Below are 115,343 nucleotides of genomic sequence, written 5' to 3' on the forward strand. Positions count from 1 at the left end.
TTGTATACCTCTTTTGCTTCAAAAATATAACCATACTCAGTTCTGTTATCCGTATATTTGTCAATGCAATCATCACCTTGATATAGCTCACAGGTTACTGCTCTAGATGCATGAGGAATACGAATATAACCTTTGTCGCCAATAATATAGGCTGTATTTGGTAATCGACATTGAAAAGAACAGGCGATGGTGGCTTTCGCTTCGCCACAATCAGCAAATACAGTTACATCTTCGTCAACCCCATTGGGGGCATTTTGATTAAAAACACGTAGGTTTTCTATGTCTTTTTCAAGAAAAACCAGACTAATGCTAAGGGGTATATACCCATATCAAATAAACTTCCGCCGGCCAATTCTGCATTGTATTCTCTACAGGTGGGTGAATAGGGCATTGGGTAGCCAAAATCAATTTTAATGTGGCGTATTTTTCCAAGTCTATCCTGTGCAATCCACTGCTTGGCTTTGTTAATAGCCGGCAAGAAATAGGTCCACATAGCTTCCATTAGAAAGACGTTTTTTTCTTTGGCCAATGTTATTAATTCTTGGCATTGTTCGGGTGAAACCACAAATGGTTTTTCACATAACACGTGCTTGCCGGCTAAAAGTGCATCTCGTGTATTTGCATAGTGACAGGTGTGGGGGTACCGATATAAACCACATCAATTTCAGGATCATCAAACATAGCTTGGTAACCCTGATATGCTTTTTGAATTTGAAACTTTTCAGCAAATTGTTTAGCACTGGCTAGATTTCTGGCTGCCACCCCATGAATCTCAGAATGTTCATGATATGCCAAGTCGGTGCAAAATTTACTGGCAATTCTACCTGCGCTTACAATGCCCCATTTTAATTTATTCATTTTCGTCTCTCCACGCACATTACAATGTGCAAGTAATGATTTGATTGTCTGTTAAAAAGTAGGGTGCCAGTGGTCACCCTATATGCTTAAACTACTAAGGTTATTATTGAGGTAAGGCCTCGGTTGTAGCTTGTCTTGTTTGTTGCTTAACTGGTTTTGTTAGTGGCCGGTTAAATCGTTTGGGGTATAGGGACGTATTAAAGTCTTTGGCCATTTCGACCATCTCAGGATAAGGAATATCTGCAACGTTAACGAATCCAACATTATAAGATTCACCATCAAATGCTCGCCCTGTGACGGGAGAGTCGATGTATTGAAACCAGTGAGCTCCCACAAAGTTGTCATGTCCAGAGACGCTGTCCATATAAATCCGAAATTTACGTGCCCGATCTTTTTGATCAGACGCGTAGAGTAGTCCTAGGTGCAATGAGCCTGTATCGCTGGTCGCACCAAAATGGTATTCACCAATAATGGCTGGCAGATCCACTGCTCGTAAAAACTCCCAGTCAAAAGGTTGTAAGCCTTCATCGTACACATTGAAACTCAATACATCGGTATAAGTCGTTGCGGCTTCAATCGTTTCTTCTGGCATTCCCCACGTTGCCATGCGTACGCCCATATACAGATGATTAGGCAGAACACGTTCAATGGCTGCATGAACCACGCTAAAATAGCGGTTTGACAACATCGATAACATTTCGGAAAGGTCGGCTTCGAGGTTTTCGTTATACGCAGAGAATTGAACGCCTTTATGCATCGCTTCAAAACTTACAATGTTGGTATCCCAAGCTTTATTTAGGGCATTAATTGTCTTGTATTTTTCAACGATGAATTGGCTAAATGCTCTTTTAGCTGGGCTCTCTGCAGAGTCCATAGCTAAAGCGCCAATCGGTAAAAAGTATCGATGCTCTACACTACCCGTGCGATAGCCCCAAGTTTTTTCATTATCAACAAAAATTCCCACACACCAAGGTGAACCGTTAATTTCATCGGCAATTTGCTCAATGGTAAGGTTTGCTCGACGTTCAAATTCTGGGTCATACACATCTGGCATCGCATGCCAGATTTCTTTTCCGGTTTTGATTTCTTTAAAATCACCAATTATCCAGCCATTGGCAAAGTACGGGACCTGTTGATTTGGGTAAAATGCAGGGTCTACCCAATTGCCCATAGATGTCATGCCCCAATCAAGCATACGAGCTAAGGTATTCTCTTGCCACTGCTGAACAAAGTTGTCACTACCATACTTGCGTTCGAGGTTGGCTCTATAAAAGCTATAAGTTTCGCCATGGGGCAAAGGCCCGCCGTGAAATGAGCGACGATAGCTATAGTGTTTACCTAAAGGTTCATCATAAGACGGTAGCCACTCAAACAAACTTCGACGTGTTGAACTGGCTAAATAACGGGTTTCTTGCACTGCTGCAGGAATGTCAACTTTGCCAATCGAATCTTCTGGTGTTAGCTCTTCAGGATCGTGATAACGAATCGTGTCATCTTTAAAGTCCATCCCCGTTGTGGTAAACATGTTCGCTATACGCACATTTGCCAGACCGTTTGAAAAGAATAGGTGGCCTTCGGGATCGACTAACCACCATTTGCCTGCTACTTTTTCGGTTCGGAAAAAGCCTGTTGCCGTTAATTGAGGCCCTTCCTTCCAGCCGCCAAATTTTGAACGATCGGCAAAAGGTTTACTTTTACTTAGTGCCGTTATTTCTTTATCCGAAACAGTTTTGAATTCATCTAATGAATGTACTTTGAGAGGAAAGTCCACATGGGCATTTTGCCCAAATTTATCAACAATCTTATGAACGAATGTTTCATTGTATGACGGATTTTTGCGTAGGCGAATGTTATCTAAACGAATGTTCTTATTTGCCATATTTGTGCGTGTGTTGAGTGAAATACGAGTAACGCTGTCGTTAGACATAAAATAGTTACCGTAGATTAGAATAAACATCAAATCATCTGTTGCCCAAGGCTTAGGGTTTTCACGCATACCTGTGTCTATATTCCAGAATACACCGTCTAGTGGAGCAAACAGAGTGTGTTTTTCGCCTACGGGAATAACTACGTGCCGATGCAATGCCGAATCAGCTGAGTGAATAGACAAAAATAATTGAACGCTTTCGGTTCCCGTATTTTCCACATCTAAGGCCATATGGTATTCATCATATATGGTCCAATCTTGAGGCGTTGAAAAATCTAAGTGTACGCCGCTATAGCGCGCGCTATTTAAAAACTCAATCTCTAGGGCGTTACTGTCAGGATTGCGAACTATTTCATGATTCGCGTTTTCATTTGTTAAAGTTAGATTGACGTCATCAAAATTTGCTAATACAGCAAGGACAGGCTCATTGTCATCTGCATCTGTCATTCTCTCCTGCTGGCTTAACTTGTCTTCTTTAGAGCAGCTTATAAACGCTAACGTAGTTGTTAGCGCAATTAGTTTTAATAAATTTTTGCACATAGGTTTCATTGCTTAGTTCCGGCATTTTTCAAACGTTAGTAACGCTCATCGTTAACGTTACTGAATAAATTACTATTACTATTTTGTATAAAATAAATTCACCTCTCCGTAATAAGATTACAATTTATTGTTAACAATATAGATGAAATATTGACAATACTAATCGTTAATTGTTATAACAAATAGCGTTTGTGATAACGTTATCATAAGTAGGGTGGTAGTTTTAAACAAACTTAATGACTAGATTATCTTGTTGATAAAGTGAATTGCTCAATTATCTATTTAGTTAACTCGATTAGCTTTTCAGGGTTAATAAGTATTAATTGGTTTGACTGACAATGGATTCAACGATAGATGGTTTAGGGTTGAACATATTTAAATTAATTATTTATAAAGAGAATAAAATGAAAATAAATACCCACAAGGCTAATGGCATCGCTTCTTTAGCTATGTTGTCCACGATTTCATTTTTAGGGATATCAACTGATACACTTGCTAATGAGCGTCCTCAAAAATTAACTGCAGAGATTCCTTTATACACTTTCGAAGATGGTGTATTGCCTAGCGCATTTGACACTCAAAATACCCATTTACAGTTAGTCAAAAATGATGAGGCGCTGGACGGTGAATATTCACTAAAAGTTGCCTATAAAACCAAGAAGAATAACACCGCACGTTTTGCTATTACCCCCAATTCTGCATTTGAATGGGGAAAGTACAAAGATTTCCATATCGCATTTGATATTAAAAATACCGGCTCAGAATCCGTTGCTATCAGCTTAATTATGGGCGACGTAGATGGCTACAGCTATGAACGCGGTTTTGTTGCACCCGTAGGCGAAAAAGTGACCGTTTACGCAAAAATGGATGGGCATGATCAATACCGACCTGCTCTGGGCTACGCCAACTGAATTTAACTTTGAATCAGGTTTTCGTTCAAATCCACCCACCTGGGAATCTACTGATAAACAAGTCTATTCTTTTTGGGGAAAAATGGACTTAAATATTAAGGGTATTACTTACATCGCTTTTCATACTTCTGGTTTGTTAAGCGATCGCGAATTTATAATCGACAATATACGCTTACGACCTAACCCTAAAATGGATGAGCATTTCTTAACTAATTTCATCGATGAATTTGGTCAAAATGCCAAAGTGGATTACCCATCAAAGATTAAGTCTGAGGAACAGCTGAAGCAAGTTGCCCTTGATGAACTAAAAAGCTTAGAAGGCGAAGTAATGTCGAATCGGTCAAGATTCCAAGGTTGGAAAGATGGTCCTCGTTTTGAAGCTACAGGTTTTTTTAGGACACAAAAAATCGAAGGGAAGTGGGCCATAATTGACCCCGAAGGTTACTTGTACTTTTCTACAGGAACATCAATTATTCGTCTATCAAATTCTTCCACCATGACAGGTTATGATTTTGACCAGAAATATATTCCTAAGCGCACGGCCGATATGACAGTTGCAGAAGATGATCAGCCATTGAACCCAGCTCCTTCAGAGGCACTACCTAGTCGTTTTGTTTCTGACCAAAAGCGTGCCGACATATTTGCTTGGCTACCCAAGTATGATGACAAGCTAGGCAATCATTTTGGTTATCGTCGAGATGCGCAAAGTGGTCCACTAAAGCGAGGTGAAACCTATAGTTTTTATAGTGCAAACCTAGAGAGACGTTACGGAGAAACCTATCCAGAGTCTTATATGGATACTTGGCGCAGTGTTACTGTTCGTCGCATGTTAGATTGGGGATATACCTCGTTGGGTAATTGGTCTCAATCAGCATATTACGGAAATAACAAGATTCCGTTTGTCGCTTTTGCTGACATTATTGGAGAGTTTGGAACCTTAAGTAGTGGCTTTGATTTTTGGCACGGTGTACCTGATGCGTATGATCCTCTCTTCCATCAACGTGCTGTCGCTGCTGCAAAACATGTAGCCAGCCAGATTAATGCTACTCCTTGGTGTATGGGAATATTTATGGATAACGAGCAAAGCTTTGGCCGTGGTCCATCCGATGAAGGTTATTTTGGTATTGTTTACAATACTTTGAAACGGAATGCTAAAGACGTGCACGCTAAAGCGGCATTTACCCGTTCAATGCAGGACAAATATGAAACTATCGATGCATTAAACAATGCGTGGAATAAAAGTATCGCTTCATGGGATGCTTTTGCCGCAGGGATTGATCCCAGTTTCAACACTGAGCAACAAAGAGCAGATTACTCACAGTTATTATACGAATACGGTGTGCAATACTTTTCAACGGTCAACAAGGCGCTTAAATCCGAATTGCCTAACCACTTGTACTTAGGCTCTCGCTTACCTGAATGGGGTAAGCCCATCGAGATTGTGAAGGCTGCAGCTGAAAACAGCGACATTATTACCTACAATATCTATCAAGAAGGTTTGGCTGCAAGTGAATGGGACTTCATGGCAGAAGTCGATGCTCCTGCATTAGTCGGTGAGTTTAGTTACGGCGCTGATGATGCGGGACACGTGCACCCAACGTTCAAAATTGCCGCAGATCAAGAAGATCGTGGCTATAAAGTGAAACGTTTTTTTGAGTCAATTATTGATAACCCGTACTTCGTTGGCGCTCACTACTTTCAGTATATGGACGGCCCAATTTCTGGTAGAGCGTATGATGGTGAAAACTATAATGCAGGTATGGTAAGTATTACTGATGTCCCCTACAAGCCTATGGTTAAAGCAGTAAAAGAAGTCAATTCTACCTTGTATGAGCGCCGGTACGGAGACTTAAAAAAGGACGAATGAGGTATTCGAGAGCGATCAATGTCGAAGAATAGGGTCAAAAATGAGAATGAGTATTTGACGTTAAAGACATGATAGCGAGTTTTAGTTTAAACGATACTTCTTTTCCAGGATTCAGGTTACTTATACTAGACTTAGCGTATATTTGAAATATGCCGTGGCCAAGCATGCTTGGCCACTATAACGCTATCTCCAGGTTATTTAGGCGCTAGCGCTTCTGAGAAAAACTCAATCCCATCCCAACCTGTCACCATGAAGTTACGAATGTTACCGTGATCCGTTCCTTCAGGGTGTTGCAGTACATCTTCACGGTAGTAGGCACCAAATAAACTCAGGGTTTGCTCTGCTGATAACTGGTTTAGTTTTGCAAAGTAAAATATCTTACAAGAGCCTTCGTTACTGCCCGCTTCGCTGGCTAAATCACCGTTACTGAATGCAGTTGGCGTATAGTGATAATGGTCTGTGATTAGCTCCATTACTTGTGTGAATTCAATAGATTCGGGCGCTGTTCGAGTCAGTGTAATGAGTTCGTTTATGAGCATTATAATTCCTGATTAATTCCAGTATTGATGGGTTTGCTTAATACAAGCAATGGGCTATTTGACAGTTAAGAGCTGATGTAGCTTACTCTACTAAGATCTCTGCTTTGATAATGTTAACTTGTTCTTTGGTTTTACCTCGCGCAGAGCCAAGGGTTTCTAAGCTTTTAAGCACATCCATACCAGCGACTACTTTACCAAAAATACTGTGCTTTGCGTCTAACCAAGGTGTCGCAGTAAAAGTTAAAAAGAACTGACTGCCATCGGTATTGGGCCCCGAATTCGCCATACTTAACAAACCGCCTTCTGAATGCGTAACCTCATCACTAAACTCTCCTGCATATTTATAGCCCGGATTGCCACGTCCTGTCCCAGTTGGATCGCCCCCTTGAGCCATAAAACCAGGTATGATGCGGTGAAAAACTAGGTCATTATAAAAACCAAGATTGGTTAGGTATATTGTGCTAGAGACGTGCATAGGCGCGACATTTGGCATAAGCTCAATGGTTATGTCACCCTTATTTGTATTTAACAACCATAGGTAGCGTTTATTTGCACTGAACGTTAGCTTGGGGGCATAGGCAAGCTGGTTTTCCAATTTTCAATTTGCTTGTCTATCTTTTGTTCTTGGATAAACTGATTGGCTTGTTTAATTGCTTTATCGGTGAATAGGTCACAGCTAGAAGCAATGAATAATATGCAAATGCAGGTAAAGATATTGGCGAGTAATGGTTTATTCATAATATTTTATATGTTGGGTATTAAGTTAGATAAACACGACTTTACAGCAGGGTATAAATATAGCCATTACGGAAGATCATCTTATCGACTTATAAATGCAATATAAATACTTTGGAATTACGCTGAAAGTTGTATAGTTGTTTTTTCTTCGCTGGTAAGTCATCAAGACTCGCTTGCGCAAACCCTTGCTCTAAAAACCAGTGCGCGGTAACGGTAGTTAGCACAAAAATAGACTGTAAGCCTAGTTTTTGTGCTTGTACTTTTATCGCTTCGAGTAGTCTTTCACCGCGACTACCACCACGATAATCTGCATGAGTAGCAACACAGGCGAGTTCACCCATAGCTTCATCAGGATAAGGGTACAAGGCCGCACAAGCTATGGTCATACCATCACGCTCTATTAGGGTGAATTGTTCAATTTCTTTTTCTAAATACTCTCTGGAGCGTTTAACTAAAATTCCTTTTTCTTCTAAGGGCTTGATTAGCTTCAATACACCGCCAACATCTTCAATGTTGGCAGGACGCAATTGTTCATATGAGCGCTGAGAAATAAGAGAGCCTGCTCCGTCCCGAGTAAATAGCTCTTGCAAAAGAGCACCATCTTGGCTGTAGCTTACACAATGGCAACGACTAATATTCGCTTCTAAGCTCGAAACAATGGATTCTAATAACTGTTTTTGCGGGGCATAGAATGGTCGTTCAATCATGCTATACAATTCGTCTAATTCGATATTGCGTAACAAGCTGCCCTTTTCATTGACTATGCCGTGGTTATGAGTAAAGGCGATCAACTTATCCGCATTTAAGGCTATCGCCGCATTTGTGGCGACATCGGTAAATGAAAGATTAAAGACTTCACCCGTAGTGGAGTAACCCATAGGTGATAGCAGAACTATTGAGCCATCGTTTAAATGGTCATTAATGCCATGTACGTCGATGCGACGCACTACACCGGTGTTTTCAAAGTCAACGCCTTCTTGAACACCAGCAGGCATGGCAACAACTAAGTTGCCCGAACACACACGAATTTGCGCTCCATGCATAGGGGAGTTAGGTAACCCCATAGTTAATAATGCTTCCACTTGAGCACGTACCGAACCGGCTGCATCCTTCACACATTCTAACGTTTGCTTGTCGGTAATGCGCATATCTTGGTGAAAACGAGCCGCTAGGTTTCTTAACTCAACTCTTTGATCTATTTGTGGTCTTGCACCGTGTACCAAAACTAAACGTACGCCTAAGCTATTTAATAACGCAATATCATGAATGATATTAGCGAAGTTAGGCTCTTCAATTGCTTCACCACCAAACATTAATACAAAGGTTTTCCCCCTATGAGCATTAATGTAAGGTGCCGAATTGCGAATAATTTTAACACTGTCAATGTGCGAAACGACCACAAATAATTCCTTACTTAGCCGACTTTGATGCCGCTAATTCTGCATCTAAAGCACGATTGACTGGTGCGATACCGGTTCCGCCTAAAATGCTACGTTTATCCACTAGATACTCTAACTGGAGGATTTCGTATACATCGTCTTCAATTAAGTCTGAGTATTTTTTCAACTCAGCTAATTCAAGCTCTTCAATCGCCACTTTTTGTTCCAACGCAGCCAGTACTACTTGACCAGATATATCGTGAGCTGTTCTAAATGGTATGCCTTTATCCACCAAGTAATCAGCTAATTCAGTCGCATTGGCATAACCTTCACGAGCCGCTTTTGCGCAACGCTGCGCATCAAGTTCGATGCTATCCAATACTTCACAAGCAATACATAAACAAATATGCCATTGAGTGACGGCGTCAAGTACACCTTCTTTGTCTTCTTGCATATCTTTGTTGTATGCCAAAGGAAGACCTTTCATAGTGACCAGCATGCCTTGTAAGCTACCAAATACTCGACCACATTTACCACGAATTAATTCTAAAGCATCTGGGTTTTTCTTTTGTGGCATTAACGATGAGCCGGATGTGACTTGATCACCTAGGGTGATGAAGCCGGCTTCCCCTGAGTTGAAGAATATTAAGTCTTCTGCCATACGGGACATGTGCATCATGCTAGTGCTGGCGGCAAACAAAATCTCTAGTACAAAATCACGATCAGACACTGCATCCAAGCTATTCAAACAAGGGCTATCAAAGCCTAAATCGTTCGCTATTTCCTGACGGTCAATTGGATAAGTGGTGCCAGCAAGGGCGCCACTGCCCAATGGACACTTATTCAAGCGGGCTTTTAAATCTTGTAAGCGGCTAATATCTCGCTTAAACATTTCAACATAAGCTAAACACCAATGTGGATATCTAACAGGTTGAGCCCGTTGTAAATGAGTATAACCAAGGTAAAATAACCGTTTTGTTGTTGCTGGCCGTGTTAAGCAAAGACGCCTTAACGTTTTCTAAGTCAGCAACTAACAAGTCCACATGGTCACGGCACCACAAACGAAAATCTGTGGCAACTTGATCGTTGCGGCTGCGGCCAGTGTGTAACTTACGGGCTACATCACCCAATTGTTCGATTAAGGTGGCTTCAACAAAACTGTGTATATCTTCTTCGCTGCTAGCATCAAAATCTAAGGTATTGTTTTCCGCTTTAACCAATAAAGCTTGTAAGGCACTTTCGAGTTGTTGCTGCTCGTCTTGTGTTAATACGCCGGCTTTACAAATAGCTTTAGACCACGCTATGGAGCCTCGAATGTCTTGACTAGCCAATGCACGGTCGAAGGGTAATGAATCGTTTACCCGTCTGAACATGGCACTACTGCCATCTTGAAATCGTCCGCCCCATAAACTCATTATTCAATTCCTGTATTTTTAAATGCTAAGCCTTGTTTGTTCATTGCTTCAATACGGCTAGACAAACTGTATAAACGAATGAAGCCTTCAGCATGGCTTTGGTCGTAAACGTCATCTGCACCAAATGTAGCAAAGTCTTCAGAATACAGACTATTTGGAGAGCTTCGCTGCACAACTGTGGCTTGACCTTTGTAAAGTTTAACTACAATTTCGCCAGTTACTTTCTGTGCGAAACTTGCTGCGCCGGCTAAAAGTGCGTCATTTAACGCGGTGAACCAACGTCCGTCGTACATGACATGTGAATATTCGAGACCGATTTGCTCACGATACTTAAGCGACGCTTTGTCTAGCACTAAACACTCTAGGGCTTTATAAGCTTTCATCATCACAGTGCCACCTGAGTTTCGTAACAACCACGAGATTTCATACCTACTAAGCGGTTTTCTACGATATCGATTCGGCCAACACCGTGTGCGGCGGCAATTTCGTTAAGTTTCATCAATACGCCATATGGTGTTAGTGCTTCTCCATTGACTTTGGTTAATTTACCTTCTTCAAATGAAAGCTGTACTCGAACTGGTTCGTTAGGTGCATCTTCTGGATCAACTGTCATTGTCCAGATCCCTTTAGTTGGTTCACACCAAGGATCTTCTAGTTCGCCACCTTCATGAGAAATATGCCAAGCGTTAGCGTCTCGACTGTAAATTTTAGTCAGTGAAGCAGAACATGGAATGTTGCGCTCAGACAAATAAGCTAATAAGTCTTCACGAGATACCATGCTCCATTCACGCCATGGCGCAATGACGGCTAAATCTGGGGCCAACGCTGCGAAGGTACCTTCAAAGCGAACTTGGTCATTACCTTTACCGGTGCAACCATGACATAGGGCATCGGCGCCTACTTTACGTGCAATTTCTACTTGGGCTTTAGCAATAATAGGACGTGCCATAGACGTACCTAATAGGTATTCGCCTTCATATACCGCACCAGTGGTAATAGTTGGGTAAATATAATCAGATACAAACTCTTCTTTTAAATCAACGATATAACATTCGCTAGCACCAGTGGTTAGGGCTTTTTCACGTAAACCGATTAATTCTTCTTCGCCCTGACCTACATCAGCAGCGAAAGCAATAACTTCACAATTGTAGGTTTCGATCAGCCAAGGAATGATTGCTGATGTGTCTAAGCCGCCCGAGTACGCAAGTACGACTTTTTTAAATTCTTTTTGTGCCTGAATAGCCATGTTGTTTCCTATAATAAAAGCAGTTGCCAGTATCGAGTCTAATCACCTCGAGTTGACGGTCTAACTGCACTAACTTAATGTAAAACTCAATCTAATAAAGTATGCATTCTTGATACTTTACCTACCATAATGCTTACAACCAGTTTGAAACTGATTGCTAATTTTTTGGCTGAAAATCACTAGCCAGTAATTGTACCAAAATTGCGTTTTGACCGTGCATACGATTTTCAGCTTGTTGGAATAATAAAGACTGTTCACCGTCAATCAAGCTGCCACTAATTTCCAAATCGCGGTGCGCTGGCTGACAATGTAATACGTAATCTGCACCGGTTTTTTCCATTAGCGCCTCATCTATTTCAAAGCCAGAAAAAGTGTCTTTAATATCTGCCAAAGGCGTGTTGTCGCCCATTGAAAGCCAAGTGTCTGTATACAGAACTTGAGAGCCAATCGCGGCATCGATGTCATTACTAATGGTCAGTGTGCCGCCAAACTTGGCTGCGCGCTGTTGAGTGAGTTTAACGATATTCTCATCAACTTCATGGCCTTTTGGTGTGACCACTACTACTTCACACCCCAGTGCCACCCCCACTAACATCAAAGAATGGGTCACGTTATTGCCATCACCAATATAAGCGAGTTTAACCTTACTCAAATCATCGTAATGTTCACTAATCGTTAAATAGTCAGCCACTGCTTGACAAGGGTGATACATGTCACACAGCGCATTAATAACAGGGACCTTGGCTGATTCGGCTAATTCTTCTAGTGTACTATGTGCAAAAACGCGAGCAACGATAGCGTCTGCCCAGCAGGCCAAATTGGCGCCCATATCTTTAACATCTTCACGGCCGGCTAACTTATTTGACTGAGAATCCAAATAGACTAAGTGTCCGCCTAATTTATTAATACCTATATCAAAACTAACACGAGTACGCAGTGAAGGTTTTTCAAATAAAGCAACCACTGACAGACCATCTAAGGCCGTACGATAACCAGCGGGGTTGGCTTTAATTGTTTTTGCTAGAGCAAGCAAACTTTTAAGTTGCTCGTCAGTCCAGTCTTTAAAAGAAAGTAGATCTTGTTTCATGATCGTGCCTTGTATTTAATTCTGTGTGTTTTACGTATTTAATTTAACTCGTTTGCGATGGAAATATTTTTGTGCCTACTGCTTGTTGTTGCAGTAAGCCCAATAATTTATCTGAATCTTTCCAGCTTGCGATCGTGACATTGCGGCCTAAGCTGTTTGCTGCAGTAAGTGCCGCTTCAACTTTAACTATCATGCCATCGCGAATAACGTTTTGTTCAACCAGTTGGGTAATTTGCTCACTGGTTAATTCGTTTATCAGTACTTTATTCGCATCCAATACGCTAAGGCACATCGGACAACAATAATAACTCAGCGTCTAGTAGCTGGGCAATCACAGTTGCAGCTTGATCGGCATTTATATTCAATAATTGTCCAGAGGCGTCTACACCAATAGAACTGATGATAGGTAACATCTCTGTTTGCACGAGTAATTTTAACAGCGTTGGGTCATTTGCCTGCACCGTGCCAACGGCGCCAAGCTCTTTACGCATGACCTTGGCGGTACACATTTTGCCGTCCACTAGACTTAGCCCCACGGGCGTTAGTTTTGCTTGAATGGCTAAACTTGAAAGCTGCTTGTTAGCGGTTCCGGCTAATGCACCGGTGATGTAAGGCATGTGTTCTGCTGGCGTGACTCGTAAACCATCAATTTTTTGACTCTTAAGGTTTAGCGCTTGCATCAGTTCTTCGACCATAGCCCCGCCGCCATGAACTAACACAAGATGATAGCTTTGCTGCAATTTGCTAAGTGTATTTAGTAACGCTAAAGCGTGGGAATCAGATTGCATAAAAGCGCCACCGACTTTAATTACTAGAGTTGGCATATTTGACATACTATTGCACCAGACCTAAATGTGATTCAAAACCAAAACGTAAGTTCGCACATTGCACTGCCTGCGATGCTGCTCCTTTCAATAAATTGTCAATTGCACTGGTCACAACCAAATACCCTGTGGTTTGGTCATATTTCCAAAATAAATCGCAAAATGGCGTGTTGGCAACGTCATCTACTTTCGGCCAAGGTATTGCGAATTCTAACAATAGGTGTGTTTGCATAGGCATCGGTATATGCCTGTTCGATTTGCGCTTGGTTCACGCCTGCAGCAATTTTCACCGTGATGGTGGCGAGTATTCCTCGTTTGAAATTACCCAAATGGGGAGTGAAAATAACTGGCGCGCCTAAGTACTCAGATATCTCTGGTTGGTGCCGATGACCTAACACACCATAGGCAGTTAAACTCACTTCAGTAAAGCTTGTGCCTAAAGCCGCTTTACGCCCAGCTCCGGATACACCAGATACCGCATTAATAATTGGAAAATGAGCGGCATCCAATAATGCATTTTGTTGAAGCGGCTTCAATGCGGTTAACGAAGCGGTGGGATAACATCCAGGTACCGCAACTAAATTAGCTTGCTTAATTTGGGCTTGGTGCCAATCGGCTAAACCATAAACCGCATCGCTTAATAAATCGCTAGCGGTATGAGCAAAGCCATAAAACTGTTCGAAGACCTGCTTATCTTTAATTCTAAAGGCACCAGATAAATCAAGTATCACTGCTTTTTTATTTGTAAGTTCTGGCATCCATTGATGACTTGCTTCGTGTGGTGTTGCTAAAAAGATTGCATCGTAAGTTTCAGCTAATAATGCTAATTTAGATTCATCAATGGCAGTGAGTGGCAAGTTCACTTGATTGAATAACTTGGGATGAATGTCACCCAAAACTTTACCTGCATCGGCGCTGTTTGTTGATACGAATAAGGCCGCTAAATCAAATTCAGGGTGGTGTTGTATAAGCCTAGCTAGGTCGGCTCCAGCGTAGCCACTAGCTCCAATAATACAAGTTTTAATCATAAGAAATTTCTCAATGGGCTCTAAATGAGCTAAATACAATACAAATTAATGGGAATAAAAAGCACTCTTTGCCAAATATAACACTTATGGCAAAGAGTGAGCTAGACGCGCAACGTCGACTTATCGTCGATACAAGCTGTTGGCGAAGCTAGGCAGGGAACTGTAAACTGTTAAAATTGTTGAAACTAATATGTACATATGCGTTAAATAGCCAATTTATATAGGGTTAGCGAATGGGGGAAAACAAAGGTTTCTCAGCCCATTTGTTATAGCCAGATAGTTTGACATGTTTTATATAGTTATGCAAATAAAGTGAATAATTATTTAGGTGGAGTCTTATGCCAAATTTTTCGTTTTTAGATCTCTATGGGTCTATCGTTGAGAGTCCATCTATAAGTGCTTTTGACCCAAAAATAGACCAAACAAACAAGCCACTAATTGACCTCTTATCAGGTTGGTTTTCAGATTTGGGTTTTACAATAACTATTCAATCAGTGCCTAATGCTCGAAGTAAATATAACATGCTGGCAAAAATAGGCAGTGGTGAAGGAGGCTTACTGTTAAGTGGTCATTCTGACACTGTACCTTTTGACGAAGGCTTATGGCAATCAGACCCATTTCGTTTAAAACAACAAGACAATAAATTATTTGGCCTAGGCACATGTGATATGAAGGGATTTTTTGCTTTCATACTTGAGGCCTTAAAAACAGTACCACTAAATACATTAAAAAAGCCTCTCTACATCTTGGCCACTGCAGATGAAGAAACGTCGATGGCAGGTGCGCGTTTTTTTGCCGAGCAGCAATTAATTAAACCTGACATGGCCATTATTGGTGAACCTACAGAATTGGTGCCAATTTATAAGCACAAAGGGCATATCGCCCAAAGGTTAGATGTGCACGGAAAATCTGGTCACTCTAGCGATCCCGACAAAGGTGTAAACGCGATTGAAATCATGCACCATGCTATTGGCCAACTAATGGAGTTACAGACTCGCTTAAAAAGTAAATATATTGATAAGGCTTTTAGTGTGCCCCACGTGACTATGAATTTGGGGCATATTCATGGTGGCGATAGCGAAAACCGAATTTGTGGTCACTGTACGTTGAATTTTGATTTACGTGCCACGCCAGAATTACCTGATGCAGAAGCGCTATCGTTGATCGATGAGGCGTTAGCACCAGTGTATGCTAAGTACCCCAATAGATTGAGTTTAGAATTAATGTTCCCGTCGGCCCCAGCATTTTCTTGTCGGGATGAGCAAAATATTCTGGCTTTAGCTGAACAACTGACGGGTAAAACATTCCAAACAGCAAATTATGCCACTGAAGCCCCGTTTATAAATAGATTAGGCTGCGACACCATAGTGTTAGGACCGGGCAGTATCGAGCAAGCTCACCAACCAGACGAGTTTGTTTCATTGGATTATGTGGAGCCTACGGTACGTATTTTACAACAAATGATTTACAAAGTGTGTCTCTGATGGTTGCTTTTTGCGCAGTAATGATTGATAAAACAGCTTCACTTGTATAAATTCATAGAAGATGGATTTATTTAAGGGCTAAAGTGAACACTTATAAGACGATTTTTAGTGTTAATGTGTTTATCACTTTAGCAGTGATCTACCTTGTAACCCCATTTACGAGTTTATCCCAAACACTAAAATCCAACCCTCTACCCATCAGTCAACACCCCGATTACTCTAATCATATACGTTTCGCCTTGTCAGGAGAAAATAACCCTCGTTGGGCAGAGAAAGCCGCCTATTTGCAAGAGCTATTACTCTTAGCCTTAGATAAATCTGGGCGAGAGTATACGGCTGAATCGGTAATTTTACCGGACGTTGTGTCTAGCCGCCGAGCTAAATTGCTCGAAGAGGGGGTATTTCATGTGACCTGGATGCACACCAACGCAAAGTTGGAACAAAACTCTAGACCTATTCGAATTCCTCTGTTTAAAGGATTAATAGGGCTACGGTTGTTTTTTGTGCGTAGCAATGATTTAAATCGATTTGCCAATATCTCGACCGTTGAACAACTTAAGTTGCCTTTTGCTGGCCAAGGAGCTGATTGGACTGATGCCCAGATCTTGGAACATAATCAGTTTAATTTAGTTACTGCACTCAACAACGATAAATTATTGGATATGTTGCAACATTCTCGCTTTGATTATTTCCCTCGTGCCGTACTTGAAATATGGTACGAAGACTCATTAAATAAACTTGATAATATTTCAGTCGAGCCTACATTGGCGATTCACTACCCAACCGCACTGTATTTTTTCGTAGCCAATGAAAACAACGCCTTGGCTAGAACCATTGAACTAGGCTTAAATAGGTGTCTAGCTGATGGTTCATTTGATCAGTTGTTCAACCGTTATTTTTCCATGGATATTGCTAAAGCAGATATAGCCAAGCGACGAATTTTTACAATTGATACCGCCGAGTCGTCTTCGTTTTTACCTACTGAACGAAAAGAGCTTTGGTTTTCTTTCGATAACTGATACCAACTAGGATCCAGGTTATGTAGAACTTCCCTCAAAGGAATGTCCTAGCAGGTTTTCTCCGGCGTTCTCGTTATTGAAGAGGAAGTTGCCGTTTCTGCATACCGACGCCTATTCAATAACTCAATATGTTTTTGTCTAAATGACCTCAGCTAAACAACCCAACGCCGCTAGACACAAAAAGAGCGTTATCCAGAGGTTCGACTTATCCAGGACTCAGGTTACTCAACCTGAGTTCTATCTTAATAGCAATACTGATTAGTTAAACTGGCGCTGTTTCCTAAGAAATCAACTTACTCTCTCTTTTGGTAAATGGTTAACAGTATTCAATTTACATGTTAGTATTTTATTTTTGTATCTATAATAGAAATGATTTCGGGGGTTTTGTCTGAAACTTAACCAGTGTGTTTTTCTTAAAACAGGCTTTTTATAGTAGATAAGTCACTTACTTTGCATTGAGCTGAATACAAGTTAATAGGAGTAAACATGAATAGATTGAAAACGAATATAAGCACTTGTGCTGTTGTGACAGGAATATTGATGTCCTGTAATAGTGTAAGCTTTGTGGAAAAAGCTTCGGCAAAAGGTGGCAAAGGTAAAACTAGCATGGCGCCTACTAGTCAAGTGGAAAGTAACAGACTGAATGTAGATGATTGGCATTTAGTGTGGAATGATGAATTTGATTATGCCAACGACGAGTTAGAGAAAAATTGGATTTCACAAAATGGCGCCACTGAGCACCCATTAGTGGCAAGTAGTCGTTGGCGTGAAAATGCGGTAGTTGAAAATGGTGAGCTAAAATTGATCACCAAAAAAGAAACTCGCGCAGGGCAAGATTGGACCTCAGGTAACGTATGGACCAAACAGAATTTTGGTTATGGTTATTTTGAAGCCAGATACAAATATGCTGCTGCACCTGCCACCAACAATTCATTTTGGTTATGGCCTAAACATGGTTCACCTAAAGGTGAAAAACAGTGTGAAGTGGATATTAATGAAGGCCACTATCCAAATGTAATTAACTCAAATGTGCATAATTGGACAGATAAATGGACCTTAGCTAACGGTAAGCAAAAACACTATAGCAATCAAATTGCCCATACTTTAGTGGGACAGCCAGAACATAATATTGTTTTAGATAAAGCTATTTCCACCAACAAAATTCGCCTGACCTCGAAAAATCCTAAAGCCGTTCACTTACGAGAATTTAGAGTATTTCCTGCTGGGATAAAAGCGTTTCCAGATGCTCATAAAGCGCTAGATAATGAGATTATCAATTATGCAGCAGCTGCAGATGTCACTATCACTAACAATGGGACTAATAGTGCTGAAGGAGCTAAAACCAAGTTCTCAGTCGACAATAATTTAGATTCTCGCTGGATATCACGCTCCACAGGCAAGAAATGGATCCAATATGAATGGGCGGATAAAAAAGAAATTGGCGGGATTCAGCTAGTGAATGGTTTGTTGGCACAAGATGGAATCAACAATGGTTGGCTAGAGCCTAAGTTAGCCGCACGTAACCTAATGACAGACTTTACCCTTGAATATTTTGATGGCCAAAAGTGGCAAGTATTTCATGATTACCAGTCATCTGATATTGCTAACTTTGGCGAGGAGTATCACACCTATGGTGTTGCGTGGGATGAAGACTTTTTCCGCTTCTACTTCGACGGTGAGCTTTATTATACTTTACGTAACGATGCATGTTTTAGTGAAACGACTATTTTGTTCAGTCTTGCTATTTTGAAAGGGAATTATTCTGGCGAAATCACCGATGCCTTAGATGGTACCGCAATGACGATTGACTACGTAAGATACTATCAAGCTAAATAAACCTGAGTGAAAGATCGGCATGTTGTAAGTTTGATGTAAACTAAAATGGCCTTTATTTAAAAAATGTTGTAAATTGTATACAATTTAAAGATTCATCAATACAAGGGTTTTTTTGTGAGTAAAGAAGCCTAGTTGTCTCAGAGGGATAATAGTGAAAGATAATAAATGTAGAGTGTTAGCTGGTTTAGGTATGTTGATCTTTGCTGGAGCGGCCTTGGCGAAAACACAGCAACCAAACATTCTTTGGATCATTACAGATGATCACCGTCCTGATTCTATTCAAGCTTACAATCGCGCGACTACAGGTAAAAGTGAAAGTGCATTAGGATATGTGTCTTCGCCTAATATAGATAAACTTGCTAGTGAAGGGGTGTTATTTACTCGCGCTTATAATCAATCACCGGCCTGTGGTCCTTCTCGTACCTCAATGCATTTAGGAAAGTACCCATTTAGAACAGGTAAGTATGCTTGGGAACAAGTGCACCAAGATACAGATTTTGCTACGCCTGCTGTTTCTCAAAGCCTAAGAGATGCAGGTTATAGTACTGCAATTATTGGTAAAACCCATCATGCTATAAGAGAAACGTTTACGGGAAAGAGTACTATTTTTGATCTAGAAATAGAATTTAACCGAGATTTATATCGTCAAGGTTTTGGGGGCTTTTACCAAACTGGGGCTTATGGTCTGATTGACGGTTTGCTTTTACGCCGAGATAGTAAAGAAACCGTGTATTATCCAGATGGTCGTAAGAAAACCTATGTTTTATCAAAACAAGACCGGTTGTTAACGGCTGCAGAGCAAGCTGTAGTGGATGATGTAGAACAAGAGTTTGATATACTGAGAGCTTATACTCGAATTAATAAAGGGCTTATTTTAGGTGGAGTTAATCCACAACCAGCGGATAAAACCGTTGACGCTCGTATTGTTGACGAATATCAAAATTACTTACAAAATGCGGGTAAAACATATAAAACACTAGCGGGAAGAAAAGTACAGGGGGCAGATGAAGATAAGCCTGTATTTGTTAATTTAGGTTTCCATTTACCTCACACTCCCGTGATGCCTCCCAAAGAGTTTCGTGAGCAGTTTGCAGACAAGAAATATAAAGTGCCGGCTTTTGATAGCGAAGAATTAGCCACTTTTACCCCTCAACAAATGCAGATTTATAACGAATCTAAAACTGACGCAATGAAACCTGAACATAAACAACAGGCCATCCGTGATTACTATGCGTTTACTGCTTTTGGTGATTCTTTAATCGGTGAAGCCGTAGAAGACTTTAAGGCATATTCAAAGCAGCAAGGTCGTGATTATCTGATTGTATTTACTGTGGGAGATCACGGATGGCATCTTGGCGAACAAGGGATTATGGCTAAGTTTGGTTCTTGGAAAGAGTCTCTTAATGGTGCGGTGATAGTGGTGTCATCAGATAAGAAAAAATTCCCGGCTGGTAAAGTGGTAGACAAGCTGGTTGAGTATGTGGATTTTGCGCCTACACTAATGGCCGCTGCGAATATCGATGTTGAAGACAAGCTATACAATTATTTAGATGGCGTTGATCTAGACAAGATTGCTAATGATAAGACCTTCCGTCGTGATTATATTTTAGGTGAGATGAATCTAGTATCTGGCCATAGAGCGTATATGCGCACTAATGACTTTGCATTTTCGATGCGCACTCGTGATAAAAGAACTGTGGCTGAAACGCCTTACTTAAATGACAATATCACTTGGGCCTTAAATAGCCACGTGTTAAAAGCGGACATGGCCTTGTATGATCTTCGCAATGATCCACTTGAAAGAAATAACATTGCTTATACACTTGAGTATATGCCCTTGGCTAATTGGTTTCGTAATAAGTTAGGTAATATTGTATTGGGCGACGGCCGTGTTGAAATGGATTGGTCGACTAAGAATAGCTATAACATTAGTAATTTTGCTGCTGGCTCAGATGACAAAATTATCGATATTCCTAAAGAATTAGTGCCGGCAAAAGATATCACTAATTTGCAAAGACCTAATTGGTAATCAAAATTTTATAGTTACAACTAAATATACTTTAAGACCACCTTTATGATTTATTTCATTAGGTGGTTTTTTATTTGCTTAGCCAAGCTGGCTTCAAGCAATGAAGAACATGCTTTCCTAAAAATAAGTAAATTTGTCGCTTTAATTCTTAGCTTGAATTGGTATGCTGCAAGTCTACATTCTAAAATTACTCTTACAGCATATGCAAAAAACGATTGCCTTAGTCGCACATGATCATAAAAAACCAGATTTGGTCAGCCTGGTCTCTTTCACATAAATTGGAATTGGCTAAACATAAACTGGTAGCCACTGGTACAACAGGTGGTATTTTACAAAAGGAACTGAACTTAGATGTGCATAGATTCAAAAGTGGCCCTCTAGGTGGTGATCAACAAATCGGTGCGTTAATCGCCGAACAAAAATTAGACTGCTTGATCTTTTTTGGGATCCTCTAAATCCAGCGCCCCATGATCCAGATGTAAAAGCGTTATTACGTCTGTGTTCGGTATGGAACTTGCCGGTAGCATGCACCACAGCTACTGCAGATATGTTGATTACATCGCCATTATTTATTGGCTCAGAATATAAAAGGATTATTCCTAATTTTTAAGAAAAAACACCAAGCAAGTCGTTAACATCTTACTTGGTGTCCAATCTATTGGCTGCATAGTTAAGCTCTATTTATACTGTTCCACAGAGTTGCAGTAGGTAGGGCTTTTCATAACCAAAACGCTGCAAATGTTAGGCTTCTATTGGTTGCCTTTTTCCTTTACGCTCACCTTTATGCTTTCTTTTCATCATACGCTGCATTTTACTTTGTTGCTCTGGCGTCAATATATTCCATATATCGTGTTTGCTTTTTGCTCGCAACATTGACATCTCATAGAAATCATCTTTATATTCTGCGCTTAATGATAGCCATGCATCGGCACTAAATTCGCCGCTCGCAATGAGCTCTCGTTCAGCTTGCTTAAAGGACTTCATTTTTTCTCGATAGCTACTTGCAGCTTCTTTAGCCTGACTCTTGATGCTTTCTATTGCAGCTGTCTGTTCTGTAGATAGAGCACGTTTTAGACCTCTTTCTCCTTTATGCTTGCCTTCACCTTTACGCTTTCCTTTTCGCTTACCTTTGCCGTCAACTTTGGCTGAACGTTGTTCCATGATCGCAGATAATTGGTCACGCTGCTCACTGGATAACACATTTAATACTGCGTGTTTGTTTTCTGCGCGTTTTAATGCAGCGTCAGACATTTTAGTTTGTTGTTCCAACAACAAGGTTTCTACCGCTGATTGATTCCATTCATTGGAATGAATTAAGGCGGCTAGTTCCTTTTACTCGTTGAGCCATTGGGCCCTAAAGCGCGACGGTCTTCACGACTCTGTTTAAATATTTGCTTAATATCTTGTTTCTGTGTTTCGGAAAGTGATAGTTGTGAAAGTACTTTAGCCATTCTGTGGGCGTCATGGCCGTTTTCAGGTTTAGCCAATACCTGACTTGAAAGTGTTAATGTAACGGCTAACGCAATGGGGGTGACGATTGTTATTAGTTTACGCATAATATTGTCCTTTGGTTAAAGTTAAGCTCAATGTTCGATTGAGCATGTGAGGTAGTTTAGACAATGGAATGCAAAGAAACTTATAGGCATTGTAAAGCTTGTGTAAAGACAAATAGGGTAAAGAGTTAAGCTGCGTTATAGTGCGTACATCTCAGGTATTAAGGCAAGTTCATGACAAACAAACATCTATTACTAATTGATGATGACACTGATTTTACTCAGTTGTTATCGCAATATTTAGGACCCCAAGGATACAATATCGATATTGCAAATGATGGCGAAATGGGCTTGAGTATGGCGACATCAAGTACTCATTATGACTTGATTTTATTAGATGTAATGTTGCCCAAGCTAGACGGATTTGAAGTCCTAAAACGTTTACGATCCAGTCATCTAACACCTGTTTTAATGCTGACCGCCAAAGGCGATGACTACGATAAAATTCTTGGTTTAGAGATTGGCGCTGATGATTATTTAGCCAAGCCATTTAATCATCGAGAGTTGTCTGCACGGATCAAAGCGCTGGTCAGGCGTATGGCGATGCTGCCTAGCAATAGCATTCAGCAAAACCTGAAACTAGATGATGTAGAGTTATCACCTTCGACCCAACAGGTGCATTGCGCGGGTCATTTATTGGTACTAACCGGTACAGAGTTTTCTGTATTGCAGTTATTGATGATTAATCAAGGTAAGTTAGTCAGTAAAGAAGATATCAGTGAAAAGGTACTTGGCCGCAAGTTGGCCGCTTTCGATCGTAGTATCGATATGCATGTCAGTAACTTACGGAAAAAACTGGCTAAGCACAGCGCTGAAGAAAAAATCAAAACGCTGCGTGGTGCGGGTTATCAATACTTGGCGAAAACATGCCTTTCTTAGCACGACTAAATCCTGCAAGGAGTTTATTTTTTAGAGTATTTCTTTGGTTTTGGTTAGCGACGTTCTTAATCTTTATGAGTTCAACTTGGTTGGTTCAGCAGTTGGACTCTGGGGTGAAGTATCGCCCATTAAAACCAAACCAATTAAAGGAATTGAATCAAGTCGCCCGTAGGTTTCAATTTCAAATTAATAAGAATGACGTTGACGTCAAAAGCTATGCGCTGCAGTTAAGCAAACGCAGCCGCTTTTGGGCGGTCTTAGTGGACGCGGACACGAGTACTGCGATATTTGGCCTAAAGGACAATCAGACTAAGACTAAACAACTTTTGGAACAGTTCGATCAGCAAAGTTCGGCTTTAGTGATGGAAACCCAAGGCCGAGTTTATATTGGACCAGTTGAAATCAACAAAAACGACAAAACTTACTTGTTATTTACTGCAACTAACCAACCTGGTGGCTCTTTGAGGCTTATTCGGCACGAGTATCCAGGACTATTTTCTTTCTTTTTAATATCCTTTAGTGGCTGTCTATGTTACTTGTTTGTGCGCTCATTATTAAAGCCTATTATCCAAGTGCAACGGGCGTCTAGGCGAATGGCTAGCGGTGATTTGGCTGCTAGAGTGGGTAATGCTAGTGTTCGAATGGATGAAATTGGTCAGCTCAGTCGAGATTTTAATTCTATGTCTGAAAAAGTAGAAATGTTACTGAACGGACAAAAACGCTTATTGGCAGATATTTCACATGAACTTCGTTCTCCATTAGCCCGTTTACAGTTATCCATAGGTATTGCCCAACAACAACCGTCTGAGCATATTTCAGTCGATTCTCAGCTAGCTTTGGAACGCATTGAAAAAGAAGCGAATCAAATTGAGAGTATGATCGCCCAAGTCTTGATGTTATCCAGACTCGATAATCAAGCGGCAGTGCTAAATAAACAAAGCATCATGTTCGAACAATTGATGTCGCCTATTCTGAATGATGCTATGTTTGAAGCACAACAGAAGGGCAAAGTAATCACTTATAATGCGACTGACAATCCTGAGCTGTTGATCGATCCGCAACTGATGGGTAGTGCTATCGAAAATATTTTACGTAATGCTATTCACTATTCTGTCAGCCAAATTCAGGTATCTATTACGGTAAATCACAACCAATTGGAGTGCATTATTGCTGATGATGGAGATGGCATTGATGAGCAACAAATTGAGAAAATATTTGAACCTTTTATCGTTCGTCCACTGCCAGAGACAGAAACAGTGGTGGGGTAGGTTTAGGTTTAGCTATCGCTTGTAGAGCTATTCTGCAGCACAATGGAAAAATACACGCGATCAATCGAGAAACCGGAGGTTTACAAGTTAAGGTTTGTTTGCCAATAGTAGAGGTATAAAGAGAATGAGCCTTTAGTCTTAGGAGTGCTATGTAACCTGAATCTTGGATAAGCCGAACCTCTGGATAACGCTCTTTTCGTGTTTAGCGGCGTTGGATTGTTTAGCAATAACACGTTAGTAGGTACAACAATCCGCCTTGTTATACACGAAAAATTTCGTTACCGAGTCACATTCAGTTGAGGTTATGTAGACAAAAACATGTTAAATCATTGAATTATATTGATATTGCTTAGCGTAAACTAGTGTTTAGCTTAAACCATAACTCTTATCCAGAACTCAGGTTATGTAATAATGAAAATCGAAAAATTGATGACAAAAAATGTCATTACTGTTGAGTTAGATGACAGCCTAAGGCTAGTAAAAAAGACATTTGATAACGCATCATTTCATCATATTTTGGTTGTGGAAAAAGGCGTATTGTACGGTGTCATTTCTGATAGAGACTTACTTAAAACCATTAGTCCCAATATTGATACACCAAGAGAAAAGGCGCAAGACACGGCTACGTTAAATAAAAAAGTACATCAAGTTATGTCTCGTAGGCCGATATGTGCAAAAGCCGAGCAAGATATTTTTGCGGCAATTGCGATTATTAACAAACACAATATTTCTTGTTTGCCGATTGTTAATGAAAAAAATCAGCCAATCGGCATTTTAACGTGGCGAGATATTCTTACTGAGATTGAAAAAATCACAATCGAAAGAAACAAAGTAAAGCATAACGCACATGAACCAATTTTCCTTTACCTCAGAGTCCACATTGGCCGCACATTTTGACCATGTGATCCAGCCATTTTGGCAGCAACAAGTCGTGCAAGGTCTGTTTAAAGGCGTGGCTGATATAGACATAGCTTATGCTTACGTTGTTCACCCTAAAGCCATAGGCTCAGTAGTGATTGTGAGTGGGCGAATTGAGAGCTTACTCAAATACAAAGAGTTTGTTTTTGATATATACCAGCAAGGTTATTCGGTCTTCATTCATGACCATAGAGGCCAAGGGTTGTCTGGGCGGATGACGCAGGATCCGCAAATGGGCTTTGTCCATAGCTTTGATGATTATGTGGCTGACTGCAAAACTTTTATGCATCAAGTGGTGAATCCTCTCTCTCGGCATAAAGCTAGTTTGATTTGTCATTCTATGGGCGGGGCGATTGGTACCTTGTTAGTTTTAGATAGTCCTCATTTGTTCAAAAACATCATATTGTCAGCGCCTATGTTTGGCATTAAACCGACACTGCCTAGCTGGCTTGCTCACTTGTTATTGAAAAGTCATGCTTTGCTTAGTCGGATGAGCGGTAAAGAAATCAACTACTTTTTTGGCCAAAAAGGCTATTCACCTAATTTATTTGCCGACAATGAATTAACCCATAGTGCCATTCGCTATCAATTATTTCGTCAAGAATATGAGGCCCTGCCACAGCTTAAGCTTGGCGGTGTAACAGGTCATTGGCTAGCAGCAGCCATTGTTGCAATGGATAAAATTGAACAACAAGTCAAAGAGTTTCCTATCCCCGCATTGGTGCTGCAAGCAGGTGGCGATACTGTGGTAGACAATACGCGTCAAGCTAGAGTCGCCAATGATATGCCCCATGTAAAATTGGTGGTTATCAAAGATGCTAAACATGAGTTGATTGCTGAGCAAGATAGTTACCGTGACGTTTGTCTAGGCGAGATGCTTACTTTTATTCAGCAAAGCTAAACGACAGCATTAAAGCGTTTTAATTGTGCTTATTGTTGGCTGTTATTTTGCTATTATTCTGTCATTACATTTCAAAAATAAGACCTGCATGTTAGATATCGTATTATACCAACCAGAAATTCCCCCAATACCGGCAACATTATTCGTCTTTGCGCCAATACAGGTTTCGCCCTGCATTTAATTGAACCGTTAGGTTTTGAATGGGACGACAAAAGAGTAAGGAGAGCGGGGTTGGATTATCATGAATTTGCCAAAGTTCAGCGTTATCCAAATTTAGAAGCCTATATCGCCGCCCGCCATCCAAAACGCTTATTTGCTTGTACCACCAAAGGAACGGCCTTTTTCGCTAAGGTTAAATATGAAGCGGGTGATGCTTTGATTTTTGGGCCAGAAACGCGAGGTTTGCCAGATGACTTTATTCAATCACTACCCGAGCAACAAAGAGTGAGAATTCCTATGTTGCCTGAAAGTCGTAGTATGAATTTGTCGAACGCAGTATCGGTATTTGTATACGAAGCGTGGCGCCAACTTGACTTTGAAGGCGCCGTTTAGCCTTGCTAAATAAATGCGTATGCGTCGCCAAATAGGTTTTTGCTATCAAGGCCTTGTTGGCAAAAATCTGTTCTAACTGTTTTTGCCATTTCAAAACGGCCCGCTACAAACACCTTGTAAGCACTTAAATCGGAAAACTCATTTAGCACCGCTTGATGCACCCACCCCGTTTTCCCTTGCCAGTTTTCGTCTGGTATTTCTACTACGGGCACAAAGGTAAATTGTTGGTGTTGTTCGGCTAAAGCCGTTAGTTGTTCAAACGCGTACATGTCTTCGAATGTACGTGTGCCCCAAAATAAATGAATAGGTGCAGGTACAGGTTCAGACAAGAGCTTTTCTAAAATTGAAAATGTATATGAAAAACCTGTTCCGCCCGCTAAAAGAATGATTGGACGAGTGCATATTTTCTTGAGAAACGCGTCACCCAAACCTCCTTCGACGTCAATTTTACCCTCAGCCTGCATTTTTTCTAACACTTGGCCTGCATACTGGTTGCCTATGGCTCAGCTCCAATATGTAACTCGATAGTTCCATCCTCTCTAGGGGCATTAGCAATGGAGAAAGGGCGTTTATCGGTATCGCCCATAACCACTTGCAAATACTGTCCTGCAAAGAAGTTTAATGGTGATTCAGGCGTTAACACTACTCGGCTAATTACCTTGGTTAGTGCTTCAATTTTATCGACCTGACAGGTAATTTTTGGCATGGCGTTCTTCTGTTTTATGACTGTTAGTTTGAATATTAATCAGTAATTATTACAAATAACCTTTGATATTCATCGCATTGAGATTTAGGCTCAGGAAATGGATTATAAACGTATGAGTGCTGATATACGAGTCGCTTTACGCTGATAATTCAAGGTTTTATGTTAGTGAGTTGAAATCCTGTTATGGTGTTGGACTTAAGCGGGGTCATCACTCAAACACTTGCGATAAGAAAAGAGGATTATTTATGACATTTTCACCTGAAATGGTTGAAGAACTAAATCTATTACTAAAATTTCCAAATAAAAGTTTAATGCAAGGTCTAAAAATTCACCATGACGCAGACGAGACTACGGTTTCAGCGGCGCAAAGGCTATTTGACAAAGGCATTACAACTTTGCCTGATGGAGGCTATTTAACTGACTTAGGCCATGATTTATTGGAACATGGGCAAGTTATTAACTTGGCGTTAACCGCTAAGTAAAAACAGGCATGCACTCCCTATATCGAAAAATTTTATAGAATACAAAATATTGCCGATATAGGGTGTATGAAATTAAAACGGCACGACTTAATTATGCTATCAAAGCGCTTATCAACGTTACTTTTTTCCTTTTTGACCGCCGTTAGTATGGCTCAATCAAGCTTTGCCGCAGAGCAAGTGAAGGCGGTTCAGTTATATTCTCAAGATGAATTAATTAACCTTATTAATCGAAATGAACATTTAGCCCGTGTAGTGCTAGATAAATGCCAATTGGTGCAAGATATTCAAGCCAACGCTGATACGTTATTGATCCCAGCATACCAATTTCTGTGGGGTGACATGTTAGCGTGGGGAGTATGTGTCGATGCCGATCCAGTAAGAGGGGTGGCTTTTATGCATCGCTCTGCAGAGCAAGGCTTGCCCGCAGGACTTGAACAGTTAGGGCGTTACTATGCTCAAGGTAAACTAGTGCAACAAGACAAAGAGCGAGCCATAGTGTTTTTACGAGAAGCGTCTATGCTGGGAAATTTGCAGGCACAAATTCGTTTGGTTGAATTGTTTATTGAAGGATATGGTAGCCCCTACGATTATGAAGATGCATATCACTGGTTATACAACGCCATCACAGCTGATAAAAAAATCCATGAGAAAATCGCCAAGTGCATGCAAGATCTTGCAAAACTGATGCACCCAAAAGCGGTGCGAAAAGCTAAGCGTCCCCTTAATTCTTAAGTTTTCTGCACTAAGTCATTAAACAATCATTAATTTCTAAATACCCGAGCGTATAACTTGGGTATACTAACGGCATTAAATTTAGCCAATGAAAACTGCAAGGCCTATGAGCGACGATCCCTACTATCAACGCGAAAAAGAAAAATATGATAATCCAGTGGCCAGTCGAGAATATTTACTCGAATTACTAGTCAAGGCGAAAAAGCCTCTGTCTTTTTTAGAGTTTTGCCAATTGGTCAATGCCGAAGATGAAGAGAGTCGCATTGGAATTCAACGTCGCCTGCGAGCGATGGAGCGAGAGGGGCAAATTGAGTTCAATCGCGATAAAAAATACGCCAAATTAAAACTGGAAGAACTGATCCAGGGTAAAGTCATTGGTCACAGGGACGGCTTTGGTTTTCTAAAACGTGACGACGGCGAGAAAGATCTATTTATCCACCAAGCACAAATGGCCACGGTGTTACATGGCGATATAGTGCTGGTCAAAGAAAGCGGTACCGATAATCGTGGTAGACGTGAAGCGCGTATCGCTAAAATTGTTGAGCCTCGCACAGAGCCAATTGTTGGTCGCTATTTCTTTGAAAATAACGTGGGCATAGTGATACCAGATGATAGCCGAATCAGCCACGAGATCATGATCCCTAAAGAACAAACCAATGGTGCCCGACAAGGGCATATAGTGGTAGTAGAAATCGTGCAGCGCCCGCGTAAACGAGTCAATGGCATTGGTAAAATAGTCGAAGTACTAGGTGAGCATATGGCATCAGGTATGGAAATTGATATGGCATTGCGCACCTTTGATATTCCTCATCATTGGCCTAAAGGTGTTGATCGACAAACTAAAGGTTTGACGGAGCAAGTCCCTGATGAAGCCAAAGAAGGCCGAGTCGATTTACGCCAACTGCCTTTGGTTACCATTGATGGTGAAGACGCTAGAGACTTCGATGATGCAGTTTTTTGTGAACCATTAGATGAAGGTGGTTGGCAATTGTGGGTGGCGATTGCGGATGTAAGTTATTACGTACGTCCTAGCACGGCACTAGACAGTGAAGCGCAAAACCGCGGTACCTCGGTCTATTTCCCCGAACAAGTTATTCCTATGTTGCCAGAGGTTCTGTCTAATGGCCTATGTTCGTTAAACCCACAAGTTGACCGTTTGTGTATGGTCTGTGAAATGACCATCGATGGGACAGGGAAATTAGTCGAACACCAGTTTTACGAAGCGGTGATGAATTCTCATGCCCGACTCACCTACACGAAAGTTTGGGATATTTTGCAGGGCGATCCAGAGTTACATAAACGCTATGCCGAACAAGTCCCGCACTTAAAGAACTTACACGACATGTACCGTACTTTAAAACGTACTCGTAACAAACGTGGTGCCATTGAATTTGACACTCAAGAAAGTAAGTTTATTTTTAATGCCCAGCGTAAAATTGATCATATTGTGCCTGTGACGCGAAACGATGCACATAAATTGATTGAAGAATGTATGATTTTAGCCAATGTTGCAGCGGCTAAAACCATCGAGAAAAATCAAGCTGAAGCTTTATTCAGAGTACATGCAGAACCCGACGCTGATAGATTGTCATCATTTTTGTCTTATCTCGCTGAAGTAGGCATTAGCCATAAAATTGGCAGTGAAGTCTCGCCCCAAGACTTCACCGACGTAGTAGAGAAAATTCAGGGACGGCCAGATCAAGAATTGATTCAAACCATGCTTTTAAGGTCGATGAAACAAGCCGTATATGACCACGAGAATATCGGTCATTTCGGCCTAGCTCTACAAGCTTACGCACACTTTACTTCGCCAATTCGTCGTTATCCAGACTTAGTGGTGCATCGTGCACTAAAAGCAATTATTGATAAGCAAAACCAGCGTAAGAGCAAATCTGGAGGCAAAGCTTATTCAGCAGATGAAGTAGAAGCGCTAGGTGAACAATGCTCTATGGCTGAGCGCCGTGCCGATGATGCCACTCGCGATGTGGCAGATTGGTTGAAGTGTGAATTCATGCTGGATCATGTCGGTGACGTATTTCCTAGGTGTCATTGCTTCTGTGACCAATTTTGGTTTTTTTGTCAGGTTAACCGAATTCCACATTGATGGTTTAGTGCATATCACTTCCTTAGACAATGACTACTTCCGTTATGATGATGTGAAACAGTATTTGATTGGCGAAAATTCGGGAGTGGTATATCGCTTAGGTGATCCGGTTGAAGTAAAAGTCGCGTCGGTTAATTTAGATGAGCGTAAAATCGATTTTTTACTAGACGGTATTCATGGTAAAAATATTAAACGCTCTGCTGGTAAAAAGAGTGTACGTAGTCGTAAGAAGAAAACCGCTAACCAAACGGCCGAAAAATTAGAAAGTTCAGCAAGCAAAGCGCAAGACAAGCCAGCCACTGGTCGCAAAAAAAGCACCAGCAAAACGGTGGCTAAAAAGCCTAGAGCTAGCTCAAGTAAAACCAAAAGTTCTCGCAATAAACCTGCTAGTTCATCTAGGAAGAGGAGTAAATAAATGGCTCAACAAGAGTGGTTGTACGGTATTCATGCCCTTGAGTCTGTGATCCAGCGAGAGCCTGAGCGCCTAATCGAACTGTTTGTACTAAAAGGTCGCGACGATAAAAGCATTCATTCAATTGTTTCGCAAGCGCGAAAATTTGGTGCCTCGGTTCAATTTTGTCAGCGCAAAACCTTAGACGACAAAGTGGATGGTGGTCAACATCAAGGTGTAGTCGCCAAGGTGAAGCCAGCAAAACAATTTAATGAAAATGACTTGGCGGCCATAGTTGAGTCTAGCAAAACCCCGTTTTTATTGATTTTAGATGGCGTAACCGACCCTCACAATTTGGGGGCTTGTTTGCGTACCGCTGATGCGGCAGGTGTAGATGCCGTAGTGGTACCTAAAGACAAATCAGCGGCGCTTACTCCGGTTGTGCGCAAAGTCGCTTGCGGTGCTGCGGACGTTATTCCATTGGTGCAAGTGACTAACTTAGCGCGAACCTTACGCGACTTACAAGACGCTGGTGTGTGGATTGTGGGTACTGCAGGTGAAGCCGAAAACAATATTTTTGATTGTAAACTAAGCGGGCCAATGGCCTTAGTCATGGGTGCAGAAGGCAAAGGTATGCGACGCTTAACTCGTGAACATTGTGATGAGTTAATTAAGTTACCTATGGCCGGCTCAGTGTCTAGTTTGAACGTCTCGGTAGCAACGGGTGTATGTTTGTACGAGATTGTTAGGCAACGTAGTTAAAAGATTGCCTTAAGAATCTTCTTCGCTAAGTCTCTGTCCATACATTCTCCTAGAGGCTTAGTGGCGAATTTTTTTTGTTTAGTTTTATGTTCTTGTCCTACCCATGTTTGCTGCTTGTAGGTCACTTCTACTCGGCAAGTGATGTTGTCAGTTCCTTTATACATAAGTTTTACTTGTGATGCCCTGTCAATGAGCATCTTATAGGGATAGCCTTCTTGAGTGAATATTTTTTCCTCTATTGCCTCATTTGCATAGCTATTTAAGCCAAGTGACAATACTATTATCGAGAATAATATAGCGTTCAATAGGTTGTTTTTGGTGATTTTCATAGGCCGCTCCTTAATCAGTTAAATACCCTGTTGGGTATCCTTAAATTAGAATTAAATAAGCTTGCTGACAAACGATGAAAACTAACATACAGTTAAGTTTTACTTAATTATTGGGTGTGGTAAATGCAAAAATTACCTCCGCTAAATGCCCTGCGATATTTTTTAGTTGCCGGACAAACCCTAAGTTTTAAACAAGCCGCTGAGCAGTTATTCGTCAGCCAAGCGGCGATTAGTCAACATATTAAAACCCTAGAGCAACATCTAGGTGTGCCACTTTTTGTTAGGGGAACACGTCAGGTTCAACTTACTGAACAAGGCAAACGCCTGTTGCCTGATATTCAAGCTGGATTTGATAGCTTTGCCCGGGGAGTGAAAGCACTACAGCAAGATAGTGATCCTAAAGTGTTAAATGTCACTGTGGTGGAATCATTATCCACACGTTGGTTAGTACCTCGTCTACAAGATTTTCAAGAGCAATATCCAGATATTCGAGTGCGCCTAGAGCCTTCAAATCGGGTGCGTAGCTTTGACGATACCGATATCGATTTGGCCCTTAGGTTTGGCGAAGGTAAATACTCTGGCCTAGAGAGTCGCTTTGTTTTAGGCGATAGATACGTTTTAGTGTGTCATCCTAGTTTGATGCGGCCAAATATGGTGCCAGAAGATTTGTATCAGCTTCCTGTGTTAGAAGAAATAGGACCTATTACCGGTAAAGCTTGGCAGGCATTTTTACGACAATACGATTTACAAGACGATAAATTCAACAGAGTGTTGCAGGTGGAAGATTCGACCGTGACCATAGTAGATGCGGCCATTGCGGGTCAGGGGATTGCGATGTTACGTTACAACTTGATATACGAACAAATTCAAAAACAACAATTGGTGATGTTGCTCAATTTTTCTGACCCCAGTTTTTATTCCTATTACTTAGTGGCCCCGGCCCACCACTTCAAACGAAGAAAAGTGAAACTATTCGCGAGTTGGTTAACACTAGCTTTGTCAGCAATCAAGTAACGCAATGAGTACCATTTAGATGAGCTCTATTTAGAAATACAATTGGGACACCCATAATTACCGCGGTTGTGAAGAAAATACAATTGGGACACCCATAATTGCAGCGGTTGTGAAGAAAATATAATTGGGACACCCATAATTGCCGCGGTTGTGAATGATGGGGCTCAACTAACTTTCAAGTCAATAGTGACGCTACTTTGCGCTTGTTGATGAGATTTTATTTGGTTTGTTTGCTATTTTGAGTACCAGCATACCATCACTACAAGAAATTGAGCTTTGAGAGTTGTCATCATTATTTTAGCGATATCACTATTCTCTTGTCTGGGGAGCGATAAGCCGCCTGTGTGGGTAAAACCTGAATCTACGACAATAAACTGCGGTGATTACTATAGCCTTAAGACTGAGTTAGGGATTATTAATAACAATGTATGGAATAAGCATGCAGCGGCAGATGATACTTGGAGTCAGTGTTTAGAGAAGAAGATTGTTGGTGGTGAAACTGTTTTTGGCTGGTCTTGGGCTTGGCCTGTTGGCCGCCAAGTTATCTATGCCTATCCACAAATAAAGATTGGTTCTTCACCTTGGGCTCCTGAGCCTAAATTTGATAGCGCATTTCCGCTAAAAATATCTGAACTCAAAAAGTTGGAGATAGCCCATGATGTCGAAATCCTTACGAATGGGGAGCATAATATTGCTACCACTACTTGGCTTGTTAGCGAGCCTTATACTGGAAGCAAGCCGAATCCTGCGGTAATTACTGCTGAGATTATGATTTGGACATATGCAACAGATGGGCACTTCAGCCCTGCTGGCCGTAAACGTGGTGAACTCACAGTTAACGGTATTACTTGGGAGGTGTGGTATCAAAAAGAGTGGGACGATAAGTCGGGTATGAATGACAATAAATGGGTGAGTGTATCATTTAAGGCCAAGCAATCGTCTATGCACGCTATGATCCCAGCCTTACATCTTCTGAATTATGCGGTCCAAGAGAGTTTAATCCCCGACAACCTATATGTAGCGGATGTAGAGTTAGGAAATGAGATTATGAGCGGCTCTGGCATCACGTGGGTAAAGGCGTTCAGCGTTCACTACCAAAAATAACTGCAGTAAAACGGATATCCGAACTGGATAAGCAGCATCTTGCCACTTACCACGCCCTCTATTTTGAGAGTTTAGATCCCCGTTAACAGCATGCAGGGATGACGTTTTTTAGGTAGTCATCCCAGTGTCTAGCAAGTCCTGTTATCCCCGCGTCTCCCAATTGTGTCATTCCAATGCCTCGCTGAACCTGTCACTCCGGTAGTATTTTAAGCCGGAGATCCGTTGGCTTTTTTGCTCTTGCGGCAACGTGCCAGATGATGGCTTTGAGATGAGGATAGGTTTGTCAATGCTCTATTTTTTCTAGCGCACTGCACCGGTTTGGTCAGCAGATACCTGCCGTAATTCCCGGCTCCTGTCTTGTTGCTTGCTATTAGCCTTATATTAAATTTCTAGGTCTGGACTTTTAGCTGGTGTATTGTGAAGTTTTACATTTTGAGAACGATTTATGAATGCCACTATTCTTGCTCTAATGGGGTACATTGGATTAATTCTTGTGTTGCTAATTGTGATGGTTAGCTATCGCACAAGTCTGATCCAGAAAAAAGTTAAACTGCCGAATAGTTTCAGTACAGATGCTGCTGGCGAACCTGCTTTTGGTTTGCGTATAAATAGGACTCACGCTAATGCGATTGAAGGCTTTAGCTTTATTGGTGGTTTAATGTTACTAGCACTAGCAACCGATTCAACCGCTATTACTGATGGTTTAGCATTTTGGATGCTAGGAGCAAGATTAGGACAATCTGTCACCCATCTAGCGTCGACAAGTGTTATGGCGGTGCAGATTCGTTTTGTATTTTTTCTATTGCAAGTCGCCATTGCGATTTATTGGTTAAGCATGTTTGCTGTTAAATTTATCTAAACAAAAAGCTATTATACTTTATCCAGATAGCGGCTAGTTGAGTTATCATGTACGTCTTATTAGCCGTTGTTATATGAATTTTATGTTTTCATTTTTTGAACGCTTAACCAATGCGTTTCCTGCTGAACATCCTAAGCAGCCACCCAACACTCTTTTTGCCTTTTGTTGCCACTATACCCAAGGTATGTGGCCAGCCATTTTTACTGTCTCCATTTTGGCAGCAAGTATTGCGGCGTTAGAAGTCTCGTTATTTGGTTTTTTAGGCCAACTTGTTGACTTGTTAGCAGCTAGCGATCGTGCCACTTTCATAGAACAAAACTCGTCAAGCTTAATTTGGATGGGGTTGCTGGTGTTGGTCGTGTTGCCTTTGTTGGTCGTCACTCAGTCTATGGTTTCTCATCAAAGTTTGATGGGGAATTTCCCAATGAAAATTCGCTGGCAAGCCCATAGGTATGTGATTGGTCAGAGTTTAGGTTACTTTCAAAATGAATTTGCTGGGCGGGTTGCGACCAAAGTGATGCAAACTGCCTTGGCGGTGCGTGAAACCGTGATGAAAACACTCGATATTTTGGTGTATGTGAGTGTGTATTTTGTCAGCATTTTATTTTTAGTGTTTACCGCTGACTGGCGTTTAACCGCGCCTTTGATCATTTGGTTTGTGGTGTATGTCATTATTTTACGTGTGCTTATTCCCAAATTAAAACGAGTGTCGCAAAAGCAAGCCGATGCCCGTTCTATGATGACTGGGCGTATCGTTGATAGTTACACCAATATCACTACCGTCAAGTTATTTGCCCACACCAGTCGTGAGTCTGAATATGCCAAAGAAGGAATGTTAGGCTTTTTACAAAAAGTATATCCACAGATGCGTTTAGCGACTGTGTTATACGGTTGTGTTTGGTTTAGCAATGCTCTATTGGTGTTTAGCATTAGTGCTCTGGCTATTTATTTATGGATGTTAGAGTTAGTCACTCCTGGTGATATAGCAATCACAGTGAGCTTATGCTTGCGCTTAAACGGTATGTCTCAGTGGGTCATGTGGGAGGTGTCATCGTTATTTGAAAATATTGGTACTGTACAAGATGGTATCAACAGCCTATCTGTGCCAGTTGATGTAAAAGACAAGCCTCAGGCGAAAGCGTTGTCCATGCAAGGGGGAGCGATTCATTTTGAAAATGTTAACTTTGGCTATCAAGGCGCAGGTGATATTCCTATTTCGGTATTTAGAGATCTAAACATTAAAATTAAACCTGGTGAAAAAGTGGGGTTAGTTGGCCGCTCTGGTGCAGGTAAATCAACTTTAGTGAATTTACTGTTGCGTTTTTATGATGTACAAAGTGGCAGCATAAAAATTGACGGTCAAGATATTAGTGATCTTAAACAAGAGTCCCTTCGCGCCAATATTAGTATGGTCACCCAAGACACCTCTTTATTGCATCGTTCAGTGCGTGACAACATATTATATGGTCGTTTAGACGCCAGTGAAGAAGATATGTTAAAAGCTGCTAAGCAAGCTGAGTCAGACGAATTTATTCAGACTTTATCTGACTTACAAGGCCGTACGGGGTACGACGCCCATGTAGGTGAGCGCGGGGTGAAACTATCAGGTGGTCAGCGCCAACGTATTGCTATTGCTAGAGTCATGCTAAAAGATGCGCCAATACTGATTTTGGACGAAGCGACTTCTGCCTTAGATTCAGAAGTCGAAGCGGCTATTCAGCACTGTTTAAACAAAGTAATGGAAAACAAAACAGTACTCGCTATCGCTCATAGGTTATCGACCATAGCGCAAATGGATCGATTATTAGTATTGGATAAAGGTCGTATTGTTGAGCAGGGCTCTCATGCAGAATTACTCGAACAAGGCGGAATTTACGCCAAGTTATGGGAACATCAAACCGGAGGGTTTATTGGGTTGGAGTGATAAATGAAACTTGTGCTTCATTCGAAGTTATCGCGCTAAACTCTTTTACCGTAGGTGTTTAGTTAAACTGTTTTGAGCTCGTATCTTTATCGAGAACAGTTTAGCTGGCTTTAACTAATAGCTACGAATATTAGACTCGTAGCTAGAGGCTCGACACTCGCCGCATATGTGCGTAGCTCGTTTCTCACCCCTCGCTTTTATTTACTGACTTACGCTCGTACTAAAGCAGTCATTAAACCTATTAAACCGCCAAATACGCCCCCCCATACGACTAACCAGCCTAGGTGTTGTTTGATCATTTGTTGAATAATATTCTTCACCATTTTGGGCGTAAGCTCATTCAGGCGCTTTTCAACTATGTCGTTAATTTTCTGCTGCAGGTCATCGCCCATTTTAGGGTGTTGCAGTTGCTGTTGGACTATTTCGTTAAACTGTTCGCTTTGGCTGATGTCTTTAATTGATGCGGTCATTTTGTCGATGAAGGGCTGTTTAAGTGGCTCTAATGCCTCAACGCCACCAAACATATTTAGCATCTGGCCAAATGATGAGGCTTGGATAACCGCTACTAAAGAGTCAAAAGTAGGGGCAAGGTCAACTTTTTCGATAATAGGTCCCAAGTTCAAATCTATGTTCTGTTTGCCGTCACTTATAAAGCGTTGAATGTTCTCGGTAGTAAAAAATTGCTGCATGATTAAATTGCGAATACCTTGTTTAAAATCTTCAAAGTGCTCGGGAATAACTCCAGAGCCATACAAGCCGGGGACTTTTTCAAACAACATATGAATAGCTAACCAGTTGGTGAGTGCACCAGATAAGGCGAATAGCCCTACGGTTTCAATGATGGGATTTTTTAATATAAATCCAGCGGCTATGCACAATGCAGCGAAAACGTTGGTGATAATATTTTTGTTCAAGAGAGGCCTGCTGTTACGTCAATTAAAACTAGGCGGGTTTTATAGCAAGTTATTTGCTCGTGTCAATATTTATGGAGCTAGGCAGTACAAAGTTGTACCTCATTTAAGTGCAAGGCGGTCTGCAGATGCGTATTTATGGTATGAGTTTTAGACATAGAATCGAAAAGAGAAAATCAACGAATAAAAAAACGGCCTCAAAAAGAGGCCGTGAAAATGGTCAATACATTACAAATTTTGCAAAGCACCAACCCTCCATGTTGATAAATTTGAAAGCTCGCTGGTGGACTGTTTACCTCAGAATACAAATATCTAAGTTAATCCTGTAGTGGCTTGCGTTTCGATGCTGGTATTAAACACTTATCCAGCCATGCAATAAACCTATACTATGATACTTAGGTATGAAAATTCATAAGAAACACTCAGCGTTGATTTGGTTGGCTAAGAAGCCCTTGATGTTGTCTACTGTGGTTTGTGCTATTTCATTTAAGGCTTCTTGGCTAAAAAAGCCTTGGTGACCAGTAATGAGGACGTTGTGAAAAGTAGACAGTCGTTGAAATAAATCGTCTTGAATCACTTCACAGGATCTATCTCTAAAGAATAACTCTGACTCCATTTCGTATACGTCTAATCCTACATAACCAATCTTTTGACTTTTTAAGCCTTTTACTAAGGCCCCTGTATCTATCAAGGCGCCGCGCGAAGTGTTTATCAACATGACACCATTTTTCATTAGCGCTATATTTTGCTGATTGATTAAATGATGGTTATCTTTTGTCAACGGACAATGCAGGCTTATAATATCGCTCTCACCTAGTAAATGCGCTAGGTCGGTGTATTCGACTACGGCTTCGAGGGCTGGATTAGGCTTTGGATCGTAGGCTAGTACTCGGCAACCAAAGCCATTGGCTATATTTACAAAAGCGCGACCAATATGGCCGGTGCCAATTACCCCAATTGTCTTATTGTGTAAGGTAAACCCCAATAAACCTTGTAAATCAAAATTTCCTTCTTTTACCCGGTTGTATGCTTTATGAGTTCGCCTGTTTAGCGTTAAGATTAACGCCATGGCATGCTCAGCTATAGCGTGGGGAGAATACACGGGGACGTGACTTACGCTGATCCCTAATTGGTGGCATGTGGCAATGTCCACATTATTGTATCCTGCACACCGTAGGGCAATATGTTTGACTCCTAGTTCAGCCAGCTGGATGACGACTTGTGTGTTTAACTCATCGTTTACGAACACACATATGGTTTTAGACCCTGTGGCTAATGGCACGGTATTTTCATCTAGCCTTGCCTCAATATGCAATAACTCAAGCGATGCGTCTTCAGTAAATTGGCTAAATACTTGTTTGTCGTAACGCTTACTACTGAAAAACGCAACTTGGCAATGGGGGGCAGTTTGATTCATGACGAATCCAATATTGGTAAGCTGATTCAGGGTTTTTATTAAACGGCTTTTTTGCCGGCATATCAATCGGCAAATTGATTATTTAATTTGTGATTGATTTAGAGCATGTGTGTTTGCTTAATCCTAGGTAGAATGGACAGGTATTTACTCTACTTGTTTATTTTAGGTCGCTCAATGGATTCAATTCTACTCATTATTTTTGTTTCGCTGGCAATCGCTAGTGTGTTGAATATAGTGCTGAAAAAGTTCTCGGTTTCGCACATTATTGGTTACATCATTACCGGTACTATTATTAGCAACTTATTTAATTTTAATGGCAGTGAAAACCTACATTCGTTAGATTTGATTGGTGAATTTGGTATAGTATTTTTAATGTTTACCATCGGCTTGGAGTTGTCTTTTGGTAAGTTGAAGAAGATGAAAGAGATCGTCTTTTTCAATGGGGCAATGCAAGTTATCGCCAGCGCGTTAGTCATTTTTGTGGTCGCTCACTATGTGTTTTCTCAAGGCGTTACCGCCTCTGTAATCGTCGCTTTAGCATTTAGTTTGTCTTCTACTGCCATCGTATTAAGTTACTTAAAAAAATCCAAGGATGTCATCACCCCATACGGTGAAAAGTCAGTGGCTATTTTGATATTTCAGGATTTAGCGGTTATTCCGATTCTTTTATTAATCAGCTTTTTGGCGAATGATGAGCTGTCTATGGGGGACGTGCTATTAAACACCTTAATGTCAGCCACCTTAGTGATAGTGTTTATGTTTACCTTAGGGAAAAAGCTGATCGAGTGGCTACTGCATTTTTCTACCAACGCCAAATTGGAAGAGCTATTTTTAGGCTCGGTATTGAGCATAGTGATAGGCGCTTCACTACTTGCCCACGAAATGGGGTTTACCTATTCACTAGGGGCTTTTATTGCCGGTATGATTATCGCCGAGACAAATTTTCATGTGAAAGTTGAATCAGATATCGCGTCCTATAAAGACTTATTATTAGGGGCCTTCTTTTTTCCATAGGGACCAAAATTGATATCGTTTACTTTTATCAGCAATTCTTTTGGGTGTTGGCGGTATTGGCACTAACAATGCTGTTTAAAGCCTTGGTTGTATATTTATTGATCCGTAGAAAGTCTACTAAAAATGATTCGGTAAAAACCGCCATTGCTTTATGCCAAGTAGGGGAGTTTTCCTTCGCAATTTTTTCGTTGGCATTAAGTGAAACCCTCATTTCAGCGGATCAAGGCAGCTTTTTAATATTAGTCACGGTGTTGTCGATGATAGTCACCCCTTTTATGGTGAATAACATTTATAAGCTGGCGTCTTATTTTGCCGAGGAGTTTTTCGAGTCAGACAAAATATCGCCGATCAATGCTAGTCAGCATACAGTCATTTGTGGCTTTGCCATTGCAGGGCGCTTAGTTGCTAAAGAATTAGCTGAAAAAGGCATTCAATTCGTGATTATTTCTGACAACCTCAATCATGTATTGTTAGCTAGAGAACGTGGTTTTCAGGCTTACTTTGGGCACTTAGACAAGCGACCCGTGTTGGAGTCTTTGAAGGTAGAGCAGGCTGCGAGTGTGGTGGTGACAGTGACTAGTTTACTAAGCAAGAAAATTATTTGTCAGGCTGTTTTGAATTACGATCCCGCAGCGCAAGTCATAGTCAAAATTTCTAGTATGGCGGAGAAAAAGTCATTGCAAGGGATCGGCATTGTAGATTTTGTTCATGCCTACCAAGAAACGGCTAGGTTATTGGTAAAGAGTAGCTTAGCTCATCGTAAGACTGTCGCTGTAAATCCGCAAATGGATTAACAACGTTCTACTTTATTACTGGGATTTATTTAAAAAGTAGGTATATTTGTTGGTTAAATAAACGACAATTTTATCTAACTTAAATTGTTTAACAAGGATGTTTGACTATGCAATTACACTCAAAGGTTGAAAATAAAGGGCTTAAACAGCTAATTGTTCTTACCATGATTTCTACGTTCAGTGCTTGCGATGGGACAAATCATGATGATCCCAGCACCACAGCAGACACTAATAATCGAATCGAATTAAAACAAATTGTTCAGCAACAAGGTCTAACAGGTAATGCTGCTAGTGGTCGTGTACTGCCAAGTATTAACGATCCCATTGCTCAACTAGGCAAAAAACTATTTTTTAGCAAAGCGCTTAGCGGTGATCAAGATACCGCTTGCGTGACTTGTCATCATCCCATGCTTGGCGGGGGCGACAATCTTTCATTATCGATTGGTGTTGGCAGTGAAGTGGCTGACTTACTTGGGCGTGGACGAACCCATAGCCCTAGCGCGATGCACTTTGATGGCGGTCCTACCGTTCCTCGTAATGCCCCTACCACTTTTAATATTGGCCTATGGGACAAATTTATGTTTCATGATGGCCGAGTGGAAAGCCTTGGCAAAACCTCTGGCGTGAATGGTGGAGACGGGCTAGGGATTGATACGCCTGATAGTTTGTTGGGGGAAGCCGATGCGAAAGCCGGTGCTAATCTCGTCGAAGCTCAAGCTAGGTTTCCTGTTACTTCACAAGAAGAAATGCGAGGATTTGTTTTTGCGGCAGAGCATTCTAATCATGATGTACGTAGCGCGCTTGAGAAACGTCTTAGTGAAATAGGCTATTGGGATGACGAGTTTATCGCAGCATTTGGTGATGCAAACATTACCTTCGCCCGAATTGCCCAAGCTCTTGCGGATTACGAGCGCTCGCAAGTCTTTGTAGCGTCACCTTTTAAAGCATTTGTTGAAGGTGATGATACAGCGCTTAGCCCCGCTGCCGTGCGTGGAGCTTTGTTTTTCTTTAAGGACCAAGACCAAGGTGGGGCAAACTGTGCGTCATGCCATGCAGGAGATTTTTTTACTGATGAAGAACATCACGTTACGGCAAGTCCGCAAATTGGCCGAGGAAAAGGCAGTAACAATGGGATCACTCAAAACGCTGATTTCGGTCGGTTTATGATTACCAATGAGCAGGCCGACATGTATTGTTTTCGCACGCCGAGCTTATTAAATGTCGAAGTCACTGGGCCATGGGGGCATGCGGGGGGCACGCTACTTTATCTGCTGCTGTTCGCCATTCCTTGCATCCTGCTAAAGCGATAGCTAATTATGATTTCTCACAACTGGATGGGACCATTCAAGTGAGTGATATGTTAACAAACACCCAGTTTGCCCTTGATCAATTAGCCTATCTGCAAGCAAATAGTGAAAGTAAGGTTATGCAAAATATAGCCTTTACAGAGCAAAATGTTGCAGATTTAGTTGAATTTCTGCATGCTTTAACAGACCCTTGTGTCAAAGACCGCGAGTGTCTAGCACCATGGATTTCTTCTGCCTCAGAAGTGGATCCAGATGGTATGCGACTGAACGCGATTGACGAATTTGGTACTGAATTATAATAAAGGAGCAACAATGAAAACAATGACTTGCAAACAGTTGGGTGGCGCATGCGATCTCGCTTTTACAGCAGAAACCTTTGAAGACTTAGTCAGCCAAAGCAAAATGCATGGTATGCAAATGTTTCAACAACAAGATGCGCAACACATGGAAGCTATGGCTAAAGTGCAAATGTTGATGATGAACCCACAAGCGATGCAACAATTTATGGATTCAAAACGCGCCGAGTTTGACGCGCTGCCAGCGGATTAGTGGTTAGCCGTTTGAGTATTCAGAGGTTAACCACATGGTTGTGTACGACGCTTTACTCAATACAAATTATTGACTTTAGACTTCGATGAAACAACTTGCCGTTAGAATAGGCCATTGCATTTAACGAAACCGTTTTGCCTGCTTCGCCTAAATCATTTATCGCGATTAATGCCTCAGGATTGAATGGTTTATTGGCATCAATAACGTAAGTTATCCCATGAGCATTGGTGAAAAATATCTGATTATTGACCACAATGGGGGTACCTAAAAACGCTTTTTGGGTGCCGTCGCCTTGAGCTCTGGGTTCTGGGTTATGACGCTGACCTTTGGCGTTTAGCTGGTCGGTGGTTTGCTTGATTTTCCACACTAGCTGATCAACCTTACCTTTTTCACGTTTAATTTCTGTTGGTATCTCTAGTAAGGTATTTTCGCCGGAGGTTAAATCTTGCATGGCAATATAAGGTTGGTATCTGATCATGTAATACATTTTGTTACCGATCACTACTTGAGTATAAGGTTGGCGATCCCAGTGTCCTTCTAAATCAGGACGTTTTTGGTATACATAATCTTGTAGATTGGTATCAAATTCAAAGCGGTTTATTGTTTTTAACAGATTGTGCTTTGTTTTAAATTTGCCAGTTGAACTATCAAGCTGATACATCTCAAATCGATTAGACTGAAACCCTTGTTGCCAAAAGGTGGTGTCTTTATCCCACGTTTGAATTTCAATCCCGCCAAATGCTTTACTGTATTGAGGTGCTTTCCATTGCCATAACGACTGACCAGCAGACTCTGGTCGAAGATCGATCAAGCTTAAACCTTGAGGCTTTTCTGGCACATCATGTGGGCCACCACGGCCTATCATAATGGCGGGAATACCTTCTTTGGTGTGAGACAAAACGGGTGTGCTGTAGTGGGTTAAGCCGTCTTCACTGACCCATAAGCGTTTACCGGTATTTTTATCAAAGGCGTGCAAGTAATTCCAATTATCAACCCGTTTATTGTCACCTTCTACTTTGGGTTCTACATTGAAAATCATATTTTCATACAAGATGGTGTCGTATTGTTTGTTAAATGGCGCATTTTTAGTTGGGCTAAAAGTACGAGACCAAACAGGTTTGCCTTGCATTGTGAATGCCGCCATTCCGCCTGCGGCATTTACTACCCAAATATGTTGGCCGTCGGTAGCGGGTGAAGGAGAAGTGGCATCGCTAAAGGTGTAGTTGTACATAGCTTGTTTGGTGCCTTTAACTGTTTTTGTCCATTCTATAGCGCCCGTATTTGCATTAAGGCTATATAAGATGATGTCGCTCCCTTGGCCTTTTTTACTTAGGGCTTGTTCTGCTTGCTGCAAGTTTTGGTATGGTGCCTCTAATGTTCTATCTTTGGCCAAAACATAGTCCACTAGGCTTTGCTTATGTTTGGTTAGCGTGTTCCATTTTGGGTTCTTTTTCAGCTCCCATGTATCTAGCAGACCTAGGTTTTGTTGTTTTCTTTGTTGTAAAAATTCTGCCATACTTGCGCTGCTTGTTGGGCTTGCTGCTGTAAAGTACCGAGTTGCTGATCGCCATCTGCTATTAATTTAGCTACGGTAGATTGAAATGCCTGTTCAAATATTTGTTTTTTATTGGCGATATTGTCTGAGATCTGTGAAAAAGTTGCTGTGTCTAAAGGCTTGTTTATTGTAAACAGCACTTGGTCTTGCCAAACCGTGATACCGCTTTGTCCCCCGGCGGGCAACTCCACTTGCCACTTGATATTTTTACCGGTACGCACAGACCATTCATTCTTAATGGTGTTTGATGTTGTCACTTGGCCATTACCATGTGGTCCGCCAAACATGGGCCATTGCTCCTGCATATCGAAGGACAGTGCATTGACACTAAAAATTTGCAGGATAAGAATAAACAGTAAATTGATTCGCTTGCTGTGTAGTAGTTTCATAGATGCTCAAATAGCTAAGTATTGCTAGATATTGTCACTGGGTTGCTGTTTGTTTCAAATTTGTATGTATTTTGTTGAATTTATATGAGTTCATTAGGTGGTGAGCAATTTGTAGCTAAATTCAATGAGATGATAGGTGGAGATAGCTGCAGAAAGTAAAAAACACCTAGTGGGTAGTGAATCCCACTAGGTGTTTTTTTGACCCGTCAGTCAGTTGCCGTAATTTTATTTTTTTGGCTACTTCACATTATTTTAACATGAAGCATTCCCTGGATAAAAACTGAATGACGGTTCATGGCATGAATAAAGCGATTATTGGGCCAAGTTTAAAAGTTACCGATAAACAGGGAGTTAAGTTTTCATGCATTGTAACTGGTCAGGTACTTGCACTGAATTGGTATGTGCCTTCACCAATCTGGGGGCTGGTAATTGAGCATGTCCACTACTTGTCGGTGCGCTTTGTGAGAACATTGTTAACTGAGGTAAGGCCTTCTGACAAAGTTAGCCCATTCCTCTAACAGGTGTTTAAAATCAACTAACCCGCAACCAGTAACGTGCTCATTGTCATGTTCATCGGCAAACTCAGCAGTGCTTACTTCATTATTATTGAGAACTAATTCTACCTCGTCGTTTTCAAAAATAAGGTGGTAAACTTTGCCGGTAAATTGGTAATGACTCAGTTGTTTGCTGAGAAGTTTCTCTGTTGTTTGTAACAGCAAGGTAATATTGGATTTGTCAGTACTTAGGTCGTGACTTAGCCAGTCGCCAAATGCTTCACATTCTAGATCACATTTGGCAATGGGTAGGCCAGTGATGTCGGTTTGAAATTGAAATTCCATAATTTTTCTCAGGTTTGTTGGCGGTTCGTTGGGCGCGCTTCTGACTCTGTAAATACGTAGCCCCTCTCATCAAATTCAGTTAAGTATACACGCACATCAAATTCTATTTGGTGATAGTCGGGCAGCATATGTTGACATAACTGGTAAAAGGCTTTGTTGTGTTGTTTCTCTTTTAAGTGGGCGAGCTCGTGCACCACTATCATATTTAAAAAGGCTTCCGGGGTGTTTTTGAAGAGCGTGCTGACGCGCAGTTCGTTTTTACTTTTAGTTTGCTGCCTTGTACCCTCGATACATAAGAATGCAAACCTAACGCATGATTGACTATGTGAATTTTTTTATCGTAGATGATTTTACTCAGCGGTTGAGTTTTTTTCATGTACTGATTTTTCAGAGTCATGGCATATTCACGTAAGTTATTGTCATTATTAATTTTGTGCACTTTGGGGTAGCGCGAGCGTAACCAATTACCGAGTTTGTTCTCGTTCTGCAATTGCCGGATTTGTTGCTGTAAATGTTCTGGATAATGAGCGAGATAAGGTAATGGGTTGGACATACGCGTTTTAAAAGTTATAACAACAGAAAGAGGATTATACTGAAAATGCCACAAAAAATGCGCTTTCAGTGTGAATAAATAGCATTAGCTCTTAGTAATCGCCGTGCCCCAAACCATTGTGATATTAACAGTTGCTACCATATTGGCCTTTGTTAGTCGCTTGCTGTTTGGTGGTTTCAAGTAATTAAAACGGTGTGTCTTTGCCATTAAACCACAATTCTTTGCGCTCAAGAGGTAAGTGAGAAAAGGATATTTCTGGGGTAGTAATTTTAAACACTTTTCGTTGATTAAATGTAAAGCGCTGAATATCTTCAGCAAAGTAGCGATAGAACACTTTATCAAAGGAGCCGTCTTTTATTGCTTTTTCTAAGCCTATTTCAATCACCTTGGCTAATTCAGAATTGTCTTTTGTTACAAAGAAATAAAACGCAGTGGGGTAGCGTAGTGCGAGACTAGGCTCGATCATCAGGTCTTTGTTACGATCGAGTATCAATTCGTTTTGCACTTCAAGAATAGAGCGAGGAAAATAATCCAGACGCTTTATTTGCATCATGCCATATAAGTTTGAGGGATGTACCGATGTCACAATGTTAAAGCTATTGGCACGTAATATGTGGGTATCTGGCCAATCATGGCCTTGCCCTGCGATTAGTTTTTTAAGCTTGTTCACAGACGAAATGCGCTTGAATATGGATTCACTGCTTCGTCTAATTACGAGTACGCGCCAGCCAATTAGTCCTTTAAAAAGTGGTATACGTATAGGAATTAAGTTCTTTTCTCGTTCTTTATTGGTGTGCAACCAGATGACATCAAACATGCCACCTTCTAGCATTAAGGCAAATCGTGAGTCAATAACAGCAGGAATTTCAATTGCTTTCGTAGTAAAAGGAATCTCGGATTTTTGCAATGCTAAATGAAGAAGTTCAGTGAAGTAGCGTGTCTGTTTTACGTACACAACGTCATTGGCCATTTTGGCTGAATGGCGCACCATCAATGGCTTACTACGCTTGGTAAGTGTAATATTTTTGCTTTCGTTGCCGTAATTTGGCAGTGCGAACAATATTAACGTCACTAGCCAATAGCCACTTTTAGCCATTATAACTCCGTCCTGATGTTATGAAATGACTATAACTCTTTTAGTCAATTATCCAGAGTTATTTTTTACACTAAAAACACAGTTTGGTTGAAAACTCAGTTATCTTCCTGTTGACATATGATTTTTCATATATATGATTATCCGTATATGTAGTGTTCCATAACCAAAGTGAAATATATGTCACCTGTTACCTTTTACAAATGTCTATCTGAGGATACACGTTTACAGTGTTTGTTATTAATCACCCTTAACAAAGAGCTGTGCGTGTGTGATTTAACTGCGGCTTTGCAGTTAAGCCAACCTAAAGTATCACGGCATTTAGCTGAATTGCGTAAATGTGGTTTGCTTCATGATGAAAGGCGCGGTAAATGGGTGTATTACCGCCTTGAGTCAAATTTGCCCCAATGGGCTTTAGAAGTGCTAGTTAAAACCGCTGAGCAGAACCCCGAATATTTGGCCTGTAGTTTAGCCAACTTGAATCAAACTTTATCTAATGATAGCTGTTGCTAGGAGCTTAACTGAAATGAAAATTCTGTATATTTGTACCCATAACCGTTGTCGCAGTATTTTGTCTGAGGCGATCACCAACCATTATGCTGCTGGCAAGATCGAAGCAAAAAGCGCTGGAAGTCAGCCTGCTGGCGAAGTACATCCTTTGTCACTCAAATATTTACAAGAAGCAGGCATTTCTACTGATGGGTTAACAAGCCAATCTTGGGATGATTTTGAAGATTTTGAGGCAGATATTGTGGTGACAGTATGTGACTCGGCTGCTGGTGAGTCTTGCCCTGTATGGTTTGGTAATAGTGTGAAAGTACATTGGGGCTTGGCTGACCCGTCAAAACTACAAGGTTCTGACGAAGAACTTGCACAGGCGTTTCGCGACACCATTGCCGAAATTAAACATCGGGTAGAGCAATTGGCAGCACTAGATGTGGATATACAAGACAAAGCTGCGTTAAAAATAGCTTTGGCTAAGTTAGGAGCTCACTAATGTCTGTTGAAGGTTTACCCAATACCGATGAGTTAAATACTGACAGACTCAGCGAGGAAATGCCCAATTTACAGAGCGAACAATTTGCTGTGCCTAACATGGCGTCTTTTGCTAAAACAGCTTCGACTCATAAACCTAGAATATTGTTATTGTATGGTTCATTACGTGAGCGTTCTTTTAGCCGTTTAGTGGTAGAAGAGTCGGCGCGTTTGTTACAAGCCATGGGGGCAGAAACTAAAATATTTAACCCAACTGGGTTGCCTTTACCCGACGGTGATGATGCTAATAATCCCAAAGTAACTGAGCTGCGCGAACTTATGATGTGGTCAGAGGGACAAGTGTGGTGTTCACCTGAGCGCCATGGCGCTATGACTGGCATTCTAAAAAGCCAAATCGACTGGGTACCATTAAGTATCGGGGCGGTGCGCCCGACCCAAGGTAAAACCCTGGCTGTCATGCAAGTCAGTGGTGGTTCACAGTCTTTCAATGCGGTCAATCAGATGCGAGTTTTGGGCCGCTGGATGCGAATGTTGACTATACCTAATCAGTCATCGGTAGCGAAAGCATTCTTGGAATTCGACGATAACAATCGCATGAAGCCTTCTTCTTACTACAACCGTATTGTCGATGTGCTTGAAGAGCTAATGAAGTTTACCCTACTGACCCGTGATAATGCGGGATATTTGGTGGATCGTTATTCTGAGCGTGTGGAGTCGGCCGAAGAGTTAAGTAAGCGTGTTAACCAACGCTCCATTTAATGGCTTGTTTTCCCTTTTGAGCATAGGCTAATTTGTAGGAGAAGAAAATGGGATTATTTGAACGGTATCTATCGGTTTGGGTAGGTATGAGTATTATCGCTGGAGTCATTTTAGGCAGTTATTTTCCTGCAGTATTTGAACATGTTGCCGCGTTAGAATATGCCCACGTGAACATAGTGGTGGCTGTGTTGATTTGGTTTATGGTGTACCCCATGATGATCCAAATCGATTTTTCATCGATTAAAGATGTGGGCAAAAAACCAAAAGGACTCGTGCTGACCTTAGTGGTTAACTGGTTAATTAAGCCTTTTACAATGGCGGCCTTAGGTTGGTTGTTTTTTAAAGGTTTTTTTGCTGACTGGGTCGACCCGCAATCGGCTAACGAATACATAGCCGGTATGATTCTACTCGGGGTGGCACCCTGTACTGCTATGGTGTTTGTCTGGAGTCAAATGACCAAAGGCGATGCGAATTACACCTTGGTACAAGTGTCGATTAACGACATTATTATGATTTTCGCATTTGCTCCTCTTACAGCATTGTTATTGGGTGTGAGTGATATTCATGTGCCTTGGGATACCTTGTTATTATCTGTGGTTTTATATGTAGTCTTACCCTTAGTTGCTGGGGCGTTAACCCGGTCTGCTTTGGATAAAAAACAGAGTGTCACAAGTTCCAGTGAAGACCATCAGGCTGTGAACAGTTTTGTAGCCAAACTTAAACCTTGGTCAATTATAGGGTTGTTAGCAACAGTGGTGTTGTTGTTTGGCTTTCAAGCCCAAAGCATATTGCAGCAACCACAAACCATAGTGCTAATCGCTATTCCACTCATTATTCAAACATACGGTATTTTTGCCATTGCTTATTTCATGGCTAAACGTATGAAACTGCCTCACAACGTCGCAGCACCAGCTTGTATGATTGGCACCTCCAACTTTTTTGAGTTAGCGGTAGCCGTGGCTATATCATTATTCGGATTACATTCTGGGGCAGCTTTGGCTACCGTGGTTGGGGTGTTAGTAGAAGTACCTGTGATGTTGTCGCTAGTGTATTTTGCTAATCGTACGCGTCATTGGTTTGATTAAAAGTAAGATAGCTAGATAGCAGCACATGGATGGGCTGCTATTTTTTAGCTGAATATCGACGTTTTGTTGAGGACTTAGGTTTTTTCTTGAAGGTGCTTTGACCCAAACCTGCTAGTCCTAGGGGCACAACCTCACGACTTTGTACTACTAAATCCTTAAGTTGCAACTGTAATGGACTCATCAGTTTACTGTATGGGCTTTTCCCTTCACTAATTGCTGATAATTCTGATTCCCAGCGAGCGGTCATATCGGGGTAGGTGGCGACATCAGGAAGAGCTTCGATTAGACTTCGGCCAGTAGTGGTAGAGGTAATACTTTTGCCAACTCTGCTTAGAAATCCACGCTTAAATAACAGTTCAATGATCCCCGCTCTAGTGGCTTCTGTGCCTAAACCATCCGTATCACGAAGGATCTTTCTCAATTGAGGATCTGTCACATGTGAACTAATGCCGGTCATAGCGGCTAATAAGCTGGCGTCGGTAAAAGCTTTAGGTGGTGAAGTGTGTTTTTCCAATACCTCGGCTTGTAACGAACTAAGCTGCTGGCCTACTTCAAGATGGGGTAATAATTGAGCGTCAGTTTTGCTGTCCCCATTATTTTCGCTTGCACTATTGTGATGACGACTTTGCACGAATATTTTTTTGTAGCCTTGCTCAATTAACTCTTTTGCAACGGCTATAAATAAGCCTGTACCAATTTCTACTTCAACTCGTACAGCATAGAATTCGTGATTTGCTAAAAACTGAGCTAAGTAATTTCTACATATTAAGCCATACACTTTGGCGTCATTGCCAGACAAGCTATTGCTAATTTTTTGAGTGGGAATGATCCCGTGGTGAGCATCAACTTTTTTATCATTCCATGCTTTAGACTTACGGGTTAAATCAAACTGAGTCTGCACGAACAGGGTGCCTTGTTGGCCCAAATGCTGACTATTGGCTGAAATGGCCGCTTGTACTTTTTTGGCTTCTGCAAAATGACTGATGGGTAAATAACGACAGTCTGAACGCGGGTAGGTAATTAGCTTGTGCCGTTCATACAGACCCTGACAGATATCTAATACTTGCTGGGCACTTAATCCAAAGGCTTTACTGGCATCAATTTGTAGCGAGGACAAATTGTAGGGCAGTGGAGCGGCTTGTTTTTTATGCTCTCGCTTAAGGTTTTTAACATTAGCTGGCTGCTGACTGATACGCCCCGACACGTTATGTGCAAGGGCTTTAGATAAATTTCGCCCTTGCTCATCGAGATACTTAGCGCATTGTTCACTAGGTTGCCATTTGGCTTTAAACTTCTCTCCTTGCTCGGTTTCAAGACAGGCCCATACTTCGTAGAAAGGTTTACTTATAAAGGCTTCTATCGCCCTGTCACGGCGCACAACTAATCCCAATAAAGGGGTTTGCACTCTCCCCACTGACAGTACCCCTTTATAGCCTACTTTTTGCCCTTGTAAGGTGTAGGCGCGGGTTAAGTTTATACCATATAGCCAATCTGCTCGTGAGCGGGCCAAAGCAGAAGTAGACAAAGGAATGAAGTCGCGATTGCTGCGCAATTTACTGATGGATTGTTTCACCGCTGATGGGTTTAAATCGTTAATCAGGCAGCGTTGAATCGTGTTTTTTTAGTGCCGCTTACCCCTAAAAAATTAATGACTTCGTCAACCAGTAATTGACCTTCTCGATCAGGATCGCCAGCGTGGATAAGTTGTTTTGCTTGCTTTACTAAAGTACGCAATACAGAAAGTTGTTTAGCGGTTTGCTTTTTTATGGTTAGCTTCCACTGTTGTGGAATAATGGGAAGATGCTCGTGACTCCATTTTTTAAAGGCGGGGTCGTAGGCTTCTGGTTGTTGTTGTTCGAGTAGATGGCCTATACACCAGCTCACTACATCACCATTGGCCGCGCTAATATAGCCATCACCTTTTTTGTGAGGTTTGGGTAATACATCGGCAATAGCTCTGCCTAGGCTGGGTTTTTCGGCAATAAAAAGACGCATATCAATTTTATAGTGTTTTTTTATACAGTAGTATGTTTTGACTCGTTCAACAAGTAAAATTTGGCGTAATATCTTCGATAGCAATCTACAAGAGTAGGGTGCTTAGGTGAAGTCGAATGGATCAGAGTAAAACTTTAATCAATAAAGAACAATTATTGTTAACAATATACTATTAACATGGATATAACATGTGTTATGTTAAGGCTGGTATGTTTTTTTGTACAGAATAGTTATACAAACAGGATTATTATGATTTCTAAATCAAACAAGAAAATAGGTGCAAGTGCGTTATTTGCCTCCTTCTTCACCCCTTTATTAGTTGGTTGTAATACTACCGATGCCTCTCACACCCAGTCTAAATCTGCTGTCGAAACTGATGAAGTGGTTTTGTATGATTTTGAAAATGGCCAAATACCAGCAGAGGTTAAGGTGAATAATGGCCGTTCAAAACTGACCACTAATGCTGATGCTATTTCTGGTAGTCATTCTTTGCGAGTGCAATTAACGAGTGCTCAAGCTGGCATGGTAATTCGCCCAACTACGCCGTTTGATTGGAGCGAATATCGTGACTTTAATTTAGCTTTTGATTTAACTAATCAAGGGACTGAGTCTGTCCAAATCGATTTAACCATTAGTGATAAAGATGGCAACGCTTATACTCGCGGTTTAGTGGTACCAGTGGGTAAAACTCAAACTCATTACGCTAAAATGGATGGTCATGACCAAAAAGACCCATCCTGGGCAACGAAAACTGAATTTAATTTTGAATCCGGATTCCGTTCTAATCCTGTAACTTGGCAGTCTGATGACAAACAAGTGTACTCTTTTTGGGGTAAAAAACGACTGAATCTTGCCGGTATTACCGCTATATCATTTAATAGCAAAGGCTTGTTGAGCAATCGAGAGTACACCATCGATAATATTCGTTTACGCCAAAACCCTGAGATGGATGAGACGTTTTTAGATGGTCTAATCGATCAGTTTGGCCAAAATGCTAAGGTTGATTACCCTGGAAAAATTCATTCAGAAGAAGAGCTAAGACAAGTCACAGCTGCAGAATTAAGCACCTTAAAGGGTGAAAGTATGGCTGACCGCTCTAAGTTTCACGGTTGGAAAAATGGTCCTAAACTTGAAGCAACTGGATTTTTCCGTACTGAAAAAGTAGAAGGTAAGTGGGCACTGGTTGACCCAGAAGGCTATTTGTACTTCTCTACCGGTATTGACATTATGCGTTTATCTAACTCGTCCACCATGACAGGTTATGGTTTTGATAAAAAGTTTATTGCAAAACGTACTGCGGATATGACGGTGGCAGAAGATGATCAGCCATTAAACCGTGTAAATGACGAAGCTATTCCAAGTCGTCATGTTGCGAACGAAACTCGGGCTAAAGTCTTTGATTGGTTGCCTGACTATAACGATCCATTAGGTAACCATTTTGGTTATCGCCGTGAAACCCAAAGCGGACCTTTGAAAGAAGGGGAAACCTTCAGTTTTTACAGCGCCAACCTTGAACGTCGTTATGGTGAAACCTACAAAGAGTCTTATTTAGATACATGGCGTAGTGTCAATGTAAGACGTATGAAAGACTGGGGCTTTACTTCTTTAGGTAACTGGTCACAAGAAGCCTATTATGGCAACAATCAAATCCCATTTGTGGCCTTCGCTGATATTATTGGTGAATTCAGTACCCTAAGTAGTGGTTATGATTTTTGGCATGGTGTACCCGATGCGTTTGATCCTCGATTTTACCAGCGTGCCGTCATTGCAGCAGAACATGTAGCGGCACAAATTAACAACACGCCATGGTGTATGGGGGTGTTTATGGATAACGAACAGAGTTTTGGTCGTAGTACTAGCCCTGAAACTCGTTACGGTATTGTTATCAATACATTAGGTCGTGATGCCGCAACCGTGCTCAGGTAAGGCAGCGTTCACTAAAATTATCCGAGATAAATACAAAACAATCGCAGCCCTAAACAAAGCGTGGGACAAAGATATTGAGTCTTGGGATGCTTTTGCCAAAGGTATTGATGCTAGTTTTAACACCAAAGTACAGCAAGAAGATTATTCAGATTTACTTTATCAATACGGTGTTCAGTATTTTTCTACTGTAAACAAAGCAATGAAATCGAAAATGCCTAATCACTTGTATTTAGGTTCTCGTTTGCCATTATGGGGTATGCCTGAAGAGATACTTAAAGCGGCAGCTGAGAATAGTGACATCATTACTTACAATGTCTACCAAGAAGGTATTATTCCAGGTAAATGGGAATTCTTAAAAGAGCTAGATAAGCCAAGTTTAGTGGGCGAATTTAGTTTTGGGTCGGACGACGCAGGTCATGTACATCCTGATATTGTGATAGCCGCTGATCAAAAAGATCGTGGTTATAAGCTGAAGAAATATTTGGAATCGGTTATTGATAACCCTTACTTTGTCGGTGCGCACATGTTCCAGTTTTCTGATGGACCGATCCCAGGTCGTGCCTATGACGGCGAAAATTACAATTCAGGAATGGTGCGAGTGACAGACGTTCCATATGAACATATGGTTGAAGCAGCTAAAGATGTTCATAAGAACTTGTACCCAAGACGTTACGGTTATTTGCAAAAATAAGGTTTTTACTTAGCCACCTATGGTGAAAAAAAGGAGCCTAGGCTCCTTTTTTTGTTCATATGAGTATTGCTTATTTCGCTTTCTTAAGTTTTTTCTTAAGTTTAGCTAGTTTGTTTTTCTGCTTTGCGATTTTCTTTTTTAGTACTTTTTTAGCGTTAGCCATGAGTTAATCTCCTCTAAAAATATAAAATAGCTGAACGACCGTTAATCGTTTGGTTTATGTTCAGCCAGAAAGCTGCGAATAAAACGACGTACTTCACGAGCCGCACTTGTATCTAATGCTTCACATAGTTCAACAAACTCAACTCTTTCTATATCGTTAATGCGGATAATAAGTTGGCTATTTTTATTCTTTGATTTTTTATTTTCCACAATCATCTCCAAAAAATGCTGAATAACTCATCACCACACTCGCAGTAACAAGATATTAACATGTATCAAATAGATAGCAAATGTATATACAAGAGATATCATCTAAAGTCGTACTAAACGACTCTATTTTGCTGCCTACCCATGGTATATTCTGCAATGTTTCTGGCGACTAAATCGAGTAATCGTTGCTGTGATTCGATACTCCCCAAGCGATGTGTGCAGTGATTTTAAGGTTGTTTAAGGGCTTAGTTGCAGTGGCAGAAATAGCCTTTAGTAACACATGGTCTGCAGGTGGTGGCTCTCGTTCTAATACGTCTAGTGCTGCATAGGCTATTTGCTGATTATTCAGTGCGTTAAGTAAGTCACAACTATTTACAATTGGCCCACGGGCAGTATTAATTAACATGGCAGTGGATTTCATTTTAGCTAAGGTTTGACTATTAATTAGATTTTCGGTGTCTGGTGTTTGCGGGCAATGTAAGGTCAGAACATCAGACTCTGCCAATACTTGCTCGAAGCTCAATCTATCAGCCCGAATCGATGCCGCATTAGGGCGTTCAGCAATCATTACCTGCATACCAAAAGCTTGGCCTATTTGCGCGACTGCTTGGCCTAAGTTGCCATACCCTACTATGCCCAATGTTTTTCCACTTAGTTCACTAAATCCATTGCCGTGATAACAAAACGTGGGGCTTTGTTGCCATATATCCGCAACGCAGTTTTGATTGTGATGAGTCGTTTGGCTGTAGTATTCAAGCATTTGCGCAAATACATATTGGCTAACAGAAGGTGTTGAATAGCCACTTACATTACACACCGCAATGCCTAACTTTTTTGCTGCAAGCAAGTCAACATTGTTGGTGCCTGTAGCGGTAATACAAATTAGTTTTAATTGCGGCAACTGCTCAAGTTTATCTGCGCTAAGCACTACTTTGTTAGTAATGATTATCTGCGCATCTAAACTGCGTGCGGTGATCTGCTCAGCTGATGTGGTTGCAAAACAGGTTAGTGAGTCGAGTTGTTGTTCAATCTTTGCTAGTGAAATACTGGAACGAAAGGTTTGTTGATCTAAAAATACTGCGTGCATAGTGATACTTAATTTTAATCTTCAATTGGTAAAGAGCTTACGAGTAATGCCCGCTGACCTCAAGCCAAACAATATTACTTTTATATAACGCAAAATTCATTGGCTAATTATCAAATCTATTGTACCCTTTGTTATGGTGGGTCAAGGGGGCCGGGTGAGAATAAGAGCAACAATGAAAAAATGAAAATATCAGTGAATATTGAACATCCGATTCCGTTGTTTACGCAATTGACCGAGCAGATTAAACAAGCGGTGTTAGCTAGTGAACTCGTCGCTGGAGATGCGTTACCTTCTATTCGTCAATTGGCGAATGATTTAGATATTAACCATAAAACGGTAGCCAAAGCCTATCGGTTGCTAGAGCGTGACGGAGTGATCCAAACTAAAGGTTACCGAGGCACCTTTATTCACCAAAATGCCAAAGAGAATAGCGCAATAGACTTGAACGAGTGGGTATTGGCTGAGTTAGATAAAGTGCTTGTTAACTTTAGAGAAGCTGGCGTCACTGAATCTGAAATGCGCATCGCTTTTAATCGTTTAATGAATAGCCGAAAAATTTAGGGAGAAACTTATGTGGGATGAATATGTACTTTATGCGGTTTTTTTAGGGCAAATATTGGTGTTGTCTTTCTACTTTCCGAACAAAATACTCGGCTTAATTAATAAAACAATTGCCCAGCATCCGAGCTCTGAATATCCCAAACTTTACCCTGTCGATGTGAAGGTGATACAAGGCAAACTTAAGTTATTCGGCTTGTTCAACATGCTTGTGGTAGCTTTAGGTTTGGCTGTCTTGTTGTTCAGTATTATCTATAACTCTAAAGAGTTAGGGGTGGGATAATCAAGGCGTACTGGTGAGCTATTTAATGCTGCAATACGCTCCTATGATTTTTCTCGGGGGACAAGGTTTTGTTTATTTAAAATTGATGCGCCAGAAAAACAAAAGTAAATACCGTAGCGCCGACTCTTCCCCAAGAAAACTAACAGATTTTGCGCCTACCGGGCTGCTTGTTACTGCCCTAGCTTCTTATGGTTTGTGTGTTAGTACTGTTGTGTACTTTACTTTCTATCCTTTTGACGGTTTCGCTGGTTTAGTGAATGTGTTAGGCGTCAGTATTATCTATGCTGCTTTTGGCATTGCTGTTTATCAAAAACTGTATGGCAAAAAATACAATCCTTTGAAGGCTGTAGATGATAGAAAGTTTGAAACCACAGTGGTGATAAAATTACTGATACTATCGGCAATTTGTTCGTCACTTTATTTGGCTATCTCGTTGATATTAGCGTCTATGGATATGCGCGACTTAAGTAATATTATCTATAGCCTTTATCTGCAAATATTTGCTTTTTATATTTACCAAGTGATGAAGTTTGATCGCGTAGATTACAGTGTTTATAAAGCTTAATTCTTAGTCAAAGGTAGATTGAAAAAGAGCAGTTGAAAAAAGCTATTGAGAAAAGAGACAGCTAAATGAAATGGATATTACTAGCAAAGGTTGCAATGTTACTAAACTTTAAGGTATTGGCTGCGGACCCCGAAACTTGGTTGACAACTTATTACCAATCACCTAACCCAGAAAAATTTGTCACAGAAGTGATTAAGCTTAGCCAACAAGGTGTGTTAAGTGACCCTAAACGGCAGCAAAGTCTGGCTGTTTTCTTAGGTCGTATACTGATTGCTAACCCTAATCAAACCAATCAGTGGTTATCGGCTCTTGGGACGCTTAATAAAAAAGACACGCAAACTCTTTACTATACGGCATGGCTAGCTGATACAAAAGAATCTAAAGCTTATTTGCAATCCGTTAACGCCCAGTCTTTATTAAACAGCAAAGCCATTAACTATTTAGAAATTGATATTAAAAGCCCTAAAACCTTGGATAATTTATGGTCGTACTTTTTTGCTACTGGCCAGATAGCACCTATCAGGCGGATAGTGTCAGCGTTAAATTACGCTGAGTATTCTGGCGCTTTAAAGGCCTATAAAACCTCAAAACAAACTAATGAAGATAAACGCAAAGCAAAGATAGATGCTATTTTTCAGGCAGCCCGTTGGTCTATTGGCAGCAATATAAAACAACACAGTAAAGTGGCTGAAATTTGTGCTGACATATTGAAAAATACTCAGTTAACCAATAATGAAGAATTGTGGTTGAGCATTGTTTTAGCTAAGGCATTACCTAATCAATATAAAATGTAAAAAACAGCTGAAGGTAAGATGAAACTTAGCGTTGTAAATTGAATTTTAAGTTGTATATTTTGCTATAATTTCGCGGCAACGGATAAAAAAATTAAGAGTAGATAATGAAATTTGTAATAGGTAAGTTTAGCAACCAAGTGTTTCATGCCTTAACTAAAAAAGAAGTGACCTTATTGTTTAAACTAGTACCCGATGAATGGACTAAGCCTATAAGGGGCGTAGTGTTAAGTGCTAAGGTATTTAAAAATACGAAAGTGGCACAGCCAGTGATGTACTCGCCTACCACTTCGCAATTGAGTATTTTTTCTCGTGGCCTTAAGCGAGAAGAGATTGCCAGACAAGTGTTAATTGAGCTGGCAGTCATTGGTGGTGAACTTGAAGCCATTAATCCTCTTAATGTCACCAAAGAACAAGACGCAGTGTTAGATGGCTTGGTTAAGACTTACTTAGATAAGTTTTTAAAAGCACGGGTGTAAGCCCTTAGTAAAAACAAATATGCTGCTTATTGGTGGCCGGTCGGCGGTTTTTTATCTTTGGGTTCATCTATTTCTGTATTTAACTCTTCTTCTATTGATTTGCTGTAAGTGATACTCAGGTAGCTTTTTGCCGGCGACTAACCAACTAATGCCAAACGCGACTAAGCAGGTTACCTCTACCCAAAATAAAGACGCATCATCAATGTTGGTTTCGTCCTTGTATAGTCAGGCAACAATAACTGCCAGCACCATCGCGACGGCAGAGCATAAATAGATTGTCGCTCTTACTTTTAAGCGTTCGCTTTGTTGGGCATGAGCTTTTCTTACTTTGATTTTTTGGCGGGCGCGATGAAAGAAAATCAAACAGAATACAAACAGCACGCCAATTAGAATAATGGCAGAATAAATATGTAACTTGGGGTGAAGGCCCAATCATAAATATTGCAGGCCAGCAGCGTCGGGTCTTGGGCTAGTTTTTCCATGCAAATTGGCGGCAACAATAGCTTTAGTTCAGGATGACTCATCGCCCATTCAAAATTTATATTGGTGGGAAATATAGCCACTAACGCCGCGCAAATGGCCGCAAGTTTAGATAGCCAAAATTGCAGTTTTCCGGCGCCATCAAAGGCAAACAAAAATGCACTCACAACAAATAACAACCCTACAAACGGAATAATAGAGCCAAAGTGAAAGCTAACGCTAATGCTGGTTGGAACTGCGCTGATTGCCGGAGGAATGTTGGTGTAACAAAAATAACTAATGGAACATATCACAGCGATACTAATCGCTATCCAGCCGATAATTGTTCGTAAAATTTCATAATTGAAAGGTGCAAGTTGATTGGTGGTCATATGCAGCTACTCCCTTAGAATGATTGAAAAAAGGTTTTGCGTTTAACTGCATCGCCATAATAATTTACGCCAAAAATTCACAGTGAGCAAATTCTAGCCATGGCCGGTATTATTAAGGTATAAAAAAGCCCACAGCATGAGTATGCTTTGGGCTACTATCGTTTTATTATTGGTCTCGAGTTTAGATTATTTTTTCAGAGCTTTCCCATGGTTAAGCTATTAATCTCACTGTGGTCACATGTTCAATATTTTGAATGGCAGCAATGACTTTGTCATCAGCCATCTTTTCTACATCGAGTATATTGTATGCCAAGTCACCGCGACTTTTATTCATCATGTCGAGTACGTTAACGTTATGGTCGGCTAGTACTGATAACACACTACCTAACACTTTGGGGACATTTTCGTTAGTGAAAACAATGCGCTGACCTTCTACTCGAGGCATGGCGGCTGCAGGAAAGTTTACCGAGTTCTTGATGTTGCCATTTTCAAGAAAATCCATGATTTGTTCGGCCGCCATGATGGCGCAGTTTTCTTCAGCTTCGGCTGTTGATGCGCCAATATGTGGCATCGCTATCACATCTTCTCTGCCATAAAATATCGGTTCTGGGAAATCACAGACGTACGTTTTTAATTGACCTTTATCTAGTGCAGCAGCTATGGCGTCTGGATCAACAATGCTCTCCCGAGCAAAGTTGACTAGCACCATGCCAGAGCTTAGCTTGCGCCAAAGCATCGGCGTTTATCATGTGTAAGGTCGGTTTAATTGCCGGGACATGCAAACTGACGTAATCGCAGCGAGCAAGTAAAGCATGCATGTTTTCTGCTCGCTGCACGTCGCTAGACAAACGCCAAGCGGCTTCGATAGAAAGTGCAGGGTCAAACCCCACCACATTCATGCCCAATGCCAATGCCATATCAGCCACTAAAGAACCAATGGCGCCAAGGCCAATAATGCCTAAAGTTTTACCTTTTAGTTCACTACCTGCAAACTGTTTCTTTTGTGCCTCTAGTGTTTTGTGTAACTCTTGGGCATCATTTATGTCATGTAAACTTGCTACATGGTCAATGCCGGGCTTGATCCCTCGAGAGCTTAATAACATACCAGCTAGCACTAGTTCTTTTACCGCGTTAGCATTGGCTCCTGGAGTATTAAATACCACTATCCCTTTTTTGCTGTAGTCTTCTACCGGTACATTGTTGACTCCGGCTCCAGCACGGGCAACTGCTAACACAGAATCTGTTAACACTTCATTATGCAATTTGTGGCTGCGCAGTAAAATGGCGTCTGGTTTGCTAATTTCAGAACTCACTTCATATTTTTCACGGCTAAAGCGTTCCAGTCCTTTGACAGAAATTTGGTTAAATGTCTTAATCTTAAACATGCTTATCCTTTAGGTTTTTATTGTAAAGTGGATAGTGATATAGAGTTGTAAGCTGATAGTTAATCCGTATTTTTAACTTGTGTATAGGCCCATTCTAACCAAGGCAATAAAGCGACCAAGTTGCTGTTTTCAATCGTCGCCCCACACCAAATACGTAGTCCGGCTGGCGCATCACGATAGGCACCTATGTCATAGGCAACTTCTTGTTCTGCTAATAGTTTAACCACAGCTTTCACTTGCTCAGGCGCGAGGTCTAAACTCAAACATACACTAGAGTTAGAACGAATAGCGGGGTCTTGGGCTAAGAAATCAATCCACTGGTGACTGGCGACGAATTCGGCGACGGTAGCAAGGTTTTGCTCGCATCGGGCGATGGTGCCTTCAATCCCCCCAATAGATTCAACCCAGGTCAACGCATCTAAATAGTCCACTACACATAGCATTGAAGGAGTATTGATGGTGGCACCAATAAACAAATCTTCTATTAATTTCCCACCTTTAGTCATGCGAAAAATCTTAGGTAACGGGCGAGGAGGGGTGTAGCTTTCCAATCTAGCAACAGCGCGAGGACTTAAAATTAGCATACCGTGGCCGCCTTCACCCCCTAGCACTTTCTGCCAACTGTAAGTGATGACGTCTAATTTAGTCCAATCCATTGTTTGAGCAAAGACGGCAGAGGTGGCATCACAGAATGTCAATCCTTGGCGCTCATCGCTTATCCAATCCGCATTAGGAACGCGAGCGCCCGAGGTGGTGCCGTTCCAAGTAAAGACGACGTCGTTATCGCAATTCACTTCTGATAGGTCTGGAATTTGTCCATAGTCTGCACTTAATATGCGGGTGTTGTCTAATTTTAGCTGTTTGCTAATATCTGTTGCCCAACCTTGGCCAAACGACTCCCAATACAACACGTCAACTGGGCGTTCACCTAACATTGACCACATGGCCATTTCCATTGCTCCTGTGTCAGAAGCTGGTACCACAGCTACGCGGTAGCCTTCGGGCAATCCGAGAATTCTTGCAGTGTCTACGCAGGCTCTTTTAAGAGCTTCTTTACCAATAGTCGCTCGGTGCGAACGACCTAAAACAGAAAGGTCTAATTTGTTAACGTCATAACCAGGGCGTTTTGCACAAGGACCAGAAGAAAAGTTGGGGTTGGCAGGTTTTAAGCTAGGTTGCATGGTAAGTCTCTAGGTAAGGATAATGTAAATGGTTTGTGTATTAAGCATACAAGAATTGGGGTGCTTGACTAATATTCAAGTGTTATGAAATATATTTGTGTTGCGATTAATTTTGCCGCTATGTGGGTCTAGATAAAAGCGGGGCTAGGACTAACAATGTTTGCTCCGGAAAAGTTTTAAAGTGCACCCAAAAAATAGATCACCTGCTTGTGACGCTAGGTGATCCTGTCTCTTTTATAGGGGGAAGATTAATTAGAATGCCACTTGGTAGCCTAACGTCCACATATAATCCATTTCCATTTGCACTCCATTTACGTTTTGATTGAGCGGTATTTGATATTCAAACGCAACTCGGTGCTGTCCGCTTATAACGCTATTTATACCAATCGCTAGATCTAGTAACTCGCCGCCATAATTGTCGGGATTGGCCGTAGTAACGGGCGCTTGGATCATGGCATCTGCCCCAGAAATATCTGTGGTGTGGCTATATTTTAGACGAGCAGAAGTACTGAGCTGTGTCGAAATCTCGTAGGCTGTCCAAGCTGATAGTTGCAATTTATCGCCCAGCTTATAGTGTTGCTCGTTTTTCTCTAAGGCGGTGGTATATAATCCCTGAGCGCCCCAACTAAAGTGCTCGCTAAAGCCATTGTAGGTGATACCCAGTTCACCTTGATGACTGCCAGAACTCAATTGCATACCATAAGGTAGGCGCATGGTCATGCGAGAGTTCATAGGTGTCAGTACTTCTGCAGATTCTTGTTCTGAACCAGTAGGAATAATCCAAGCAAAATTCCCATGTAAATGGTGATTACCAGCATCATACAGTCGATATAACAGGGCTAGTTTGCTATCTGCTAAGCCTGAGCTTGTTGTATCAAAATCCCCTAGTGTATTTGTCCCCATTGCGCCTTGATAAGTGGTCAATGTCATGTTTTTGTCTAGATAATTAATCATAGCCATCAAGGTTAAATTGTCACTTGGCGCGTACATAAATCCCAGCATATGCATTTGCGTACTCATGTCTTGAGGCACGACTCTAACCGTGGGGGGCGACATAGGGGGATTTGCGTATGGATTGGCGACTGTGGTGGCAATGGCATCATCAGTAATAGAATCACTTCCTTGGATATTGCCTGACATTTGCATATTCATAAGGCGATAAGAAAACATGAACTCGCCCTTGGCGTGTAGATGGTCGCCCATTACCCCAATGGGAGCGTGTATGATCGCACGAGCCGGGTTTGAGCCAACATCGGCATGTGAGGTAAAACTAACTAAGCCAGCCGAAACACAGGCAGCCGAAAAAAAAGTATTTTTTAACATATATAGTTCTCAATAAAGAATGAGTATTAAATGGGTTTTGTAATAAAGTGCCTTTAGCTAATACCTACTGGTATTAGGGTTAGGCAAAAAAATATATGTTAAAAGGGGGGCACGTGAAATCGCCAACTGATGCTTTCTTGCTTGATATTCCGCATTAAAATATGCAATTTTTGGATTGGCAAGGGTGAGTTGTAAATGCCCTGTCGGCTGAGCATGCAACAGATGATCTGTACTGCTATCGTTTAAGTACGAGTAAGAACATTTGATATTTTCCAGACCTAGAGGCACATTTTTGGGCGGCTCTACGAATTCAATTTTTCCACTTTGCTGGTAAGCCGAAACAGACATCCATTTAAAACTAGCGCCCGTACATATCAGCTCAATGTCGTCAGTGGCATAGGTTTTTGCCTGAGCTAATATTGTTGAGGCCGCGAACAAAGAGCCAGTACTGTTGAACAGTAACATGATGACCATTGTGCGTAAGAATAATGGGTATTTTATGGTTTTACACCAACACAAATTAGAATTCTCTGGGGATTGTACTAGGCCATTCTATAAGTGATTGAGTCTATATCTCAAGGAGTAATTTCACTTAATTGTTATTTATTGATAGCTATTGGCTAACTATATTTTACTTTTCATTTACCTAAATACATGGAAACGTTTACAAGGTTGCGTGGATACTGCAACATTGGCCTACAAAAATAATTTTAACGTAGGTACCTTTTGTGACTCAAAATACAGACAACATGTTGTTTATCGTTTTGGTGAGCTGTGTAGCCACCATAGGTGGATTCTTATTTGGCTTTGATAGCGGCGTAATTAATGGCACGGTTGACGGGCTAAGCGCCGCCTTTAACTCAGATAGTATGGGCACAGGTTTTAACGTGGCAAGCATGTTATTGGGCTGCGCGGTGGGTGCTTTTACCGCAGGCAGGTTAGCTGATAAGTACGGTCGAAAGTCCTTACTAATAGTCGCTGCGATCCTTTTCATTCTTAGTGCGTGGGGATCGGGTATTGCAACATCTTCTATAGAGTTTATTGTCTATCGAATTTTAGGAGGCTTGGCTGTTGGAGCGGCATCGGTCATGACCCCTGCATATATCAGTGAAATAGCCCCCGCACGATTGCGAGGTCGTTTGTCCTCCATTCAGCAAGTGGCGATCATTACGGGTCTATTCTGCGCCTTTGTGAGTAACTACTTTTTAGCTGATATTGCTGGCGCATCAACCGCTAAGTTTTGGCTTGGTTTTGAGGCATGGCGTTGGATGTTTTGGATTGAATTAGTGCCAGCCGTGTTGTTCTTTGGACTGTTAATGTTGATCCCCGAAAGCCCTCGATATTTAGTGTTGAACCAAAAAGATCAGCAAGCCGGGCAAGTGCTTACTCGTTTGTACGGCGCTAGCGGCGAGAGAAAATTACATGATATTCAACAGTCTCTCGCGGGAGATCGTCATGAGCCTAAGTTAGCTGATTTAGTCGACAAAGACACAGGGAAAATTCGTAGCATTATGTGGGTAGGGATTGGCTTAGCTACCTTACAGCAGTTGGTGGGTATTAACGTAGTGTTTTATTACGGCGCAGTGTTGTGGCAAGCCGTTGGTTTTTCTGAAGGCGATGCCTTGCTGATAAATGTGATTAGTGGCGCGGTGAGTATCGCGGCTTGTGTGATCACTATGTATTTAATCGATAAAGTGGGTCGTAAGCCTTTTTTAATGATTGGCTCAATTGGTATGGCTGTCACGCTGAGCACTATGGTTTACGCTTTTCTAAATGCTGGGGTTGATGCGTCAGGCAATCTTGAGTTGGGAGAATTTGGTACTGTGGCTTTGATTGCTGCTAATGCTTATGTGTTCTTCTTTAATTTATCATGGGGACCAATTATGTGGGTGATGTTGGGCGAGATGTTCCCTAACCAAATCCGCGGTTCTGGCTTAGCTGTTGCTGGTGTCGCGCAGTGGGTGACAAATTTTATCATCACAATGACATTCCCAATTTTATTGGCCGGCGTTGGCTTAGCGGGAGCATACGGGCTTTATTCGTTATGTGCCATTATTTCGGTTTTCTTTGTCGCTAAGTTTGTATACGAAACTAAAGGTAAAGAGCTAGAAGACATGCAGGGGTAGTCAATTTTATAGGTTGCGACACTGTGATAAAACACCCCCTTAAGTCGCAACCCTTGAGCGCTGTTGGCCGTCATCTGTGTGATTAAGGCCACAGCGCCAAGCGCTGCAGTCTGTATTAGTGAACCTGAATCCTGGATAAGCCGAACCTTTGGATAACGCTCTTTTTGAGTCTAGCGGCGTTGGATTGTGTAGCCTTGCTCGAGCTGTGTTGTGCACAGACCTAAAAAAGGCCTCAACGATGAGGCCTTTTGCTATTACCCTAGTGGTTACTCGATGTATGGCTTCAAGGTAATAATGGAACCATCTTCGCGGTATTTTATCTCGGCCATTTTAATTGAACGTAAATGGGTGATGCCACCTGATAGCGAAGAGTCATGATAGAACAAGTACCACTTTCCTTCGAATTCTGCTATTGAGTGATGGGTCGTCCAACCCAAGACGGGTTCGAGAATTTTTCCACCATAAGTAAAGGGGCCGTAAGGGCTATCTCCAGTGGCATAACATAAAAAGTGTGTATTCCCTGTAGAATAAGAGAAGTAGTACTTGCCATTGTACTTATGCATCCAAGCAGCTTCGAAAAAACGTCGGTCATGATCGCCGGCCAATATGGGTTGACCGTTCTCATCTAAAATAGATATTTCTGTAGGAGCTTCGGCAAACTCCAGCATATCGTCAGCCATTTTGGCCACTATTGGCCCTAGCGCGGGTTCGTCATCGGCAGGCTCTGTTAAATCAGCATTGTAGGTATGATTGCGATAGTTTTGTAATTGTCCTCCCCAGATGCCGCCAAAATACATGTAGTATTCGCCATCATCATCTTCAAATACAGCAGGATCGATACTATAGCTATGTTTGATTGCTTCGGGCTCAGCGGTGAATGGTCCTACTGGAGAGTCACTGACTGCGACTCCAATTTGAAACATACCATCGGCTTTTTTGGCTGGAAAATAGAGATAGTATTTGTCGCCTTTTCTAGCTGCATCAGGGGCCCACATTTGGCGTTCTGCCCAAGGTACGTCTTTTACATGCAAAGCTTGCCCATTGTCTACTGCCGGACTATCAAGCGAGTCCATAGAAATCACATGATAATCTTGCATATCAAAATGATCACCATTGTCATTGAAGGGAATGCCACCTTCAATATCATGGGATGGGTAGATATAAATTTTGCCATTAAATACGTGAGCCGAAGGATCGGCTGTATAGATATTTTCGACTAGAGGTTGCGATATAGCCTTAGATTTCAAGGCTTGCAATTCTTCTGGGGGTAATAATTCTTCTGACATATATAAGTACTCATTGTGCAAAGCAACAGCCCTAACTGGGCTGTGCATAGTTTGGCTAGTTAATTTTAATTTGCAATCAATCGGCTTGACGTCTTGCTGTTAAGTCTCGTTCAATTTGTTGCTCTTTGGCTTTATTAATGCTGTAGGCAAACAAGCAGACGACGGCTAAGAAAAATGGAATGGATGCATAGAGGCTAACAGACAACTTAATTCCATTGATTGTTTCAGGCATTTGGGTAATCAAATCAGCGCTGTATTGGTAATAGTCAAGAATGCTCGACAAAATTGAAGAGCCTAAGGTTAGACCAAGTTTCAATCCAACAATCATCGCAGAAAAGATAATGGCTGTGGCTCGGCGATGGGTTTTCCATTCTGAATAATCGGCTACATCTGCAATCATCGCCCATAAAAGCGGGGTAGATATACCATAAAAGAAACCATGCAGTATTTGTGACGCAAACACAGTGCCTATAGCATCTGGTGGATAGAAATAAAACAATGCAATAAAGACTGTAGATATAAACAACGAGCCTGCGAACACTTCTCTTTTACCGAACTTGTCGGCTAGTGTCTTCGAAAATCCAATTCCGATGATCATAAATATAATGCCGCCTGCGTTAAACAGTGCAAAACCTGATGTGGCTGGGTCTTCTGGCCACTTAAATTCGGTTAAGCCAATGCTGGTTAAGGTATGGTTTAAACCGTTAATAAAGCCGTTAAAACCGACATTGTCTAAGAACACGGCAATTTGTGCGGCATCTAGGTAGTTTTCAAAATAGAAAATGTACATGCCGCCTTTAAGGGCAAGCGTAACAAAGACCAAGATGGTAACGATCAGCATAATGATCCAGGGTTTATTGCTAAACAGATCCTTAAGATCTTGACCAATTGTGGATTTTTGTTCTGGCTTAGGTACTACTCGCTCTTTGGTAGTGAAAAACGTGATGAGAAACATAATTACCCCGGCTATAGATAAAAAGGTCATAACCTTTTTCAAAGCCAAGGGCTTTATCGCCGGCGCCAGCAATTAGCACTAAGGGTAGGAGTAGTACTTGAATAATAAATTGCGCAATCATTACCGCTACAAAGCGATACGCAGACATACTGTTACGTTGTTGCATATTACCAGTGATGACGCCACTCAATGCTGAATAGGGTAGGTTGTTGGCAGAATAAACCAATAACAATAATAAGTAGGTAATAAAGGCATAATATACTTTGCCCTCTGGACTAAAGTCGGGCGTGCTGAAAGCGAGTAAAGCCAATACGCCAAAGGGCACTGCGGTCCATAAAATCCAAGGTCTAAATTTCCCCCAACGAGTTTGAGTGCGGTCGGCAATCATGCCCATTAGAGGATTAAAAAACGCCGCAATTAAGCCACAAATAAAAATCACTTTAGTCGCTGACTCTACTGGAATTTTATAAACATCGGTGTAAAAAAAGGCAATAAAAGTCACCAGTGTCTGGAAAACCAAGTTAGCTGCTAAATCGCCTAGGCTATAACCAATTTTTTCTGTGACTGTTAATTTTTCTGTATTAGTCGGCATTTGTTAATAACTTGTTTTGTTGTTGTTGATTTAGTGATTGTATTAATTTGCCTGTAAAATGATATTGCCAAATTCATTTTTACAGTTACTTTTTGTTTGTCGTCTAATACTTACCATTGGGGGCTGGTATGCGGGCAAGCTACTAGCAATGGCTAGTAACTTGATACGCTTTGGCTTTAATTCGTTTGTTTTATTTTTGTTTGTTAAATGTTGTAATAATGTTTCTTTGTTGCGCTAAGTAAATCAATCATACTCAGGAAAGATAACATGACGATGAATAAAAATAGCAGTGAAAGTCGGCGAGAGTTTGTCAAAGCTATAGGGGCTGGGGTATTCACAGTCGGGGCTGGCGCTTTGACAAGCAATGCGATGGCGGCTAGTGCCAACCAAAAGAAACTAGGTATAGCACTCGTTGGTTTAGGGAACTATGCAACTAATCAACTAGCACCGGCGTTACAGGTGACTGAAAATGCCTACTTAGCAGGAATAGTAACCGGCACACCGGCCAAAGAAAAGATATGGGCCGACAAGTATAAAATTGATCCTGCACATATCTATAACTATGACAATTTCGATAATATTATCAATGATGCCGCCATTGATGTGGTGTATGTGGTGTTACCCAATTCAATGCATAAAGAATTTGTTATCCGCGCCGCACGAGCTGGCAAGCATGTTATTACCGAGAAACCAATGGGCTTAACAGCAGCCGAATGTGAAGAGATGATTGCTGCGTGTCACAAGGCTGGAGTGCAACTTTCAGTAGGTTATCGTTTACAGTTTGAAGATAATACCCAGCAGATCGTGCACGCCGGTCAGTCGTTACCGCTGGGGCCAATTAATTATGTGAGATCAGAGTTTTCATTCATTATTGGCAACCCAAAGCAGTGGCGTTTGAAAAAAGAGCTAGCGGGTGGTGGGCCAATAATGGATATTGGTATTTACTGTATTCAAGGGGCGCGAATGGCTACAGGACTAGAGCCCATCGCTTTGCGTGCAGTGGAATATAAAACAGATCATCAGAAATTCAGTAGTGTTGAAGAAACAGTAATGTGGCAAATGGAGTTTCCTGGTGGTCTGTATTCAAACTCAACTTGTTCATACAATATGAAAGCCAATGAGTTGTATGTGTCGTACGCGAAAGGTAATGCTCGACTCGAACCTGCTTATAGCTATCGTGGCGTCGGTGGGCATTTAGGACAACTTAAATTGCCCCCTCATCAAGTCAACCAACAAGCATTGCAAATGGACGATTTTGTGGTATGCATAAGGCAAAATAAAACCAGCAAAGTGTCGGGCGAAGAAGGTCTAAAAGATATGAAGATTGTTGACGCTATGTATAAGTCGATGGCCAATGGTGGCCAACGCGTGGTGATTTAACCTTGGCGTAATCTGCAATGATTATAAGTTAACGAGGTAAAGCTGAGTACCACTCATCTTTACCTCGTTTGTGAGATTAAGCTAATGAGTATTGCACGCCAGTTTGAAATATTGATTGTTATTAAAACTAAATTCATTGATAACGTTTAGCTGCACTTTACGAGTGTGGGCTTGGTACGAACGCGTATTGATCTTGTTAATAAAGGTCACCATGAATGGGTATCGCTTAGCCATGTTTTGCAGTGAAAAATTAAAAATCTCTTCAAACACACCTTGTCCACGAACACTCTTGTCAACACAAACGGGGCCGTATTGATATGAATTATCAATGGTTAGCCGATTCTGGTTTAGTGTCGAGTCATCTAAGTTGTCGACCATGTACTGAAACATTGGCCACTGGCACCAAAATTGCCAAGATGCAGACATCGCGTAGGCCACAATTTTGTCATTTTTGATTGCGATAAATAAGCCGTTTTCGTCTTCAATTAATCTAGTCAAATGGGACTCTGTAAAAGCGGTGGTAATAAAACCATCTTGCTTGTCCTGTTCTGAAATTGAATCCACTTGGTATTTATAATGCAGTGTTAACACTTCGGCGACGTTTTCTAAGGTAGCCACTTTTAACTTCAAACTCATCGTTGCCTCCTTAATCTGGTACTCATTTATTAATGTTCTAATAGCCTGATAGAAATAGCAGCCGCTGAGGTGCGGTTGTCTACCCCTAACTTTTTGAATATTTGCTCTAAGTGTTTATTCGCTGTGCGTGGGCTCATATCCAAAATTTGTGATATTTCCCAACTTGTTTTGCCATACGATACCCAGTATAAAACCTCTGATTCTCGTTTGGTAATAGGTAAATTTTGCCGTAAAAAATCCGCGTTTTTTTGCTGTTTTGCTTCGATTATATTCAGCAAGTGTTTGTCATCTTGCCGACCGTCGTAGTGGATCTCTATGGGCTTAGCAAAACAACTTAGTTTTAAATTAACACTAGTACCTGCGTTCAGCCATACCTCAAGTTTACTGGCTAGCGTGGCCCAAGGGCTATTGTCCCGCTCGGATATCGTGTCGATTAACTTATGCACATTAGGGGTAGCCCAAGATAAACGGCCTTGGTTATTGACGCAAAAAACGTGAGTGCCTGTGTGGTCCAGCGCATCTTGAGCACTCAATGCAACTTTTGCTGTTTCGATATGAGTGTTAATGCGTGCAATAACTTCGTCAGGAGAAATGGGTTTAGTGACATAATCAATGGCCCCAGCTTCAAATCCTCTTACGACGTCTTCAGAGTCACTTAAACCGGTCATAAAAATAATAGGCGTATTAGGCAATTGTTGTTTGAGTTTATGACAAGCTTCAAAACCATCCATTTGAGGCATCATGGCATCCAACAAAATGACATCTGGTTGGATTTTTTCAATAATTGACAATGCTTGCAGGCCATCAAGGGCGACAAGAGCGGTGTAGCCCTGAGCATTTAGCGCGGCATTTAACATACCTAATGATTCCGGCGAGTCATCAACCACCAACACTATTTTGCCTAAACTACTGCTCATGACTTATCTCTTCTAAATACTTAATGATTTCTGGGAAATTGCAGAATTTAACATATTCTAATAACTGCGACAGTATATCTGCTGGCACATGATAATGTTCGGTTATCTTGTCGAGTTTATCTTTAAAGCCTGACAAATAGCCGATTTCTGCCAAGGCGATTAGCTCCTGATACTGTTCTTTATGTATCGGCGGTTTGCTTTGAATAATCTCGTGGACATGGGTTGTTTGGTCCTTATGTTCAAATTGCCATTTAATTGATAGCAACTCGCCAATCTTGCCCAATAAAGCGTCCAAATTGACTGGTTTCGCGATATAGCCATTGTGATGGCCATCAGCAGCCAAATTAGTGTCAGCGTCTCTAGCATTGGCTGAGACCATAAGCACAGGCATGTTGTATTGCTGCTCACGTATTTGTTTGGCCATAGTCCAGCCGTCAATTTCAGGCATACGTACATCCAAAATCATAAGGTGAATTTTGTTATTGGCCAGAATACCCATGCCAGTGCGGGCTTCTGCGGCTTGTAATACATCAAACCCCAAAGGTTTGAGAAGATCGGTAATCAGTTGTCTTTGACTACTGTCATCGTCTACTACTAGTACTCTGCGCTTAGGCCCTAAATAGCCTATTACTCTTAATTGAATATATTCTGGTGTATTTTTGTTGTGTGCTAGTTGCACTAACATCAAACGCAGGTTAAAGGTTGTTCCTTGTCCTAGTGCACTTTTTAAGGTAATTTCGCCCCCATCAGCTCGGTCAGTGAGCGCGATATGGTTAGCCCTAAACCAGTGCCCCCAATGGCTTGAGTATGATTATTGCGAATTTGTTCGAAGGGCTTAAAGATACGTTCTTGGTTGTCTTCTGAAATACCGACACCGGTGTCAATCACGCTAAAATTTGCCACTTGATTTCGGTAGGTAATTTTAAGGGTTACAGAACCTTGCTCGGTGTATTTTATCCCGTTCGAAATAAGGTTGATTAATATCTGTCGAAATCTTTGCTTGTCGGTCGCTACGTAGTCGGGCAAATTGGAGCAGGGTTGATAATGAAACTCGATGTTCTTTTGCCCAGCTATCATTTGGAACATATCCACTAGCTGCTGCAAAATAGCTTTAAGGTTAAACTCGTCTCGTTGCAGGGTGAGTCGGCCAGCTTCGATTTTTGATATCTCTAACAAACCTTCAATAAGGTCCGTGAGGTGCTCGCCATTGCGTTTAACTATTGAAATGGAGTCTCGTTGTTTGGCAGGAATGTTTTTATCCTGACTCAATAGCTGTGCGTAACCTAACATCACGTTTAATGGGGTTCTAAGTTCATGACTTAATCCAGCTAGATAGCGACTTTTAGCGTCATTTGCCGTTTCTGCAGCGACTTTAGCGTTTTGTAGGGCTTGAGAGGTTTTTTCGTGAGCTTTAACTTCAGTTGCCAAGGTTTGAGTTAGCGAACGCAATTCTTTGAGCGCAGAATGATTGCTATTGCGAGCTAAAATAAATAGCCAACTAACGATGCCAATAATTATTGTTAGTAAGAAGAATATCTTTATTAATGTCACCGAAAAAACCTGTTTAACTTCAAGGTTTTCCAATGGAACTTGCAAATAAATAAGAAACAATATCCCTGCGCCCGTCAAGCTCATACCTGTGGTTAAGGCAACAAACTGAGCTAAGGGCGTTGTCATGATTTTCAGCAAATTGGTGGTTAAAAAACGATGGAAAAAATGATGAGATTGACTGGCCAAGGTGGCCTCTGGACGACATTGATCGCCACAACGAACATCCAGTGAGCAGCACAAAGAACAAATTGATTTTTGATAGGCCGGACAATAAGTCATGTCTTCTTGGTCAAATTCATTTTCACAAATATGACAGCGAGTGATACCAGTAATGACAACCGGTTGTTGGCGTTTTACTAAGTAGAACTTGCCTTTAGTTAAATAACCAATTAGTGGCACAGTAATGAAAGGTAAGCCGCAAGCCACAAAGGAACCCAATGCTTGCACTATTTCACCATACCAACCAAAGTGAGCAGTAAAACCAGCAAAACTGGCGATTATCATTGAGCCAACACCCACAGGGTTAATGTCGTATAAGTGGGACCGTTTAAATTCGATATGTTTAGGACTAATACCGAGAGGCTTGTTAATGATTAAATCGGCCACCACTGAGCTAAGCCAAGCTAAAACTAAAACGGAATATACCGAGAGCATATTTTCTATGGTTTGATAAATGCCAAGTTCCATGAGTAACAACGCAATGACCACGTTGAATATCATCCACACCACACGGCCTGGATGGTTGCGAGTGACACGGGAGAAAAAATTAGACCAAGCTAACGAACCTGCATAGGCATTAGCAACATTGATTTTGAGCTGGGAGATCACCACAAAACAACAGGCCACTGCCACGCTAATGCTTGGGTTTTCAAATACGTAACTAAATGCCAAGTTATACATGTTGGCCGGATCGTCGGCTAGCTCAAGTGGCACGCCTTGTTGCAACGCAAAGTAAGCTAAGAACGAGCCCAAGAACAATTTCATTGCGCCAAATACTATCCAACTAAGGCCCTCCAGCAATTAATGCTGCCCACCACTTCCACCGACTTGTTTTGGGCTTTTCTGGCAAAAAGCGTAAGAAATCGACTTGCTCGCCAATTTGCGCCACTAATGCCAATAACACCGCAGAGGCAGCGCCAAACAGTAATATATTAAAGCGCTCGCCTTGCTCACCACTTTGCCCTGTATATTCTATCCAGCCTTGGATTTGGCTATCTGGATGGGAGAAAACATAGAACAATGGCACCAACTGTAAGACTAACCATATGGGCTGGGTCCAGACTTGAAAGCGGCTAATATAGGCGATGCCATGGGTGACTAAAGGCAGCACAACTAGCGCACTGACCACATAAGCTAAAGCGAGTGGAATACCAAATAGAATTTGCAGCGCCATTGACATAATCGCGGCTTCTAAGGCAAAAAAGATAAAAGTAAAAGAGGCGTAAATAAGTGACGCTATGGTCGAGCCGATGTAACCAAAGCCGCTTCCTCGGCTGAGCAGATCTATATCGACTCCATATTTAGCGGCGTAGTAGCAAATAGGTAAGCCGGTTAAAAAAATAACAGCAATTACTGCTAGTATTGCCCAAGCAGAATTGACAAAACCAAAGTTCAGAGTGATAGCCCCACCGATCGCCTCTAACACCAAAAACGATACTATGCCTAAGGCTGTATTGGCAATACGATTTAACGACCAAACGCGAACTCGTTTCGCGGTAAAGCGCAAAGCAAAGTCTTCCATCATTTCATTGGCGACAAGTTTGTTATACGTGCGGCGAGTAGGTAATATTTTTTCGTTTGACTGCATGGGAATTCGTAATCTGTGGCTTGGAAAATGAGCGGAATATAATTTATGTGCCGACTCACGCTGTCCCCATGCTACCTAAATTACAACATGTTCGCTACGACATCGCTGCAATGTTTTTATACGAATGGTATTGGTTGCTGTAAAAACAATTTTAATGTCATTAGGCCTCAACTGTTACATTTTATCGTAATAAACAGAGTGAGCATTGCTATGTTTGACAAAAGGTATCAGTAAATATAGAAAAATCCTGCCACAGACTATTAATTAGCCAGTATAGTGCTGTAGAGCTTTAAATTTATACGATTCAAACCAACAGGTCTGAGTATTATAACCCAATTTATGTGTTATTATTTACCCGCTTTAAATCTTCCATTGGAGCAATACTTTATTCCACATACTTCAAATCAATCAGCAAAGTGTGCGCAAAGAGATGCCCTTGATTTACTTTATGGTAATAATTCTGGCAGTCTAGTTGTGACCCTCAGCATTTGTCTCGCGCTGGTTTTTGGGTTTCCAGATAATCCTGTGCAATCATTAAAAGTGTATTGGTTGTTGTTTATGTGCGCTATTTTTGTTTGGCGATTTTTGCAAACACGTCACTGGAAAACAAAACTCAAAGGGCAGGTTTACGATGCAACTAAGCCTATGTCTAAGTTTAAAATAGGTCGCTACTTAACTGCCTGTGGGTTTTCTGCATATTCTATTATGTTTTTTCATGCAATGGACGTAATAGAATTGGCTTGTACTATTGTTATTTTGTCGGCAATGGCCGGAGGAGCAGCGACTACGTTAGCCGCCAGTAAGGTGTTGTGCCGTAGCTATGCGGCGATTCTGCTTATTCCTATTTCACTACTGTCTATTGTTTCTGAGGATAGCTATCACAATACTTTAGGGATTTTAGGGGGAATTTTTGTTGTGATTATGTATTCAGCAGCGAAGCGGGCCCATCAATTTACTACTGAATCGATACTTATTAAAAACCAACACGCCGATTTACTAGAGGAAATGGAACTAAAGAATCAACAAATTTCAGAGGCCAACACCACGCTAGAACGAAAGGTAAAAAAACGTACCGATGAGATTTTTGAATTATCTAATATTGATCCTCTTACCAAATTGTTTAACCGAAACGCATTTTCTGAGAATCTTAGGTTGTTAATTGACTCATGCAAATTGCGGGATACTAAGTTAGCCGTATTGTTTATCGACCTAGATGGCTTTAAGAGTATCAATGATTCTCTTGGTCATACTGTTGGCGATAAAGTGTTGTTAAAAACAGCCCAACGATTGACGAATCATAGTGAAAAAGCACAAAGCTTGTGTCGTTGGGGGGGAGATGAATTTTTAATTGCTTTGGAAAATGTAGAAGGTGATGATGCGCTGCAGTTTGCTCGCCAGCTTATTTCCAATCTATCCAAACCTATCATTATTGAACAGCACGAACTCAATGTTGGGGCGACGGTAGGTATCGCTATGTATCCAGATCACGGTACAGACGAAATAGAGCTTATTACCTTAGCCGATACTGCTATGTACCAGCAAAAACAAAGCGTCAAGTCTGAAGTGTGCATGTTTACCGAGCAAATGCGCGAAACCCTATACCGTCAAATTACCTTGAAGAATGGGTTAAGCTCGGCGTTGAAAAATAATCAACTGTATATGGTGTACCAACCTGTGGTTGACTGCGACACGGGGCAAGTTGGATTTTGTGAAGCCCTTTTGCGTTGGGAATTGGATGGAAAATTAATTCCTCCATCTGAATTTATTCCTGTGGCTGAACAATATGGGTTAATCTATTCGATTGGGGCGTGGGTGATGCAGCAATCATGTCAACAAGCGGCGAGTTGGTCATTTGATAAAGATGTCAGTGTGTCAGTTAATGTGTCGGTTGCTCAGCTAATGCATGGTGACTTGGTCAATATTGTGACCCGCGCTTTACATGATTCTGGACTACCCGCAGAAAATTTGCATATTGAAATTACCGAGTCTATTTTTGCCGCTGATATCAACTATGTGCTGCAACAAATGAAGTCCTTACAGAAGTTGAATATTAAAGTATCGGTTGATGATTTTGGCACTGGGTTTTCTTCACTGGCCCTGTTGCAGTCATTGTCTGCTGATGTCGTTAAGATTGACCGAAGTTTTATATCTACTATCGACAAAGGCGGAAAAGCAATTATTCAGGCCACTCAATATATGGCGAATGAGCTAGGTTACAGTGTGGTAGCTGAAGGTGTAGAGACTAAAAAGCAAGCGGATGATCTTAAGGCTATGGGGGTTGCTAATCTACAAGGTTTTTATTTTGGCAAACCTATGAAACTAGAAAAACTCGACGCTTGGCATCAAGGTTTTAAGCAAGACAATCGAAAATTGTAAGTCGCTTTCTACCTATGAGAGGAGCCAGTATAAGTCGATTTGGGCCCATGCGCAGCCGGGCGCATTGCCAGTTACTGCTAAACTGTTATTATGGCTGTTCCTTGCTAGCACGTTAAATCTATAACATGAAAAATAAAGTCTCTCCTGAAGTTGAAACTCAAGCATTAAAAATGGCAAAAGCCACACAAAAACCAGGGCAAACCAAGGAGCAAACTAAGCTGATCGCGAAAGGCATTGAAAAGGGCATTGCTGAATATAAAAAGCAACAAGGTCAAAAGTTACGTGAAATCGATAAACAGCGCAAACAGAAAATAAAGCAGCGAAATGCGCAACCTGCTGACGCTATTACAGAACTTCCCCCAGCAAATAAGACGGTTGAATATCTACCTTGGTATTTGCTGGTGATGAGTTGGTTCGCTTTTATTGTCTACATCATTCTATAAAAGCAGAGGCTTGGGTATAATCCTCCGCAAACCCGTTAATTAACATTGAGTTCTTTTTTGAGAAAGCGTTTTTTTACTTCTAATAAAGCAGCATCATCCCCCCGCTCACATAGAAAAAATCGTGGGAAACACCCTTCTCAACCAATGGGGCCGATTCGATATTTTAGGGTTGAGGGACTAACCCATGAAGGTAAAGGGGTTGCTCGGGCAGATGGAAAGGTTACCTTTATAGCCGGAGCCCTCCCCGGAGAAAAGGTAACAGCTCAAGTTGTTAAGTCCAATCGTCGTTTTGATGAAGCTAAGTTGGTTGATATTGAGCAGCCAAGTGTTCATCGGGTTACACCTGCCTGTTCTCACTATGCGGAGTGTGGGGGATGCAGTTTTCAACACTTAACTGTTGAACAACAAAGAGAATCCAAGAAAATTTGGTTACAAGGCCAGTTACGAAAAGTGTGTTCAACTGATGATATTATGTTACTCGCAGATTCGGCTATGGGTTATCGAAGACGAGCGCGGCTTGCTATACGCGTAGTGGATGAGCAACTGCTGTTGGGATTTCGTGGCAATGGCACTCAGCAAATCGTTTCTATTGATAACTGCATTGTGTTAACTGAGCCACTACAACAGACATTTGTCGCACTAAAATCAGTGTTGCTCGAGGATGCTGTTCTTGGCTGTATTGCCGCTAAATTGGGGCATGTTGAGTTGCTAGAAGACGACAAAGGCGTATCGGTATTGTTTCGCTTAACGGGAAATGTTGAGCAAGGAATACGCACCAAATGGAGCGCTTGGGCTGAAATGCAAAACGTGGAATTGTATTGGCAATTTAGTGGTGAAAACCGAGCCAATGTTAGTCAAGTGGCCAGAAGGCAGTATCAAGTCGACGATTTTGCTTTACGTTATCATCCACAAGATTTTATTCAGGTTAACGCCGCTATGAACGCAAAAATGGTCGAGCAAGCCATGCAGTGGCTGGCCCCTAGCCAAGATGACGTTATTCTCGACTTATTTTGTGGAGTAGGTAATTTTTCGTTACCCTTAGCTAAACGAGCCAAGCAGGTTGTGGGGGTGGAAGTGCAAGAGAGTATGGTTAAGGCTGGCCAGTCAAATGCGCAAACCAATCATTTAAGTAACTTGTCGTTTGTTGCCGCCGATTTAACGCAAGCGACCAATAAAGATATTACCTCATATGGCGTAACAAAGGTGTTGCTTGACCCGCCAAGAGCAGGGGCCATCGAATTTTTACCAAGCCTAGTCAAACTCAAACCCAAGCAAATTCTATATGTTTCTTGTGATGCTGCGACCTTGGCTCGCGACGCAGAATATCTACTTGAAAAGCGCTATAAAGTTAAGCGTGTCGCGATGATGGATATGTTTCCACAGACAGCTCATTTGGAAACAATGTTGTTGTTCTCTCGATAAAAGCCGAGACTGTTAAAACGGCTTGATATAACGCCAACCCATATTGATAAGTGATTCCTCAAAATGCCGGCAGTGGTTTTTGAACAAGGCTTAGGTGTACAGGAATAGTTGTTCCCTTTTAAATCCTCAGAGCGCAGAGAAAAGTCTGTTAGGACCTTTTCGTGAGCGAGTTTTAAAAGCACATACACAGGCCCCTGTTAATGAAGGCTTGCGCTAAATTGGTCGACTGGCGACGTTTTTTGAAGGTGCGCTTATTGCATTAATTGCTGTTGCAGGGCGCGTAGCTTCTGTTCATGCTCTATCCGTTTTTGCGCTTCGTCTAATACATTTTGCTTTTGTTTTTCTAGTTGTTGAAGCATGTCTTTTTTGGTTGCCGGGTCAAGGCTAGTATCACTTTCTAAGGCTTGGATTTTTTCGTCAATTTCTTTAAGTTTTGTACGATCTAAGCCGATTCTCGCATCCAAGACCAGCTGCATTAACGTTTCGTAACTAGTTTGCTTGTCGATATTTTCGGTTGATACGTGCTTTTCTGTGGCTTGCTGATTACTTTGTGTGGTGCGATAAAAGGAGCCTGAAGGTGATGTATTTTCTAGAGCTTGCTCAAAACGGCTATAAACTTCTTTCTCCATTTTATGGGTGTCGGTCCAGCCATCCATATTTACAGCAAATTCAAGGGCACCGTACAAATCTGACAATAATGTCTGAATACCGTCAGCACTCCATTGCTGTTCTGGCGCAAGTGGCGTTTTAGTTGGTATACCTTCGATTTGTACACCAAAAACGACAAGATGCATGTGTAATTGCAATGTCATAAGATCTGTTTCTTGCATACCTTCACTGGCTTTATTCCATGCTTGTTTTACAAATGGGGGAGCGTTGACGGGCGGAAAAACTAGGGTTCGAGCTATCCCCACTTCGACGATACCGTCATTGTTGATATCCACTCGATCAGAAAAATCTGGTTGTTTAAGTAGGTTAGTGGCACCTTCTTCACTCAACTCGTTGGCATTAATGTTCTGGGCTAAAGAATTTGCCCGTTGCAATAGGGATAGTTCAGTGGAATCCATTGCCATTAACACTTGTTTCGATGATTTACCGGTATCTGCCATTTCAGCTCGTGCATCGTTAAGCAATTGTTGAAAGTCGATGATTTCCGCATCTGATACATTACGTCTGTGAAGTCGTTCGAGGCTTCGTTCTGTTAAGTTAATTGCATGAAGCATGCTGGCATTCCTTTGGGGGTTGTTATTGCTAAAGCAATTCTTGCACCATTAGAGATCAGCCTAGCAGCTCTAGTTGATGCAGAGTATAAGGCTGAAGTTAGCCACGACGTGGCAATAAAATGCACCCTAAAGCGGCGTTAATTTAGTACGACAAATTGAAAATAGCAGAGATATTATGCGAGTCCCCTACGACAATATAGCTAGCTATTCTATTAGTCTTAAATTGAATGATTAAAAAGTACGACTAAAAGTCAGATGGCTTAAGGATGTTCTGTTTGTGGAATTTCCGCATTTATGTCATTTACATCTATTCTAATACCATTCAGGTTGAGGATTTTATAAGGAGGCTCGATAAGTTGTATTTCAGTATTGTCTAAACTGTATTGAAAATTTCGATTTTTAGGCACATGTAGTCTGATCATTTTGCTATTCCAGCCTGTATCGGTTTTGGTCCAAATACGGCCTTGGAAATACCCTCCTCTGTCAATAATAGTTAACATCTCCGCCTTATTGTCTTGATTCAAATCTATGGCGAGGCGGAACTCTTCACTTACTCGATTACTGTTGTAATTTTCATCATCTGCTAAGTAAGTAATTAAATCGCGATCAAATGCCTGTTCATTGGGCCAATAAGTTGCGGTTATATCTGCAGTGTGTTTGCCAATATTCTTATTGTGCTTTCTGTGTATACTCTGCTGAACATACCGATATTGCTTGTCGATGTTTGCCACTATTTCTGGATGTGCATCGGTTATTTCACTTTTCAGTTGCTGCATAGCGATATAACCAGGCTTGCCTAGCTCTCGGCTAAAATAGCGAAGATCTAAGTCTTCTATAGATACATCACCGTTATAATACCTAGCCATTTGGCTGTAGCTGGATATGGCCTTAAAATTCAAAACTGGAGAATTAACAAGCAGTACAAAAGCCAGCACCACTAGCCCCATCACCACATTCACTTTACTTTGAATTATCAGCCAATTATCTCGTAATCTGATAATGCCGAACAAGTAACCCAGCACAAAACAGCTTAAAATAAACCACACACTCAAGGCCCAAAGGCGATCAGGGGTAAAACCGTACTGTGCCACCCGCGATAATATTCCATACAAAGAAATAGCAGAATATACTGGCAATATTGCGACGCCCACTAAAATAAATCGGTGCAGGACAAAATGGTAAGGTTTATTATCATTACCTTTATGATAAATGGCATTCACAAAAAACAAGCTGAGGGTAATTAACCATAGGAGTAAAAAGCTACCGGATCTGGTTTTCCAAAGATTGTCTAATCCAGTAAAAGGCAAGGTCAGTAAAAAGCCAATAGATATAAAAATAAGTAGCGGTAATAGAAACTTTAGTAAGGTTTGTAAAATGGTAGAAATGTTGTCAGCTAAGTAGCCAATTTTACGAAAAATATGTATGGAAAAAGCCGCCGCGAAAGTCAGCGATGGCAGCCAAAACCATTCTTCTCGCAATAACAAAGTAAATAGCTCAATGCCCAATAAATCAAATAGGGCGGCGCCTAAATGTAATATGCCAAAAAAGACTGAAGTAAATATCACTGTCACTATAAAAATAACGGCATTTCGCCAAGAGGCTAAAAATAGTGATTCATAATGTATAGCTTGTTTGTTGACTATTAACTTGATGTACATAATGGCTTTAAAACAGGCAATCAAACTAGCAAGAGTGAATACAAATAATGTGCTATCTAGATCGGGAAAAGCACTTTGTTGATCGCCAATATAAGCGCCCAATGCAGATATCAATACGCTAAAGGGCAATAAGCCTTTAATAATACCTTGGTAGTCGTGTCGACTAGCAATCAATAAAAACAAACTAGGAAAACCAATAAAAAAGGTTACTAAAGCGATTAACCAAGTTAAATTTGTACCCGGCCACACTTGTTGCTCAACACTTTGATATAAATAGGCTAAGGTAATACCCTGTATCAAAGCCGTAATGGCAATGTATAAACGAGGAATTTGCAAGTCTTCATTTGCTTTTGACATCTGCGCTACTGATCCACTATTCGTCATATTATCCGCTTCAGGTAAATCTAAAAAAGCCTTAGACATTTATTTGCCCTTTATCGGGGTCGTGTTCAAAATTCTGTGTCATTTCAGTAAAATGTAAAAAACAAGAATGACACATGAAACCATTATTTAGGACACCCATAGCATAGAGCATTACTAAGGACACCCATAACTTTAGCATAAATAAGCATTAATTAGGACACCCATAATTTCTAGTTAACGTTCGCAGATAGGCAATTGAACTGCTTGGCTTATTCTTACCTTTATACATTTCTAGGTTGCTTGAGTTTTGATGTGTAAAAAGTGAAAAAACCACTGTTTTTACTGAATGGTAGGTATGCTCAATCGCCGTTATACGGGGATGGAATGTGCGTTGACAGAATTTTTGATTAAGCCAATAAGGCTCTCGCGTTGCTAATGCCCTGTATTTGCCGGTGATGGGTATGCTCAGCAAATTGTCGCATCATGTGCTCTGAGCCAACGGCATAGCAAAAGTGTTGTTCGAACTCTGTGGTAAGGGTGAGCCATTGTGCGTCTGATAATCCCAATCTTTGTAACATTGCTTAGGACACCCATAATTTCTAGTTAACATTCGCAGATAGGCAATAGCATTAATTAGGACACCCATAATTTCTAGTTAACGTTCGCAGATAGGCAATTGAACTGCTTGGCTTATTCTTACCTTTATACATTTCTAGGTTGCTTGAGTTTTGATGTGTAAAAAGTGAAAAAACCACTGTTTTTACTGAATGGTAGGTATGCTCAATCCCCGCTGTACGGGGATGGGATGTACGTTGACAGAATTTTTGATTAAGCCAATAAGGCTCTCGCGTTGCTAATGCCCTGTATTTGCCGGTGATGGGTATGCTCAGCAAATTGTCGCATCATGTGCTCTGAGCCAACGGCATAACAAAAGTGTTGTTCGAACTCTGTGGTAAGGGTGAGCCATTGTGCATCTGATAGCCCCAATCTTTGTAATATTGCTGGTTGGGTGGTGGCGATATGACCTTGTTTATCTTCGCGAATGACACGGCCTGTTATATCCACTAGTTCGCAGTAATCTTTTAATGAGAATGAAATGCCTTTGGGCATGTTTTGCCTAGGGTTACCCACAAATGGCAACAGCGTGTGGGGTGGGTGTTGGTTAGTTTTCAACGCGTGAATGCGTTTTTGAATGCTGGTGTGATGGGAGTTTTCAGGGGTTGTCGCTATTTTTGTGCGAATGGGATTTAAATCCACATAGGCCATGCAGGCTAGTAAAGCTCTGTTATCTAACAGAGCTTGTGATTTAAACCGCCCTTCCCAGAACCTGCCAGTGCACTCGTCCTCTTTGTTGGCTTCTCGGGCGATGTGCTCGTTGAGATTGCGCATGAGCCAACTGATGTCGTGCAAACGCTGGCGATAAACCGCAATGGTGTCTGCAAGAGTATGCATTTCACTTTTTGTTAGCTCATCATCTCGCATAAACCTCTGGGTCAACAACGTCCCCTTATAGAGCGTATGCCACAGCGCTAATACCTGTTTATTCGACCAATTTAGCGCTTTGTCTACATCCACATGCAACACCACATGTACGTGATTGCTCATCACCGCATAAGCACAAATATCAATGGCAAACACCGAAGACAAAAACAACAAGCGCTCCTCTACCCAAGCCCGCCTGTGCTCATAATTTTGCCCTGAATAATGGTCAACGCCACACAAAAATGAACGGCGCACACAACGGGAAACACAATGATAAAATGGGGTATCTGATAAACTGATTAAACTGGCTCTTTTCTGAGTCATAACGCCTCCGAAAATGAATAAACACAAGCACAACCGCTTAACGATAGCCTAGTATAAATCTACGATTTATCAAATTGTGATGGGTGTCCTGATCTTTCTATGGGTGTCCTGATCTTTCTTGGTGAACGGAGTGAACGCTTTTAGTAAGTGAAGCGCATAATCTCAATGTGCATAGCACCTCAAATCCCAAAACTACGCAATTTTGCGTAGTCAGTTGCGTGCTTTTACGAATATTAGTTATTGCCCAATAAATTCATACTTATCCCCGCTGTAAAAGGCTAATAAAACAGAGTTACAGAAACAAGTAGCCGCACTCGTTAATAAATTCTTCTAATAATTGGGTAAATAAAACATGAAACAATTTACAAAACTAACACCTGTAGCAGCTACTTTAATGCTTGCGTTAAGTACTACTGCAGTACAAGCAGATGACAAACTTTCAGTAGGTGGTTTCATTGACATGTCTTATCTGGCAGTCGATACAGACGGTGGAGCATCTACACACAATTCAGGGGTTGACCAAGTTGAGGTGAATCTTGGCTACGATTTCGGTAATAAACTAACGGCTACCGTAGATGTTGAATATAAGAACTCTAATGATGGTGCGAATGTTGAGCAGGCTTTTATTAGCTATGCAGTATCAGACAATCTAAGCATTAAAGCGGGTCGTTTTCTAAGTTATTCAGGCTGGGAAACTGAGGAGCCAACTGGTTTGTTTCAGTATTCTGGCACCGGTTACGCACAATACTTCTATGGCTATTATCAACAAGGGGTATCAGCTTTATACAGTAGCGATAAATTTGCGGTTGCTGTTTCTGTTGTGAATGATCTAGCTGGACCTCAATCAACCGATTCTGAGCATCCAGGCGTGGAAACTATGGTGGCGTTTATGCCTACCGAAAACTTTACTGTTAAAGGGTTTTACTCGGTAGATGGCGATACCAAAATGTTGAACACTTGGGCCGCATATTCAAAAGATAGCTTAACACTAGCCGCAGAGTACAACTCCTCCGAAGATACCGCAGGTGCGGGTAGTGAAGCCGATGGTTACCTACTAATGGCTAACTATGGTTTTGCCAATGGGCTAGGTCTCACTCTTAGATATCACGATTACTCAATTGATGACGCAACTGGTAATACGTTTGAAGATATGAGTGCTATCACTATTTCGCCAAGTTACACAGTCAATAGCAACCTACTAATGGTGTTTGAATACCGTATGGATTCAGATGATATAGGCGGGATGGATTCAGACTCTATTGCGATTGAAGCATTAGTAACTTTTTAATTAATTCACAGCTGTGTAATCGAAAAAAATTCTAATGAACGAGCGTGGCTCACACGCTCTTGCAAATTAAGACCCAATCAATAGGAAACTAATTATGAAATTTAAAAAACTTATTTTAGCGAGTTCAATTATCGCAAGTAGTTTAGTCGCACAAGTATCTATGGCTGCAGACACCATCAAAGTAGGTGTTTTACATTCTTTATCGGGCACTATGGCTATCAGTGAAACTACGCTGAAAGATACAGTGTTAATGATGATTGAAGAACAAAATAAAAAAGGTGGGCTGCTAGGTAAGAAGCTGGAAGCGGTAGTGGTTGACCCTGCGTCAAATTGGCCATTGTTTGCAGAAAAAACTCGTGAACTTTTAGCGAAAGATAAAGTTGACGTTATTTTTGGTTGCTGGACATCGGTATCGCGTAAGTCTGCACTGCCAGTGCTAGAAGAGCTTAATGGCTTAATGTTTTACCCCGTACAATATGAAGGTGAAGAGTCATCTAAAAACGTATTCTACACCGGTGCTGCACCAAACCAACAAGCGATCCCTGCGGTTGATTATTTGATGAATGACATTGGCGCAACTCGTTGGGTTCTTGCTGGTACCGACTATGTTTATCCTCGTACAACTAACAAAATTCTAGAAGCATACCTGTTGTCAAAAGGGGTGAAAGCCGAAGACATTATGATTAACTATACACCGTTCGGTCATTCAGACTGGCAAGGTATCGTTTCAGACATCAAGAAGTTTGGTTCTGCAGGTAAGAAAACGGCAGTGGTGTCAACTATCAACGGTGACGCCAACATTCCTTTCTACAAAGAACTAGGTAACCAAGGTATTTCTGCTGAAGACATTCCTGTTGTCGCGTTCTCGGTAGGTGAAGAAGAACTCTCTGGTTTTGATACTAAACCGCTTGTGGGTCATTTAGCGGCCTCGAATTACTTCCAAAGTGTTGAGTCAGATGCCAACGATGAGTTTATTGCAAACTGGAAAGCATACATTGGCGACGACAAGCGCGTCACAAATGACCCTATGGAAGCTACCTATATTGGTTTTGAAATGTGGGCTAAAGCAGTTGAAAAAGCGGGGAGTACTTCAGTTGACGAGGTTGAGCAGGCTATGATTGGTGTAGCAGTACCTAACTTAACTGGCGGAATTGCTGTGATGAACGCTAACCACCATTTGTCTAAGCCAGTACTGATTGGCGAAATCCAAGAAGACGGGCAGTTTGAAGTTGTTTGGGAAACCCCAGACACAGTGATTGGTGATGCTTGGTCTGACTTTTTACCTAGCTCTCAGAACTTAATTTCTGATTGGACAGCGCCAGTTTCATGCGGAAACTTTGACGTCAAAACGGCTAAATGTTCAGGTCAAAACTTCTAACCTAGGACTAGAAGCGAGTCTTTGAAAATGGTTCCCCCTTTACACGGGGGAACAGATTACCCCACCCATAGTTTCACAGTCTTATTTGTTTAAGGCGTAAACCCTAAGCGCAAGATTAAAATTATGTTGTATAGAAAGAGGAAAACACAATGTTAAGAACGTTCATGGTGTTATTCAGTTTGTTGTGTTTCCAAGCTTCAGCTGAAGACAATGCATCGCAAACTGTGACTAGTTCGTCATTGTCTGAGTTGGCAGCACAATTACCTACTACTAAATTATCTAAAATGGCACCACTAGTAGAAAAAATTGCTAATACACAAAGTGCTAATACACGAGTTTTATTACAATACCTATTGGACGGAGAGCTTTATTATGTCAAAGCGAATAAGGCCATAGTCAGAGCTCAATTAAATGAGCAAAAACAATACGATTTAACTGATGTATTAGGAACAGTTGAATATTCGGCCAGCAGTAAAAGTGCCATCAGAAAGATTAGAACCAATAACCGATTGCGCGGGCAAATAAGAAGCCTGTTAGCTAAGTTAGACCTTACAGATGCAAACCCTCAAGTGCGTATTGCAGCACTGCAGCAACTTATTGATAAGCCTAACGAAAGTGCTATTAGTACTATTCAATCATTGATAGGCGACGAAAAAGACCAAGATGTTGCCCAACTTATGCAAACTATTGTAGATGTGCAGTTGCTAAAAACCGGTAATCATGAGCAAAAAATGGCGGCAATTAAAGGGTTAAAAAACAGTTTAGAGCCTGCTGTTAATAATATGCTGGTGACACAACTCGCAGCGCTACCGAATAAGCCAAAGACCGAACAAGACATGGCTTTAGCCAGAAGTCTGCAAGACGCTATCGACAAAATAGACAGCAAGCGTAGCTTTTATGGGGTAGTTGAAAATATCTTCTTTGGTTTAAGTTTGGGCTCAGTGTTATTGCTAGCTGCAATCGGGCTGGCCATTACCTTTGGGGTGATGGGCGTAATTAACATGGCTCACGGTGAAATGATCATGTTAGGCGCTTATACCACTTATGTTGTGCAGTTAATTTTTCCTCACTTGATTGAATATTCACTGTTTATTGCGATACCACTGGCATTTTTGGTGTCGGGTTCGGTGGGTATCATAATTGAACGTTGCGTGATTCGTTTCTTAAAAGGTCGCCCATTGGAAACCCTGCTCGCTACATTTGGTATTAGCTTGATTCTACAACAATTGGTTAGAACCATATTTTCTCCCCTTAATCGTCAGGTGTCGTCGCCAGAATGGATGAGTGGGTCACTGCAAATTAATCCTGTGTTTTCACTCACCTACAGTCGTTTGTATATCATTATATTCTCGTTAATGGTGTTTTTTGCGCTGCTACTTATTTTGAAAAAGTCATCTTTAGGCTTACACGTACGTGCCGTATCGCAAAACCGCGATATGGCCAGAGCATTAAGTATCAAAAGTGATTGGGTCGACGCCATCACCTTTGGCTTAGGGTCGGGCATTGCAGGTGTGGCTGGTGTGGTGCTTAGCCAATTAACTAACGTGGGACCAAACTTAGGTCAGGCCTATATTATCGACTCTTTCTTAGTTGTAGTGTTTGGTGGTGTCGGTAATTTGTGGGGAACGTTAGTGGCCGCTATGTCCTTGGGTTCTATCAATAAGTTCTTAGAGCCTATTACAGGTTCGGTGTTGGCTAATATTATTGTGTTGGTTGGCTTAGTGTTATTTATTCAAAAACGTCCCAAAGGGCTGTTTCCACAAAAAGGGAGGTCGACAGACTAATGACTTCATCAACAGAATCTTCAACAAAAATAGAAACTCCATTATCGCAAGATAGCCCCGCTTCGTCACAAGCATCAACTGGCTTAATGGCCAAAGTGACTGGCTTAAAAAACTTACATGTGGTGATAGGTGTGCTATTGCTGGCGACCTTTTATGTCAGCGTATGTAACTTGTTGTTTGCAGAAGGCTCACTGTTACATGTCAGCGATTACACGGTAAGTTTGTTTGGTAAGTACTTGTGTTATGCACTTTTAGCGTTAGCAGTTGACCTAGTGTGGGGGTATTGCGGTATTTTGAGTCTAGGCCACGGCGCATTTTTCACTTTAGGTGGTTATGCCATGGGCATGTACTTGATGCGTCAAATTGGTGACCGAGGCGTATACGGTAATCCAGATTTACCTGATTTTATGGTGTTCTTAAACTGGACTGAAATGCCTTGGTATTGGGCGGGCTCTGATAGTGTTTTATGGATGATTGCCATGGTGTTTATTGGCCCAGGTTTGCTCGCTTATGTATTTGGTATGCTGGCCTTTCGTTCTCGCGTAAGTGGCGTGTATTTATCGATCATGACCCAAGCGGTGACTTATGCCTTGATGTTGGCTTTTTTCCGCAACGAAATGGGCTTTGGTGGCAATAATGGCTTAACTGACTTCAAAGAAATACTAGGTTTTTCTCTGCAGTCTCCTAGCACTAAATTAGGTTTATTCATTGTTACGGCCTTGGTGTTGGCTGTGGCTTATATCGTTTGCCATTTCATCGTTAACTCAAAAATGGGGCGAGTCGTTACCGCTATCCGCGATGCTGAAAATCGAGTTCGCTTTGTTGGCTACAAGCCCGATAATTATAAAGTTTGGATCTACGTAGTGTCTGCCATGATCGCTGGCTTAGCGGGCGCTTTGTATGTACCGCAAGTGGGTATTATTAACCCCGGTGAGTTTTCGCCTTTGAATTCAATCGAAATGGTCATTTGGGTGGCTGTTGGAGGGCGTAATTCTTTATACGGTGCACTAATTGGAGCCATAGTGGTGAGCTACGCTAAAACCCGTTTTACAGCCATTATGCCCGAAGCTTGGTTGTTTGCTTTAGGTGGGCTGTTTGTATTAGTCACCTTGTTATTGCCAAAAGGCATTGCCGGTTTAATGCCGGGAATAATAGCGAAATTAAAAGGCTCAAAAAATGAAACTACAGAGGCAAAAGCTACGGAGGTGAAGTCATGATTGTAGATAAGCATGGTTCGCCTATGTCTGCCACAGAAAATATTCAACCCGATACCCGCCATGGGGTGATTTTGTACGTTGAAGATGTGAGCGTGAGCTTTGATGGGTTTAAAGCCTTAAATGATATGAACTTGTATATAAACGACGGTGAATTGCGTTGTTTAATTGGTGCCAACGGTGCCGGTAAAACCACCTTGATGGATGTGATAACCGGCAAGATCCGCCCAGATACTGGTAAAGTCAGTTTTGGTCAGCAGGTTGACTTATTGCAACTAGATGAGTCGGAAATTGCTAACGCTGGTATTGGCCGTAAGTTTCAAAAACCGACTGTATTTGAACAGCTGTCGGTATTTGAGAATATCGAGTTGAGCTTAAAAGGTAATAAAGGCATTTGGGCTTCGTTGTTCCACAAGTTAAATGGTGAACAAAATGATCGTATCGCAGAAATTCTGCATACAATTGATTTGATAAAAGAGCGTAATTATCCTGCTGGGCGTTTGTCTCATGGGCAAAAACAATGGTTAGAAATAGGCATGTTATTAGCGGCTAATCCAAGAGTGTTGTTAGTTGATGAGCCCGTGGCAGGCATGACGGGACAAGAAACCGAACGCACCGCTGAATTACTAACCTCTTTAGCGGGAGAGCATTCGGTGGTGGTGGTAGAACACGACATGGCTTTTGTTCGCTCAATTGCGCGCACTGTCACAGTGTTGCACCAAGGTTCGGTATTAGCCGAAGGTAGTATGTCCGAAATTCAATCTAATCCAGAAGTGATCCAAGTATACTTGGGTGAGGAGCAAGGCTAATGATAGAGCTTGATTCAGTTAATCAAAGATACGGCGGCACCCAAATATTGTGGGATCTAAATTTGCACATTAAAAAGGGTTCTCGTACCTGTATTATGGGCCGCAATGGTGTGGGTAAAACCACGCTGCTAAAAGTGATTATGGGGTTATTGCCCATCAGTGACGGTAGCTTAAAAATTGCCGGTGCAGAGGCCGCTAAGCGCAGTGTGGAATCTCGCCCAGAAATGGGCATTGGCTATGTGCCACAAGGTCGGCATATATTTCCACAGCTTACAGTTGAAGAGAATCTTAAAATTAGCCTCAACTGTAAACGCCAAACCAGTAAAACTATTCCAGAACATATTTTTGAATTATTTCCGGTATTGAAAGAAATGCTGCATAGGCGCGGTGGAGACTTATCGGGTGGGCAACAACAACAACTGGCAATAGGCCGCGCCTTGGTGTTGAATCCTGAAGTGCTGATTCTGGATGAACCAAATGAAGGGATCCAACCGAATATAGTGCAGTTGATTCGCGACGTGTTACTAAAGTTAAACAAAGAACAGGGCATGACCATTGTTTTAGTTGAACAAAAACTACCATTTGCTCGCGCTGTAGGCGAAGAATTTGTGTTAATGGAAAAAGGGCATGTTATGTCATCGGGTCCCATGGCACAATTGACCGATGAGTTAGTGAGCCAATACTTGGCAGTCTAAACAAGACTGTTAGAGTAATCATTATTGGCTAGATAACAGTTAACGGTATAACGTGAAGAACCAAAAGTCACATGTAACAAAAATCATTTTGCTAGCTTGGCCAAATTGGAACAACGGTCATTTTAGTCTGGCGGCAACATAACTATGACCATCACTAAAATAGAAAAAAGGAAATGGCTAGCTAAGTTAGCGCTTACTTTTAATTATTCTCCCTATGGAACTCAACTGGCTCGCACGCAACGTGTTGGGCCATTGACCATTCAAAAAGCGTTTTATCCTGAAGGACGAGAGTGTGCGCATATATACTTATTGCACCCGCCAGCGGGGATAGTGTCGGGTGATATCCTACATGTAGATCTGGATCTAGAGCCTCAAGCCCATGTTTTAGTGACCACTCCTGGCGCCAATCGATTTTATCGGGCGCGAGACGATGCCAACATTGGTAGCCCCATTCAAAAACAAATTACCCAAGTGAATCTACCGGCCAAGGCTAAGTGTGAGCACTTTCCGTTAGAAACTATTGTCTATAACGGGGCTGAGGGCGTAAATCAGGTGCTAGTCAACCTTACCGCCGATAGCCATTATTTGGGATGGGATATTACTTGTTTGGGTTTACCTAGTGCAGGGCAGTTGTTTGAAATCGGTCGTTTTAGCCAGCTTAATCAAGTGTATTGCGACAACAAACTAATTTATCATGACCGAATTAATGTTAGACCAGATGCTTCTGAAGGTCATCAGCAAATGCATCAGCATATGGCTGGATTAGCCGGTTACAGCGTATTTGCTACTCTGCTAGCTTATGCCAATACAGAGCATGTTAACTCGGCGATGCAAGCTGATTTAATTGACCAACTTAGAGACACTATCCAGCAGCAGGGGTTACAAAGTGAGGTCAGTGTCACTCATATTGCCGAGCTAATTATTATTCGCTATTTAGGTCATCATGCTGAGCAGTGTAAACAGATATTTATTTTATTGTGGCAATTACTGAGGCCACATTATATGCACAAGCAAGGAGTTGTGCCGCGCATCTGGCACACCTAACTGCTAACGGCCTGATGTCAATAATTCGCTTAAACGTATAATGTAGAAAATACCCTAAAAAAGAGCATAGAACCTATGGACTTATTACCCAGAGAAAAAGACAAACTTTTATTATTTACAGCTGCTTTGTTGGCTGAACGTCGACTAAAACGCGGGGTCAAGCTTAATTATCCAGAAGCCATGGCGTATATTTCTATGGAAATAATGGAAGGTGCACGAGATGGTAAAACCGTGGCCGAAATGATGGATTACGGACGCACTTTATTGAGCCGTGACCAGGTGATGGAAGGTGTTGCTGAGCTGGTGGCTGAAGTGCAAGTTGAGGCAACATTTCCTGATGGAACTAAATTGGTCACAGTACATAACCCCATTGTTTAGAACGAATAGTGTCTGGCTATTGGTTAAGATTATTTAAGGAAGCAATATGATCCCTTGATGAAATTAAAACAGATCATGGTGAACGAGAGTTAAATGTTGGCCGCGAGACGCGGCAAGTTACTGTGGCCAACAGTGGTGATCGACCGATTCAAATCGGTTCGCACTATCATTTTTACGAAGTGAATCCTGCATTAAAATTTGATCGTGAGCCTTGCAAAGGTTTCAGACTTGACATTACCTCTGGTACAGCCGTGCGCTTTGAGCACTGAGTCAAGAAAGAGCTGTGACGTTAGTCGCCTATGCCGGTAAACGCCGGGTGTTTGGTTTTCGCGGTGATGTTCAGGGAGACCTTTCTTAAGGTATAAAATTATGGCAACGATAGATACACATGCTTATGCACATATGTTTGGTCCAACCGTGGGTGACCGTGTCCGTTTAGCCGATACAGACTTATGGCTAGAAGTTGAAAAAGACTTTACCGAATACGGTGAAGAGGTCAAGTTTGGTGGCGGTAAAGTGATCCGTGATGGCATGGGTCAAAGCCAAGCATCATGTTTTGATACGGTAGATTTAGTGATCACTAATGCGCTAATTTTAGATCATTGGGGCATAGTCAAAGCGGATGTAGGTGTGAAGGATGGCCGCATTGCTATCATTGGTAAAGCGGGTAATCCAGATATTCAAGACAATATAGATATTGAAGTTGGCCCTGGTACTGAGGTGATTGCTGGTGAGGGACAAATACTGACCGCGGGTGGAATAGACGCGCACATCCACTTTATTTGCCCTCAACAAATAGACGAAGCGTTAATGTCAGGCGTGACCACAATGATTGGCGGGGGCACTGGTCCTGCGACTGGAACCAATGCGACGACTTGCACCCCCGGACCTTGGAACATTTTTAAAATGTTGCAAGCGACCAATGACTTTGCGATGAATTTTGGCTTTTTGGGTAAAGGCAATGCTAGTTTACCTCAGGCCATTGAAGAGCAAATCGAAGCTGGTGTCTGTGGACTCAAGTTGCATGAAGATTGGGGCACAACTCCGGCCGCTATTGATTGTTGTTTGTCGGTCGCTGAGCGTTATGACGTGCAAGTGGCTATTCATACCGATACCCTGAACGAATCAGGCTTTGTTGAAGATACCTTAGGGGCTTTTAAAGGCCGAACTATTCACACTTACCACACTGAAGGTGCTGGCGGTGGGCACTCACCCGATATTATTCGAGCCTGTGGAGAAGGGAATGTACTGCCATCTTCGACCAATCCTACTCGCCCTTATACTGTCAACACTATTGATGAGCATTTAGATATGTTGATGGTGTGTCATCACCTTGATCCGAGTATTCCTGAAGATGTAGCCTTCGCTGATTCGCGCATTCGTAAAGAAAGTATTGCCGCCGAAGATATCATGCATGATTTAGGTGCCATCAGCATGATCGCCTCTGATTCTCAAGCGATGGGACGAGTAGGGGAAATGATTACTCGTACTTGGCAAACGGCTCATAAAATGAAACAACAGCGTGGCCCACTAGCGCCAGATACTGATCGTAACGATAACTTTAGATTAAAGCGCTATGTGGCCAAGTACACCATCAATCCCGCAATTAGTCATGGTATTAGTCATGAAGTCGGCTCGATTGAAGTGGGTAAACTAGCGGACTTGGTGTTATGGAAGCCAGCATTTTTCGGCATTAAACCCTCTATGATTATCAAAGGTGGTTTTATTGCTGCTGCGCCTATGGGGGATGCCAATGCGTCTATCCCTACGCCACAACCTGTGTATTATCGCCCAATGTTTGGTGCTCATGGCAGTGCAGCGGCTAACACCTCCATGACGTTTATGTCGCAAGCCTCAATTGAAAAAGGTGTGCCCAGCCAAATTGGCATGACGCGCTTAGTGGGGGTCTGTAAGAACACCCGCAATATTGGTAAAGACGACATGATCCACAATAATTGGCAGCCAAAAATTGAAGTAGATGCACAAACCTATGAAGTACGTGCAAATGGTGAGTTGCTAACATGTGAGCCAGCAGAGTCCTTACCACTAGCGCAGTTATACACATTATTTTAAGGGCCTATTTTGTTTTTCGCCGTGCCACAGTGCCTTATCGTTTGCACTGTGGTCTTAGCTAGTTAAATACAAATATAAAGTACAGATAAAAACTAAAAAATTAGGAATGAAATAAAACATGCTGCAAGCATACGAACGTTTAGATCATACTCACGATCCAATTGATGACAGTATTACCTTAGATCACGACACTCGCAAAAAAGCGCGGATTAAAGGACAAACTGACCAAGGTTCTACCATAGGGATTTTTGTGGAGCGGGGCCATCCGTTACTAGTGGGTGAAATATTGAAAACCGAGTGTGGCAAGTTGATTGAGATCAAAGGCCTGGCAGAACCGGTCAATACGGCCACTGCTAGTGATTGGTTAACCTTTAGTAAGGTATGTTATCACTTAGGTAATCGGCATACTGTGTTGCAAGTGGGAGAATTGTGGCTACGTTTCAAGCCTGATCACGTTCTCGCTGAGTTAGCTGAAAAATACGGGTTAACCATAGATGATAGCCCTGCTGTTTTTGAACCTGAAAATGGCGCCTATGGCAGTGGTGGGCATGCACATGGAGGGCATTCTCATAGCCATCATGCAGAAGGTCATTCCCATTAGTCCGGTCAACCCACTTAAATTAAATAGGCTGCTACAACTATGTAGTGCCAACTTGCCGGTAGGCGGCTTTTCGTTTTCGCAAGGGCTAGAATACGCTGTCGAAAAAGCATGGGTTAATGATGTAGTTAGCACCGAGAGTTGGATACATCTTAACTTATCACAAGCTTTAGTTTTCACCGATTTAGCTATATTGAAGCGTTTGTATGCAGCATTGATCGATAATCAACATGATGCATTTACGAATTGGAACCAACAACTTATTGCAAGTCGCGAGAGTTTTGAATTACATATGGCTGATCTTGCGATGGGGAAGGCGCTGGTGCGGTTGTTGACTCAATTAGAAGGCTTTGATGCTGCTAGATACGATAACGTATTACAGCTAAAAGAGCTCAGTTTTGTCAGTGCATTTGCTATTGCGGCCTATGGTTTTGACTTGGATTTACTGTCGGCGCAAAGTGGATTTTGCTGGACCTACATTGATAACCAAGTGGCCGCCGCTACTAAATTAGTACCTTTAGGGCAGACTCAGGCGCAAAACTTGTTGTTTTCGTTAACTGAAAGCGTTCCAGAAATAGTCCATAAGGCTAATCAAATTGGCGACCATGAAGTGGGGGCAAGTTTACCGCACTTAGCCATGGCAAGTGCTTGGCATGAAGGTCAATATACGCGGCTATTTAGATCTTGATATTGTTGCTAACGAGAGCGTTGAGGTCAGTGAAAATACTAATAGGCAAATTACCAAATTGTTATTAAAGAGAATGAAAACATGAAGAAAAAACAAATATTACGTATTGGTGTAGGTGGTCCCGTTGGATCAGGTAAAACGGCTTTATTGCGAGAACTATGCTTAGCCCTGCGTGATAAATACAATATGGCTGTGGTTACAAATGACATTTATACTCGCGAAGATGCAGAGTTTTTAACGCGTCATGATGCGCTTGCTCAAGATCGCATCATGGGGGTAGAAACTGGCGGTTGTCCTCATACAGCCATTCGAGAAGACGCTTCAATGAACTTAGCTGCCATAGATGAGTTACAAGGGCGTCATGCCGATTTAGATTTTGTGCTGGTAGAAAGTGGCGGGGATAACCTAAGCGCAACGTTTAGCCCAGAACTATCGGATCTAACTATCTACGTGATTGATGTTTCTGCGGGTGATAAAATCCCTCGTAAAGGCGGCCCAGGTATTACAAAGTCAGACTTACTCATTATCAATAAAATTGATGTGGCAGAGCTAGTAGGCGCATCCCTTGATGTGATGGACCGAGACAGTAAAAAAATGCGAGGGGATAAACCTTTATTTTTAGCAATATGAAAACCAAGCAAGGCTTGGCTGAGATAATCGACTTTATCGAAACCGAAGGCATGCTAAAGATATAGCGTTGTTTTTAGAAAAAATTAAAACCATTTATCGATATTTAAAGGAAATTACTATGAGAATTATATTATTTATATGCAGTATTTTATTAAGCTTCACAAGCGCTAGCTCATGTTGATCATGCTCTAGGTGAAGGTGAATTGCACATGGCTTATCACGTGATTTTTTATGTGCTGTTAGCCTTAGTTGTGTTTAAAGCTTACGGCTGGGTTAAGTCAAAAAAGGCTAAGCAAAAGAAAGATTAGCCCACTGCCAATTGGTAAAGGCCTACTCTAGGCCTTTACTCAGATTAATCTACAGACTCGACATTATCCTTGCATCGGGATTATTTGTAATTCTACGCGGCGGTTTTTTTGTCTGCCTGAAGCGGTATTATTATCAGCTACGGGTTTGCTCTCTCCAAAACCGAGTGTTTGCAATCTATTGGTGGAGACCTGAGTGGCAGACAAATAATCAGCCACGCTGTTCGCCCTAGCAATAGACAGTTTTTGATTGTATTGCTCGTTACCTTGATTGTCTGTGTGCCCTTCAATACTTAATTTAGTCTTTTCATATTCATTTAATACTTTTGATACCCCACCCAGAACAGCATAAAAGTTGGCAACTATTTCAGCACTATTTGTGGCAAAGGTAATATTCCCATGAATAGATAAGCGGATATTGTCACCTTCTCGATACACTTTTACTCCACTGTCAGCCAACTCTTCTCGAAATGCTTGTTCTTGCTTATCCATATATGAGCCAATTGCACTTCCCGTTAAGGCCCCTAATGCAGCACCCCAGACATAGCGTTTTTTGTCATTGTCACCCGTGCCTTTACCCGCCACCGCGCCAATTACTGCGCCGATGCCGGCTCCTTTTTGTGTATTATTCATGTTTGCACAACCGGTGAGCACTAAGCTTGATAAGCTGATGAATAGTATTGTTTTCTTAAATGAAGTCATGGATTCTCCTATCTGACTACTAAGGATTATTTCCTAATAAGGATCTCATTTACTTCAAAGCAGATATTGTTCCAATCAATATGAATGCCTATGGTTTGATTTTTATAGTTTAAAATCAATAGCTTAGATAGGTCTTTCTAAAGGTGCCGGACCTCTATCAATAACCATCAAGTGTAGACCTGTTATTTTTTACAGACTATAGATGTAAAAGTTACTGACTTTTAAGACTGGAAAGTCAGCGAGTTTTTGTAAGCACAAATAATGGTTGCTGACTTTACATAAAACGCTTTTCAATTTACTGAAAGAATGTTCGTTGCCCCCCGGTCTTTTACGCTAAGCCTAATGAATGGCATGTTGCCAATGCTATAGACTTTACGGTTACTGAGCTCTACGCGATACTATTTAATAAATGATCAATCCAACAACGTGCTGTTGAATTAACGCTGTATGTGGCTGTTAACTTTGGCAGCGATTACATTTAGTTGCTATGTTAGTGTTTATACTAACTAGTATTTAGTCATACCAAAGTTGTGTCATATTGGTTGGATAAATATGTTAAAAAGTGCAGCTAAATTTCACATCAAGGAAGGTGTTCTTAAATCCGAACGTCTATAGCGAGAAAATAACAATGTGGTTTACCAAAAAAGTCAAAGAATTAGAAAGTGAGTTAGCAAAAAAAGAACAACAACTAAAAGCTAAAGATTCATTGTTGCATGCTTTCTCAACGTCAATGGCAATCATTGAATTTACGCCTGACGGATACATTTTGAATGCAAATGAAAACTTTGCAATAGCTATGGAGTATCAATTAAGCCAAATCATTGGCAGTCACCACAGTATGTTTTGCAAGCCTGAATTAACTAAGTCTTCCGAGTATGCAGATTTTTGGCGTGAATTAGAGCAAGGAAAAGCAATGAAAGGTGAGTTTGAACGCTTAACTCATTCTGGTCATGTTATTTGGCTGGCCGCCAGTTATTGCCCTGTTTTTGACAATAGGGGTAAAGTCGAAAAAGTGGTTAAAATTGCTTCTGATGTAACAGATACTGTGACCCATATGCGAGAGCTAAGCAGTAAAGTCGATTCTGTGTCTCGTTCTATGGCTGTAATAGAATTTGATCTAAACGGTATTATCCTAAAGTGCAATGACAACTTTTTGCAAAGTACGGGTTATCTCGAACAAGAGATTCTAGGCCAGCACCATAAGATGTTTTGTACCCCAGAGCTGGTCAACTCCCTTGAGTATAGGACGATGTGGAGTAACTTAAATCAAGGACAATTTTTATCAGGTCGGTTCAAACGGCTAGGTAAAAATGGTCAGCCAATTTGGTTGGAAGCGACATACAATCCCGTGTTTAATGCGGATGGCGAAATTGTGAAAGTAGTCAAGTTTGCCACCGATATTTCAGACACCGTGGCATCTGCAGCCGAAGCAAGTCAAGTCGCCTATGAATCACTCATGAATACCGATGTTGTATCACATAAAGGCCTAGGAATAGTAAATGAGGCCATTCAGGCTATGGTGCAGGTTTCAGACGGTTTGGGATCAGCGGCCCAAAGTCTCAACTCTTTGAATAGCCAGTCCGAGCAAATTAGTAACATTGTCAATACTATTTCTGCCATTGCCGATCAAACCAACCTCTTAGCGCTTAATGCGGCGATTGAGGCGGCAAGAGCGGGTGAACAAGGCCGTGGTTTTGCTGTTGTGGCAGATGAAGTGCGACAACTTGCCGCACGTACTAGTAAGTCCACCGCAGAGATAGAAGAAGTGGTTAAAGATAACAATGCCCTTACTACACAAGCAGTGAAGTCAATGGATACGGTTGTTGCAAGCTCTAAGACGGGTATGGAATTGGTGGAACAAACAGGCGCTGCTATAAACGAAATTAGTACTGGTACTAAAGAGGTGGTTGAGGTAATCAAAGTTCAACTGGAAAATAACTAACCTGAGTTCTGGATAGGAAGTATCGTTTAAGCGAACCAATAGGCATGTCTATGAGGTAACGTAAGCGATATCCGCTTATTCTGTGCGGCTCGAGCTCGAAACAGCACTGGTTCTTTTTTTCTAATGAGTTATTCATTCACAACACTCATTCAAGCGCTTTGATTAAGCCCATACAGACTCTCGCTGAGTAGCCACTTATCATTACGGATTGGTATCAATCACCTCTCGTGCATGAGTTGGCATTTTAAAGAGCTAAAAAAAAGCCTCAATATTGAGGCTTTTTGCTCTTAGTGAATACTATTAACCGAACAATACTCGGTTAACTTTGTTTTCTAACAATTCTTGATGACCACTTTCATGTGCCGGATAAATGTCGTTATCTACTGCATAAGTCGCTAAAGACTCTAAGCTATGCTCACCTTTAGAAATTGCTTTACCTAAATCACCATTCCAATTTCTATAGCGCTGAGAGACAGCTTCACCTAAGAAATCATTTTCGATGATGGCCGCTGCTTTTTTCAGAGCTAAAGCAAGGTGATCCATACCACCGATATGACCATAGAATAAGTCTGCTGGATCTGACGATTGACGACGTAGTTTAGTATCAAACATAAATCCGCCATTTTCAAAGCCGCCAGCTTTTAAAATGTCGGTCATGACGAGTGTCAATTCTGGTACGTCAATTGGGAACTGATCTGTATCCCAACCGTTTTGCGCATCACCACGGTTAGCATCAATTGAACCAAATAACCCTAGAGAGATAGCCGTGGCTATTTCATGCTGGAAAGAATGGCCGGCTAGCGTTGCGTGGTTAACTTCAATGTTTACTTTAAATTCGTTTTCTAAACCAAACTGCTTCAAGAAACCGTATACAGTCGCTGTGTCATAGTCATATTGATGCTTAGTTGGCTCTTGTGGCTTAGGTTCAATCAATAATGTACCTTTAAAGCCAATTTTATGTTTGTGCTCAACTACCATTTGCATGAAGCGACCCATTTGCTCGCGCTCTTGACGTAGGTCTGTATTAAGTAGAGATTCGTAACCTTCACGACCACCCCATAATACATAGTTTTGTCCACCTAAACGTTTAGTAGCATTCATTGCGTTACACACTTGTGTTGCAGCATAAGTGAATACTTCTGGGTTTGGATTGGTTGAAGCCCCCGCTGCATAACGAGGGTTACTGAAGGCATTGGCTGTGCCCCACAATAACTTCATGCCAGTTTCTTCTTGTTTTTGTTCAAGAACATCGGTCATTTGTGCGAAGTTATTCACATATTCTTTAATGCTATTACCTTCAGGAGCAACGTCAATGTCGTGAAAACTATAGTGTGGAATACCTAACTTTGAAAAGAATTCAAACGCCACATCAGCTTTTTGTTTGGCTCGTTCCATAGGATCGCCATAGCTTTAACCATGGGCGATTAAAGGTGCCTTGACCGAATACGTCGGCACCATCCCAACAAAAATTATGCCAGTAGCAAGCGCCAAAACGTAGGTGCTCTTCCATGGTTTTACCTAGTATTTTCTCCTGTGCGTTATAGTGATGAAACGCTAATGGATCTGATGAATCGGGTCCAGCATATTCAATTTTTGGATGTTCTTAAAATATTCAGCCATGTGGCTCTCCTACTGTTGGTAAGTTGTAGAACAGTTGTTGTTCAATTGTTAATCGTTTAACTATCATCTGCTATAAATAACGGATGCTCAATTATGTTTTCTGGGTAAAGATTTGTTCTATTTAGTTTTAAAATAAGTCCGCAAGTTGCGTGTACAGCTGTTGAAACTTAAGGCGGCGCTTAGCATATAAATCCGCGTTAACTGCATTGGGTTCAAATACCGCCTCTAAGTCCGGTTGAGGACATATTTGCTCTAGGGTTTTATCTGTATCAATGGCCAGTTGCGCGAGTCTAGCAGCACCTAACCCGGGGCCAACATCACCGCCTTTACGGTAGTTTACTGAGCGCCGTAATACATCGGCTAACAATTGACGCCAATATAGGCTTTTAGCACCGCCACCAATTAAGGTGATCTCCTCGGCATCTACCCCCGATGCATGCAAACATTCCACACCATCGGCAAATGCAAAACTAACGCCTTCTAACACACTATGAGTCAAAGTGGCTTGATTTGTGGAATGTGTTAATCCAAAAAAGGTGCCTGTAGCCATTGGGTTATTGTGCGGAGTGCGTTCGCCGCTTAAATATGGCAAAAATATTGGAGCATTGGCTAAGTCAATGTCTGCTTGGGCTAATTCTTCCAGTAGGTTAGCGACTGGCTTTTGGGCAATAGAATCTGCGTACCATTGTAAACAACTAGCGGCACTTAACATCACAGACATTAAATGCCATGTATTCGGTAGAGCATGACAAAAGCTGTGCACTGCTGATTCTGGGTTCGCTTTAAAGCCATTAGTTACTGCGAAATACACCCCAGATGTACCCAGCGATAACATGGCTTGACCGGGTTTAACTATACCGACACCCACTGCGCCAGCTGCATTGTCACCGCCTCCAGCGACAACAGGTACAGGCTGCATATTCCAGCGAGCAGCGATATCTTCATTCAGGGTACCGGTAATTTCTGAGCCTTCATATAACGTTGGCATATTGGCTTCTGATAAGTCACAAGCGGCTAATAATTCAGCATGCCATTGGCGTGAATTGACGTCTAACCACATTGTTCCCGCGGCATCAGACATATCAGAGGCAAAGTCACCAGTCATTAAAAAACGTAAATAATCTTTAGGCAGTAGCACTTTGTCTACTTGGGCAAATTTGTCAGCTTCGTGGTTTCTTACCCATAATAATTTAGGAGCAGTAAATCCAGGCGATCACAATGTTACCTGTGATTTTTTGGATGTCAGGTACTTGTTGCTCAAGGGCTTTACATTCTGCTTCACATCTTCCGTCATTCCACAAAATAGCGGGGCGAATGATATTGTGTTGAGCGTCAAGTAGTGTGGCGCCATGCATTTGCCCAGCAAGGCCAATTGCTTCTACTTTTTGTAAAGGATGTTTGCTACTAAGGATATCCATAGCGGCACAAAAGCCATCCCACCAATCTTGAGGATTTTGCTCAGACCAAAGTGGATGAGGACGGCTCACTTCAAAAGCGCTAGATGCGCTATCAATGATGTCGCCTGCTGCATTTGTTAACACTATTTTAATACCTGAAGTGCCTAAATCTACGCCTAGAAACATTTAATATCTCCTGAAAAGTTTTAAACACTATACCAAAGGGTGTTAGTTTTACAGAGGGTAGGAAGTGAAAACGAAATTAAATAACGAAATAAAGTAAAAAATAACTAGCGAACAACGAATATCATTTGTAACAATGATGTTATCGAATATACAAGACGTTATGTCAATCTGGAGTTATTTATGTTCCAAGCCAAACATAGTATTAGTTTGTTGTTTAATGCCAATAAAGTGTATGACCGTCAAGTAATTGAAGGGATTGGTCACTACTTACAATCGTCAAAAGTTGACTGGGATATTTACCTTGAAGAAGACGTATTAACACGCCTTGATAACATAGATGAATGGGCTGGAGATGGCATTATTGCCGACTTTGATGACCCAAAAGTACAGTCGGCTTTGTTAAATGTCAAAGTGCCAGTTATCGGCGTTGGTGGATCATATTCAAATGTTGACGACTATCCTGATGTGCCTTATGTGGCCACTGATAATTTCGCGGTAGTCAAATGCGCATATGAGCACTTGAAGAAAAAAGGCTTAGAGCGTTTTGCATTTTATGGCTTTCCAGCGGATCAAAATCATAGATGGGCGGTCGAGAGAGAACAAGCCATGATTAAACTTTGCAAAGAAGACGGTTACGATTGTTCTATTTATCGTGGGCATCCAACACGTCCCGAAACATGGCAATACACGATGAACCGTGTCACAGATTGGATCCAAGGGTTGCCTAATCCGGTTGGTATTGTGTCGGTAACAGACGCGCGAGCGCGACATTTATTGCAAGCATGTGATCATATTGGAAAACTTGTGCCTGATAACATTTCTATAGTGGGTATCGATGATGATGACATTGCCCGATATTTGAGTCGGATCAGTTTAAGCTCTGTTACCCAAGGCTGTTTTGACATGGGCTTCCAAGCGGCCAAGTTGTTGCACCGACACCTAGATAACCCTGCTTTAAAAAACAAGCGCGTATTAATCCCCCTTTGGGCGTATCAGAACGTCAGTCAACTGACTTCAAAGCTCTTAGGGACCCGTTTGTTATTCAAGCCATGCATTACATTCGACAGAACGCCTGTCGCGGGATCAAGGTTGATCAAGTCTTAGATTTTGTTGGGGTTTCTCGATCGAATCTAGAACAACGCTTTAAAGACGAACGGGGTCATAGCATTCATGCCGAAATTCATAACGAAAAATTAGCTAAAGCGAGTAAATTACTAAAAGAATCGGATATTCCAACCAGTGAAGTGGCACAAATCTGTGGCTATCCTTCTTTGCAATACATGTATGCAGTGTTTAAGAAGCACTACAATAAAACGCCGAGAGAATTCAGAATGGAAGAATCGGTAGTGCCAGAAAGTGAATAATGAAAGGCGCAGGACGAAGTCTAGACCGTATTAGAGCCAAGATATTTTTGCATCAAATCTTCTAAATTTTTATGCTTTACGGGCTTAGTAATATATTCGTTCATCCCCATTTCTTTGGCTTTTTCGTGATCTTCTTTCATCGCATTAGCCGATAAGCCACAAATGATTAGATCTTTGTGGCCTTGTTTTCTAATTTCTTGTGTCGCTTCGTAGCCATCCATGATAGGCATTTGTATATCCATTAAGACAATATCGTAGTGAGGGGAGTTCGCTAATTTAGTTACTGCCTGTGAGGCCATCTTCGGCAACGTCAAAGGTAACACCAAGAATTTTCAACATCTCTCCAACAACCGCTTGATTAATATAGTTATCTTCAACTAACAATACGTGGCCTTGGAATGCTTGTTGCGTCATTGGTCCTAGCTTTAATCGATTAGGGTCAGTATCAGTAGATGACTGATCAAAAAGTTGTAATAAAAACTGCGCCGCTTGATGGGGTAAAAATGGGTGCGATAAACATTCTACTGACCACAATGAGGTTAACTGTGCAGGTAAATTACTTGGTTGGGAGTTGGTAATAAATCCTATTTTGTCGGTTTTTTCTTTCACTTTTACAATTAGTTCATGAAACGTTTTGAACGCAGGTAAACTTGCTACATCGATTAAAATAGCATCCTTAGCGGTAATGCGTTCAATGTTCTCAGATAGACTGGATAGTGGATACTGATGGTAACGTGGGCATATTTTCTTAATATATTGACTACTTAGTAGTCCATTATTACCGTCTACAAAGTAGCAGAGGTTACTTGAAGTAATGCCACAATCAGGCATAAGGATTGCCGCTTCTTTTTTATGTTTAAGAGGTAAAGAAACCGTAAAGGTAGTGCCTTTGCCAGTGTCCGATTCTAAATCTATGCTTCCTTGCATCAGTTTAACTAATTGTTTCACAATAGTTAATCCTAGACCTGTTCCACCGAAATTACGGCTAGTTGAGCCATCTGCTTGGGTGAATGATTCAAACACTTTATGCACTTGCTCTTGGCTCATGCCAATGCCCGTATCTTTTACCTCTAGGATGAGATTAATCGTTTCTGCATCTATGCCGGCACTAAAGTCAACATCAATACTGACTTTTCCATAATTAGTGAATTTAACTGCGTTACTGCATAAATTAAGCAAAATTTGTGTCACACGTAGTGGATCGCCTATCAACTCTGTAGGTAAGTTGGGATTGACGTAAAATAAGACGTTTAGGTTTTTCTCTTTAGCCCGCGTTGAAATATTAGCTATGGTGTTTGCCAACACTGAATTAATCGAAAATTTGACATTTTCAATATCAAGTTTTCCCGCTTCTATTTTTGAAAAGTCCAAAATGTCATTAATCAAGCTTAATAGAATTTTCCCAGAGTAGGCTACCTTATCCAACTTTTCCCGCTGCTCGCTGGTTAAATCTGAGTGCAGTAGTACGTCTACCATGCCAATAATACCGTTCATAGGGGTGCGTATTTCATGACTCATATTGGCCAAAAACATACTTTTCGACGCAGTGGCTTGTTCGGCTTCTTTATTTGAGATGATAAGTTGCTGGTTCAGGGCTTCTTGTTTTGAGTTGAGGGTTTGTGACTCTTCTAGTAAAAACGTGGTTTGCTTATTAATCTCGTGGAATACAGTGGCTGACTGAGCAAGTTGTCCTATCTCATCGCGCCGATCTAAGCCTTCAATAGTATCGATATATTGCCCTTTGGCTAATTTTTGGAATATTTCGGTAATACGTTTAATGGGTACCATGATCCTGTAGACTAAAAATAATGCGGTGCTTAGTGCTAACAAAATGCTAAAGATCGAGAATATATCATTGCTCTTTTGTGTCTTTTCGACAGAGTGTTTGACATTCACATTCGTGGCAGTGAGGTTTTCAGTGACTAACCTATTCAGTTCTCGAGCGAGAAATAAAAACTCATTTGCCGAGCCGGCCATCACTACATTCACTAAGAATAAGTAGCCTCGAGTAATTTGCGATAATTGCAAAAAGTTTGTTTCGACCTGTAACAATTTGTCTAAAACAATTTGGCCCTGCGAATTTTGTGCTAACTTTTCAGAAGCAATTTCTTTGGCTTTAGCCAAATGTTGTTGAAACAAATCAACTAATTCTTGCTCTGGAGTGACAATATATTGCAGCAAGAAATTCTTTGCTCGCGCTACGTGATAACGAACTTGATCAATAGACGTTTGGCTATTTGTTGCATATTCTAAATCTAATTGTTCAAATACGGACTCTAACTCAGCCAGCAGCCCTACTTGGTATATATATTGGCGTTTTGTTCTGCCGATCACTACATTGGTAAAGTTGTCGTCATATTCTTTTAGATGAGCGCGCATTCTCGATATGTAATCTAAGTACACCTCTTCATTTTCTTGTGCAAATATCAGTTTCTCAAGTGAATTTAAATTTTGCTGATTTTCTTTCATTAAAGTGTTGAATCGATTAATGGCTGATTCGCTAGCGGATTCTTTGTAAACTAATACATTACGCTGCAAATCGATAACATCTCTTTCTAACTCTCTAACTAGACTCACTTTGACAACGGCGGTTTGAGTCTGGTCTAGACTATCTACATAAGATGATTGAATACTTCTAGACAAGAACACCTGCGTTATTAACAACAGGGTCAAGATAATTGACACCAGTATAATCTGAGCTTTTATTGTTTTGAGCACGTTCTACCTTACAAATAACCTAATTATGAGCTAATAAATTCATACCATTTGTGCATACTATAATCGTAAGTAGGCATGGCCGTATTCCAAACTGCGATATTACTAAATCGCCTAATGTAGCTTCCGCCTGAGCGTACTTCACCTTTTTTAACCGCAACTTTTCCATCTGTACTCAGAAGGTTTTCGGTGGCTCGTTCTCCTTTATACCAGTAATTCCATTCGGCTTGTGAAAGGTGTTCTTGTGAACGTTGGGGGTTCGAAATATAGTAACCTTGTCGGGCGATAAACGCTCCCGGCCATCCCGACAACCACCAATTCATATATTCATATGCGGCATCTTTACTTCGACCTTGGGTGGCGGCTGATAAACACATAACGCCATGCCAAGCTCTATAGCCCTCTTTAGGGGCAGCATAACGAACCGGAATACCTTGCCCGTTTAGTGCTGAAACTGCTGGCGAAAACATACTGCCTATATTGGCTCGTCCAGTGCGTACAAAATCCACAGATTCGGGAACAGAATTCCAAAATCCACTAAAATGGTTCTGGTATTTTAACCCGATCAATATTTTGAATAACCCGTCAAGGTCTGACTTACTTAAGTTACCAATATCATCAAATTGAATGAGGCCTCGTGCTTGGGCGGCTAAGGCTAAGTCAAATACGCCTATAGAAGGGGCGTTGACAATAGTGACTTTACCTTGATGTTTTGGATCCAGTAACCAGCCCCAACTTTCTGTCTTATATGCTTCTCCAGCTGGAATAACTTGAGTGTTATAACCAAATGAGTCCACATTATGTACGTAAGGTAAAAAGCTCAACTCGTCGGTGTGGTTTGTACCTAACTGGCCATCTTTTTGAATATGTAATATTTTATTAGGCGCATCTCCGGCCCCAACCTTGGCTGAGTCGCTGATTTTTCCGGTTTTACATAGAGGGTTTATTTCATCCCAGTAGGTGAGCCTTTTTTTATCGATGCTTTGAATGGTACCAGCGTTCCACAAAGGTCGAATGCTATTAGACCATTGTTCATATAAATCAAAGGATTGAGCTTGCATAGTGGCCTTTTGTAAAACGGCCGCGCTGCCTTTAGGTTCGAATATTATGTCAATACCCAAGTCTTCCATGGCTTGTAGTCGAATGACTTCTTGCAGGGTGACATGGGTACCAAGCACTCTTATTTTTTGTTCGTTGTTTGGCAAAAACGTAAGGAGCCTGAGCAATGGCCGATACCCCTATTGCTGCTGAGCCCAAGGTTTTTAGTGCTTGCCTTCGAGTCACCTTTGCAGGCAAATCCAAAGAGTGGTCCTTTATTGCTTTGTTAGCCATGATTTTTTCTCGTAAAACATGAATACTCGCTAGCCATTACATTAAAGTAAGCGTGCAATAAGTACAATTAATTCCTTTAGATTTGCCTATAAACTATTGATGTTACACCAATAAGGTCTACTACTGTTTAGTCGACATAAAACTTATGCTGAAATTTCAACGTTTTAGTTTGCCTGCCATCAGTAATGTCTACTGATATTCTGTATTGTTCTTGGTCGCTAAATGGTAGTGGTGCTAGGTAATAAATGGCATCACCTTCTTTCACTTCTTTAAATGCCAATTGTTTCACTACGCCGAGTAAATTCTTAGCGCTACCGGTTAATGCCACCGATTGAGCAGACTTTGATTGACTATCAAGCACTGATATGTTGATTAAACCATTATATTTACTACGCACTACACCATATTGCTTGGCTATTTCAGGAGTTAAAAAAGTACTGTTTATTGCAATGTAATGTACATCCCAATTGGCCAATTTTACTTTTTTGTTCGGCCAAAGCTTGTCCCGGCAACAACACAGTAAAACTTGCCCATATTGCAAATAGCCAACTCAATTTCAATGCTTTAAAAGATGCCAAAAATATCACCCAATAATTTTTGTAAAAATAATAACAACAATATAACGACCATTACGGATAAGTCTAAGCCACCCATTTCTGGTAAGCGTCTACGTATAGGGGCTAACATGGGTTCAGTTAGTTGATTTAAAACCAGTTCCATGGGGCTGCGCCCCTGGCTGACCCAGCTCATAATGGCTCGTAAAATTAATGTATACATAATGACTGTGATGGTTTCCTTCAATACAATCACCGATGAAACAATGATCAGAGAAAGCGGATTTATTCCGGTCCCGTTTACCACATAACTGAGGACCACTAATTTTAGTCCCGCCACTAAAAAGGCCAATACTAACGTCGCCGTATCTAATCGGCCTATTGAAGGCAAAATTCTGCGCAGAGGGCCTACTATTGGATGCGTTGCTTTAACTACAAATTGGCTAAAGGGATTGTAAAAGTCAGCTCTGGCGAATTGGAGCCACAAACGTAAAATGACGACCATAAGGTACAGGTCGAAAATCGTGCTAATCAAAAATTGTACTGAACTCATATACTGATTTTCCTAACTTTAAAACAAATTAGCCATTTCTTCAGCACGCTTAACGGCTGCTTGCATAGCGGTGGCGACAACCTTCTCTAAACCTTGTTGTTGAAAAGACTCTATCGCTTTGGCGGTGGTGCCACCTTTGGATGTAACTTGGGTACGCAACGCTGACAATTCAAGTTGGGGATTGTGACAAACCATTTCTGCCGCGCCTAACATGGCTTGTTGAACCAGCAAGCGAGCAGTGTGATGGTCAAATCCTTGTTGCTCAGCCTCTTTTTGCATGGCTTCTAAAAATAGGAAAAAATAAGCAGGGCTACTGCCAGCCGCAGCGATCACTGAGTCGATGAGTGATTCTTTATCTACCCAAGCAATTTCTCCAACTTGCGCCATAAGGTCACCAGCAAACTGTTTGTCGGCAGCTTGAATCATTGGCTCAGCAAATAATCCTGTCATACCTTTGCCTAGCGCGCTTGGGGTATTGGGCATAGTGCGAATAATCGTCTCATGGCCTTGTAACATTTGTTGCAACCTTGCTGTTGGTAGACCTGCTGCAATTGATACAAAAAGTTTACCGGCTAGAGGTTGGTGTTTGGCTAGCGCGGCGCATACTTGTTCCATCAGTTGTGGTTTAACTGCTAATACAACTACCTCTGCAAATTCAAGGGCAAGGTTATTATCTTGGGTGGTTTGAATAGCAAAATCGCTATGCAATGCTTCGAGTTTTCCAATTGAAGGATTGCTGGCCATGATGAGTTCAGCAGGGTAGCCATTGGCTACCAGGCCACTGATGATGCTTCTGGTCATGTTACCTGCGCCGATAAACGCTATTTTCCGTTGTTGCATATTAAAATGTACCTAATGGTTAAATATATATTTAAATTCGAGAGCCAAATATATCAGTGCCGACTCTGACCATAGTGCTGTCACAGCTAATTGCTGTATGCATATCACCAGACATCCCCATAGATAATGTATCTGCACTGGGATACTGTTGTTTTAGTTGAGTAAACAAATTGGCCATTCGCCTAAAGCTTAACTTTTGATCGGATTTTAACTGATTGGCTTTGGGTATGGTCATTAGACCACGAAGTACCAAGTTTGGCATGTCTTGAATTGCTTCAGCTAAGTCTGCTACTTCTTCTACCGTAACTCCCGCTTTATTTTCATCAGAATCGATATTCACTTGGATACATACATTTAGCGGTTTATAAACCGAGCGCTGATCATTCAACCTTTGGGCTATTTTAAGGCGGTCGATGGTATGTACCCAATCAAAGTTTTCAGCCACTAGACGGGTTTTATTCGATTGTAGAGGTCCAATGAAATGCCACTCAATATCGCCTAGGCTTTCTAAGGTTGTTATCTTCTCAACGCCTTCTTGCACGTAGTTTTCACCAAATAAACGTTGCCCTTCCTCATACGCTTGAACAATATCAGATACTGGTTTGGTTTTACTTACGGCTAGTAATTTCACCGAATTTAATGGACGATGCGCTTCTAGAGTCGATCGCTGAATGCTTGCTTGTACGCTTTTTAGTCGTTCTGCTATTGTTTCCATACTAGATCATAAATATACGGAGAATTTTGCGTGGATATTACCGAACTTTTGGCCTTTAGTGTAAAAAATAAAGCCTCTGATTTACATCTTTCTGCTGGATTACCACCCATCATCCGGGTTGACGGAGAAATGCGGAAGCTCAATATTCCTGCTTTAGAACACAAAGAAGTACATAACTTGATTTTCGAAATCATGAATGACAAGCAGCGCAAAGAGTATGAGGAAAATTTAGAAACGGACTTTTCGTTTGAAGTGAAAGGGTTATCGCGCTTCAGGGTGAATGCCTTTATGCAAAATCGTGGAGCGGCAGCGGTGCTTAGAACCATTCCGAGCGAAATTTTAAGTTTAGATGATTTAGGTGCGCCACAAATCTTCAAAGATATCATCAACCAACCGACTGGTATTGTGTTGGTAACGGGGGCGACCGGTTCTGGTAAGAGTACAACTTTGGCCGCCATGGTTGATCATATCAACCGCACTAAACGTGAGCACATATTGACCATTGAAGATCCTATTGAATTTGTCCACGAAAATAAATTATGTGTGTTAAATCAAAGGGAAGTACATCGCGATACGCACAGTTTTAACAATGCTTTGCGCTCAGCCCTGCGTGAAGATCCGGATATTATTTTAGTGGGCGAGCTAAAGAGATCTAGAAACCATTAGATTGGCGATTTCTGCTGCAGAAACCGGGCATTTGGTATTTGGTACCTTGCATACTAACTCTGCTCCCAAAACGATTGACCGCCTAATAGACGTATTCCTCTGCCGCCGAGAAATCAATGATCCGCTCCATGTTATCAGAGTCTTTACGAGCTGTTATTTCACAAACCTTATTGAAAAAAGTGGGCGGGGGCAGAGTCGCCGCCCATGAAATTATGTTAGGTACACATGCCATTCGAAATTTAATTCGAGAAGACAAAGTGCCGCAAATGTATTCAGTGATCCAAACCGGTCAACAACATGGTATGCAAACTATGGATCAATGCTTACAAGGGTTAGTGGCGCAAGGCTTGATTACAGCCCAAGATGCAGCCGCTAAATCTATCGACAAGAAACCTGCTACGGGCTTTTAAGGATTAATCAATGGAACTTGGACCTTATTTAGAGGCAATGCAAGACTTAGCTGCTTCGGATTTATTTATCACCGTTGGCTTTCCTGTTAGCGCAAAAGTGAATGGCAGCATGACGCCTGTTGGTGGCAGTAATCTGACCGATGAAGATGCCATGGCATTGGTACATGATGCCATGACAGAGAAACAAAAAATCGAGTTTGAGCAAACAAAGGAATGTAACTTTGCTATTGCCAAAGATAATATTGGGCGTTTTAGATGCAGTGCTTTTTGGCAACGAGATATGCCGGGGATGGTAATAAGACGTATTGTTACGCAAATTCCACAGGTAGCTGATCTTGGTTTGCCAGCAGCGTTGCAAGACGTGATTATGTCTAAGCGCGGCTTAGTGCTGTTTGTGGGGGCGACAGGCACCGGAAAATCGACTTCTTTGGCAGCACTGATAGGCCATCGCAATCACCACTCGAAAGGACATATTTTGACTATAGAAGATCCGATCGAATTTGTGCATGAACATGCTAACTGTGTAGTGACGCAAAGAGAAGTAGGCATAGACACCCATTCTTTTGATGATGCCCTCAAAAGCTCGTTGCGCCAAAGCCCCAGATGTGATTTTAATTGGTGAAATACGCTCTATGGAGACCATGGAATATGCCATGTCCTTTGCCGATACTGGGCATTTATGTGTCGCTACGTTACATGCGAATAATGCCAACCAAGCAATTGAGCGAATTATGCATTTGGCACCACCAGATCAACATGAAAAATTGCGCTTTGATTTGAGTCTCAACATGCGAGCTATTGTGGCTCAACAATTGGTACCCACCGCCGATGGTAGTGGCCGTGTTGCGGCGGTAGAGATTTTACTTAATTCACCGTTAGTCATTGATCTAATTCAGCGAAACGAAATTGGTAGTCTAAAAGATGCGATGAAAAAAGGTAAAGAAATGGGGATGCAGAGTTTTGACATGGCTCTGTACGAGCTTTATCAGGCTAAAAAATCACCTTGGAACATGCGCTTCATCACGCTGACTCTCCAAACGATCTACGCTTAATGATAAAATTGGACTCGGACAATGGCCATGCCTTAGGCTCACTTTCAAATGTGTCGATTGATATGGATTAGGGGTTTGGGGTCGTCAGATATTTTTTTTCATTGTTCGGCAGTACAAAGGAATATTCATTTTGCAACTAGTTTACACCCATCACGATCGTTTTATGGTCTTTCAAGTAAAGCAACTACTTGAAGATAATGCTATCCCTTGCTTTATAAAAAATGAGTTTTGCAATTGGCGCTATGGGAGAGCTATCAACCATAGATGTATTTCCTGAAGTTTGGTTGTATGACAACGAATGGTCTCCAAAGGCTATGGCGCTTGTCAAGGCATTCGAAGCTCAACCATTGGTCGATACACCCCATATTGCCCCCAATGCCAAGAACAAAATGACGCCAATTTTGAAGTCTGCTGGCAATGCGCCACCAATCGGCCTGAATAATGATTGTTAGTTCTAGAATGCTTTATTTATCATGGGATTAACGGATAGTGAATAATCACCAACAAATAGAAATGTTTATCGAAGCTATGTGGTTAGAAAAAGGGTTAAGTGAAAATACCTTAAGTGCATATCGAACAGACTTAACTAAATTCTCGTTGTTTTTAAACCAAGCCAACTCATTGTTTAGTACGTTTCAACAGGATGCTCTTAATCAGTATTTAGCTCAAAGATACGACAGCGGTTTATCAGAGCGCAGTACTGCAAGGTTTCTAAGTAGTTTACGTCAGTATGTGCCAGTATCTGCTCAGGCAGAAAATCCGTGTCGATGATCCCGTCAGTTTACTGCAAAATCCCAAATTGGCGCAGACGTTACCCAAAACCTTGTCAGAACAAGAAGTGGATGATTTATTACATGCGCCAATTACTGATGATCCCATTCAACTACGTGACAAAGCCATGCTTGAAATACTCTATGCAACGGGCTTGCGGGTTACTGAATTGGTTAGTTTAAGACTTGACCAGTTGAGTATTCAGCAAGGCGTTGTACGGGTGACAGGTAAAGGCAACAAAGAAAGACTAGTGCCACTTGGCGAGGAAGCCATTGATTGGCTGACGGTATTTTTAAAACAAGGTCGTGGGTTATTACTAAAATCAGAAAGTGATATTGTGTTTCCTAGTAAACGGGGTGTGGCGATGACTAGGCAGACCTTCTGGCATCGGATTAAATTCTATGCCCAGGTGGCAGGCATACGCGTGAATTTATCGCCACACACTTTGCGTCACGCATTTGCCACACATTTGTTAAATCACGGCGCAGATTTACGAGTGGTACAAATGTTACTTGGTCACAGTGATTTATCAACCACGCAAATATACACCCATGTAGCCACTGAGCGTTTGCAAAAGTTGGTGGCAGAGCATCACCCTAGAGGTTAGTGTTAACCCTTACAGTCAGCAAAGAAACGGCAACTTTATCTGCTTCTATTCACCAAGAAGCCTTTGACTGCTAATTCCAAGGGGATAATTATCTGGCAATGTTCCCTTACAAAAAGGAGTTGGAAAGTTTAATATGAAAACGTAAACTCCGGTTGCAAAGTATCAAATCGAAATAGACAAAGCGATGAATTGTAAACCTTTGGTTTACTTTTCAGCTTCCGTTAGACTGATTGTTTTCAAGCATGAAATTATTTAGGCCGTTGCAGGTCTTATCTATATTATTGGACTTACTTTAGGAAAATTATGAACAATGTAAAAATATTATCGATTGGCTTTATCGGTATGTTGGTTCTGACAACATTTGTTGTTTCAGTGGACCGTGCAATTGCCGGTGCTGATATTGAAACTAACGGAGTATCTGCTTCGACAGCATCTCAATCAACCTCAGTAAGCACCGATCACGCTTCAAATTGGCAGCAAGTCAAAAATAAAGTTCGACGCACATTGCAGCTAAATGTCAGTTCAATCGCCGAGTCACC

Annotated in this window: 91 protein-coding genes and 24 pseudogenes (1 of these 115 running past the window's edge); 62 read left to right on the forward strand and 53 right to left on the reverse strand. The window is 41.5% G+C overall.

The features are described from left to right. Positions 1–277: 277 nt before the first annotated feature. The 3 genes and pseudogenes from RS130_RS09095 to RS130_RS09105 all read right to left on the reverse strand — a co-directional run bounded on the left by RS130_RS09095 (position 278) and on the right by RS130_RS09105 (position 3,334). Positions 278–502, reverse strand: coding sequence for a Gfo/Idh/MocA family protein (locus RS130_RS09095; RefSeq protein WP_428982852.1), 225 nt, complete (start codon positions 500–502; stop codon positions 278–280). Between the two features lie 54 nt (positions 503–556). Continuing rightward, positions 557–858, reverse strand: a pseudogene (locus RS130_RS09100) (Gfo/Idh/MocA family protein); the annotation flags it as partial. 103 nt (positions 859–961) lie between these two features. Beyond that, positions 962–3,334: an agarase gene (locus RS130_RS09105; protein ID WP_316025698.1), complete on the reverse strand. Its 2,373-nt coding sequence runs from the start codon at positions 3,332–3,334 to the stop codon at positions 962–964. Positions 3,335–3,729: 395 nt separating this feature from the next. Here RS130_RS09105 and RS130_RS09110 point away from each other — a divergent pair, with 395 nt between their 5' ends. Further along, complete coding sequence (locus RS130_RS09110) at positions 3,730–4,236, forward strand: hypothetical protein (protein ID WP_316025699.1); 507 nt, start codon at positions 3,730–3,732, stop codon at positions 4,234–4,236. Further along, positions 4,199–6,103 (forward strand): beta-galactosidase, encoded by a 1,905-nt coding sequence (locus RS130_RS09115; RefSeq protein ID WP_316025700.1) that lies wholly within the window; start codon positions 4,199–4,201, stop codon positions 6,101–6,103. Before RS130_RS09110 ends, RS130_RS09115 begins: the two co-directional genes overlap by 38 nt. Before the next feature lie 194 nt (positions 6,104–6,297). Here the strand turns inward: RS130_RS09115 and RS130_RS09120 are convergent, their stop codons facing one another. From RS130_RS09120 to argC, 8 genes and pseudogenes are all read right to left on the reverse strand, one after another. Then, entirely contained in the window at positions 6,298–6,642 is a 345-nt protein-coding gene (locus tag RS130_RS09120) for a HopJ type III effector protein (RefSeq protein WP_316025701.1), read from the reverse strand. A gap of 82 nt (positions 6,643–6,724) precedes the next feature. Further along, a complete protein-coding gene (locus RS130_RS09125) occupies positions 6,725–7,237 on the reverse strand; it encodes a peptidylprolyl isomerase (RefSeq protein ID WP_316025702.1) in 513 nt (170 codons plus the stop codon). 232 nt (positions 7,238–7,469) lie between these two features. After that, positions 7,470–8,780 carry an amino-acid N-acetyltransferase gene (argA, locus tag RS130_RS09130; RefSeq protein ID WP_316025703.1) on the reverse strand — a complete coding sequence of 437 codons (1,311 nt, stop codon included), beginning with the start codon at positions 8,778–8,780 and terminating at the stop codon, positions 7,470–7,472. Between the two features lie 10 nt (positions 8,781–8,790). Next, positions 8,791–10,174 (reverse strand): annotated as a pseudogene (gene argH / locus RS130_RS09135) (argininosuccinate lyase). Then, a pseudogene (locus RS130_RS09140) lies at positions 10,174–11,420 on the reverse strand (argininosuccinate synthase). Before RS130_RS09140 ends, argH begins: the two co-directional pseudogenes overlap by 1 nt. Positions 11,421–11,577: 157 nt before the next feature. Continuing rightward, on the reverse strand, positions 11,578–12,507 hold the full coding sequence (locus tag RS130_RS09145) for an ornithine carbamoyltransferase (protein WP_316025704.1): 930 nt from the start codon (positions 12,505–12,507) through the stop codon (positions 11,578–11,580). A 43-nt stretch (positions 12,508–12,550) separates the two neighbouring features. Next, positions 12,551–13,331, reverse strand: a pseudogene (gene argB, locus RS130_RS09155) (acetylglutamate kinase). Positions 13,332–13,341: 10 nt separating this feature from the next. Then, positions 13,342–14,359 (reverse strand): annotated as a pseudogene (argC, locus tag RS130_RS09160) (N-acetyl-gamma-glutamyl-phosphate reductase). A 338-nt stretch (positions 14,360–14,697) separates the two neighbouring features. Here argC and argE point away from each other — a divergent pair. The 5 genes and pseudogenes from argE (at position 14,698) to RS130_RS09185 (ending at position 21,337) form a co-directional block, all read left to right on the forward strand. After that, positions 14,698–15,843, forward strand: a complete 1,146-nt coding sequence (gene argE / locus RS130_RS09165) for an acetylornithine deacetylase (protein ID WP_316025707.1) — start codon at positions 14,698–14,700, stop codon at positions 15,841–15,843. Positions 15,844–15,926: 83 nt separating this feature from the next. Continuing rightward, positions 15,927–16,862, forward strand: a complete 936-nt coding sequence (locus RS130_RS09170; protein WP_316025708.1) for a hypothetical protein — start codon at positions 15,927–15,929, stop codon at positions 16,860–16,862. A gap of 486 nt (positions 16,863–17,348) precedes the next feature. Next, positions 17,349–18,698, forward strand: coding sequence for a glycoside hydrolase family 16 protein (locus RS130_RS09175; protein WP_316025709.1), 1,350 nt, complete (start codon positions 17,349–17,351; stop codon positions 18,696–18,698). A 151-nt stretch (positions 18,699–18,849) separates the two neighbouring features. After that, positions 18,850–20,727 (forward strand): sulfatase-like hydrolase/transferase, encoded by a 1,878-nt coding sequence (locus RS130_RS09180; RefSeq protein ID WP_316025710.1) that lies wholly within the window; start codon positions 18,850–18,852, stop codon positions 20,725–20,727. 202 nt (positions 20,728–20,929) lie between these two features. Beyond that, positions 20,930–21,337, forward strand: a pseudogene (locus RS130_RS09185) (methylglyoxal synthase). A gap of 131 nt (positions 21,338–21,468) precedes the next feature. On the opposite strand, the gene RS130_RS09190 reads toward RS130_RS09185, so the two are convergent. Further along, positions 21,469–21,996, reverse strand: coding sequence for a Spy/CpxP family protein refolding chaperone (locus RS130_RS09190; protein WP_316025711.1), 528 nt, complete (start codon positions 21,994–21,996; stop codon positions 21,469–21,471). Positions 21,997–22,049: 53 nt separating this feature from the next. Then, positions 22,050–22,283: a hypothetical protein gene (locus RS130_RS09195; protein WP_316025712.1), complete on the reverse strand. Its 234-nt coding sequence runs from the start codon at positions 22,281–22,283 to the stop codon at positions 22,050–22,052. 171 nt (positions 22,284–22,454) lie between these two features. Between RS130_RS09195 and RS130_RS09200 the strand changes: the two genes are divergently transcribed. The 5 genes and pseudogenes from RS130_RS09200 (at position 22,455) to trmL (ending at position 26,798) form a co-directional block, all read left to right on the forward strand. Continuing rightward, positions 22,455–23,159, forward strand: coding sequence for a response regulator (locus RS130_RS09200; protein WP_316025713.1), 705 nt, complete (start codon positions 22,455–22,457; stop codon positions 23,157–23,159). 593 nt (positions 23,160–23,752) lie between these two features. Then, positions 23,753–24,546 (forward strand): annotated as a pseudogene (locus RS130_RS09205) (ATP-binding protein). Positions 24,547–24,838: 292 nt separating this feature from the next. Further along, on the forward strand, positions 24,839–25,324 hold the full coding sequence (locus RS130_RS09210; protein ID WP_316025714.1) for a CBS domain-containing protein: 486 nt from the start codon (positions 24,839–24,841) through the stop codon (positions 25,322–25,324). Then, complete coding sequence (locus RS130_RS09215) at positions 25,275–26,246, forward strand: alpha/beta fold hydrolase (protein ID WP_316025715.1); 972 nt, start codon at positions 25,275–25,277, stop codon at positions 26,244–26,246. The genes RS130_RS09210 and RS130_RS09215 overlap by 50 nt, the downstream gene beginning before the upstream one ends. 88 nt (positions 26,247–26,334) lie before the next feature. Continuing rightward, a pseudogene (trmL, locus tag RS130_RS09220) lies at positions 26,335–26,798 on the forward strand (tRNA (uridine(34)/cytosine(34)/5-carboxymethylaminomethyluridine(34)-2'-O)-methyltransferase TrmL). A 5-nt stretch (positions 26,799–26,803) separates the two neighbouring features. On the opposite strand, the pseudogene fre reads toward trmL, so the two are convergent. Continuing rightward, positions 26,804–27,504 (reverse strand): annotated as a pseudogene (gene fre / locus RS130_RS09225) (NAD(P)H-flavin reductase). A gap of 245 nt (positions 27,505–27,749) precedes the next feature. On the opposite strand from fre, the gene RS130_RS09230 reads away from it, so the two are divergent. From RS130_RS09230 to rlmB, 4 genes and pseudogenes are all read left to right on the forward strand, one after another. Then, the gene (locus RS130_RS09230; protein WP_316025716.1) at positions 27,750–27,986 is read left to right on the forward strand and encodes a TIGR02647 family protein; all 237 of its coding nucleotides are present in this window, start codon (positions 27,750–27,752) and stop codon (positions 27,984–27,986) included. A gap of 147 nt (positions 27,987–28,133) precedes the next feature. Continuing rightward, positions 28,134–28,718: a tetratricopeptide repeat protein gene (locus RS130_RS09235; RefSeq protein ID WP_316025717.1), complete on the forward strand. Its 585-nt coding sequence runs from the start codon at positions 28,134–28,136 to the stop codon at positions 28,716–28,718. Between the two features lie 106 nt (positions 28,719–28,824). After that, a pseudogene (rnr, locus tag RS130_RS09240) lies at positions 28,825–31,237 on the forward strand (ribonuclease R). Further along, on the forward strand, positions 31,238–31,975 hold the full coding sequence (rlmB, locus tag RS130_RS09245) for a 23S rRNA (guanosine(2251)-2'-O)-methyltransferase RlmB (protein WP_316025718.1): 738 nt from the start codon (positions 31,238–31,240) through the stop codon (positions 31,973–31,975). Here rlmB and RS130_RS09250 read toward each other — a convergent pair. Continuing rightward, on the reverse strand, positions 31,972–32,304 hold the full coding sequence (locus tag RS130_RS09250) for a hypothetical protein (RefSeq protein WP_316025719.1): 333 nt from the start codon (positions 32,302–32,304) through the stop codon (positions 31,972–31,974). The two genes, rlmB and RS130_RS09250, sit on opposite strands and share 4 nt — an antisense overlap. 123 nt (positions 32,305–32,427) lie before the next feature. Here RS130_RS09250 and RS130_RS09255 point away from each other — a divergent pair, with 123 nt between their 5' ends. From RS130_RS09255 to RS130_RS09270, 4 genes are all read left to right on the forward strand, one after another. Continuing rightward, entirely contained in the window at positions 32,428–33,318 is an 891-nt protein-coding gene (locus tag RS130_RS09255) for a LysR substrate-binding domain-containing protein (protein ID WP_316025720.1), read from the forward strand. Positions 33,319–33,594: 276 nt separating this feature from the next. Further along, a complete protein-coding gene (locus RS130_RS09260; protein WP_316025721.1) occupies positions 33,595–34,422 on the forward strand; it encodes a GH12 family glycosyl hydrolase domain-containing protein in 828 nt (275 codons plus the stop codon). A gap of 445 nt (positions 34,423–34,867) precedes the next feature. After that, the gene (locus RS130_RS09265) at positions 34,868–35,281 is read left to right on the forward strand and encodes an MAPEG family protein (RefSeq protein WP_316025722.1); all 414 of its coding nucleotides are present in this window, start codon (positions 34,868–34,870) and stop codon (positions 35,279–35,281) included. An 82-nt stretch (positions 35,282–35,363) separates the two neighbouring features. After that, entirely contained in the window at positions 35,364–37,205 is a 1,842-nt protein-coding gene (locus RS130_RS09270) for an ABC transporter ATP-binding protein (protein WP_316028015.1), read from the forward strand. A 209-nt stretch (positions 37,206–37,414) separates the two neighbouring features. Here RS130_RS09270 and RS130_RS09275 read toward each other — a convergent pair whose 3' ends face one another. Together RS130_RS09275 and RS130_RS09280 are read right to left on the reverse strand one after the other, a co-directional pair. Beyond that, positions 37,415–38,119 (reverse strand): DUF445 family protein, encoded by a 705-nt coding sequence (locus RS130_RS09275; protein WP_316025723.1) that lies wholly within the window; start codon positions 38,117–38,119, stop codon positions 37,415–37,417. Positions 38,120–38,525: 406 nt separating this feature from the next. After that, positions 38,526–39,533 (reverse strand): 2-hydroxyacid dehydrogenase, encoded by a 1,008-nt coding sequence (locus RS130_RS09280; protein ID WP_316025724.1) that lies wholly within the window; start codon positions 39,531–39,533, stop codon positions 38,526–38,528. A 174-nt stretch (positions 39,534–39,707) separates the two neighbouring features. Here RS130_RS09280 and RS130_RS09285 point away from each other — a divergent pair. The 4 genes and pseudogenes from RS130_RS09285 to RS130_RS09300 all read left to right on the forward strand — a co-directional run bounded on the left by RS130_RS09285 (position 39,708) and on the right by RS130_RS09300 (position 43,197). Continuing rightward, a pseudogene (locus tag RS130_RS09285) lies at positions 39,708–41,341 on the forward strand (cation:proton antiporter domain-containing protein). 107 nt (positions 41,342–41,448) lie between these two features. Beyond that, a complete protein-coding gene (locus RS130_RS09290) occupies positions 41,449–42,651 on the forward strand; it encodes a cytochrome-c peroxidase (RefSeq protein ID WP_316025725.1) in 1,203 nt (400 codons plus the stop codon). A gap of 47 nt (positions 42,652–42,698) precedes the next feature. Next, positions 42,699–42,947 carry a hypothetical protein gene (locus tag RS130_RS09295; protein ID WP_316025726.1) on the forward strand — a complete coding sequence of 83 codons (249 nt, stop codon included), beginning with the start codon at positions 42,699–42,701 and terminating at the stop codon, positions 42,945–42,947. A gap of 13 nt (positions 42,948–42,960) precedes the next feature. Then, complete coding sequence (locus RS130_RS09300; protein ID WP_316025727.1) at positions 42,961–43,197, forward strand: hypothetical protein; 237 nt, start codon at positions 42,961–42,963, stop codon at positions 43,195–43,197. Between the two features lie 52 nt (positions 43,198–43,249). Here RS130_RS09300 and RS130_RS09305 read toward each other — a convergent pair whose 3' ends face one another. The 5 genes and pseudogenes from RS130_RS09305 to RS130_RS09325 form a co-directional block, all read right to left on the reverse strand. Further along, positions 43,250–44,713, reverse strand: coding sequence for an outer membrane protein assembly factor BamB family protein (locus RS130_RS09305; RefSeq protein ID WP_316025728.1), 1,464 nt, complete (start codon positions 44,711–44,713; stop codon positions 43,250–43,252). Continuing rightward, complete coding sequence (locus RS130_RS09310) at positions 44,674–45,141, reverse strand: hypothetical protein (RefSeq protein WP_316025729.1); 468 nt, start codon at positions 45,139–45,141, stop codon at positions 44,674–44,676. The genes RS130_RS09305 and RS130_RS09310 overlap by 40 nt, the downstream gene beginning before the upstream one ends. A gap of 473 nt (positions 45,142–45,614) precedes the next feature. After that, a complete protein-coding gene (locus tag RS130_RS09315; RefSeq protein WP_316025730.1) occupies positions 45,615–45,980 on the reverse strand; it encodes a YacL family protein in 366 nt (121 codons plus the stop codon). An 8-nt stretch (positions 45,981–45,988) separates the two neighbouring features. Continuing rightward, positions 45,989–46,533, reverse strand: a pseudogene (locus tag RS130_RS09320) (M48 metallopeptidase family protein). 184 nt (positions 46,534–46,717) lie between these two features. Beyond that, a complete protein-coding gene (locus RS130_RS09325) occupies positions 46,718–47,629 on the reverse strand; it encodes an amino acid ABC transporter substrate-binding protein (RefSeq protein ID WP_316025731.1) in 912 nt (303 codons plus the stop codon). A gap of 177 nt (positions 47,630–47,806) precedes the next feature. On the opposite strand from RS130_RS09325, the gene RS130_RS09330 reads away from it, so the two are divergent. The 4 genes from RS130_RS09330 to arsB are packed head-to-tail and all read left to right on the forward strand — an operon-like array spanning position 47,807 to position 50,466. Further along, complete coding sequence (locus RS130_RS09330; protein ID WP_316025732.1) at positions 47,807–48,139, forward strand: metalloregulator ArsR/SmtB family transcription factor; 333 nt, start codon at positions 47,807–47,809, stop codon at positions 48,137–48,139. Positions 48,140–48,152: 13 nt separating this feature from the next. Further along, positions 48,153–48,623: an arsenate reductase ArsC gene (locus RS130_RS09335; protein WP_316025733.1), complete on the forward strand. Its 471-nt coding sequence runs from the start codon at positions 48,153–48,155 to the stop codon at positions 48,621–48,623. A gap of 59 nt (positions 48,624–48,682) precedes the next feature. Further along, on the forward strand, positions 48,683–49,381 hold the full coding sequence (arsH, locus tag RS130_RS09340) for an arsenical resistance protein ArsH (protein WP_316028016.1): 699 nt from the start codon (positions 48,683–48,685) through the stop codon (positions 49,379–49,381). A gap of 47 nt (positions 49,382–49,428) precedes the next feature. After that, a complete protein-coding gene (arsB, locus tag RS130_RS09345) occupies positions 49,429–50,466 on the forward strand; it encodes an ACR3 family arsenite efflux transporter (RefSeq protein WP_316025734.1) in 1,038 nt (345 codons plus the stop codon). 37 nt (positions 50,467–50,503) lie between these two features. Here arsB and RS130_RS09350 read toward each other — a convergent pair. Then, positions 50,504–52,461, reverse strand: a pseudogene (locus tag RS130_RS09350) (DNA topoisomerase III). A gap of 249 nt (positions 52,462–52,710) precedes the next feature. Here RS130_RS09350 and RS130_RS09355 point away from each other — a divergent pair. Continuing rightward, positions 52,711–54,387 carry a hypothetical protein gene (locus RS130_RS09355; RefSeq protein WP_316025735.1) on the forward strand — a complete coding sequence of 559 codons (1,677 nt, stop codon included), beginning with the start codon at positions 52,711–52,713 and terminating at the stop codon, positions 54,385–54,387. Continuing rightward, positions 54,365–55,078 carry a hypothetical protein gene (locus RS130_RS09360; protein ID WP_316025736.1) on the forward strand — a complete coding sequence of 238 codons (714 nt, stop codon included), beginning with the start codon at positions 54,365–54,367 and terminating at the stop codon, positions 55,076–55,078. Before RS130_RS09355 ends, RS130_RS09360 begins: the two co-directional genes overlap by 23 nt. 204 nt (positions 55,079–55,282) lie before the next feature. On the opposite strand, the gene RS130_RS09365 is transcribed toward RS130_RS09360, so the two are convergent. Together RS130_RS09365 and RS130_RS09370 are read right to left on the reverse strand one after the other, a co-directional pair. Continuing rightward, positions 55,283–55,450, reverse strand: a complete 168-nt coding sequence (locus RS130_RS09365) for a hypothetical protein (protein ID WP_316028142.1) — start codon at positions 55,448–55,450, stop codon at positions 55,283–55,285. 169 nt (positions 55,451–55,619) lie between these two features. Then, positions 55,620–56,537 (reverse strand): D-2-hydroxyacid dehydrogenase, encoded by a 918-nt coding sequence (locus RS130_RS09370; RefSeq protein ID WP_316025737.1) that lies wholly within the window; start codon positions 56,535–56,537, stop codon positions 55,620–55,622. A gap of 180 nt (positions 56,538–56,717) precedes the next feature. Here RS130_RS09370 and RS130_RS09375 point away from each other — a divergent pair, with 180 nt between their 5' ends. From RS130_RS09375 to RS130_RS09400, 6 genes are all read left to right on the forward strand, one after another. Further along, positions 56,718–57,098 carry a GntR family transcriptional regulator gene (locus tag RS130_RS09375; protein ID WP_316025738.1) on the forward strand — a complete coding sequence of 127 codons (381 nt, stop codon included), beginning with the start codon at positions 56,718–56,720 and terminating at the stop codon, positions 57,096–57,098. A 10-nt stretch (positions 57,099–57,108) separates the two neighbouring features. Continuing rightward, a complete protein-coding gene (locus tag RS130_RS09380; RefSeq protein ID WP_316025739.1) occupies positions 57,109–57,378 on the forward strand; it encodes a hypothetical protein in 270 nt (89 codons plus the stop codon). A gap of 25 nt (positions 57,379–57,403) precedes the next feature. Beyond that, positions 57,404–57,943 (forward strand): hypothetical protein, encoded by a 540-nt coding sequence (locus RS130_RS09385; RefSeq protein WP_316025740.1) that lies wholly within the window; start codon positions 57,404–57,406, stop codon positions 57,941–57,943. 65 nt (positions 57,944–58,008) lie between these two features. Continuing rightward, a complete protein-coding gene (locus tag RS130_RS09390) occupies positions 58,009–58,737 on the forward strand; it encodes a hypothetical protein (protein WP_316025741.1) in 729 nt (242 codons plus the stop codon). Between the two features lie 104 nt (positions 58,738–58,841). Then, the gene (locus RS130_RS09395; protein ID WP_316025742.1) at positions 58,842–59,213 is read left to right on the forward strand and encodes a hypothetical protein; all 372 of its coding nucleotides are present in this window, start codon (positions 58,842–58,844) and stop codon (positions 59,211–59,213) included. A 127-nt stretch (positions 59,214–59,340) separates the two neighbouring features. Beyond that, complete coding sequence (locus RS130_RS09400; RefSeq protein ID WP_316025743.1) at positions 59,341–59,487, forward strand: hypothetical protein; 147 nt, start codon at positions 59,341–59,343, stop codon at positions 59,485–59,487. 112 nt (positions 59,488–59,599) lie between these two features. On the opposite strand, the gene RS130_RS09405 is transcribed toward RS130_RS09400, so the two are convergent. The 6 genes from RS130_RS09405 to RS130_RS09430 form a co-directional block, all read right to left on the reverse strand. Then, positions 59,600–60,064, reverse strand: coding sequence for a hypothetical protein (locus RS130_RS09405; RefSeq protein ID WP_316025744.1), 465 nt, complete (start codon positions 60,062–60,064; stop codon positions 59,600–59,602). Positions 60,065–60,275: 211 nt separating this feature from the next. Beyond that, the gene (locus RS130_RS09410; RefSeq protein WP_316025745.1) at positions 60,276–60,773 is read right to left on the reverse strand and encodes a phosphoglycerate dehydrogenase; all 498 of its coding nucleotides are present in this window, start codon (positions 60,771–60,773) and stop codon (positions 60,276–60,278) included. Continuing rightward, positions 60,736–61,449 (reverse strand): 3-phosphoglycerate dehydrogenase, encoded by a 714-nt coding sequence (locus tag RS130_RS09415; protein WP_316025746.1) that lies wholly within the window; start codon positions 61,447–61,449, stop codon positions 60,736–60,738. The genes RS130_RS09410 and RS130_RS09415 overlap by 38 nt, the downstream gene beginning before the upstream one ends. A 59-nt stretch (positions 61,450–61,508) precedes the next feature. Further along, positions 61,509–62,630, reverse strand: a complete 1,122-nt coding sequence (locus tag RS130_RS09420; RefSeq protein ID WP_316025747.1) for a phosphoserine transaminase — start codon at positions 62,628–62,630, stop codon at positions 61,509–61,511. Between the two features lie 252 nt (positions 62,631–62,882). Next, the gene (locus RS130_RS09425; RefSeq protein ID WP_316025748.1) at positions 62,883–63,953 is read right to left on the reverse strand and encodes a transporter; all 1,071 of its coding nucleotides are present in this window, start codon (positions 63,951–63,953) and stop codon (positions 62,883–62,885) included. A gap of 57 nt (positions 63,954–64,010) precedes the next feature. Next, positions 64,011–64,472, reverse strand: coding sequence for a hypothetical protein (locus tag RS130_RS09430; protein WP_316025749.1), 462 nt, complete (start codon positions 64,470–64,472; stop codon positions 64,011–64,013). 209 nt (positions 64,473–64,681) lie between these two features. Here RS130_RS09430 and RS130_RS09435 point away from each other — a divergent pair, with 209 nt between their 5' ends. Beyond that, positions 64,682–66,079, forward strand: coding sequence for a sugar porter family MFS transporter (locus RS130_RS09435; RefSeq protein WP_316025750.1), 1,398 nt, complete (start codon positions 64,682–64,684; stop codon positions 66,077–66,079). A 266-nt stretch (positions 66,080–66,345) separates the two neighbouring features. Here RS130_RS09435 and RS130_RS09440 read toward each other — a convergent pair whose 3' ends face one another. From RS130_RS09440 to RS130_RS09450, 3 genes are all read right to left on the reverse strand, one after another. Then, positions 66,346–67,365 (reverse strand): glycoside hydrolase family 43 protein, encoded by a 1,020-nt coding sequence (locus RS130_RS09440; protein ID WP_316025751.1) that lies wholly within the window; start codon positions 67,363–67,365, stop codon positions 66,346–66,348. A 76-nt stretch (positions 67,366–67,441) separates the two neighbouring features. Next, positions 67,442–68,320 (reverse strand): MFS transporter, encoded by an 879-nt coding sequence (locus tag RS130_RS09445; protein ID WP_316025752.1) that lies wholly within the window; start codon positions 68,318–68,320, stop codon positions 67,442–67,444. After that, positions 68,274–68,912, reverse strand: a complete 639-nt coding sequence (locus RS130_RS09450; RefSeq protein WP_316025753.1) for an MFS transporter — start codon at positions 68,910–68,912, stop codon at positions 68,274–68,276. The genes RS130_RS09445 and RS130_RS09450 overlap by 47 nt, the downstream gene beginning before the upstream one ends. A gap of 267 nt (positions 68,913–69,179) precedes the next feature. On the opposite strand from RS130_RS09450, the gene RS130_RS09455 reads away from it, so the two are divergent. Further along, complete coding sequence (locus tag RS130_RS09455) at positions 69,180–70,292, forward strand: Gfo/Idh/MocA family protein (RefSeq protein WP_316025754.1); 1,113 nt, start codon at positions 69,180–69,182, stop codon at positions 70,290–70,292. Between the two features lie 81 nt (positions 70,293–70,373). Here RS130_RS09455 and RS130_RS09460 read toward each other — a convergent pair whose 3' ends face one another. Genes RS130_RS09460 through RS130_RS09480 form a run of 5 tightly spaced genes read right to left on the reverse strand, consistent with a single transcriptional unit; the run spans position 70,374 to position 75,203 of the window. Beyond that, on the reverse strand, positions 70,374–70,928 hold the full coding sequence (locus tag RS130_RS09460) for a GNAT family acetyltransferase (protein WP_316025755.1): 555 nt from the start codon (positions 70,926–70,928) through the stop codon (positions 70,374–70,376). A gap of 29 nt (positions 70,929–70,957) precedes the next feature. Further along, positions 70,958–71,845: a response regulator gene (locus RS130_RS09465; RefSeq protein ID WP_316025756.1), complete on the reverse strand. Its 888-nt coding sequence runs from the start codon at positions 71,843–71,845 to the stop codon at positions 70,958–70,960. After that, a complete protein-coding gene (locus RS130_RS09470; RefSeq protein WP_316025757.1) occupies positions 71,835–72,530 on the reverse strand; it encodes a response regulator in 696 nt (231 codons plus the stop codon). Before RS130_RS09470 ends, RS130_RS09465 begins: the two co-directional genes overlap by 11 nt. Positions 72,531–72,571: 41 nt before the next feature. Beyond that, positions 72,572–74,416 carry an ATP-binding protein gene (locus RS130_RS09475; protein ID WP_316025758.1) on the reverse strand — a complete coding sequence of 615 codons (1,845 nt, stop codon included), beginning with the start codon at positions 74,414–74,416 and terminating at the stop codon, positions 72,572–72,574. After that, positions 74,400–75,203: a purine-cytosine permease family protein gene (locus tag RS130_RS09480; RefSeq protein ID WP_316025759.1), complete on the reverse strand. Its 804-nt coding sequence runs from the start codon at positions 75,201–75,203 to the stop codon at positions 74,400–74,402. Before RS130_RS09480 ends, RS130_RS09475 begins: the two co-directional genes overlap by 17 nt. Before the next feature lie 339 nt (positions 75,204–75,542). Between RS130_RS09480 and RS130_RS09485 the strand changes: the two genes are divergently transcribed. The 3 genes from RS130_RS09485 (at position 75,543) to rlmD (ending at position 79,444) form a co-directional block, all read left to right on the forward strand. Next, entirely contained in the window at positions 75,543–77,579 is a 2,037-nt protein-coding gene (locus tag RS130_RS09485) for a putative bifunctional diguanylate cyclase/phosphodiesterase (protein ID WP_316025760.1), read from the forward strand. A gap of 125 nt (positions 77,580–77,704) precedes the next feature. Beyond that, the gene (locus RS130_RS09490; RefSeq protein ID WP_316025761.1) at positions 77,705–78,022 is read left to right on the forward strand and encodes a DUF2956 domain-containing protein; all 318 of its coding nucleotides are present in this window, start codon (positions 77,705–77,707) and stop codon (positions 78,020–78,022) included. 57 nt (positions 78,023–78,079) lie between these two features. Then, a complete protein-coding gene (gene rlmD / locus RS130_RS09495) occupies positions 78,080–79,444 on the forward strand; it encodes a 23S rRNA (uracil(1939)-C(5))-methyltransferase RlmD (RefSeq protein WP_316025762.1) in 1,365 nt (454 codons plus the stop codon). Between the two features lie 251 nt (positions 79,445–79,695). Here the strand turns inward: rlmD and RS130_RS09500 are convergent, their stop codons facing one another. From RS130_RS09500 to RS130_RS09515, 4 genes and pseudogenes are all read right to left on the reverse strand, one after another. Continuing rightward, on the reverse strand, positions 79,696–80,667 hold the full coding sequence (locus RS130_RS09500; protein WP_316025763.1) for a hypothetical protein: 972 nt from the start codon (positions 80,665–80,667) through the stop codon (positions 79,696–79,698). Between the two features lie 260 nt (positions 80,668–80,927). Beyond that, entirely contained in the window at positions 80,928–82,748 is a 1,821-nt protein-coding gene (locus tag RS130_RS09505) for a DUF4153 domain-containing protein (protein WP_316025764.1), read from the reverse strand. Between the two features lie 347 nt (positions 82,749–83,095). After that, a pseudogene (locus RS130_RS09510) lies at positions 83,096–83,269 on the reverse strand (transposase); the annotation flags it as partial. Between the two features lie 247 nt (positions 83,270–83,516). After that, positions 83,517–84,494, reverse strand: a complete 978-nt coding sequence (locus RS130_RS09515; RefSeq protein WP_316025765.1) for a transposase — start codon at positions 84,492–84,494, stop codon at positions 83,517–83,519. A gap of 352 nt (positions 84,495–84,846) precedes the next feature. Here RS130_RS09515 and RS130_RS09520 point away from each other — a divergent pair, with 352 nt between their 5' ends. From RS130_RS09520 to ureG, 13 genes and pseudogenes are all read left to right on the forward strand, one after another. After that, the gene (locus tag RS130_RS09520; RefSeq protein WP_316025766.1) at positions 84,847–85,782 is read left to right on the forward strand and encodes a porin; all 936 of its coding nucleotides are present in this window, start codon (positions 84,847–84,849) and stop codon (positions 85,780–85,782) included. Between the two features lie 94 nt (positions 85,783–85,876). Further along, the gene (urtA, locus tag RS130_RS09525) at positions 85,877–87,160 is read left to right on the forward strand and encodes an urea ABC transporter substrate-binding protein (protein ID WP_316025767.1); all 1,284 of its coding nucleotides are present in this window, start codon (positions 85,877–85,879) and stop codon (positions 87,158–87,160) included. A gap of 149 nt (positions 87,161–87,309) precedes the next feature. Then, a complete protein-coding gene (gene urtB, locus RS130_RS09530; RefSeq protein WP_316025768.1) occupies positions 87,310–88,944 on the forward strand; it encodes an urea ABC transporter permease subunit UrtB in 1,635 nt (544 codons plus the stop codon). Between the two features lie 86 nt (positions 88,945–89,030). Then, positions 89,031–90,161, forward strand: a complete 1,131-nt coding sequence (gene urtC, locus RS130_RS09535; protein WP_316028017.1) for an urea ABC transporter permease subunit UrtC — start codon at positions 89,031–89,033, stop codon at positions 90,159–90,161. Continuing rightward, on the forward strand, positions 90,158–90,967 hold the full coding sequence (gene urtD / locus RS130_RS09540) for an urea ABC transporter ATP-binding protein UrtD (RefSeq protein WP_316025769.1): 810 nt from the start codon (positions 90,158–90,160) through the stop codon (positions 90,965–90,967). The genes urtC and urtD overlap by 4 nt, the downstream gene beginning before the upstream one ends. Next, on the forward strand, positions 90,967–91,662 hold the full coding sequence (gene urtE / locus RS130_RS09545; RefSeq protein WP_316025770.1) for an urea ABC transporter ATP-binding subunit UrtE: 696 nt from the start codon (positions 90,967–90,969) through the stop codon (positions 91,660–91,662). Before urtD ends, urtE begins: the two co-directional genes overlap by 1 nt. A gap of 144 nt (positions 91,663–91,806) precedes the next feature. Further along, a complete protein-coding gene (locus RS130_RS09550; RefSeq protein WP_316025771.1) occupies positions 91,807–92,706 on the forward strand; it encodes an urease accessory protein UreD in 900 nt (299 codons plus the stop codon). A gap of 75 nt (positions 92,707–92,781) precedes the next feature. Continuing rightward, positions 92,782–93,084, forward strand: a complete 303-nt coding sequence (ureA, locus tag RS130_RS09555) for an urease subunit gamma (RefSeq protein ID WP_316025772.1) — start codon at positions 92,782–92,784, stop codon at positions 93,082–93,084. 46 nt (positions 93,085–93,130) lie between these two features. Then, positions 93,131–93,442, forward strand: a pseudogene (locus RS130_RS09560) (urease subunit beta). A gap of 11 nt (positions 93,443–93,453) precedes the next feature. Continuing rightward, on the forward strand, positions 93,454–95,157 hold the full coding sequence (gene ureC, locus RS130_RS09565; protein WP_316025773.1) for an urease subunit alpha: 1,704 nt from the start codon (positions 93,454–93,456) through the stop codon (positions 95,155–95,157). Between the two features lie 118 nt (positions 95,158–95,275). Then, complete coding sequence (locus RS130_RS09570; RefSeq protein ID WP_316025774.1) at positions 95,276–95,758, forward strand: urease accessory protein UreE; 483 nt, start codon at positions 95,276–95,278, stop codon at positions 95,756–95,758. Further along, a complete protein-coding gene (locus RS130_RS09575; RefSeq protein ID WP_316025775.1) occupies positions 95,712–96,443 on the forward strand; it encodes an urease accessory protein UreF in 732 nt (243 codons plus the stop codon). Before RS130_RS09570 ends, RS130_RS09575 begins: the two co-directional genes overlap by 47 nt. An 81-nt stretch (positions 96,444–96,524) precedes the next feature. After that, positions 96,525–97,138: pseudogene (ureG, locus tag RS130_RS09580) on the forward strand (urease accessory protein UreG). A 306-nt stretch (positions 97,139–97,444) separates the two neighbouring features. Here ureG and RS130_RS09585 read toward each other — a convergent pair. Beyond that, a complete protein-coding gene (locus RS130_RS09585; RefSeq protein WP_316025776.1) occupies positions 97,445–98,080 on the reverse strand; it encodes a YiaD family glycine zipper/OmpA-like lipoprotein in 636 nt (211 codons plus the stop codon). A 628-nt stretch (positions 98,081–98,708) separates the two neighbouring features. Between RS130_RS09585 and RS130_RS09590 the strand changes: the two genes are divergently transcribed. After that, on the forward strand, positions 98,709–100,022 hold the full coding sequence (locus tag RS130_RS09590; protein WP_316025777.1) for a methyl-accepting chemotaxis protein: 1,314 nt from the start codon (positions 98,709–98,711) through the stop codon (positions 100,020–100,022). Between the two features lie 300 nt (positions 100,023–100,322). Here RS130_RS09590 and xylA read toward each other — a convergent pair. Then, positions 100,323–101,642, reverse strand: a pseudogene (gene xylA, locus RS130_RS09595) (xylose isomerase). Between the two features lie 127 nt (positions 101,643–101,769). Beyond that, positions 101,770–103,225 (reverse strand): annotated as a pseudogene (gene xylB / locus RS130_RS09600) (xylulokinase). A gap of 180 nt (positions 103,226–103,405) precedes the next feature. On the opposite strand from xylB, the pseudogene RS130_RS09605 reads away from it, so the two are divergent. Beyond that, positions 103,406–104,589 (forward strand): annotated as a pseudogene (locus RS130_RS09605) (XylR family transcriptional regulator). Between the two features lie 20 nt (positions 104,590–104,609). On the opposite strand, the gene RS130_RS09610 reads toward RS130_RS09605, so the two are convergent. From RS130_RS09610 to RS130_RS09620, 3 genes and pseudogenes are all read right to left on the reverse strand, one after another. After that, positions 104,610–104,888, reverse strand: a complete 279-nt coding sequence (locus tag RS130_RS09610) for a response regulator (protein WP_316025778.1) — start codon at positions 104,886–104,888, stop codon at positions 104,610–104,612. After that, positions 104,866–107,232, reverse strand: a complete 2,367-nt coding sequence (locus RS130_RS09615; protein ID WP_316025779.1) for an ATP-binding protein — start codon at positions 107,230–107,232, stop codon at positions 104,866–104,868. The genes RS130_RS09610 and RS130_RS09615 overlap by 23 nt, the downstream gene beginning before the upstream one ends. A 98-nt stretch (positions 107,233–107,330) precedes the next feature. Then, a pseudogene (locus RS130_RS09620) lies at positions 107,331–108,588 on the reverse strand (ABC transporter substrate-binding protein). On the opposite strand from RS130_RS09620, the gene RS130_RS09625 reads away from it, so the two are divergent. Continuing rightward, entirely contained in the window at positions 108,530–108,658 is a 129-nt protein-coding gene (locus RS130_RS09625) for a hypothetical protein (RefSeq protein WP_316028143.1), read from the forward strand. The pseudogene RS130_RS09620 and the gene RS130_RS09625 overlap by 59 nt on opposite strands. Positions 108,659–108,763: 105 nt before the next feature. Here RS130_RS09625 and RS130_RS09630 read toward each other — a convergent pair. From RS130_RS09630 to RS130_RS09645, 4 genes and pseudogenes are all read right to left on the reverse strand, one after another. Beyond that, positions 108,764–109,190 (reverse strand): annotated as a pseudogene (locus RS130_RS09630) (DUF4426 domain-containing protein). A gap of 10 nt (positions 109,191–109,200) precedes the next feature. Then, positions 109,201–109,743 (reverse strand): YggT family protein, encoded by a 543-nt coding sequence (locus tag RS130_RS09635; RefSeq protein WP_316025781.1) that lies wholly within the window; start codon positions 109,741–109,743, stop codon positions 109,201–109,203. An 18-nt stretch (positions 109,744–109,761) separates the two neighbouring features. Then, complete coding sequence (gene proC, locus RS130_RS09640; RefSeq protein WP_316025782.1) at positions 109,762–110,583, reverse strand: pyrroline-5-carboxylate reductase; 822 nt, start codon at positions 110,581–110,583, stop codon at positions 109,762–109,764. 31 nt (positions 110,584–110,614) lie between these two features. Then, positions 110,615–111,298, reverse strand: coding sequence for a YggS family pyridoxal phosphate-dependent enzyme (locus RS130_RS09645; protein ID WP_316025783.1), 684 nt, complete (start codon positions 111,296–111,298; stop codon positions 110,615–110,617). Positions 111,299–111,328: 30 nt separating this feature from the next. Here RS130_RS09645 and RS130_RS09650 point away from each other — a divergent pair. The 5 genes and pseudogenes from RS130_RS09650 to dsbC all read left to right on the forward strand — a co-directional run. Continuing rightward, positions 111,329–112,374, forward strand: a pseudogene (locus RS130_RS09650) (type IV pilus twitching motility protein PilT). A gap of 10 nt (positions 112,375–112,384) precedes the next feature. Further along, positions 112,385–113,497 (forward strand): annotated as a pseudogene (locus RS130_RS09655) (PilT/PilU family type 4a pilus ATPase). A 150-nt stretch (positions 113,498–113,647) separates the two neighbouring features. Then, a complete protein-coding gene (locus RS130_RS09660; RefSeq protein WP_316025784.1) occupies positions 113,648–113,878 on the forward strand; it encodes a hypothetical protein in 231 nt (76 codons plus the stop codon). A gap of 61 nt (positions 113,879–113,939) precedes the next feature. Further along, positions 113,940–114,804: pseudogene (gene xerD, locus RS130_RS09665) on the forward strand (site-specific tyrosine recombinase XerD). A 303-nt stretch (positions 114,805–115,107) separates the two neighbouring features. Beyond that, positions 115,108–115,343: the start of a bifunctional protein-disulfide isomerase/oxidoreductase DsbC gene (dsbC, locus tag RS130_RS09670; protein ID WP_428982757.1), read on the forward strand. It continues 541 nt past the right edge of the window; only the first 236 of its 777 coding nucleotides appear in the window; its start codon is at positions 115,108–115,110; its stop codon lies off the right edge, out of view.

Origin of the sequence: Paraglaciecola aquimarina (genome assembly GCF_032464635.1) — a bacterium.
Lineage (GTDB): Bacteria > Pseudomonadota > Gammaproteobacteria > Enterobacterales > Alteromonadaceae > Paraglaciecola > Paraglaciecola aquimarina.

Coding starts and splice junctions, on each gene's coding strand:
- RS130_RS09095 (WP_428982852.1), bottom strand. CDS start 502: ATGGAAGCTATGTGGACCTATTTCTTGCCGGCTATTAACAAAGCCAAG.
- RS130_RS09105 (WP_316025698.1), bottom strand. CDS start 3,334: ATGAAACCTATGTGCAAAAATTTATTAAAACTAATTGCGCTAACAACT.
- RS130_RS09110 (WP_316025699.1), top strand. CDS start 3,730: ATGAAAATAAATACCCACAAGGCTAATGGCATCGCTTCTTTAGCTATG.
- RS130_RS09115 (WP_316025700.1), top strand. CDS start 4,199: ATGATCAATACCGACCTGCTCTGGGCTACGCCAACTGAATTTAACTTT.
- RS130_RS09120 (WP_316025701.1), bottom strand. CDS start 6,642: ATGCTCATAAACGAACTCATTACACTGACTCGAACAGCGCCCGAATCT.
- RS130_RS09145 (WP_316025704.1), bottom strand. CDS start 12,507: ATGAAACAAGATCTACTTTCTTTTAAAGACTGGACTGACGAGCAACTT.
- argE (WP_316025707.1), top strand. CDS start 14,698: ATGCCAAATTTTTCGTTTTTAGATCTCTATGGGTCTATCGTTGAGAGT.
- RS130_RS09175 (WP_316025709.1), top strand. CDS start 17,349: ATGAATAGATTGAAAACGAATATAAGCACTTGTGCTGTTGTGACAGGA.
- RS130_RS09195 (WP_316025712.1), bottom strand. CDS start 22,283: ATGCGTAAACTAATAACAATCGTCACCCCCATTGCGTTAGCCGTTACA.
- RS130_RS09200 (WP_316025713.1), top strand. CDS start 22,455: ATGACAAACAAACATCTATTACTAATTGATGATGACACTGATTTTACT.
- RS130_RS09210 (WP_316025714.1), top strand. CDS start 24,839: ATGAAAATCGAAAAATTGATGACAAAAAATGTCATTACTGTTGAGTTA.
- RS130_RS09215 (WP_316025715.1), top strand. CDS start 25,275: ATGAACCAATTTTCCTTTACCTCAGAGTCCACATTGGCCGCACATTTT.
- RS130_RS09230 (WP_316025716.1), top strand. CDS start 27,750: ATGACATTTTCACCTGAAATGGTTGAAGAACTAAATCTATTACTAAAA.
- RS130_RS09235 (WP_316025717.1), top strand. CDS start 28,134: ATGGCTCAATCAAGCTTTGCCGCAGAGCAAGTGAAGGCGGTTCAGTTA.
- rlmB (WP_316025718.1), top strand. CDS start 31,238: ATGGCTCAACAAGAGTGGTTGTACGGTATTCATGCCCTTGAGTCTGTG.
- RS130_RS09250 (WP_316025719.1), bottom strand. CDS start 32,304: ATGAAAATCACCAAAAACAACCTATTGAACGCTATATTATTCTCGATA.
- RS130_RS09255 (WP_316025720.1), top strand. CDS start 32,428: ATGCAAAAATTACCTCCGCTAAATGCCCTGCGATATTTTTTAGTTGCC.
- RS130_RS09265 (WP_316025722.1), top strand. CDS start 34,868: ATGAATGCCACTATTCTTGCTCTAATGGGGTACATTGGATTAATTCTT.
- RS130_RS09270 (WP_316028015.1), top strand. CDS start 35,364: ATGTTTTCATTTTTTGAACGCTTAACCAATGCGTTTCCTGCTGAACAT.
- RS130_RS09280 (WP_316025724.1), bottom strand. CDS start 39,533: ATGAATCAAACTGCCCCCCATTGCCAAGTTGCGTTTTTCAGTAGTAAG.
- RS130_RS09290 (WP_316025725.1), top strand. CDS start 41,449: ATGCAATTACACTCAAAGGTTGAAAATAAAGGGCTTAAACAGCTAATT.
- RS130_RS09295 (WP_316025726.1), top strand. CDS start 42,699: ATGTTAACAAACACCCAGTTTGCCCTTGATCAATTAGCCTATCTGCAA.
- RS130_RS09300 (WP_316025727.1), top strand. CDS start 42,961: ATGAAAACAATGACTTGCAAACAGTTGGGTGGCGCATGCGATCTCGCT.
- RS130_RS09305 (WP_316025728.1), bottom strand. CDS start 44,713: ATGGCAGAATTTTTACAACAAAGAAAACAACAAAACCTAGGTCTGCTA.
- RS130_RS09310 (WP_316025729.1), bottom strand. CDS start 45,141: ATGAAACTACTACACAGCAAGCGAATCAATTTACTGTTTATTCTTATC.
- RS130_RS09315 (WP_316025730.1), bottom strand. CDS start 45,980: ATGGAATTTCAATTTCAAACCGACATCACTGGCCTACCCATTGCCAAA.
- RS130_RS09325 (WP_316025731.1), bottom strand. CDS start 47,629: ATGGCTAAAAGTGGCTATTGGCTAGTGACGTTAATATTGTTCGCACTG.
- RS130_RS09330 (WP_316025732.1), top strand. CDS start 47,807: ATGTCACCTGTTACCTTTTACAAATGTCTATCTGAGGATACACGTTTA.
- RS130_RS09335 (WP_316025733.1), top strand. CDS start 48,153: ATGAAAATTCTGTATATTTGTACCCATAACCGTTGTCGCAGTATTTTG.
- arsH (WP_316028016.1), top strand. CDS start 48,683: ATGCCCAATTTACAGAGCGAACAATTTGCTGTGCCTAACATGGCGTCT.
- arsB (WP_316025734.1), top strand. CDS start 49,429: ATGGGATTATTTGAACGGTATCTATCGGTTTGGGTAGGTATGAGTATT.
- RS130_RS09355 (WP_316025735.1), top strand. CDS start 52,711: ATGATTTCTAAATCAAACAAGAAAATAGGTGCAAGTGCGTTATTTGCC.
- RS130_RS09360 (WP_316025736.1), top strand. CDS start 54,365: ATGCCGCAACCGTGCTCAGGTAAGGCAGCGTTCACTAAAATTATCCGA.
- RS130_RS09370 (WP_316025737.1), bottom strand. CDS start 56,537: ATGCACGCAGTATTTTTAGATCAACAAACCTTTCGTTCCAGTATTTCA.
- RS130_RS09375 (WP_316025738.1), top strand. CDS start 56,718: ATGAAAATATCAGTGAATATTGAACATCCGATTCCGTTGTTTACGCAA.
- RS130_RS09380 (WP_316025739.1), top strand. CDS start 57,109: ATGTGGGATGAATATGTACTTTATGCGGTTTTTTTAGGGCAAATATTG.
- RS130_RS09385 (WP_316025740.1), top strand. CDS start 57,404: ATGCTGCAATACGCTCCTATGATTTTTCTCGGGGGACAAGGTTTTGTT.
- RS130_RS09390 (WP_316025741.1), top strand. CDS start 58,009: ATGAAATGGATATTACTAGCAAAGGTTGCAATGTTACTAAACTTTAAG.
- RS130_RS09395 (WP_316025742.1), top strand. CDS start 58,842: ATGAAATTTGTAATAGGTAAGTTTAGCAACCAAGTGTTTCATGCCTTA.
- RS130_RS09405 (WP_316025744.1), bottom strand. CDS start 60,064: ATGACCACCAATCAACTTGCACCTTTCAATTATGAAATTTTACGAACA.
- RS130_RS09410 (WP_316025745.1), bottom strand. CDS start 60,773: ATGGTGCTAGTCAACTTTGCTCGGGAGAGCATTGTTGATCCAGACGCC.
- RS130_RS09415 (WP_316025746.1), bottom strand. CDS start 61,449: ATGTTTAAGATTAAGACATTTAACCAAATTTCTGTCAAAGGACTGGAA.
- RS130_RS09420 (WP_316025747.1), bottom strand. CDS start 62,630: ATGCAACCTAGCTTAAAACCTGCCAACCCCAACTTTTCTTCTGGTCCT.
- RS130_RS09425 (WP_316025748.1), bottom strand. CDS start 63,953: ATGTTAAAAAATACTTTTTTTTCGGCTGCCTGTGTTTCGGCTGGCTTA.
- RS130_RS09440 (WP_316025751.1), bottom strand. CDS start 67,365: ATGTCAGAAGAATTATTACCCCCAGAAGAATTGCAAGCCTTGAAATCT.
- RS130_RS09445 (WP_316025752.1), bottom strand. CDS start 68,320: ATGTTTCTCATCACGTTTTTCACTACCAAAGAGCGAGTAGTACCTAAG.
- RS130_RS09450 (WP_316025753.1), bottom strand. CDS start 68,912: ATGCCGACTAATACAGAAAAATTAACAGTCACAGAAAAAATTGGTTAT.
- RS130_RS09455 (WP_316025754.1), top strand. CDS start 69,180: ATGACGATGAATAAAAATAGCAGTGAAAGTCGGCGAGAGTTTGTCAAA.
- RS130_RS09460 (WP_316025755.1), bottom strand. CDS start 70,928: ATGAGTTTGAAGTTAAAAGTGGCTACCTTAGAAAACGTCGCCGAAGTG.
- RS130_RS09465 (WP_316025756.1), bottom strand. CDS start 71,845: ATGAGCAGTAGTTTAGGCAAAATAGTGTTGGTGGTTGATGACTCGCCG.
- RS130_RS09470 (WP_316025757.1), bottom strand. CDS start 72,530: ATGTTAGTGCAACTAGCACACAACAAAAATACACCAGAATATATTCAA.
- RS130_RS09480 (WP_316025759.1), bottom strand. CDS start 75,203: ATGCAGTCAAACGAAAAAATATTACCTACTCGCCGCACGTATAACAAA.
- RS130_RS09485 (WP_316025760.1), top strand. CDS start 75,543: ATGTGTTATTATTTACCCGCTTTAAATCTTCCATTGGAGCAATACTTT.
- RS130_RS09490 (WP_316025761.1), top strand. CDS start 77,705: ATGAAAAATAAAGTCTCTCCTGAAGTTGAAACTCAAGCATTAAAAATG.
- RS130_RS09500 (WP_316025763.1), bottom strand. CDS start 80,667: ATGCTTCATGCAATTAACTTAACAGAACGAAGCCTCGAACGACTTCAC.
- RS130_RS09505 (WP_316025764.1), bottom strand. CDS start 82,748: ATGTCTAAGGCTTTTTTAGATTTACCTGAAGCGGATAATATGACGAAT.
- RS130_RS09515 (WP_316025765.1), bottom strand. CDS start 84,494: ATGACTCAGAAAAGAGCCAGTTTAATCAGTTTATCAGATACCCCATTT.
- RS130_RS09520 (WP_316025766.1), top strand. CDS start 84,847: ATGAAACAATTTACAAAACTAACACCTGTAGCAGCTACTTTAATGCTT.
- urtA (WP_316025767.1), top strand. CDS start 85,877: ATGAAATTTAAAAAACTTATTTTAGCGAGTTCAATTATCGCAAGTAGT.
- urtB (WP_316025768.1), top strand. CDS start 87,310: ATGTTAAGAACGTTCATGGTGTTATTCAGTTTGTTGTGTTTCCAAGCT.
- urtC (WP_316028017.1), top strand. CDS start 89,031: ATGGCCAAAGTGACTGGCTTAAAAAACTTACATGTGGTGATAGGTGTG.
- urtD (WP_316025769.1), top strand. CDS start 90,158: ATGATTGTAGATAAGCATGGTTCGCCTATGTCTGCCACAGAAAATATT.
- urtE (WP_316025770.1), top strand. CDS start 90,967: ATGATAGAGCTTGATTCAGTTAATCAAAGATACGGCGGCACCCAAATA.
- RS130_RS09550 (WP_316025771.1), top strand. CDS start 91,807: ATGACCATCACTAAAATAGAAAAAAGGAAATGGCTAGCTAAGTTAGCG.
- ureA (WP_316025772.1), top strand. CDS start 92,782: ATGGACTTATTACCCAGAGAAAAAGACAAACTTTTATTATTTACAGCT.
- ureC (WP_316025773.1), top strand. CDS start 93,454: ATGGCAACGATAGATACACATGCTTATGCACATATGTTTGGTCCAACC.
- RS130_RS09570 (WP_316025774.1), top strand. CDS start 95,276: ATGCTGCAAGCATACGAACGTTTAGATCATACTCACGATCCAATTGAT.
- RS130_RS09575 (WP_316025775.1), top strand. CDS start 95,712: ATGGAGGGCATTCTCATAGCCATCATGCAGAAGGTCATTCCCATTAGT.
- RS130_RS09585 (WP_316025776.1), bottom strand. CDS start 98,080: ATGACTTCATTTAAGAAAACAATACTATTCATCAGCTTATCAAGCTTA.
- RS130_RS09590 (WP_316025777.1), top strand. CDS start 98,709: ATGTGGTTTACCAAAAAAGTCAAAGAATTAGAAAGTGAGTTAGCAAAA.
- RS130_RS09610 (WP_316025778.1), bottom strand. CDS start 104,888: ATGGCCTCACAGGCAGTAACTAAATTAGCGAACTCCCCTCACTACGAT.
- RS130_RS09625 (WP_316028143.1), top strand. CDS start 108,530: ATGGCCGATACCCCTATTGCTGCTGAGCCCAAGGTTTTTAGTGCTTGC.
- RS130_RS09635 (WP_316025781.1), bottom strand. CDS start 109,743: ATGAGTTCAGTACAATTTTTGATTAGCACGATTTTCGACCTGTACCTT.
- proC (WP_316025782.1), bottom strand. CDS start 110,583: ATGCAACAACGGAAAATAGCGTTTATCGGCGCAGGTAACATGACCAGA.
- RS130_RS09645 (WP_316025783.1), bottom strand. CDS start 111,298: ATGGAAACAATAGCAGAACGACTAAAAAGCGTACAAGCAAGCATTCAG.
- RS130_RS09660 (WP_316025784.1), top strand. CDS start 113,648: ATGAGTTTTGCAATTGGCGCTATGGGAGAGCTATCAACCATAGATGTA.